This is a genomic window from Hydrogenophaga defluvii (genome assembly GCF_042665235.1).
In the GTDB taxonomy this organism is placed as follows: Bacteria; Pseudomonadota; Gammaproteobacteria; order Burkholderiales; family Burkholderiaceae_C; genus Hydrogenophaga; species Hydrogenophaga defluvii_A.
On sequence record NZ_JBHTBZ010000068.1, the window covers coordinates 108967 to 220097 of the forward strand.

Below are 111131 nucleotides of genomic sequence, written 5' to 3' on the forward strand. Positions count from 1 at the left end.
ACCGCTTACCGCGAGCTGCGCGCCGTTCACGGCACCACGCTGGACGATGCGCGCGACAAGCTGTTCTGGTTTCTGTGCGGCTGGCTGGGTGGCCCCAACCACTACATCGAGCGTTTCGGCCACCCCCGTCTGCGCATGCGCCACATGCCGTTTGCCATCGGCATCCGGGAGCGCGACCAGTGGCTGGCGTGTATGGATCAGGCGATGGGTGAAACCGGGGTGCCCGCCGATTTGCGCGAGCGGTTGAAAACCAGCTTTTTCCAAACCGCCGACTGGATGCGCAACACGCCCTGAGGTGGCAACGGCGCTCAGTCCGGTATCGCCGGCTCCACCAGTTGCGCCAACTGTGCCAGCGATTCCTGCCAGCCCAGGTAACACATTGCCACCGGGATGGCATCGGGAATGCCGGCCTGCACGATGCTCAGCTCGGTGTTGACCCTGTCGCCGGATCTCGCAACACCTTGGGTCGACATTGTGACGATCCACGCAGCCGATTTGCGTATTTGACTCTGGCATGCTAACTAGCCAAGTTCCGAATACATGTTTCACGCCTGCATGGACGTAGCGCGACTTGAAGCCCCGGTAGTTGGCGGTAGTTGGCGGGAGTTGCGAGTGTGTTGCTGGGGAACCAGAAGTTGTGGCCAGCGTTGGATTCGTTGTTGACGTTTGCAAGTGCCGTTGAGAAAAATGTCCGTTTGGATAGGAAAAAGTTGAGCCAGGTGCACAACTTGAAGTTTGCTTAGCGACTGCGCCGACACGCACCTGCACTTGATGGCGGTTTGGCAGCAGATGAGTGAATGGATGGCTCCCGGCGCTCAGTCAAACCGGATGGTGTCCCGTTGCAGCACGTTGTTGCAGTGAGGGCACATCCATTGACCTCGGAGGGATTGACCACATGGGCGGTGTATGACCGTCAACGACGAAGCACTGTGCCGTTGCCAGTGGTCGCCCCACTGGATGAGTTCGATCGTGATTGGGTAGGTGGCAATCGCCGCGCGCGTCAGGTGGTACTCCAGTCGCGAGCCTGCGTAAGAGATGCCGCGCAGCATGCCCATGGACTGCAACTCTTCCAGTCGATCAGTCAGCGAGGCGGGCCAGATGCCGGTCGCAACCGACAGGGCAGAAAACGTTTTGTGCCCTTGAAGCGCCGCTGCAACGATCATGGCGTTCCAGCGGTCACCAAACAGGCGCAACAAAGTGGGCAGGCTGCCGCGATCGTCGCTGTGTGACTTTCGATACCGCCGGCGGGCCGGCAGCAGCGCGGCTGGTGCCGTGTGTTCATCTTCTTCTGTTGCCGGCGCTGCGAAGGTGTCGAACGGCGTGACAGGAGCTTGGCAGTGCGCGCAGGCGTAGATAGGATCGATCGGTTTTCCGCATTCCAGATGGATCAATCGGATGCGTGGACGGTCATGCGATGGCGCCGACGTGTCTGTGCCGGTACCCCAGTGCTGTTCCCATTGCCACATCGCCAGAAGTACGCTCCATAGCGCTAGGCCCGTTTCCGTCAGCCGGTACTCGGGATGGGCGCTTGGCGCCACGATTTTTTCTAGCAGGCCGTCGCGACACATGCGCTCCAGGCGGTCACTCAGTACAGCGCGCGAGACACCGAGCGCATGCATGTGATCACTGAACCGACGTGCGCCACGAAAACTGGTTCGCAGGATGCGCAAGACCCAGGCGTCCCCAAGGACCTCAATCGCTCGCGATGCACCGGACACGCGCAGAGCCGGGACGAATGCTTCAGGCATGGCGTCTCACTATCACAAAAAAATAGGTCTGTATATAATAGTTTCCAGCATGGGTGCAATGGGTGATTGTGTGCAAAATTGGTCTGTGTAAAGTAGTTTGTCAAAAATTTACAGACAAGGAAGCTGCATGGCGAATGCATTGATTATCGAGGCGCTGCGTACACCACGCGGTGCGGCCAAAAGCAGTGGGGCACTGCATTCGCTCACGCCCGTAGAGCTGCTGGCTGGACACCTCCGCACGCTGCGTGAACAGGTGGCGGTGGATCCCATGTTGGTGTCCGATGCCGTCTTTGGCTGTGTCACCCAGGTCGGTGAACAAGGCGGCAACATCGGCAAAGTCGCGTCTTTGTTGGGGGGCTGGAGTCCATACACATCGGCTGTCACCATCAACCGCTACTGTGCCTCTGGCCTGAGCGCGGTGCATTGGGCCGCTCAACAGGCGATGACGATGGACACGTTGTCGATAGGCGGTGGTGTAGAGATGATGTCTCGGGTGCCCATGCAAGGGGACAACGCGCCGCACTACACGGACGCCGAATTGTCCGAGGCCGTGGGTTTCGTTCCACCGCCCTGGACGTCGGACCTGGTGGCCACTCGCCACGGATTCACTCGCGAGCAGTGTGACGACTATGCCGCCTTGTCACAGGCTCGCGCCTGTGCAGCACGCGAAGAGGTACCCATGCCTTCCATGCGACCTGTGTCCGACTCGAATGGTCGTTTGCTCCTGGCGCATGACGAGAATCCACGTGCCGGCAGCACCAAAGAAAGGCTCGCTGAGCTCAAGGCCATCTTCAGTCGAGGCGCTGAAGCACTTGACGCCTGGGGCCTCGCCAACGAGCCTGGGCTGACCCATATCGAGCATGTGCATACCGCAGGCAACGCGCCTTGTATGGCGGACGGTGCTGCCGCTGTGTTGCTGGCGTCGCCAGCGGCGGCGGAGCGTGCGGGCTTGCGCCCACGGGCGCGGTTTGTTGCCATGGCCGATGCCTGCGTGCCTCTGGCGCAAACAGGTGCGGTCGACGCGACGCAGCGCGCCTTGGCACAAGCGGGATTGACGGTGGGTGACATTGACCTCTGGGAGGTGCGTGATTCGTTTGCTGCCATCACGCTGCACTACTTGCAAGCGCTGCAAATTCCCATTGATCGGTTCAATGTCAATGGCAGCTCGATTGCGTTGGGCCATCCACTGGGGGCGACGGGCGCCATGTTGATCAGCTGTCTGCTGGACGAAATGGACCGTCGTCAACTGCGTCTGGGCGTCGTGGCCATCACCGGCGCCACCGGGGTTGCAACTGCCAGTGTCATTGAACGACTCACCCATTGAACCGTCTCCAGGAGCAGAAACATGATTGAAATTCACTCGAAATACAAACTGAGCTGCCTGCCTTCAGATAACCCGTACCTGTCGGATGGCCACCAGCCGGTTGAGGTGGAATGGACAGCGGATACCACCTCGTTGGAGGTGATTGGCGACATCCCCAAAGACCTCAACGGCGTGTACCTGCGCAACGGCCACAACCAGATCCACGCGCCCCTGGGCAAGTACCACCCCTTCGACGGCGACGGCATGATCCACGGCATGCACTTTGCCCACGGCAAGGCAACCTACCGCAACCGCTTCATCCGCACCACCGGCTTTCTGGCGGAACAGGCGGCGGGCGAATCGCTGTGGCCAGGCATCATCGAGCCGCGCCGCGCGGTGCGCCGGGGCTGGGGCTCCATCGGCGCCATGAAGGACAACGCCGGCACCGACGTGAAGGTGCACGCCGGGCGCGCAGTGGCCGCCATGAGCCAGTGCAGCGAGCCCTACCGGCTGGACCCCGTGACCCTGGACACACTGGGCCCCGACCCCAGCTGGGCGCGGGCGCTGGGCGACCGCGGCATCTGTTCCCACTTCCAGGTGGACGAACACAGCCAGGAGATGATGTTCTTCAACTTCGCCGAGCGCGCACCCTACTTCAACTACGGTGTGGTCAACGCCCGCAACGAGCTGGTGCACTACGAGCCCATCGAACTGCCCCACGCCACCTGGCCACACGACCTGGGCATGAGCCAGCACTACTGCGTGATCCATGACCTCTCCATGTTCTTTGATCAGGAAGGTCTGAAAAAAGGTCAGCACCGATTGAAGTTCCACCGCGATGTGCCTGCGCGTTTTGGTGTCATCCCGCGATTTGGCAGCAGCCGCGACGTGAAGTGGTTCGAGGGTCAGCCCTGTTACATCCTGCACCTGGCCAATACCTACGAGGTGGGCGACGAACTGGTCATGGACGGCGCCATCCAGACCAACCCCGTGCCGGACCTCAGCGGCCTGCCCAAGGACGGCTACGCGCGCATGAACGCCTTGCTGTCCATGGACCTGCAGGAAACCCGTATGCACCGCTGGCGCTTCAACCTCAAGACCGGGCAGACCACCGAGGAAGATCTGGACGACGAGGTGACCGAGTTCTCCATGATCAGCGGCCGCTACAAGGGCCGCCCCAACCGCTACGTCTACAACGCCCTGATGCAGCCAAACTGGACTCTGGTCGGCCTCAAGAAATACGACTGGCTGACCGGCAACACGCAGCGTTGGCAGGCGCCCGAAGGCTGCTTTGTCAGCGAGACCCCGTTTGCCCCGCGCGACGGATCGACCGAAGAGGACGACGGCTACCTGGTCACTTTCCTGACCAACCTCAACACCCGTAAAGGCGAGTGCGCCATTTTTGATGCCCGCGACATCACCCGGGGCCCCATCTGCCGCATCGTGCTGCCCGGCCACATCCCCATGGGCGCCCACGCGGGCTGGACGCCCGCCGCCGCACTGAAGGAGCCAACATGACCACCTCCAACAACATCCCGCTGCCCGACCATTCGGTCACCCACCCCCACGGCCGCGCCAGTGGCACCACGGTCTTTGTGCTGCACGGTGCCTTCGGGGCCAAGGAGTACTGGCGCGCCCAGATCGACTGCCTGGTGCGGCACGGCCACCGCGTGGTGGCCTGGGACGCGCCCGGTTACGGCCTCTCACCCCTGCCCGCGGACTTCGGCATCGACCGCTGCGCCCAAAGCCTGGCCGCGCTGCTGCGCCACCAGAGCGGCGAGCGCAACGTGGTCATGGGCCACAGCATGGGCGGCATGATTGCCCAGCGCGCCTGGGCCCATGCGCCCGAGCTCATCCACGGCTACGTGCTGTCGGCCACCAGTGCCGCCTTCGGGCAGGCCGACGGCGACTGGCAGCGTGAGTTTGTGCGCCAGCGGGTGGCACCTCTGGACGCTGGCCGCTCCATCCCCGACTACGCCCCCGAGATGCTGCGCAGCATGATGGCGCCGGGCGCGGGCGGGCCCGTGGTGGACCTGCTGATCGCCACCGTCAGCCTCATGCGTGAGGACACGTTCCGTGCGGCCGTAGGCGCCATCGCCGGCTACGAAGGCCGCCAACTGCTCGCCGGCATGAACGTCCCCGCACTGTGTGTGGCGGGCGAGCTCGACCGCACCGCGCCCGCCGTGGTGATGCAGAAGATGGCCGCCAAGATGCCGCAGGCCCGCTTTCTTGAACTCAAAGGCCTGGGCCACTTTGGCTGGGCAGAAGATCCCGATCGTTTCAACGCCGCTCTGCTCGACTTCCTGTCCAGCAGCGGTTTTGGTCTCCCACCCCAAGCCCCAGGAGCTGTCGCATGAACCACCATCCCCTGAACCGACGCCACCTGCTGCAAATGGCTGCTGCCGGCGGCACCGCCGCGCTGTGGCCCCAAGCCCAGGCTCAGAGCGTCTGGCCGTCCAGAGCCATCACACTGATTGCACCCAACGCGCCGGGTGGCCCGGCCGACACCCTGGCGCGGGTGGTCACCACTTCCCTGTCACAGCAGCTGGGCACCTCTGTGGTGGTCGACAACAAGCCGGGCGCGGCCGGCAAGATTGGCATCCAGGCCATGCTGCGGGCGCCGCGCGACGGCCACGTGGTGGCTGTCACCTCGGTCACCGCCATGTCGGCACTGCCGGTGTTCGACCCGCAGGTGGGCTACCGCTCACCCGAGGACTTCGAGCCCCTGGTGCTGGCGGTCCGCACGCCCGCCGTCTGGTGTGTGCACCCCAGCCTGGGCGTAAAGAACCTGGCGCAACTCGTGGCGCTGGCCAAGTCCAAGCCCGGCGTGCTCAACTACGCCAGCTTTGGCACCAACAGCTCCTCGCACCTGGCGCAGGAGGACTTCTTCCGCCGCGTCGACATCCGCCTCACCCATGTGCCCTACAAGGGCGAAAGCGAGGGCATGACCGCGCTGCTGTCCAACCAGGTCCAGGTCATGATGATCTCGGGTGCGGCCAAGCCCCATGTGGAGGCTGGCAAACTGACCGCCCTGGCCACCACCTCGGCCGACACCTGGGAGGTGTTCCCCAAGCTGGTCACGGCCAGCCGCAGCGGTGTGCTGCAACTCGCCCATTACAGCTACGAGCCCTGGCTGGGCTTCTCCGCCGCAGCGGGCACGCCCGCCGAGACCGTGACGCGGCTGCAGAATGCCCTGCGCGACGCCTTGCGCACGCCCGAGGCACAGGCCACGCTGGGCAAGCTGGGTTACCGCGTGGTGGCCGGCAGTGCGCAGGACATGCGCAACGCCATCGAGCAGGACATGACGCTGTACCGGGTGCTGCTGCGTTCGGGTCGGGTCAGCGTGTCCTGAGGAGGCAGCGATGACCGCCGTGCTCGAAGGTGTGCGCGTCCTGGACCTGACACGGGTGATTGCCGGACCCTGGTGCACCCAGATCCTGGCGGATCTGGGTGCCGACGTGATCAAGATCGAAAAACCCGATGGCGGTGACGACACCCGCCGCGTGGGCCCCTTTGTGGGCGACCCCCAGCGCGGCGACTCCGCCTTTTTTCTGGGCGCCAACCGCGGCAAACGGTCGGTCACCGTGGACATCAGCCAGCCCGAAGGCCAGGCGCTGCTGCACGAGCTGCTGGGCCAGTGCGACGTGCTGGTCGAGAACTTCAAGGTTGGCGACCTGCGCCGCTACGGCCTGGACCACGCCAGCTTGTGCCAGCGCCACCCTGGGCTGATCTACTGCAGCGTCACTGGCTTTGGCCAGGACGGGCCCTACGCCACCCGCCCCGCCTACGACTCGGTGCTCCAGGCCATGTGTGGCCTCATGAGCACCTGTGGCCACCCCGACGATGCGCCGGGCGGTGGCCCGGTGCGTGCCGGCGCGCCCATCGCCGACATCTTCAGCGGCCTTTACGCCGCCATTGCGGTGTTGGCCGCCCTGATGCACAAACGCAGCACCGGCCAGGGCCAGTTCATCGACCTGGCCATGGTCGACGCGACCACGGCCGTCATGGGCCACCTGGCCCTGGGCTACCTGATGACGGGCGAGGTGCCCCAGCGCCAGGGCAACAACAATCCCATCACCGCGCCGTCCGAGGTGTTTCGCGCCAGCGATGGCTACTTCTCCATGTCGGCCGGCAACAACGGCCAATTCGCGGCCCTGCTCGAGGTCTTGGGCTTGTCCGCCACCCTCGCGCACGACCCGCGGTTTGTCAGCAACATCGAGCGCATAAAACACCGCCAGGCGCTGCACGCGCTGCTGGAAGCGGTGACGCTGACCCGGCCGGTGGCCGAGTGGATCGAACGCCTCTCAGCGCGCACCGTGCCCTGTGCGGCGATCAACGACATGCGGCAGGTGTTCGCCGACCCGCAGGTGCGCCACCGTGACCTGCGGCTGGACGTGCCCCACGGCAGCGGCCAGACCGTGCCCACGCTGCGCAGCCCCTTGCGCATGTCGGTCACGACCATACGCCACGGCACTCCGCCGATGCTCGGTGAGCACACCGATGCCGTGTTGGGGGAGCTGCTGGGGCTGTCGGCTGAGCGCCTGCAGGCCTTGCGCGAAAGTCATGTGACAACCGCCTCTCTCGTCGCGAATGGACGCTGAGGCTGGCATGCATGCGGTGCAAGTGATCGGTCGGGTGGAGGCGGTCGATCGCAGCGTGCAGGACGGCGCCGAGCTGGTCAGTACGCTGGCCAAAGGCCTGGACGTGTTGGCTGTACTGGCCGGTGGCGAACTGCTGGGAAACCTGCAGATTGCACAGCGTGTGGGACTGAGCAAGGCCACGGCGTCCCGGTTGTGCACGACCATGGCAGCGCTGGGTTATTTGCGACTGGACGAAAGAACACGCAAATATGCGATGGGCGCGCGGCTGCTGGCCATGGGGGCGACCGTTCAGCACCGATGTGGGTTGCTGCGGTTGGCCAAGCCCCTCATGATTTCGCTCGCACGTGACACCGGCATGGTGGTCGGCATGGGCGCCCGTGAGCGTCTCGGCATGGTCTGTCTGGATGTGGCGAATGACGAAGGTGTCAGCGTCGGTACATCGAGCGTCGGATCGGTGTTGCCCATGGCTGATACGGCGATGGGGCTCGCGTATTTGGCCCACGCTGGCGTGGCCGAACGCATTTCCGTGCTGCGGCAGCTGCAGGTTGCCTACGGTCGGGACTGGAAAGCGGTGCGTGAACGCATCGAAGAAGCCATGACGCAGTACCGCCGCCAAGGCTATGTGATTCGACACCGATCGTGCGAAGCGGGCGTCACAGCTGTCGCAGCGGCGATCGAACTGCCGGGTCACCTGGGCGTGGTGGCGTTCACCTGCGCCACCGAAGCCAATAGTCCGGAAGTGACAGCGCGCCTACAGCGGGCAGGGGCTGGGCTGCTCGACATGGCAGCCGCCCTGCTACGCGGTGCTGTACCCGGACGTTGACGGGAAGGCTCAGACGCCAGGCACTGCCGGTTCAACACCCAGCCGTACGACTGGAGCGGTTCGCAAGGCCACTGTCACCGTTTTTTCCTCGGTATAGAAATGGCGCATGCCGTCGATGCCCTCGCGACCGACGCCCGATTGTTTGTAGCCGCCAAATGGAAAGCGGGTGTCCAATGTCATGTTCGTGTTGGTGAGCACCACGCCCGCTTCCAGGCGCTGTGCAGCGAGCAGCGACTGGGCCAGATCCTGCGTCCACACATAGGCCACCAGGCCAAAGTCTGATTCATTGGCAATGTGGATGGCCTCTTCAAAATCATCGAACACCTCGACGGTTGCGACTGGTCCGAAGACTTCGCGTTGGCAAATCGACAGACGGTTGTGGGGCGTCAGCAGCGCGGTCGGTGCCAGGTAGTAGCCGCGCTGAAGGTGTGCCGGACGATCGCCTCCAGTCAACAGCTGTGCGCCATCGGCCACCGCCTGCCGCACATGCTCCAGCACACGTGCGTGGTGTGCGGCGTTGGCCAATGGGCCAATGTCGGTGTGATCGTCCAGGGGATCGCCTACGCGGATGCGGCGGGCGCGTTGCACAAAGGCATCCATGAAATTTTGGGCGATGCGTCGATCCAGCAGGATGCGTGAACCCGCAAAACACTGCTGGCCGTTGTTGCTGAAAATGCCGGCCAAGGCACCGTCCAGGGCAGCGTCCAGGTTGGCACTGGCGGTCACGATGTTGGCGGATTTCCCACCGAGCTCCAGGTCGACGCGCTTGAGGCCGGGCCCAGCGGCGGTGGCGATGGCCCGTCCCGTCTCGGTGCCTCCGGTGAACGACACCACACGCACATCGGGATGGCGCACGAGTGCGTCACCCGTGGTGTGTCCGCGACCGTGTACGAGGTTGGCGACGCCCGGCGGAAGCCCGGCCTCTTGCAGCAGGTCCATGAATCGGGACACCGCCAGTGGCGTGGTTTCAGCGGTCTTGATCACACAGCAGTTGCCGAAGGCGAGTGCTGCCGCGATCTTGGTGGAGGCCAGCGCCAGCGGTGCATTCCAGGGCGAGATCAACGCGGCGACACCTGCCGGTTCCCGCACCACATAACGCAGGTAGGCACCGTCCTGGATGCCCGCCTTCTCGACGTTCTGAGACATCCAGTCTGCAAAAAACTCGAAGTTGCGCGCAACGCGTGGCATCTGGCCATCGCGCACGTACCACAGCGGCAAACCGGTGTTGAGCGACTCCAGCCAGGCCAGTTCATGCAGGTGCTGCAGGGTGAGTTCGGCAATGCGCCGAAACAGCTTTTGGCGTTGTGCCACCGGCATGTGCCGCCATTCGCCGAGCGCGTGGGCGCGGCGGGCGGCTGCCACCGCTTGTGCCACCTGCGCTGCATCGGATTCTGCGACCTCGGCAATCTGGGTCTCGGTGGCGGGATTGACCACGGGCAGCATCGTGCCGACCGGTGGCTGCCATTGGCCGTCGATGAAGCTGCCGAAATGGGTGGGAAATTCGTAGGTTGTGCTCATGCCATGTGGCTCCCGCCGTTGACGTGGATGGTCTGACCATGGAGGTAGCTGGCGGCCGGGCTGAGCAGGAACAGCAGCGGCGCGGCAATGTCATCGGGTTGACCCAACCGTTTCAGGGGGACGGTCTCCTTGAAGCGGGCCACATCCAGGCCCGTCGTTTTGTGGGGTCTGCCGGTGCCGCCTTGCAAGAAGGGCGTCTCGATGGCGCCTGGCGCCAGACCGTTCACACGCACGCTGGGGGCCCACTCGGTGGCCAGCGCGCGCACCAGGTTGATGACGCCGGCTTTGGATGTGGCGTAGGGCGCGTAGCCGCTCAGCGGAACGGCCACACCAAAGGTCGACGAGACGAGCACCACGGCCGGTCCGTGGCCCAGGGCGGCAGAAGCCTGAAGCAGCGGCGCCGCCGCACGTGCGACCAGGAACATGCCTCGCAGGTCGGTGTTGACAATGTCGTCCCATTCCTGGGTGGGCATGTCGGCCACTGCGATGCGCTCCCCGGTGTACCCAACAAGGTTGACCAGGCCGTCGATGTGACCCCAACTGAGGCCAATCTGCGCGAAGGCACGCTGCACGTCTGTCTCTTTCGACACGTCGCAGGCCAGTGTATTGACGCTTTCCAGCGGATGGGACTTGTCGATGGCGCTTTGGGTGTCCAGCGCCGTCACACGGATGCCCACCGCCTGAGCGGCACGAACGAGGGCTCGCCCGATGCCACCAAGCGCGCCCAGCACCACCAGGTGGTATCCCGGTGGCGGCACGAAAGCGGGGAACTGCGTTGGGCTCATTGGGTGGCTCCCACTTCGGTCTGGGCTTTGTCCCAGAAGGAAATGTCGGCCGCCATTTGAGCCTTCAGCGCCTGGGGTGACATGTCCAACCAGGCCTGGTTCGGTTGCGCCCTCAACGTCCGCAGTGTGTCCTCATCCTGCAGCAACTTGCGCGAGACCTCTTGCAGTCGTTTCAGCACTGTGGCCGGTGTGCGGGCTGACGCAAACACCACCACACCATCGGTCCAATCGACGTCCAGGAAGCCCAGTTCCCGCATTGTGGGCAGTTGGGGTATGAACTCGATGCGCTGTGCACTGAAAACGCCCAGTAACTTGATTTTTCCGGTCTTTTCGTTTTCGCGTGCAGCCGCCATCGACAGCACGCCCATTTGAATCTGGCCTCCCAGGAGGTCGGCTAACATGGGCGCTTCGCCGCGGTACGACACCGCGACGGCGTCACGTGCCTTCAGTTGCTTGGCAACGCGGTGTTGCCCAATGTGTGTGGTCGTCATCGGACCGTAGGTGCCATACGACAGGCGTTGCGTTTGTGCAAATTGTTCCAGTTGCTTGAGGCTGGTGATCTGACTCTCTGCCGAGGCAGCCAGTACCAGCGGAGCAAGGGTCATGGGCAACACGGGCACGAAGTCCTCCAGCGCGTTGTAGCTGGTCTTGATCGCCGGATTGCGGTTGGTGAACACCGAATAGGGGGTAATCAACAGTGTGTGGCCATCCGCCGGAGCCTTCGCCACAAACTCTGCGCCAATGGTTCCAGCCGCTCCGCCTTTGTTGTCCACCACGACGGGCGTGGAGAGCAGCTCGGCGAGTTTTCTGGCGTACACGCGACCCAGCAAATCAGCGTTGCCGCCCGCGGGGAAGTTCACGACCAACTTGATGGGACCAGCCGGGAAACGATCATTTTGTGCATGCGCCAACGGTATTGAACAAATCATGGCCCATAGGGCCGAGGCGCACACTAGAGAGCGGCGATAGAACATGGGTCATTCCTTAACGTAGTTGATGGGAAAGCGGATTCTTGCCAGGCACCCACAGTCACACGACCGTTCTGTGGGGCGCGTTTCGTTTCATGGAACGACCAGGGGAAATTCCTGTGTTGTGCCTACCGACGCACTTTTTTTCCAACAACCAGTGCGGATCAAAATCGGTCTCGGTCGCTGAGGGGCAAGTTGGCGTTTGCGCCCGACACCGCCCACCGCGGAGCGCTAGGTTTGCACCCACCCGAGTCAGTTTGTGGCTAGCTACCTGTCGCGGTTTGGCGAACAGCCCACAACAACGCGTCAGCGGCCACGGCACTGAGTGGCCCCTGCGGCGATCAAGCGTTCCCGGGACGGTGAGCAGGCCGTTGAAATTCCACGGCGTAAACACTGTTTGCCGAGCCGACTGGCGCTGATAATTTTGGGTATCGAGGTACAGCAAGGAGTGGCCGATGCGCACAGAAAACGGTCTGCACGAAGTTTTGTTCACTGTCGCCAAACTCGAAGACTTCGTGCCAGTCGATCACCCGTTGCGCGCCTCCGACTGGTGGTCAATGAAGCGCTGAGTCGCCTTATTGAATACGGCATCATGGAACTTGAATCAACCGGCATAGCGAACCGGAGCATGCTCGAAGTATTTGCGAATCCGCTCAGGATGGCGTTGCACGCTGCGCATATGGCACGCCGTGACCTTGACCAGTTGTAGCTTCGTGCGCGCCTGCGCAGCGTGCTGCGCACCCCGGTGGTGGAGACCCTGCGCAAGGCGCCAACTTGATGAACACCGAGAACCCTTCTTCCAACGCGGCAGCCGCGACCACACCGTTCGAGTGGGTGGGCGGCGAGACGCGTGTGCGTGCCCTGGTGGACCGCTTCTACGACCTCATGGACCTGGAGCCCGCTTACCGCGAGCTGCGCGCCGTGCACGGCACCACGCTGGACGATGCGCGCGACAAGCTGTTCTGGTTTCTGTGCGGCTGGCTGGGTGGCCCCAACCACTACATCGAGCGTTTCGGCCACCCCCGTCTGCGCATGCGCCACATGCCGTTTGCCATCGGCATCCGGGAGCGCGACCAGTGGCTGGCGTGTATGGATCAGGCGATGGGTGAAACCGGGGTGCCCGCCGATTTGCGCGAGCGGTTGAAAACCAGCTTTTTCCAAACCGCCGACTGGATGCGCAACACGCCCTGAGGTGGCAGCGGCGCTCAGTCCGGTATCGCCGGTTCCACCAGTTGCGCCAACTGCGCCAGCGATTCCTGCCAGCCGAGGTAACACATCGCCACCGGGATGGCATCGGGAATGCCGGCCTGCACGATGCTCAGCTCGGTGCCACACAACACCGGCCTCAGCGTGACCGTCACCTCCAATGTGCCCGGCAGGTGGGGGTCGTCAAAACGGTCGGTGTAGCGCAGCTTCTCGTTTGGCACCAATTCCAGGTACTCACCGCCAAACGAATGCCCGTGGCCGGTGCTGAAGTTGCGAAACGACATGCGGTGTGTGCCGCCCACCCGCGCGTCCAGTTGGTGCACCTGGCAGGTGAAGCCGAAGGGCGGCAGCCACTTGGCCACGGCATCAGCTTCCAGGACGGCGCGGTACACGCGCTCGGGTGGGGCGCGCAAAACACGGTGCAGTTGAACGGTGCCAGTGGCCATGGTGAACGCCTTGGGTTGTGAAGATATGTCTCTACGACGGATCAGGGCCGGTGGAATCGACAGGGGTCGGCGCCGCCTGGCTGAATCGGTGCCACACGTTGTGTGCCGCCCACAGCGGCAACACCAGCACCAGCAACCATCCCAGCCCCAAGACCACTGCCTCCAGCCAGCCCGGCAAGAGGCCCGCGTGGGGGCCTGCGACCACGAGCACCAGCGCCCCGCAAGCCATCGCCACGAACACGAGCGTTGCCAGGTAGGCGACCAACGTCAGCGCCCAACGCGCCGCCGTGCCCTTCAGACCCTTGGCGGGGCGAACGCGCATGGTCTCAAGCAAGGAACAGCGGCATGCTCCCCGGCGGCGGCAGGCCCAGCGCCGGGGACACCCTTGCGCGCAGGTCGAACAGCGAACCAGGCATGGCAGGACTCCGTTGAGGGGGTGATGTTCACCATGGTACGCCCGCGCCTTCCGCGCTCAAAGTCACCTGCGCGGCCATGCCTCCAGCGGTGGCGATGGGCTTATGCAAAGGGGGCCACCGTTGGAGCAACCTGCCTCTTTGCCGTCTCGCACGACAGGCTCGGGCAATGGGTGGGCCTCAGCGAAGGTACGGAACGACACGACGATGGGCGGCGGCATGGTGACTCGATCACACGCGGGGCCGCCCTGGCCTCAACAACACCACCAACGCTCCCGCCCCGCCATCCAACGGCCGCGCCTGCACAAAGGCCATCACCTCGTTTTTCTGTATCAGCCAGCTGTGCACCCGGCCTTTGAGCACGGGCATGCGGCCGGGCGACCCCAGGCCTTTGCCGTGCACCACGCGCACGCAGCGCAGGCCGGCTTTGTGGGCTTCGCGGATGAACTGGCCCAGGGCTTCGCGGGCGTCTTCGCGGCGCAGGCCGTGCAGGTCGATCTGGCGTTGGATGCTCCAGGTGCCGGCGCGCAGGCGGCGCACCACGTCCACACCCATGCCAGGGCGACGAAAGCTGAGGTGGTCGTCGGTGTGCAGCAGGGTTTCGGCGTCGAACTCGTCGGACAGGGCCTCCTGCATCACGGCCTGCTCGTCGCGCTCGCGCTGCAGAGGCAAGGGCAGGGCGGGTTGGGGGCGCAGGTGTTTGTGGCCGCTGCTGCGCAGGGGTTTGACCGGGCCCACCGCGTTGGCAAACAGGTTTTTGCCCGCCAGGCGCTCGCGCTCGGCCGCCAGCCGGGCGGCTTCCTGCGCGGCCCGGGCCTGGCGCTGTGCCTGCAGCTGTTTTTGCAGTTGTTTGAGTTCGGACAGCCCGTGCACTTTCATGCCGGGTATTGTCGGCGCGCCGGGTGGGGCGCGTCAGACCAGGCCCATTTCGGCCATGGACCGCCAACCGCTGGTGCACACCACCATGTGGTCGAGCACACGCACATCCACCAGGGCAAGGGCGCTTTTGAGGTGTTGTGTGAGCATTTCGTCGGCCTTGGACGGTTCTGCCACGCCGCTGGGGTGGTTGTGGGCCAGCACCACGGCGGCAGCGTGGTGGTGCAGGGCGCGCAACACCACCTCGCGCGGGTACACGCTGGTCTGGCTCAAAGTGCCCCGGAACATTTCTTCGAGCACGATGAGGCGGTGCTGGCTGTCCAGGAACAGCACCGCAAACACCTCGTGTGGCTTGGCGCCCAGTTGCAATTGCAGGTAGTGGCCCACGGCTTGGGGCGAATCGAACACCGGCTGCTGGCGCAGTTGCTCGCTCAAGGCGCGGCGCGCGAGTTCAAGAACGGCCACCAGTTCGGCGCGTTTGGCCGGGCCCAGGCCTTTGATGCTTTTGAGCGCGTCGGCCGGGGTGTGCAGCAGGCCGGCCACGCCGCCGAAGCGGTCCACCAGTTCTTGCGCCAGCAGCAGCACGTTTTTGCCGGGCAGGCCGGTGCGCAGCAGCAGGGCCAGCAGCTCGGCGTCGCTCAAGGCGCCGGGGCCGCGCGCCAGCAGTTTTTCGCGCGGGCGTGCCTCGTGTGGCAGCGCGTGCAGCGTGGCTTGGCCTGGTGTCATGGACCTCTCCCTCCCGTTTTTTACAATACGAGTTTATTCAGCGGCCGCCGGCCGCGGCCGCGTTCATCGCCCCCACCATGCCCCAAGTCGATTCCGCCTCGTTTCTCACCCTCCACTATCGGCTGTCGGGGCCGGACGGGCGTGCCTTCATCACCACCTTTGACGGCCCGCCGGCCACGCTGAGCCTGGGCATGGGCGAGCTGTCGCCGGCCATCGAACAGCGCCTGCTGGGCCTGGAAGAAGGCACCCACACCACCTTCGAGTTGCCCGCTGGCGAGGCCTTTGGCGAGCGCCAGCCCGAGATGGTGCAGTGGGTGGCGCGCAAGCTGCTGAACGAGCTGGGCGACCCGCTGGAGCAGTACGCCGTGGGCGACGTGGTGCAGTTCCCCACGCCCAATGGCCTGGGCCAGTACGCCGGCACGGCGGTGGAGGTGCGCGAAGATGGCGCGGTGCGTTTCGACTTCAACCACCCGCTGGCCGGCCAGCCGGTGTCGTTTGAAGTGCAATTGATCGGGGTGCTGTGATGGAGATCACCCTCGCCGAGCCACGCGGTTTTTGCGCCGGTGTGGACCGCGCCATTGAAATCGTGGAGCGCGCGCTGGAAAAGTTTGGCGCGCCCATCTACGTGCGCCACGAGATCGTGCACAACACCCACGTGGTCAACGACCTCAAGGCCCGTGGCGCCATCTTCATTGAAGAGCTGAGCGACGTGCCACCCGGCGCCACGCTGATCTTCAGCGCCCACGGTGTGAGCAAAGCGGTGCAGAACGAAGCCGCCGCGCGCGGCTTCCAGGTGTTTGACGCCACCTGCCCGCTGGTGACCAAGGTGCACGTGGAGGTGGCCAAGCTCGCCAAAGAGGGCTATGAGTTCATCATGGTCGGCCACAAGGGCCACCCCGAGGTGGAGGGCACCATGGGGCAGCTCGACCAAGGCATTCATCTGGTGGAAGACGTGGCCGACGTGGCCCGCGTGGCGCCGCGTCAGACCCAGAAGCTGGCCGTGGTGACGCAGACCACACTGAGCGTGGACGATGCCGCCGAGATCACCGCCGCCGTGCGCGCGCGTTTCCCGCAGGTGCGCGAGCCCAAGCAGCAGGACATCTGCTACGCCACCCAGAACCGGCAGGACGCGGTGAAGCTGCTCAGCGCCCAGGTGGACACCGTGGTGGTGGTGGGCAGCCCCACCAGCAGCAACACCAACCGCCTGCGCGAACTGGCCGACCGCCTGGGCGTGCCCGCCTACATGGTGGAAGACGCCACGGAACTCAAGTCTGAGTGGTTTGTGGGCACCACCCGCGTGGGCCTGACCGCTGGCGCCTCCGCACCCGAGAGCCTGGTGCAAGGCGTGGTGACGCGCCTCAAGCAGCTGGGGGCGGTGTCGGTCCGCACCCTGGCCGGCGCCGAAGAAACCATGAAATTCCCCTTGCCCAAAGGCCTGAAATAGCCCACCCCCGAAGCGGCTGACGCCGCCACCCCCTCAAGGGGGCGACACCAGCCGTCCAGCAAAGCCGGGCCGGCGGTGTCCCCCGATGGAACCCAGCCGCTTGCCTACAATTTCGCCATGCTAGACATCACCCTGCTTCGCAAAGACCTCGACCAGGTGGTCGCCCGCCTGCTGACCCGCAAGAACCCCCAGGCCTTTCTGGACGTGGAGGCCTTCCGTGCCCTGGAGGGCGAGCGCAAGACGCTGCAGACCCGCACCGAAGAGCTGCAGAGCCAGCGCAACAGCCTCTCCAAGCAGATTGGCCAGCTCAAGGCCAAGGGCGAAAGTGTGGACGGTGTGATGGCGCAGGTGGCGTCCATCAAGGACGAGCTGGAACGTTCGGCCGCGCGTCTGGAGGTCATCCAGGCCGAGCTGCACACCCTGTTGCTGGCCGTGCCCAACCTGCCCCACGAGAGCGTGCCGGTGGGCAGCGACGAAAGTGGCAACGTGGAACTGCGCCGCTGGGGCACACCACGCACCTTTGACTTCCCTGTCAAAGACCACGTGGACCTGGGCGAGCGCCTGGGCCTGGACTTCGAAACCGGCACCAAGCTGGCCGGCTCGCGCTTCACCTTCATGCGCGGCCCCATCGCCCGCCTGCACCGCGCCCTGGCCGCCTTCATGCTCGACATCCAGACCCGCGAACACGGTTACACGGAGTGCTACACGCCCTACGTGGTCAATGCCGACACCTTGCGCGGCACCGGCCAGCTGCCCAAGTTCGAGGGCGACCTGTTTGCCGTCAAAAAGGGGGGGCAAGACGGCGAACCCGTGCCCGACACCCAGGCGCTCTACCTCATTCCCACCTCGGAAGTGACGCTGACCAACGTGGTGCGCGACGAGATCGTGGCCGAAGCCGACCTGCCCATCAAGCTCACCGCGCACACGCCGTGTTTCCGCTCCGAGGCCGGCAGCGCCGGGCGAGACACGCGCGGCATGATCCGCCAGCACCAGTTCGACAAGGTCGAGATGGTGCAGATCGTGCATCCTGAAAAGAGCTACGAAGCGCTGGAAGAAATGACCGGCCACGCCGAGGCCGTGCTGCAGCGCCTGGGCCTGCCCTACCGCGTGTTGGCCCTGTGCACCGGCGACATGGGGTTTGGCGCCACCCGCACGCACGACTTGGAGGTGTGGGTGCCGGCACAGAACGCCTACCGCGAGATCAGCTCGGTGAGCAACTGCGAAGCCTTCCAGGCGCGCCGCCTGCAAGCCCGCTTCAAGAACGCACAAGGCAAGAACGAGTTGGTGCACACCTTGAACGGCTCCGGCCTGGCCGTGGGCCGCACCTTGGTGGCGGTGTTGGAGAACTACCAACGCGCCGATGGCCGCATCGACGTGCCAGCGGCACTGCAGCCCTACTTGGATGGCGTGGACGTCCTTTGAGCACCCTTTAAAATCCCGGGTTTTCCCCAAGGAGCATTTTTGTATGGCATCGCAAGAAGTCGAAGTTGAACAACGTGTGGTCGCCGTGGTGGTGATCGCCGCCATCCTGCTGGCCGTGGGCCTGGCGCTGGGTTTTGGCATCCACAAGTCGCGCCCCAAGGCCGCACCCGCACCCGCCGCTGTCGCCGCAGCGCCCTCTGCCGATGCCTCCGCCGATGCCGCCCGTGTGGTGGTTGAAGGGGGTGTGGTCAAGTTCTTCTTCGCCACCGGCAAGGCCGATCTGGCGGTGGACCTGTCGGCCGACGTGCAAGCTGCCCTGAACGACGCCGCTGCCGCCGCCAAGGCCGGCAAGAAGCTGGTGGTCTCGGGCTTTCACGACAGCACCGGCGACGCCGCTGTGAACGCCGAGCTGGCCAAGCAGCGCGCCCTGACCGTGCAGGCCGTGCTGGTCAACCTGGGTGCGGATGCCGCAGCGATTGAACTGAAGAAGCCCGAAGAAATGTTGGGCGGCACCGACAACGCTCAGGCCCGCCGCGTTGAGGTGGTGGTGCAGTAAGCCAAGCGCCTCTTTTTCACGTTCAAAAGCCCGGCTCGCCGGGCTTTTGTTTTGGGGACTGCTGGCCTTCGGTGGGGCACAGCGGTACCATTCGCCTCTTAATATAAGGGAATAAGCATGAATAGCATCCTGGCGTTTGGTGAACAGGTGGATGGCTACCCGGTGCGTGTGGTCAACGAAAGGGCGGTGCGCGCCGCCGCCGGGCTGCTGTTTTTTCCGGCCGTGTTGTCCTTCATGCACTCGTTCCTGCTGGGCAACTTCCAGTACACGCGGCTGTTCATCATCGTCTTCCTGATCGACATGGCGTCGCGCCAGTTGAACCCGCGCTGGGCGCCCAGCATGATCGTGGGCGGCTGGATCGTGCGCCACCAGGCGCCCGAGTGGGTGGGCGCGCCACAGAAGCGTTTTGCCTGGGGCCTGGGCCTGCTGCTGGGGCTGGCCATGCTCTACCTGATGGTGTTCAACCGCTACATGGGTCCGCTCAACATGCTGATCTGTGGCAGTTGCCTGCTGCTGATGTTTTTTGAAACCGCCTTTGGCATCTGCCTGGGTTGCAAGCTCTACAACCTGTTTCACCACGAGCAGGCGCAGTTGTGCCCCGGCGGCGTGTGTGAGGTGCCGGCGCAGCGGGTGCCTGGCCTGCGGCCGGCACAGCTCGCCAGCCTGGCGGCGTTTGTGGTGGTCACCGTGCTGGCAGCGCGCTGGGTGCAGGCCACTGGGCCGCTGGCCGGTTTTGACGACATGGCCACGGTCGAAGAGATGGGCCTGTCGGCCACCTCAGGCAAGCCCGGCGCAGCCGATGAGGGGCGCTGCAAGGTGCCGGATTTCGCCAAGGCCATTGGCCACGAGGACTTGTGGAAGAAGCACAACGGCTGCAGCTGAGTCCCACGAAGCAGGCCTGACGGTTCACTCCATTTCCATTTCCAGATAGGTGCGGTTGACCAACTGCGGCAGCCACACGTCCACATGCTGCAGGTGCTTGAAGGGCGCCGCATCAAAGGTTTTCACGGCCGTGGCCAGGTCGGTGCCAGCCTCCACCGCCCGGCCCGCGTGGGCGCGCAAGGCCTTGAGCAAAGCCCCGGTGTCTGCGTGGGCCTGCGCCAGTGTGGTCACGCGGCCGTGCCCGGGCACCACCACGCTGGGCTGCAAGGTCTCCAGCGCCTCAAAGCTTTTGACCCAGGTGCGGGTTTTGCTCACCGGGTGCAGGCCCAGGATGCGGTCCACATACACCACGTCGCCGGTGAACACCACACCGCTCTGGGGCAGCCAGACCAGCACGTCGCCCGGCGTGTGACCGCCGCCCCGGTGCAACACCTGCACCGTGACCCCACCGAGCGTGAGCGTGGTGTCAGGCTCGCGCAGCCAGCGGGTGGGCAACACCACCTCGGTGCCCGCCATCTTGTCTTTGAGCACCGGCGCGTTGGCCTGCAATTGCTCGGGGCCACGCGCCTTCATGTCGGCCTCGGCGCTGGCGTGGGCTATCAGCTCGGCGCCCTGGGCCTTGAAGAAGCCATTGCCCAGCCATCGGTGGTCTTGCCCGCCGGTGTTGATGACCCATTTGATGGGGAGAGGCGTCACTTGTTTCACCGCCTCGGCGATCTGCCTGGCGCCCTGAAAACTGGCACCACTGTCGATCAGCAGCGCGCCGCCCGGCGTGACCACCAGGCCGAAGTTGGCGTTGAGCGCCTCGTTTTCGTGGGTGCGGCCTTCGGTGTCGCCCACGTAGGCGTACACATGGGGAGCCACGGGCAGAAATCGGATCTCCAGTGCCCAGCCCGACCCAGGCAGGCAGGCGGCCAGGCCCACGGCGCACAACAGCCGCTGGCGGGCGGCCAGGGCGTGTTGCCAGAATCGCTTGAAAAACATGTCTTGTCTCCTGTCGGTCGGCGCGCATCGCCTTACCCGGGGGAGTAAGTATGGAATGGGTTTGCCATCTTGACGCACAATGCCCGTCGAGAAGTGTTAAAAATCATGTTCCACCCCTCGCACCACTCCGAATCTCGACTGTTGCGCGTGTGGCTGCTGGTGTTGCTGGCAGGCCTCATTCTGGTGTTGTGGCTGCCAGCGCCGGATGCTGCGCGTGGCCTGGCCGGCTACGTGCCCCTGCACACCACGCTGGAGGTGTTGGCCATGGCGGTGGCGGCCATGGTGTTTGGCACCTCCTGGGCCACGCAGCGCTACCGCGTCGATGGCCGCGCGGTCGTGTTGGGGGTGGCGTTTCTGGGCGTGGGCTTGCTCGATCTGGCGCACACCCTGTCCTACGAGGGCATGCCCGATTTCGTCACGCCCAGCGGTTCGGAAAAGGCCATCAACTTCTGGCTGGCGGCGCGGGCCCTGGCGGCGGCCAGCATGTTGCTCGTCGCCTTCTGGCCCCGGCCTTGGGGGCGGTGGCTGGATCGCCTCTCGCGCCACGCGGCCCTGGCGGGGGTGCTGGCGCTGGTGCTGCTGGTGCACTGGCTGGTGTTGTTTCATCCCCAGCTCTTGCCGCGCACCTTTGTGCCAGGCTCGGGCCTCACGCCTTTCAAGCTGGCTTTCGAGTACGGGCTGATCGCTGCCTATGGGCTGGCGGGCCTGGGCTACCTGCACCATCTTCGCCAGGCGCGGGCGTTTGGTGCGGCCCCCTTGGCGGCGGCGGCCTTCACCATGGCCATGAGCGAGTTTTTTTTCACGCGCTATGCCAACGTCACCGACATCTACAACCTGCTGGGCCACGTGTACAAGGTGTTGGCCTACGGCTTTTTGTACCGGGCCTTGTTTGTCGAATCGGTGCAAAGCCCGTTCCAGGCACTGCAGGCAGCGCAGGCCCGCCAGCAGGCCACGTTGGACACCTTGCCCGATCTGCTGTTCGAGATCGACGACAACGGCGTGTACCAATCGGTGCACGCCACCGAAACCGACAAGCTGGCCGCACCCGTCGTTGAGCTGGTGGGCCGCAACATCCGTGAGGTGCTTCCCCCCGATGCGGTGGCGCAATGCCACGCCGCCATGGCCGAGGCACGGCGCGACGGCGTGTCACGTGGCAAACGCCTGCAGCTGGTGGTGCCCGACGGTGTGCGCCATTTCGAGCTGTCGGTGGCGCGGGCGTCGGATGGGGTTGGCGGCGGGGGCGCTCATTTTCTGGTCCTGTCGCGCGACGTGACGCAGGCGGTGCGGCAAGAGCAGCAATTGCGGTTCGAGGCCGAGCTCAATGCCGCACTGCTCGACCTGGAAACCTACACCGAAGGCGATGACGAAAGCGATGTGCTGCGCCGTGGTGCCCGGCAAGCCAAACGCCTCACCGGCAGCGGCCTGGCGTTCGTCTACCTGGTGCATGAAAACCAGCAGGACACCGAACTGGCGGCGTGGGTTCGCCGCAGCGGTCCCAACGGTCCGCAGCTGAGCCTGGGCGAGCCTGAGCCGCCGCCGCCACTGGTGCTCGACCGCAGTGCAGGCTGGCTGGGCGCGCTGCACCTGCGCGAACCCGTGGTCGGGCCAGGCCAACCCAAGGGGTCCCATCCCGCCCAGACAGGCGATGGGACGCCGCGTGGGGTGGGCTTTGCCAGCGTGCCGGTGGTCGATGGCGGTCTGGTGCGCCTGCTGCTGGTGGTCAGCGACGGCCCTGCGGCGTACGACGCGTCTGCCGTGCAGGCCTTGCGCATGCTGGCGGCCACGCTGTGGAACCTGGTCAAGCGGCGGCGGCAGGACGCGGTCATCCACCAGCTGTCGGAGGCGCTGGACCAGAGCCCCTACCCGGTGGTCATCACCGACGCCGATGTGTGCATCCAGTACGCCAACCGCGCCTTCGGCGAGGTCAGCGGCTACGCGCCCGCCGAGGTGCTGGGCCACAACCCGCGCCTGCTGCAGTCTGGCCAGACACCCAGCAGCACCTATGCCGACATGTGGCGCCACCTGAGCCAGGATCAGCCCTGGCAAGGCGAGTTCATCAACCAGCGCAAGGATGGCCAGGTGTACGTGGAGCGGGCCGTGGTCTATCCCATCCGCGACGGCGCGGGCCGGCTCTCGCACTACGTGGCCCACAAGGAAGACGTGACCTTGCGCAAATCGGCCGAAGAGCGGCTGCGACAACTCTCCGAGTTCGACGCCTTGACCGGCTTGCTGAACAAGAAGGCCTTTGACGAACGGCTGAGGCAGGCGGTGGCACAGGCCGACCAGCACCAAGGGCAGGTCGCGCTGTTGTGGTTCGATCTGGACAACTTCAAGTCCGTCAACGACTCGTTGGGACACAGCGCGGGCGACGAGTTGTTGCTCGCCTACTCCCAGCGCCTGCGCGCCTTGTTTGGCCCGCCCTTTGCACTTGGGCGTTACTCGGGCGACACCTTTGTGGCCATCGTGCCCGACACCGAACAGTCGGCGGTGGCCTTGCTGGCGCAGGAGGCGCTGAGCCGGCTGCAAAGCCCGGTGACCACCCAGGGCAGCGCGTTGGCCCTGAGTGCGTCCGCCGGCATCGCGATGTACCCGGGCGACGCGCCCGGCGCCAGCCTGCTGGCTGCGGCGGCCGAAACCGCCATGTACCGCGTCAAGGAAGAGGGGCGCAACGGTTTCCGCTTTTTTGCGCCCGACATGCAGGCCCACACCCAGCGCTCGCTGGCTTTGGCGGCCGAACTGCGCCAGGCGGCGTCGCGGGGCGAACTGCACCTGGTGTTTCAGCCGCAGTGCGCCTTGGGCAGCCGACACATGGTGGGCGCCGAGGCCCTGTTGCGCTGGCAGCACCCCACTTGGGGCGCCGTGTCACCCGGCGAATTCATTCCGCTGGCCGAGCAGACCGGCGTCATCGTGGACATTGGACTGTGGGTGGTGGAGCAGGTGGTGCTCAAGCTGCGCGACTGGCTCGACGCCGGCCTGCCCGTGGGCTGTGTGGCCATCAACGTGTCGGCCATCCAGTTTGCGCAGCCTGACCTGGTCGAGCGCCTGCTGGGCGTGTTGCAGCAGCATGGTGTGAGCACCGACCACGTGGAGATCGAGCTGACCGAGGCCGTGGCCCTGCGCGATCCGGCCGGTGCGGGCATCAAGATTCAGCACCTCAAGGACGCGGGCTTCCGTGTTTCCATCGACGACTTCGGCACTGGGTACTCATCCATGAGCTACCTCAAGCGCTACGCGCTGGACAAACTCAAGATCGACCAGTCCTTCATCCGCGATCTGGCCCACGACGCGGGTGACCAGGCCATCGTCACCGCCATCGTCAAGATGGCGCACAGCCTGGGCCTGAGCACCATCGCCGAAGGGGTGGAAACCGCCGAGCAGCAGGCCTTTCTGGAGGCTGTCGGGTGCGACGAAATCCAGGGTTACTTGTACAGCCGCCCCATCGAGGCAACGGCTTTTGAGGCCTTTGTGCGCGCGCAGGCCTGACCGCAGCCAGGCCCAACGCCTCATTCTTCGAGCAAGCTGCGCAACATCCACGCGGTTTTTTCGTGCACGTCGATGCGCTGCGTCAGCACATCGGCGGTGGGCTGGTCGTTGGCGGCATCCACCACCGGGAACAGCTTGCGCGCGGTGCGGGCGGTGGCCTCCTGGGCGGCCACGAGATGGCGCACCATGTCATTGGCCTTGGGCACGCCCTCCACCTCCTTGATGCTGGCCAGACGCACAAACTCCTTGTAGGTGCCGGGCGCCGGGAAACCCAGCGCACGGATGCGCTCGGCAATGATGTCCAGCGCGTTCCACTGCTCGGTGTATTGGCCCATGAACATGGTGTGCAGGCTGTTGAACTGCGGACCGGTCACGTTCCAGTGGAAGTTGTGTGTCATCAGGTACAGCGTGTAGCTGTCGGCCAGCAGCGCAGACAAACCGTGGGCGATTTTTTTGCGGTCGGTGTCGCTGATGCCGATGTCGATGGCGGGTGCGGAAGGGGCTTTTTTGGCCATGTGACGCTCCTTGTGGTGGGGGTGAAAAATGCGATCGAACGATCATGCCACCGCCCGGCCTTCGCCTGCTTCCTCCACCGTCTGGCCGTCGCGGATGTGGTAGATGCGCTTGAAGGTGGGGATGATTTTTTCGTCGTGCGTGACCACGATGATGGCGGTGTGGGCCTGCTGCGCCATCTGGTTGAGGATGCGCACCACGGCCAGGGCACGTTCGCTGTCCAGCGGCGCGGTGGGCTCATCGGCCAGGATGACGGGCGGCCGGTTGGCCAGGGCGCGTGCGATGGACACCCGTTGCTGTTCGCCGCCCGAGAGCTGCCCCGGCTGCGCGTGGGCACGGTGCGCCACGTCCAGCGCCTGCAGCAGATCCAACGCACGCGCGCGGGCCTGTGCATTGGGTTGGCCCGAGAGCATGGGCAACAGGGCCACGTTGTCGGTCACGTCCAGAAACGGAATCAGGTACGGCGCCTGGAACACAAAGCCTATCTGGTCCCGGCGCAGGGCGCGCAGGTCGGGCACGGTCCAGGCGCCGTCGTAGATCACGCGCCCGCCCAGCGTCATGCGCCCACCGGTGGGCTCGATGATGGCGCCCAGGCATTTGAGCAGCGTGCTTTTGCCCGAGCCAGAGGGGCCCACCAGGCCCACCACCTCGCCGGGGCGCACGTGCATGTTGACGTCCTTGAGCGCGGTGACGGCGGTGTCGCCGCTGCCATAGACCTTGCGCAGGCCTTCGATGAGGATGCCCCCTGCCTGTGTTGGGGTGCTCATCCGATGGCCTCGCCGGGATCGACCTTGAGCGCGATGCGAATGGCCAGGGTGCTGGCCAGCACACAAATGCCCAGCGTGACCAGCAGGCCGGTGATGGCGTCTTGTGTGAGCAGCAGCACAAATTTGGGAAAGGCCGGAGCCCACAGCGTGGCCGCGAGCTTACCCACAACAAAGCCGATCAGTCCCAGACCCAGTGCCTGCTGCAGGATCATGCCGGCGATGGTGCGGTCGCGCGTGCCGATGAGCTTGAGCACCGCGATCTCGCGCAGCTTGCCCATGGTCATGGTGTAGATGATGAAGGCCACGATGGCGGCACTGACCACCGCTAGGATGGCCAGGAACATGCCGATTTGTTTGGCCGAGTTGGCGATCAACTTGGCCACCAGGATGTCGTGCATTTGTTCGCGTGTGAACACCGACACATGTTTCCAGCGCCGCAGGCCGGCGGCCACCTCGTCGTGGCTGAAACCGGGGGCAACCTGCACGAGCACCGCGTTGACGCTGTGGCTGCTGGTCTGCAGGTTCTTCACCGCGTCCAGCAGGCCGGGCTGGCCGGGGCGGTTGAAGGTCGGGTTGGCCTCCAGGCGGCGGCGGTCGGCGATGATGGCGTCGTTGTCCTTTAAAAACTGCGCCTCTTGCGCATCCTTGAGCGGCACAAACACCATGGGGTCGCCGCCCGATGAGACGGCGCGCCGCGTCAGCCCCACCACGGTGAAATCGTGCCGGCGAATGCGCACCCGTTCGCCCACGGCAAAGCCGGTTTTGATGTCGGCCACCGCCTCATAGTGGCTGCGGTCGATGTGGCGCCCCGCCACCAGGTGGGTGGGGCCACCGGGGCCGGTGGCGTCAATGCCCACCACCATGGCGCGCACGTCGCGCTGGCCCTGGCGCACCTGCATGGTGAAGTAGGTGATGTTGGCGGCAGCGGCCACGCCGGGCAAACCGCGCACGGCGTGCACCACGTCGTCGCGCAGGCTGGACGATTCGGCGTAGGGGCCTTGGGTGGCCTGCTGCACCACCCACAGGTCGGCACCGCTGTTGGCCAGCAAGGCCTCGGCGTCGTCCACCATGCCCCGGTACACGCCCGCCATGGTCAGCGTCACGCCGATCAACAGGCCCAGGCCCATGCCGGTCAGCACAAAACGTTTCCAGCTGTGCTGGAGGTCGCGGCCAGCCAGGCTGATCATGGTGCGGATTCGCTGGTGATGAGGCTGCCCACGGTGCGGATGCGCACATCGGGGGCCAGCGCGCGCTGGCTGTGTACCACCACCGAATCGCCTGTTGCCAATGGCAACGCGGTGTCTGCTGCTTGCAGCAGCACCTGGCCATCGGCCCCGCGCGCCAGCACGCGCACTGGCACAAATTGGGCCTGCCCACCGTGCAGGCGCCACACGCCACGGTGGCCTTGCCAGCTCTGCACACTCGCGCTGGGCACACGCAGACCCACAGGTGTGGCCGGCAGCAAGAACGTGACCTCGGCCATCTCGCCGATGGAGGCGCCGGCCGGCACGGCGTCAAAGGCCACCTGAATGAGGCGCTCTTCGGTCACGCTGTCGGCCAGCCATTCGAGACGGGCCACCCGCCCCGCGTGAGGCTGTTGGGGTTGCGAGCGCAACACCACTTCGGCGGGTGTGCCCACGTTCAGGCCGGCCGACTGGCCCTGGTCGATGCGCACACGCAGCCACAGCGAAGCCGGATCGATCAGCTTGAACACCGACTGGCCGGCCACCACGGTGGCGCCAGCCTCGCCCTCGCGTGCCACCACCACCGCATCGGCCGGGGCGCGCAGGCGCAGGCGCTCGCGTTGTGCTTGCAGGGCTGCGCGTTCGGCCTTCAGGCGCTGCGCGTCCTGCTGGCTGGCCTGCACGTTGGCGTCGGCCGAGGCCAGCGCGGCCTGCGCCGAACGCAGCTCCTGCTCGCGGCCCTCCAGCGCGCCGGTGCTGATGAACTGTTGCCGCGCCAGGTCGAGGTTGCGCTGGTGGTTGGCGCGCGCCAGCGCCAGCCGAGCGGTGGCATCGAGGGCCTGCGCCGCCGCCGCCTGCTGCTGGCTGGCGGCACGGGCCACGCTGGCGTCGAGCGCGCGCAAGCGTTCGTCAAAGTCCACCTGGTCCATTTCGGCCAGCACCTGGCCGGCTTGTACCCGGTCCCCCACGTCCACCGCCAGGCTGCGCAGGCGCGCGGTGGCGGTGGGCCCGATGGACCAGCTGCGCTGTGCCTCCACCGTGCCTATGCCCAAACGCTGCGGCGACACACTGCCCTCGTCCACCTTCCCCACCGTCACCTGAACGGGTGCCAGCGGCCCGGTGTGGGTGGCCACCCACCACGCAGCGCCCAGCAACAGCGCCGCCGCCAGGGCAGGCAGCAAGCGTTTTTTCCACGGAAAGGGTTTCATGGTTCGGACCAAGGGCGGGGCGGGAGGCCAGTATCGGTGGTGCACCGCCGTGAGCCGTTGACACGCGTCAATCTGTGGTGCCGAGTCGCATGCAATGCTGAAGATTGGGGCCAGAAAAATCAAAAATTCACGAACGAGTGCGTGAGGTCGAGCTGAAATCGAGCCTCACTCAGCGCTGAACTTTTCCAACTTCTTCTCGTTGAGTTTTGAATGTGCGAATAAACGCAAGATCTGTGCTCTCAACGCTGCGCACTGGCGACGAGGGCCGCGCACACCAGCAGCACCGGTCCGAGCCAGAGGCCAGCAGCGAGTTGTCCGGTGGCATCCGCGACCCACCCAGCAGCCAATGGCCCCAGTGCCTGGCCCAGTGAAAAAGTGGCCGTCAAGGCGCCAAGCGCACCCGGCAGTTGGCGCTCGGGCAACAAGCGCTGAGCGACGAGGCTCACCGCTGCGGGGCCCGCCATGAAACTGGCGCCAAAGACCACCGCCGAGAGTGCAAGTGCTGGCCAAGCCGATGACAGCAGCACGGGCACTGTGCCCACAGCGACACAGGCACAGACCAGCGCAAAACCCTGACCGTTGCGCAGCCGGGCCAGACCTTGGCCCCAAACGGATGTGGCCACGAGCGAGGCCAGGCCCAGTCCACAGAAAAACAGAGACGTGGCCAGGCTGCCGTGCCCTTGCTGACGCAACAGAGCGATGACGAACGTTGTGTAGCCGACGTAACCGGCACCAAAGAGCCCATTGGCGACCAGGATGGGCCACAAGTGGCGCAGACCACTTTTGCCAGGTGCCGCCGATGACCGCACTGCAACGCCTCTGAGCGATCGCGCCGCCAGGCCAGCAACGAACGCGGCGAGCAGGGCTGCGCCGCCCAGAATCACCCAGGCACTTTGCCAGCCTGATGCACTTGCATCGAGCCAATGTGGCAGCACGCTGCCAGCCAGCACCATCCCCAGTCCGGAGCCAGCGAAATAGAGCGTCAGGGCACTCGCTGGCCGCTGTGGCATGGCCTGTGTGGCCAGGGCGGTTCCGAGGACAAAAATGATGGCAGTGCTCACGCCGCCCAGCACACGCATCCACATGAACCAGTGCCACTGATGGAGCATGCCGCCCAGCAGCAGCGCCATGGCGCTGGCGAGCATGCTCAGGCCGAAGCACCGACTGGCGCCCCAGCGGTGTGCGAGGGGGGCAGCCGCCAATGCGCCCAGCAGGTATCCCATGCCGTTGGCCGTGTTCAGCGCACCCGCTTGCGACAGGCTCCAGCCGAGGTCGATTTGCATGGCGGGCAGCAGCAGGGCGTACGCAAACCGAGAAAAGCCCAGCGCCACCATAGGTGCAAGCGCCAGTGCCAAGACCTGAGAAAGACCGCGCCAGTCCGGGTTCATGGCGGCATCGCGGCGCACCTCGAGCGTGGTGCTCATGTCCCTGATCCGAACAGCCGCAACAGGTCGACGTCCGTGGACGGGGGGTCTCGCCGCAATTTGCGTTCGGCGCTTTGCAGGTGTTCGTCCATCAATTGGCAGGCGCGTTCGGCGTCGCCAGCAGCGATGGCGTCAAGAATGGCGTCGTGTTCCTCAAAAGAACACACGCTGCGCCCGGGGGCGTCGTACAAGGCTTTCATGAGCGAAGTGCGTGCCACCAGCGCGTTCATGATTTCCTGCAACTCATCGTTGCCCAGCGCGCGGGCGGCGGCCAGGTGGTATTCACCCGACAGGCGCAGCCAGCGCGAACGGTCGCCCTGGTGGTAGGCCTGGGCCTCGTCCTGTACCAGGCGGCGCAGGCCGGCGATGTCGCCGGGTTTGGCGCAGGCGCACAGGCGGCGCATCAGGCTGCCTTCGATCAGGCGACGCACCTCGAACACTTCGTGCATCTCGGTTTGGCTGGGCTGGGCCACCGAGGCGCCCCGGTTGTGCTGCAGCTCCACCACCTTCTCGTTGGCCAGGCGCACCAGCGCCCGCCGCAACAAAGAGCGGTTGACCCCAAAGGCCTCACACAAGGGCGTTTCCACCAGGCGGGTGCCAGGGGGAAGTTTTTGTGACAAAACAGCCTCAACAATCGCGTCGCGCACCCGCATTTCGTCCGCCAGTTCCTGCGAGAGGTTGGGGTCTTCTGGCGTGGAGACGGGGGTGATGGAAGGGGGTGTCTGTTTGGGGCGTGCCATGGAAAAGCCTGTGTTTCGAGGTGAATTGTGCCATGTGGGTGTTGACCGTCACAGTGCTCGGTCTTATTATTGCGAAACTTTAAAAAATTGTCACAATAATTCGAATGATCGACACGATGATAAAACTGAGGTCGTTCGGCTTGATGGACTTTTTCTGCAGCGATTCACTTCACCCCCAAGAGGAGACACCATGAAAACCACCACCTTGTCCCGCGCCCTGCTGGCGTTGGTCGCCAGCCTGGGCGTGCCGGCCGCGATGGCCCAGGCGCCTGCGCAGCCCTTGACCTGGTCGGCCAACCTGGACGCCCTGTCCATGGACCCGCACTCGACCAACAACAGCTTCACCAACGCCTTCGTGAGCAACATCTACGAAGCGCTGGTGCGCTTCAACGACAAGCTGCAAATCGAGCCAGCGCTGGCCACCTCTTGGAAGGTGATGAGCCCCACCGTCTGGCGCTTCACCCTGCGCCAGGGTGTCAAGTTCCACAGCGGTGAGAGCTTCGACGCCGACGACGTGGTTTTCACCTGGCAGCGGGTCAACACGCCGGGCTCGTTGGTGAAGGGCAACCTCAGCGACCTCAAGGACGTGCGCAAGGTCGACGCCTTCACCGTCGACGTGGAAACCCACACGCCCATGCCCATCCTCACCAACGAGCTGGTGCAGCTGCTCGTCATGGACAAGGGCTGGTCCGAGGCCAACCGTGCCACCGAGGCCAGCGATCTGCAGAAGCAGAAGGAAAACCACGCCAACCGGAACACCAACGGCACCGGCCCCTTCCAGCTCAAGAGCCGTGATGTGGACACCCGCACCGTGCTCACCGCCTACGCCGGGTGGTGGGACAAACCCAAACACAATCTGGGCGAAGTGACCTTCATGCCCATCAAGTCGGATGCCACCCGCACCTCGGCCCTGATCAGCGGCAACATCGACGCCACGGTCAGCGTGCCGCTGCAGGACGTGCCTCGCCTGCAGTCCAGTGGCGTGGAGGTGGTGCAAGGCCCCGAACTGCGCACCATCTTCTTGGGCATGGACCATTTCCGCGACGAGTTGCTCTACAGCGATGTCAAAGGCAAGAACCCCTTCAAGGACAAGCGGGTGCGCCAGGCGGTCTACCACGCCATCGACATCGAGGCCATCAAACGCTCGGTGATGCGCAATGCCTCGTGGCCCACCGGCATGCTGCTGTCGCCACACCTCAACGGGGCACCCGCATCGCTGAACAAACGCACACTGGCCTATGACCAGGCGGCGGCAAAAAAGCTGCTGGCCGAGGCTGGCTATCCCAACGGCTTCACGGTTGGCATGCAGTGCCCCAACGACCGCTACGTCTACGACGAGGCCATTTGCCTGGGCATCTCCTCCATGTTGGCGCGGGTGGGCATCAAGACCAACCTGATGATCGAACCCACCGCGCGCTGGAGCGTACGTCTGAACACCAACGATGTGTCTTTCTTCATCGTTGGCCACGCCGGCCTGCCCATGGCCGACTCGTATGGCCTGCTCAAGGACGTGGTGCACACGCGCACCCAGCGCGAGGGTTCGCTCAACGCCGGGCGCTACAGCAACCCCAAGTTCGATGCCTACCTGCCGCAGATTGCCGCCGAGATCGACACCACCAAGCGCAACAAGCTGATCGAGGAGGCGGTGGCGCTGGAGCGTGAGGACATCTCGCATGTGCCACTGCACCAGCAGCCCATCACCTGGGCCACACGCAAGGGTGTGCAGCTTTCGCAAGGGCCGGACAACCAGATGCGCCTGTGGCTGGTGCGCGCGGCGGCCAAATGATCCGCTTCATCACCACCCGGCTGGCCAATGGCCTGCTGGTGCTGGCCACCGTCTCGCTGCTGGCCTTTGGCCTGTTCAACTTCATCGGCGACCCGGTCAACAACCTCGCCGGTGAAAACGCCACCGCCGAAGAAAAGGCGGCCCTGCGCGAAAACCTGGGCCTGGACCAGCCGCTGCCGCTGCAGTACCTGCGCTTTGTGGGGCGGGCGGTGCAGGGCGAGTTCGGTGTGTCATACCGCAACCTGGAGCCGGTGGCCGAGGTCATCGCGGCCCGGCTGCCCGCCACACTGGAGCTGGCCGGACTGGCTGCCGTGCTGGCCCTGGCCGTGGGCATTCCCATGGGCGTGTACAGCGGCATCCGGCCACGCTCGGTGGGGGCGCGCACGCTGCAGGTGGCCTCGCTGGTGGGCATCTCGGTGCCGTCCTTCGTGGTCGGCATCCTGCTCATCCTGGTGTTCTCGGTGGGCCTGGGCTGGCTGCCCGCCTTCGGGCGCGACGAGCTGGTGCGCGTGGGCGGTTGGAGCACCGGCCTGCTCAGTCGCAGCGGCTGGGCCTCGCTGCTGATGCCGGCGGTCACGCTGGCGCTGTTCCAGCTCACGCTGTTCATGCGCCTGACGCGCACCCAGATGATGGAGGTCATGCGCAGCGAGTACATCAAGTTCGCCCGCGCGCGCGGCCTGCGCGAGCGCTCCATCCACTTCAAACACGCGCTGCGCAACACGCTCATCCCCATCATCACCGTGGCGGGTCTGCAGATCGGCGCCATGATCGCTTTCTCCATCATCACCGAGACGGTGTTCCAGTGGCCCGGCCTGGGCTTGCTGATCATCCAGGCCATCACCTTCAGCGACGTGCCCGTCATCGCGGCCTACCTGTTGCTGATCGCGCTGCTTTTCGTTCTCATCAACACCGTGGTCGACCTGCTGTATTTCGCGGTCGATCCCCGCCTTCGCACCACGCGCTGAAAGGGCCACGCTCATGAACACCCTTGTGATGGGATGGCGCCGCGCGCGCGATTCCGAACTGGCCTGGCAACTGCGCCGCTCGCCCGAGGCCATGGTGGCCGCCGCGCTGCTGCTGGTCTACGCGGTGATGGCGCTGGCCGCACCCTGGATCGCCCCACAAAACCCCTTTGACCCGGCCGCGCTGGAGCTGCTGGACGCCCGCCTGCCGCCCGTGTGGCTGGAGGGCGGCCAATGGCGCTACCTGCTGGGCACCGACGGCCAGGGCCGCGACCTGGTCTCGGTCATGCTTTATGGCTTGCGCATCTCGCTGCTGGTGGGGTTGGCCTCCACCGCCGTGGCCATGGCCCTGGGCGTGGCCCTGGGCCTGCTGGCCGGCTACAGCGGCGGGCGGCTGGACGCGCTCATCATGCGCGCGGCCGACGTGCAGCTGAGCTTTCCCGCCATCCTGGTGGCGTTGCTGATCGACGGGCTCTCGCGCACCGTGCTGCCGCAGGCGCTGTACGAACAGCTCTCGCTGCCCATCGTGGTCATGGCCATTGCCCTGGCCAACTGGGTGCAGTACGCGCGCACCGTGCGTGGCCTGACCCTGGTCGAGAAGGACAAGGACCACGTCAACGCCGCGCGCCTGATCGGCATGGGCCGGGGGCTCATCCTGTGGCGCCACGTCTTGCCCAATGTGTTGAGCCCGGTGCTGGTGATCGCGACCTTGTCCATCGGCCTGGCCATCCTCACCGAGGCCACGCTGAGCTTTCTGGGCCTGGGCGTGCCGGCCAGCTCGCCCTCGCTGGGCACGCTGATCCGCATCGGCAACGAGGTGCTGTTCTCGGGCGAGTGGTGGATCACCCTCATGCCCGGACTGCTGCTGGTGGGCCTGGTGCTGGGCGTCAACCTGTTTGGCGACTGGCTGCGCGACGTGCTCAATCCGAGGTTGAAATGAAGGACACGGACATGGCTTCCTCTTCCCCTCTGTTGTCGGTGCGCCACCTGCGGGTGGAGATCCCCACCCGCCAAGGCCCCCTGGTCGCACTGGATGACGTCAGCTTCGACATCGCGCGCGGCGAGATCCTGGGCTTTGTCGGCGAATCGGGCGCCGGCAAGTCGCTCACCGGCGTGGCTGTGCTGGGCCTGCTTGATGCGCCGGCCCATGTGGCCGCCGGGCAGATCGTTTTCGACGGCCAGGCCATCGAGGCCTTGCCGCCGGCCCGCATGCGCGAATTGCGCGGCAAGCGCATCGCCGCCGTTTTCCAGGACCCGCTGCTCAGCCTCAACCCGCTGCTGACCGTGGGCGACCAGCTGGTCGAAACGCTGTGCACCCACCTGCCCATGACGGCCGCCGAGGCCCGCGAACGCGCCATCGACTGGCTGCGCCGCGTTGGCATCCCGTCGCCGGCCGAGCGGGTGGACGCTTACCCGCACCAGTTCTCGGGTGGCATGCGCCAGCGCATTGTCATCGCCCTGGCCCTGTGCGCCGAGCCCGACCTGGTGGTGGCCGACGAACCCACCACCGCGCTGGACGTGTCGGTGCAGGCCCAGGTGCTGGAGCTGCTGCGCCGCCTGTGCCAGGAGCGTGGCACGGCGGTGCTGCTGGTCACGCACGACATGGGCGTGATCTCGGAGAACGCCGACCGCGTGGCCGTGATGTACGCCGGGCGCATCGCCGAGATCGGCCGTGTGCAGGATGTGGTGGGTCGCCCGGCCCATCCTTACACCCACGGCCTGATGCGCTCCATCCCGCCGCTGGACCACACGCCCGCGCGCCTGCAGCAGATCGACGGCGCCATGCCGCGCCTGTCGGCCCGGCCCCAGGGCTGCGCCTTTCACCCGCGTTGCGAGCGCGCCACCGACACCTGCCGCCAGCAGCGGCCCGCGCTGGCCGAGCACCGGGGCGTGGCGCTGGCCTGCTGGTCTCCCATGATCGACATGCCCGCCGTGGCGGAGGCCGCCTGATGTTGACCACCTCTCTCCCCATGTTGCGCGTGTCCGACGTCACGCGCCAGTTCCAGGCCCAGGGCCGCACCGTGCGTGCCCTGGCCGGCGTGAGCCTGAGCGTGCCGCGTGGCAGCACCTTCAGCCTGGTCGGCGAATCGGGCTGCGGCAAGACCACGCTGGCGCGCATCGTGGCCGGCCTGGACCGCGCCAGCAGCGGCAGCGTGGCCTTCACGGCCGATGCCACGGCGCGCGCGCCGCGTGTGCAGATGGTGTTCCAGGACCCCTACGCCTCGCTCAACCCGCGCTGGCGCATCGGCCGCACCATCGCCGAGCCGCTGCTGTTCCAGCGCCTGCGGCCGGCCGACCAGGTGCCCGCGCGCGTGGCCGAACTGCTGCAGCGCGTGGGCCTGTCGGCGGCCGATGCCGAGAAGTACCCACACGAGTTCTCGGGCGGCCAGCGCCAGCGCATTTCCATCGCGCGCGCCCTGGCCGGCGAGCCCGATTTTTTGGTGTGCGACGAGCCCACTTCGGCGCTCGACGTGTCGGTGCAGGCACAAATCCTCAACCTGCTCAAGCGCCTGGAGGCCGAGGACGGCCTGACCAGCCTCTTCATCAGCCACAACTTGGCGGTGGTGCGCTTTGTCTCCACCACCGTGGGTGTGATGTACCTGGGCCGGCTGGTCGAGGTCGCGCCCACCGAGACGCTGTTCGACGCCCCGCGCCACCCCTACACCCAGCTGCTGCTGGCGGCCATCCCGCGTGTGGGCCAGGGCCGGCGCGAGGCCGCCGTGCCCGCCGGTGATCTGCCCAGCCCGCTGGCACCGCCACCCGGCTGTACCTTCCACCCGCGCTGCGCGCTGGCGGCCGAGGTGTGCAGGCGCGAGGTGCCCGAGCTGCGCGTGCTGCCCGACGGCGCGGCCGTGGCCTGTCACGCGGTGAACGGCGCCGCCCAACCCGTGCGCTTCATGCCCCGCGCCGCCTGATTCCTTTTTGCCTTCTGAAAGAGAACCCCGATGAACCCCACCCCCATCGACCTGCTGATAGACAACGGCACCGTCTTCACCCTTGACCCGCAGCGCCGCGTGCTGGAGAACGCCTCCGTGGCCGTTTCAGCGGGCCGCATTGTTGCGGTGGGCGACGCAACTGAACTGCGCGCGCGCTACACGCCGCGCCAAACCATCAACGCCCACCGCAAGGCGGTGCTGCCCGGCCTGATCGACAGCCATGCCCACGCCGGCCACGGCATGTTGCGCACCATGGGCACCGGCGGCGATGCCGGCGCCTGGATGAAGGCGGCTGCCCAGGTCTACACCGAGGCATCTGACGAGCACTTCTGGCATGCCGAGGCGGCGTTGGCCTCGCTCGAAAAACTCAAGGCCGGCGTCACCACCGGCGTCTCGCTGTTCGGCGGCGGCGACTCCATCATGCGCGTGGACGACCCCAAGTACGCCCGCGCCCACGGCGACGCCATCGAGCAGGCCGGCACCCGTGCCGTGCTGGCCGTGGGCCCCTCGCGCCCACCTGCACCGCGCCGCTACACCGACTGGGCCGCGCAGCCGCCACGTGACAGCGAGATCGACGCCGAGACCATGATGGCGGTGTGCGAGCAAATCGTGCGCGACAACCATGGCCGCGCCGCTGGGCGCCTGCAGATCGCCGTCAACCTGGCGGTGTTCGCGCCCATGCACGAAGCCGGCCACGAGGCCTTGCGCGCCCAGTTCGAGCGCCAGGCCGCCGACGGCGCGGCCCTGGCCCAGCGCCATGGCCTGGGCCTCACGCAGGACGGCCACCGCGCCGGCACCATCGCGCTGGCGCGCGAGCTGGGCCTGCTGGGGCCGCGTGCCTACATGTCGCACAGCATCGACCTCACCGAGGCCGACATGGACGCCGCGCGCGAGACCGGCACCAGCATCGTGCACAACCCCAGCGCCATCATGTCCATCAAGGGCCGCTGCCCCGTGCCTGAACTGATCGAACGCGGCGTCAACGTGGTGCTGGGCTCGGATGGCTCGGCGCCCGACCGCGGCTACGACATGTTCCGCCACATGTTCCAGGCCATGCACTACCACCGCCGCCACTTCCGCGACCCCGACGTGCTGCCGCACGGCAAGGTGCTGGAGATGTGCACCATCGACGCCGCCAAGGCGCTGGGCCTGGCCGACCAGATCGGCTCGCTGGAAGTGGGCAAGAAGGCCGACATCATCCTAGTCGATCTGTTCAAGCCGCACATGATGCCGCTGAACATGCCGCTGACGCGCGTGACCTGCTTCGCCAACGCGGCCGACGTGGACACCACCATCGTCGATGGCCGCGTTCTGATGCAGGCGCGACAGGTGCTGAGCGTGGACGAGACCGAGGTGCTGGAGCAGGCCCAGGTGGCCTGTGACCGCATGCTGGAGCGCAGCGGCCTGCGCCACCTGACCGACATGCCGGCGCGCACCTGGGGCGCCGCTCATTACTGAAATTCCTCGCTGACCTCCCCACCATGACACCAACTTCACTGACCCGCCGGGCCACGCTGTGCGCGGCCCTGGCCGCCACGGCGGTATTCGCCTCACCCGCACTGGCCCAGACCAGCTATCCCGGCAACCGCCCCATCACCCTGGTGGTGGGCTTCCCGGCCGGCGGCAGCGCCGACATGATCGCCCGCACCATCGCCGAGCCATTGGGCAAGCGCCTGGGTGCGCCGGTGGTGATCGAGAACATCAGCGGCGCGGGCGGCACCATCGCCGGCCAGAAGGTGGTCAACGCCGCGCCCGATGGCCACACCCTGTTCATGGCCTCGGGCAGCGAGATCGTGATCGCCGGCCTGTTCAATCCCGCCGTTCGCTACAAGGGTGAAAGTGACTTCACCGCCATCGGCGCCATCGGCGACGTGCCCCTCGTGCTGGTGGCCAGCCCGGCCAGCGGTCTCAAATCCATGCCCGACCTCTTGGCCCGCGCCCGCAAGGACGGCGGTGGATTGAGCTACGCCTCCTCAGGCGTTGGCACCGTGCTTCATGTCGCGGGCGAGATGCTCAACCAGAAGGCTGGCACGCAAATCGTCCACGTTCCCTACCGGGGCGCGGCACAGATGGCGGTAGACATCGCGGGCGGCAACCTGGAACTGGCTTTTTTCATGACGCCGACCGCCATTCCGCACATCGAATCCGGCAAGATGGTGCCACTGGGACTGACCACGGCCACGCGCTCGCGCGCGGCACCTCAGATCGCGCCGCTGGGCGACACGCCAGGCCTCAAAGGCTTTGACATCAGCTTGTGGAATGGCCTGTTCGGTCCAGCGAAGATGTCGGCGCCGGTGGTGACCAAAATCAACCAGGCACTCAACGAGGTCTTGCGCGAACCTTCTGTGTGGCAAAAGCTGCAGAAGGCCGGCGTTGAAACCCAGGGCGGCACACCTCAGGCCCTGGCGCAGCGCGTGCGCGACGAGGTGGTGCGAGTGAAGGCGGTTGCGCCGGCCTCGATGCGCTGAACCGATGATCGCAGGGGGGTGCGAGGTCCCGGTGGGGTCTGCGAGCTCGACTCAAGCGAGTCGATTCCGGCTACGTAGCTGGCAATCGCTGCCAGACGTCGCGTCAATCTGTGGTGTGTGGGGTTGTGGAACCTTTTGTTTAGCACTCGCTCTCAAGGAGTGCTAACATTTGAACTGTCCCATCAGGACATGCACAGAAAGGTGACGAAATGACCGTTTCTCACAACCCGAATTCGACCGCCGTGGCGCTGAGCAAGCCCTGGGCATCGGCCATGGTGCTGCCCCCGCTGGGCAACCTGGACGCTTACATCTCGGCCGTCAACCGCCTGCCCATGCTCACGCTGCAGGAGGAGCAGAGCTTTGCCCGCCAACTGCGCGACGAAAACAACCTGGAAGCCGCGGGCAAGCTGGTGATGTCGCACCTGCGCCTGGTGGTGTCGGTGTCGCGCCAGTACCTGGGCTACGGCCTGCCACACGGTGATTTGATCCAGGAAGGCAACGTGGGGCTGATGAAGGCCGTCAAGCGCTTCGACCCCGACCAGGGCGTGCGCCTGGTCAGCTACGCGCTGCACTGGATCAAGGCCGAAATCCACGAGTACATCCTGAAGAACTGGCGCATGGTCAAGGTGGCCACCACCAAGGCGCAGCGCAAGCTGTTCTTCAACCTGCGCTCCATGAAGCAGGGCTTCAAGACCGACGCCGCCGAGGCCGACCTGGCCACCTACCGCGAAACGCTGAACGACAGCGAAGTGGATGTGGTGGCGCGCGAACTGAACGTGAAGCGCGAAGAAGTGATGGAAATGGAGCGCCGCCTGTCGGGTGGTGACGTGGTGCTGGACCCGAGCCCGTCGGACGACGGCGAGGAGACCTACGGCCCCATCGCTTACCTGTCTGACGCCGCGCACGAGCCCACCGCCGTGTTGGAAAACCAGCACCGCGACCGCCTGGCCACCGACGGCATTGCGCACGCCATGGCGCAGCTGGACGACCGCTCGCGCCGCATCGTGGCCGAACGTTGGCTCAAGGTGAACGACGACGGCTCGGGCGGCATGACGTTGCACGAGCTGGCGGCCGAGTACGGCGTGAGCGCCGAGCGAGTGCGCCAGATCGAGGTGGCCGCCATGAAGAAGATGCGCGCTGCCCTGGCCGCCTACGCCTGAAGCGAAGCGGGGGCAGTGGGCGCGACACGTGCCAGCCAGGCGTCCATGGGTTCGGGGCGGCCGTAGAGGTAACCTTGGCGGGCCACCTCGCCGCGCTGATCGAGAAAAGCCGCCTGCTCTGGCGTTTCCACCCCTTCGGCCACCACCTGCAGGTGCAGTTGGCGGGCCACCGCCAGGATGGTGTCCACCAGGGCCGCATCCTGCGGGTTGCTGGTGGCATCCTGCACAAAACTTTTGTCGATCTTGAGCTCGCTGATGGGCAGGCGTTTGAGGTAAGCCAGCGACGAGTAGCCGGTGCCAAAGTCGTCCATCGAAAAGTGCAGCCCCAGGGCGCTGAGTTCGGTCATCTTGCGCACCGCTTCGGCGAGGTCACCCATGACCATGCCTTCGGTGACTTCCAGCACCAGCCGCGCCGGGTCGGCGCCGCTGTCGGCCAGCTGCAGGCGCACCGAATCGACAAAATCGCTGCGCTGGAAATGGCGCGGACTGATGTTGACCGACAGCCGCAGAGCCAGCCCCTGCCGGTCCAGGCGTACCAGAAGCTGACAGACCTGGGCCAGCATCCAGCGGTCCAGCGCCACCACGAGGTCGGACATTTCTGCGATCGGCACAAACACCGCTGGGGGCACCAGCCCGCGCTCGGGGTGGGCCCAGCGAACCAGGGCTTCGGCCCCCACCAACTGACCGTCGGCACGCACCTGTGACTGCAGGTGGCAGCGCAAGTCGCCCTGCGCAATCGCTTGGCGCAGCTCGCGCTCCACGCGGAAACGCTGCTCCACCGCCTCGCCCATGGCGGCCTCAAAAAAGGTGGTGCGCGCGCCGCCTTCGGCCTTGGCCTTGTGCAGCGCCGTGTCGGCCAGGCGCATCACATCTTCGGCCTGCGGGCTTTGCGGGTCCGGGCACAGGGCAATGCCCACACTCAAGTCCAGTGCAAACAACTCGCCGTCAGGCAGCACGGTTTCTTGCAGCAGGCCCCGCAACCGTTCGGCCAGGGCCAGGGCTTCGCGCCCGGCGGCTTCGCGGCTGGGGGCACCCCGACGGGGCAGCAGTGCGAAGGTGTCGCCGTCCAGCCGCGCGAGCACGTCCTCGCTGTGCAGGTGTCGGCGCAATTGTGTGGCCACGGCCTTGAGCAGACTGTCGCCCAGCGCCAGTCCGCGTGCTTCGTTGATGTGTTTGAAGCGGTCGATGTCGAGCAGCAGCACGCCGGCAAACCGTTGTGACTGCGACAGTTGTGGCAGTGTTTGCGCCAGGGTCAGCTGGAACTGCGTGCGGTTGGCCAGCCCGGTCAACGCGTCGTGCGACGCCAGTTGTTCGGCGCGTGCTTCGGCGCGGCGGATTTCGCTCAAGTTGGTGTGCACGTGCACGTAGGCGCTGACCTTGTGGTTTTTGTCCTGGATGTGGCTGATGGTCAACCACTCGGGAAACAGCTCGCCGTTTTTGCGTCGGCTCATCACCTCGCCCGACCATTCACCGCCTTCGTGCAGTGCAGCCTGCACCTGGGCCTGCCAGTTGGCAGGCGAGGGGGCCAGCAGCCGCGCGTGTGGCCTGCCTTGCACCTCGCGTTCCAGGTAGCCCGTGTTGCGGCAGAAAGCGGGGTTGACGGTCACCACCCGGTCCTGTGCATCGGTGACCACAATCGCTTCGCTGGTGGTTTCAAACACGCGCATGGCCAGGCGCTGGCGCGCAGCTGCCCGGTGTTGCACGCGCCACAGCTGAAAGGCCAGCGCGGCGATCAGCAGCCCGGCCACCCCGGTGGCCAGCAGCTCGTTGCGCCACTGCTGCAGCACATCACCCAGGGTGATGACCGGTGGCTGATCGAAAGGTGGCAGGCGCAACACCCGCGCCATGTTTTCCACCGGCAGGTAGTCGGCCGGGGTGGTGAAGCCGTGTATGCCAGCCGCGCGCACGGCCGGGTGGTCGGGTTCCAGCGCGTACAGGGCCGACGCCACGCGGCGCACCATGCGCTCATCCACATGGGGCAGGGCGAACACCGGCCATTCGGGGTACAGGCGGGTGGAGCTTTGCAAGGGGAAGCCGGTGTGGGTTTGTGGCTCGACCACGCTGATGCGCTCGGGGTCCAGCATGCCGTTGAGGGTGAGTTTTTCCAGGATGCCGGTGCGCACGAAAGCGAAATCCGCGCGGTCGTCCAACACGGCTGCGATGGCGTTTTCGTGGGAGTCCACCTCCAACACCTGCGCCAGCGCGTCGGGCACGACGATGTGGCGTTGCCGCAGCTCGAAGGCGGGGGCCCGCCAGGCCATGTGCAGCCGGCTGGCCACCGCCACCCGGCGCCCACGCACATCGGTCAGGGCGCGCCACTCGGTGCGTTCCCGCCGGCGCAGCACCACGCCACCGAACTGAGACGCTGGCGCTCCGTCTTCGGCCGTCACCAGCGTGGCCATCACGCCAGCCAGTGGCCAGCGTTGGCGCAGAAAAACGAAGTGGGTGGGCGTGGTCGTGACGAAGGCCAGCGTGCGGCTGGCGATGCCGTCCTCCAGGTCCTGCTGCGACAACACCTTGAGCTCGATGCGTTCGTGCTGCAGCTGGCTGTTGAGGTGTTCGATCAGTGGCGCATATTGGCGCTGTGTGCGACCTTCGCCGAGGTTGTCGAACACGCCCAGCACCAAGGTTTGGCCGTGTGCCGCCAGCACCCAAGGCGTCATCGCCAGCAGGGCCAACCCGAACAACAGCCTACGGCAAGTCCGCAGGCGCAGCAGCGTCTTGTTTACAGGCAAATCCGGGCGCAGGCGCACTGACATGGGCAAAAAGAGGTGACCGCGCTCCCTGGCGATGGACGGCCGCCACAGGCCAGCGGCGCCCACACTGTTGTCAGAGTCATCATCTTAGGCGGCGTGGCGGTTGTGGGCAAGCTGCTCGCCCTCCACGCGCCCGGGGCTTTGCGTCAGCCTTCGCGGCGCAGCGCGGGGAAGAGGATGATGTCGCGGATGCTCGCGCTGTCGGTCAGCAGCATCATCAGGCGGTCGATGCCGATGCCACAGCCACCGGTGGGGGGCATGCCGTATTCGAGCGCGCGCACGAAGTCGTGGTCGAAGAACATGGCCTCGTCGTCACCGGCGTCCTTGTTGGCCACCTGGGCGTGGAAGCGGGCCGCCTGGTCTTCGGCGTCGTTCAGCTCTGAGAAGCCGTTGCCGAATTCGCGACCGGTGATGTAGAGCTCGAAGCGCTCGGTCACCTCGGGGCGCTCGTCGTTGGCGCGCGCCAGCGGCGAGATTTCGGTCGGGTGCTCCATGATGAAGGTGGGCTGCCACAGCTGCTCTTCCACCTTCTCTTCGAAGTACATCACCTGCAGGCTGGCCAGGCTGCGCGCCGAGAGCTTGTCCTTTTCTTCGGTCAGGCCCAGCTTGCGCAACTCGTTGATGAGCCAGCTGCGGCTGTCCACGTGGTCGCCGGCTTCGGTGTACTTGAGGATGGCTTCGCGTATGGTCAGGCGCGCAAAGGGCTGGCTCAGGTCCACCGGCTGGCCTTGGTAGCTCAGTTGCTGGGTGCCGCAGGTGTTTTGTGCCACATCGCGGATCAGCGCCTCGGTGTAGTCCATCAGGTCGCGGTAGTTCCAGTACGCCGCGTAGAACTCCATCATGGTGAACTCGGGGTTGTGGCGCACCGAGATGCCTTCGTTGCGGAAGTTGCGGTTGATCTCGAACACGCGCTCGAAGCCGCCCACGATCAGACGCTTGAGGTACAGCTCGGGCGCGATGCGCAGGAACATCTGCTGGTCCAGCGCGTTGTGGTGGGTTTCAAACGGCTTGGCATTGGCACCGCCGGGGATGGGGTGCAGCATGGGCGTTTCCACCTCCAGAAAGCCGTGCTGGACCATGAACTCCCGCAGGTGCGTCACACCCTGGCTGCGGGCCATGAAACGCTTGCGCGCGGCCTCGTCGGTCATCAGGTCCACATAGCGCTGGCGGTACTTGATCTCCTGATCGCTCACGCCGTGGAACTTGTCCGGCATGGGGCGCAGGCTCTTGGTGAGCAGCACCACCTTGTCGGCCTGGAGGGTGAGTTCACCGGTGCGCGTCTTGAACACCGTGCCTTCGGCGGCCACGATGTCGCCCAGGTCCCAGTGCTTGAAGGCGGCATGCGCTTCTTCGCCCACGCTGTCGTTGCCCAGGTAAATCTGGATGCGGCCGTTGGACGGACCAAAAGAAGCGTCCTGCAGGGTGGCGAAGCTGGCCTTGCCCATCACGCGCTTGAGCATCATGCGGCCCGCCACGCTGGCGCGCACCTTGAGCGGTTCCAATTCTTCTTTGCTCATCGCGTCATAACGCTCGAACAGGTCTTGTGCGCGGTCGGCGGGCTTGAAATCGTTGGGGAACACCGGCTCGCCCGCAGCCTGTTTCTGCTCGCGCAGCGCCTTGAGCTTCTCGCGGCGTTCCGTGATCAGCTGGTTGTCGTCGGCAACGGCGGTGTGGGTGTGGGCAGCGGCTGGGGTGTTCATGTTGGCAATGAAAAAAAGGGTTGCGCACCGTTGTGCGCAACCCTCTATTCTAGTTTTGATGGAATGTTGGCTTATTCGCCGAGGTACGCGGCGCGCACTTTCGGGTCGTCGAGCATGTCTTTGCCAAGGCCGTTCATGGTGATTTCACCCGAGTCCATCACGTAGCCCCGGTCGGCGATCTGCAGGGCGCGGCGGGCGTTCTGCTCCACCAGCAAAATGGTCACGCCTTGGGCCGACACATCGCGCACCACTTCGAAGATTTTGTCCACCATGATGGGCGACAGGCCCATGGAGGGTTCGTCGAGCAGCAGCACCTTGGGCTGGCTCATCAGCGCGCGGCCCATGGCCAGCATCTGTTGCTCGCCGCCCGACATGGTGCCGGCCAGTTGGTCCTTGCGCTCGCGCAGACGCGGGAAGATGGTGAACATGCGCTCGATGTCGGCGGCGATGCCGGCTTTATCGGAGCGGATGTAGGCGCCCATCTGCAGGTTTTCGGTAATGGTCATGCGGGTGAACACACCACGGCCTTCGGGCACCATGACCAGGCCTTCGCGGACCAGGTCCCACGAACCTTTGCCCTTGATGCTTTTGCCCAGGTATTCGATGTCGCCGCCTTCCATGGCCAGGGTGCCGGTCACCGCCTTCATGGTGGTGGTTTTGCCGGCGCCGTTGGAGCCAATCAGGGTGACCAGCTCTTTTTCGCGAACTTCAAGGTCCACACCTTTGACCGCCTTGATGCCGCCGTAGGCGACCTTCAGGCCGCTGACTTTGAGTAGGGTTTGTGACATGTTCTTTCTCGCTCAGTGGCCGCCGGTGCCCAGATAGGCCTCGATCACCTTGGGGTTCTTCTGCACTTCGCTGGGCGTGCCGCTGGCGAGTTGCTTGCCGTAGTCGAGCACGGTCATGCGGTCGCACAGGCCCATCACCAGTTTGACGTCGTGTTCGATCAGCAGGATGGTGCGCTTGTCGTTGCGGATGCGGTCGATCAGCTCGCGCAGCATCACCTTTTCGGTGGCGTTCATGCCGGCGGCCGGTTCGTCCAGCGCAATCAGCTGGGGATCGGTCGCCAAGGCACGCGCGATTTCCAAGCGACGCTGGTCGCCATAACTGAGAGTGCGCGCTTTGTAGTCGGCGTATTTGCCAATGCCCACGTACTCCAGCAGCTCCTGGGCGCGCTCGGCAATGGCCTTTTCCTCGGCCTTGAAGCCGGGGGTGCGCAACACGGCGCCGATCAAGCCCGAGTGGGTGCGCACATGGCGGCCGACCATCACGTTTTCCAGTGCCGTCATTTCGGCGAACAGCCGGATGTTCTGGAAGGTGCGTGCGATGCCAGCCTTGGCCACTTCGTGCACGGCGGTGGGGGTGTAGGGTTTTCCGGCCAGCTCGAAGGTGCCGCTGTCGGGCGTGTAGAGGCCGGTCAGCACGTTGAAGAAGGTGGTCTTGCCGGCGCCGTTGGGGCCGATCAGGCCGTAGACCTGGCCGCGCTGGATCTCGATGCCGACGTCGCTCAGCGCCTGCAGGCCGCCGAAACGTTTGGAGACGCCGGCCACTTTCAGAATGGTTTCAGACATGTGGTGTGCCTCGGTGAATTACTTGCTCAGCGACTTGCCGTGTTCGGGCGCGGGCCACAGGCCACGCGGACGCAGCAGCATGATGACGATCATGGCCAGGGCCACCAGCAGCTGGCGCAGGATTTCGGGGGCCAGACGGCCGTCGGTCAGTGCTTGCAGCGGCGTGGCCACGTGGCGCAGCACCTCGGGCAGGCCGGCCAGCAGCAGGGCGCCCAGGATGACACCCGGGATGTGGCCAATGCCACCCAGCACCACCATGGCCACGATCATCACCGACTCCATCAGCGAGAAGGATTCGGGCGATACAAAGCCCTGGAAAGAGGCGAACAGCACACCGGACACGCCACCGAAGGAGGCGCCCATGCCGAAAGCCAGCAGCTTGAGGTTGCGGGTGTTCAGGCCCATGGCTTTGGCGGCAATCTCGTCTTCACGCACGGCCATCCATGCGCGGCCGATGCGCGAGCGCTCCAGGCGGTAGCAGATGATGACGGAGAGCACCACCAGGAACAGGAACAGGTAGTAGTACAGCGTGACAGGCTGGAAGGTGAAGTCGCCGATGGTCAGCTTCTTGCCCAGGTTGACACCGAAGATGGAGATGGAGTCGATCTGGCTCAGGCCCTTGGGGCCGTTGGTGATGTTCACCGGACGGTCCATGTTGAGCATGAAGATGCGGATGATTTCACCGAAGCCCAGGGTCACGATGGCCAGGTAGTCGCCGCGCAGTTTGAGCGTGGGTGCGCCCAGAACCACCCCGGCCACCCCGGCCACGATGGCCGCAAAAATCATCAGCACCCAGATGTTGTAGTGGATGCCGTTGGGAAAGGCCGCCTTGATGGCGGGAAAGGCGTCGGCCAGGTGGGGTGAGCCCAGCAGGCCCATGATGTAGGCGCCCACCGCGAAGAAGGCGACATAGCCCAGGTCCAGCAGGCCGGCGTAGCCGACCACGATGTTCAGGCCCAGCGCCAGCAACACGAACAGCAGGGCCATGTCAATGATGCGGACCCAGGCGTTGCCAAAGGTCTGCAAGATCAGCGGCAGCACCAGCAGGGCCACGGCTGCGATCAGGAAGGTGATCAGTTTGCCTTGTTTGGAATTCATCATGATGAGGTCTCCTTCGCGTCAGGCACGGTCGGCCACACGTTCACCCAGCAGACCCGAGGGGCGCAGGGTGAGCACGATGGCCAACACGATGAAGGCGAAGATATCGGTGTACTGGCTGCCCAGGAAGCCGCCGGTCAGCGCCCCCAGGTAACCTGCGCCCAGGGATTCGATCAGGCCCAGCGAGATGCCGCCGACCACCGCACCGGCGAGGTTGCCGATGCCACCAAACACAGCCGCCACAAAAGCCTTGAGGCCGGGCATGAAGCCCATGGAGTGCTGCACCGTGCCGTAGTTGGCTGCCCACATCACACCGGCGATGGCAGCGAGCATGGCGCCGATGATGAAGGTGGCCGAAATCACCATGTCGGGCTTGATGCCCATGAGGCCGGCCACCCGCGGGTTTTCGGCGGTGGCGCGCATGGCGCGGCCCAGGTTGGTCTTGTTGACCATGTACATCAGGCCGGCCAGCACCACGGCGGTGGTGCCCAGAATGAAGATTTGTGTGACGGAAATCACCGCGCCACCCACGTTGATGGGGTCGGTTGGCAACATGGACGGGTAGGACTTCGGATTGGGCTTCCAGATGATCATCGCCAGCGTCTGCAGCAGGATGGACATGCCCATCGCCGTGATCAGCGGTGCCAGCCGGGGCGAGTTGCGCAAGGGCCGGTAGGCCAGCTTCTCGATGGTGAAGTTGAGCAGCGCACACACGACCATGGCAATCACCAAGGCCAGCAGCAGGATCAGCCAGCCCGGCGCGCCCGGCATGGCGTCGCGCATGGTGACGATGATGGTCCAGCTGGTGAGCGCGCCCACCATCAGCACGTCACCGTGGGCAAAGTTGATCAGGCCGATGATGCCGTACACCATGGTGTAGCCCAGGGCCACCAAGGCGTACATACTGCCGAGAACCAGACCGTTGATGATCTGCTGCAGCAAGGTTTCCATTCAGGTTTCTCCGGTTTGGACAGAAAGCTGGGGTTCAAGACCCCAAGCCTGACGAGGTAGCAAAAAACCCGCCAGCCGGATTCGGAGCCTGTGGCGCCGGGACCGCTGCGGGTGAGAGTGGGCGGGATTGTAGTGATCTGTAACGGGGCGCCGTATACGGGTATGCCCGTAGAAGCTCGGGAAAACCCTTGAAATTAGGGGTGTCCGACCATCGACTGATGCAAATAGCGCTAATCATTAGTTGTTCTAATGGTTAATCTGATGTTCTTGCTTCATGGTTGCGTTGGGCCAGCTGGCGCAGCTTGTCGGCGATCTTGATTTCCAGCCCCCGCTCCACCGGTTGGTAGAAGCCGGGCGCTGCCATGCCATCGGGCAGGTAGGTTTCGCCGGCGGCAAAACCGTCGGCTTCGTCATGGGCGTAGCGGTAGCCTTTGCCGTAGTCCAGGTCTTTCATCAAGCGGGTGGGGGCGTTGCGCAGGTGCATGGGCACCGGGCGGCTGCCGTCTTTTTTGACGAAGGCGCGGGCGGCGTTGTAGGCCTTGTAAACGGCGTTCGACTTGGGCGCCACGGCCAGGTAGACCACACATTCGGCCAGGGCCAGTTCGCCCTCGGGGCTGCCCAGGCGCTCGTAGACCTCGGCGGCGTCCAGCGCCAGGCGCAGGGCGCGGGGATCGGCCAGGCCAATGTCTTCGGCCGCCATGCGCACCAGACGGCGTGCCATGTAGCGCGGGTCGGCCCCGCCGTCGAGCATGCGCACCAGCCAGTACAACGCCGCGTCGGGGTCGGAGCCACGCACGCTTTTGTGCAGGGCGCTGATGGTGTCGTAGAACTGTTCGCCGCCTTTGTCGTAGCGGCGCAGGCGTTCGCCCAGCACCTTGAGCAGCCAGGCGTCGGTGATCTCGGGCTGCTTTTGCACCCCGGCGGCCACAGCCAGCGTTTCCAGTGTGCCCAGCAGCCGGCGTGCATCGCCATCGGCATAGGCGAGCAGGCGCTGTTCGGCCTCGGGCTGCACGGGCGGCACGGCATCGATGGCGCGGGCCTTGGTCACGATCAGCCGCAGATCGTCTTCGGTGAGTGGTTGCAGCACGTAGACGGCGGCGCGCGAGAGCAGGGCGGAGTTGACTTCGAACGACGGGTTTTCGGTGGTGGCGCCGATGAAGGTGAACAGGCCACTTTCCACATGGGGCAAAAACGCGTCCTGTTGGCTCTTGTTGAATCGGTGCACCTCGTCCACAAACACGATGGTGCGGCGCTGCTCCAGGCCGTCGCGCGCCAGCAAGGCCTGGTCCACCGCCTCGCGGATGTCTTTGACGCCGCCGAGCACCGCGCTGATGGCGATGAACTGCGCGTCAAAAGCATCGGCCATGAGCCGCGCGATGGTGGTTTTGCCCACGCCGGGCGGCCCCCAGAGGATGCAGCTGTGGGGTTGGCCCGATTCGAAGGCGATGCGCAGTGGCATGCCTTCGCCCAGCAGGTGCTGCTGGCCCACCACATCGCCCAAGGTGCGGGGGCGCAGGCGTTCGGGCAGGGGCGTGTGCGGAGTGGACATGGCAAGCATTGTGGCCCAGCCACGCGGGCAAGTTTTTGCCATGCGCGGCACAATCGGTGGATGTCACCCCGCAACCGCCGCATTGTTCAAGCCGTTCTGTACGAATCTTTCGCCATCGCCCTGGTCACGCCGGCCTTGGGCTGGATGTTTGACGAGCCGGTGGGCTCGGCCCTGGGCCTGAGCGTGGCCATGTCCACCGTCGCCCTGACATGGAACTACCTGTTCAACTGGTTTTTTGAACGCTGGGAAGCGCGCCAGGTGGTGCGGGGCCGCTCGCTCGCGCGCCGGGTGGCACACGGTTTGGGTTTTGAGGGCGGACTGGCCCTGTTGCTGGTGCCGCTGGTGGCGCATTGGCTGGACATGAGCTACTGGCACGCCCTCATCACCGACCTGGGCCTCCTGCTGTTCTTCTTGGTCTACACCATGGTGTTCACCTGGGTGTTCGACCGCGTGTTTGGCCTGCCCGCGTCGGCCCAGCCGACCCCCGCCTCATGAGCCCCATCACCGTCTACCACATCCCCGTCTGCCCGTTCTGCCAGCGGCTGGAGATTTTGTTGGCCCTCAAAGGCCGTCAGGACGCCGTGCGTTTTGTGGTGGTGGACATCACCCAGCCCCGGCCCGACTGGCTGCTGGCCAAGACGCGGGGCACCACCGCGTTGCCGGTGCTGGAGACGGCCGACGGCCACATCCTCAAGGAAAGCCTGGTCATCCTGCAGTACCTTGAAGACCTGTTCCCCGAGCCGCCGGTGGCGCAACGCGATCCTTACTTGCGTGCGGTGGAAGGCATGTTGTGCCGCATGGAGGGGGATTTTGTGGCGGCCGGCTACACCTGGGTGATGAACCAGGACCCGGACAAACGCGAGGCCTTTCGTGAACACATGCTCAAGCAGTACGCCCGTCTGAACGACTTTCTGCTGCAACACGCGCCCGACGGCACCTGGCTGTTCGACGACTTTGGCTGGGCCGAGGCGGTGTACACGCCCTTTTTCATGCGTTTCTGGTTCCTGGCCTACTACGAGGGCTTCGAGCTGCCCGACGACCCGGCCTACGCGCGTGTGCGGCGCTGGCGCGATGCCTGCCTGGCGCACCCCGCCGCGCAGCAGGTCACGGAGGAAGAAATCGTCAAGGTCTACCACGACTACGCCAAGGGCGCCGGCAACGGGGGGCTGTTGCCGGGCCGCACGCGGTCCTCGTTCTGCTTCGAGCCCCACTGGCGCAGCCGCCCTTGGCCACCGCGCAACAAATACGAACACAGCGCCAGCGACGCGGAACTGGGCTTGCTGGCATGACGCAAGACCTGTGTCGCAGCGACAGTTACCAACAGGCCTGCGAGGCCCAAGTGGTGGCCGTGACCGAGGCGGGCGTGGTGCTGGACCGCACGGTGTTCTACCCCCTGGGTGGCGGCCAAGCGGGTGATGCCGGCCAACTGGTGCTGGGTGATGGCCGTGTGCTGCACATCGCCGACACCCGCAAGGCGAAGGACGCCGAAGGCCGCCCCACGGCCGACATCGTGCACGTGCCCGCAGCGGGGCAAGACGCCTTGCTGGCGGCGTTGCACGTCGGCAGTTCCGTTCGCGCGCAGCTTGACTGGCCTCGGCGTTTGCGCCTGATGCGCTTTCACACCACCACCCATTTGTTGTGCCACCTGGTGGCCCAACCGGTGGACGGTTGCTCCATCACGCCCGACTACGCGCGCTTGGACTTTCACATGACCGAGCCGCTCGATAAAGAGGTGCTGACGCAGGGCATTGCCGCGTTGGTAGCCGCTGCGCACCCGGTGGTGGTGGGCGCCATCACCGATGCCGAGTTGGACGACAACCCTGCCTTGGTCAAGAGCATGAGCGTGTCGCCTCCGCGTGGCAGTGGCACGGTGCGCACCATCCGCATCGGCGCGGCGGAGCTGATCGACCTGCAGCCCTGTGGCGGCACCCATGTGGCCAACACCGTCGAGATTGGTGCGGTGGTGGTGACCAAAATCGAGAAAAAAAGCGCCCAGACGCGGCGCGTGGTGTTGGGTTTCGCATGACCCGGCTGGCCTGGTTTTGCCTGGCTCTGTGGGCACCTGTTGCGCTGGCGCAGGCTGCTCCGCCCCAGCCCGACATCCACCTGATCTGGATGGGCGGCGACGACTGCCCGCCCTGCAAGGCCTGGCGCACCACCGAGCTGCCGCAATTGCTGGCGGCGCCGGAGTTCAAAGGTGTGCGCTTCAGCTACGTCACCAAACCGATACGCGCATCGGTGCCACCTGCCGCGCAGTTGCCGCCCGAAGTCAAACCGCTGAAAGATGCGCTGGACCGCGCCAGCAGTGGGCGCAGCGGCTCGCCGCAGGCGGCGCTGGTGGTCAATGGGCACATCTACGACTACTACGTCAGCGCCCGCCCGGCCGAGACGGTGCTGGAAATGATCGGCGCCGTGCGTGGCGAGTGGCGCTACCCGCTGCCGCGTTGTTTGCAGATGGCGGCCAAAGGCCGCGTGTGTGTGGAGCCTGCGCCCTGACGGGGCTCACTGCCTGAGCACGTCCACGCCCGCCGGTGGCGTGAAGCGGAAACGTTCTGCGGGCAAGCGGGTACTCACATCGAGGGCGCCAAACCGCAGCACCGAACGTTGCCCAAAGCTGTCCAGCATTTCCAGGGCCGCGAGTTGCCCTTGCTTGAAGCCCAGGTGCACCGACTGCAGTTGTGCATCGCGGTTGCGCGGCGTGGCCAGCACCCATTCCATCCCATCGCGTTCAGGCGCGTTGCCAAGGGTGAACACGGCCGACAAGGCCTTGAGGTCGGCGGCCGAGGCGATGATGGCAGCCGGCGTGTTGCCCAGCACCTCGCTTTGTTTGCGGGCCGCCACCTGGTTGAGGTCGATGTCGTGTAACCACAGCGTCTGGCCGTCGGCCACGATGAGTTGCTCAAAGGGCTTGGTGTATTGAAAGCGGAAGCGGTCCGGTCGGGAAAATTCGAACGTGCCGCTGGAGGTTTTGCTGCGCGCCACCGTCTCGCCCTGGCGCAGAGGAGAGGTAACGGTCTGGGTGAAGGTGGTGCTGCCACTCTGGGTGCTGCGCAAGAACTGCTCCAGCGCCTGCAGGCCGTCGGCCTGGGCCGCGCCACACCACAATGCGAGGCCCAGCGAGAGGGATTTCAAGAACAACTGAATAGACGAAGGCATGCGGTTCTGAGCACCTGGCGGCACCACGGGTTCCCTGGCGTTGCCGCCTGTTTCAATCATCGTTGCCACCACGGGCCGCCACGAGGATGTCGCGCTGGCCGCTGCTGGTGAGCGAGCTCACCAGGCCGGCCTTTTCCATGTCTTCGAGCAGTCGGGCCGAACGGTTGTAGCCGATCTTGAGCTTGCGCTGCACGTAGGAAATGCTGGCCTTGCGGTCTTGCAACACCACGGCCACGGCCTGGTCGTACATGGGGTCTTTTTCGCCGCCGCTGTCACCACCGCCGCCGCCTTCGCCAAACAGGTCGCCACCGTCACCGTCGGCGCTGCCGCCATCCAGCAGGCCTTCGATGTAGTTGGGCTCGCCGCCCTGCTCCTTGAGGTAGGCCACCACGCGGTGCACCTCGTCGTCGCTCACAAAGGCGCCGTGCACCCGCACCGGGAAGCCCGTGCCCGAGGGCATGTAGAGCATGTCGCCCATGCCCAGCAAGGCTTCGGCGCCCATCTGGTCGAGGATGGTGCGGCTGTCGATTTTGCTGCTCACCTGGAAGGACAAGCGGGTGGGGATGTTGGCCTTGATCAGGCCGGTGATCACGTCCACGCTGGGGCGCTGGGTGGCCAGGATGAGGTGGATGCCGGCCGCGCGCGCCTTTTGTGCCAGGCGGGCGATCAGCTCCTCGATCTTCTTGCCCACCACCATCATCAGGTCGGCCAGTTCGTCGATGACGACCACGATGTAAGGCAGGCGCTCCAGCGGTTCGGGCTGCTCGGGCGTGAGGCTGAAGGGGTTGCCGATGTGTTCGCCACGCGCCGTGGCCTCGTCGATCTTGGTGTTGAAACCCGCCAGGTTGCGCACGCCCATCTTGCTCATGAGCTTGTAGCGTTTCTCCATCTCGGCCACACACCAGTTCAGGCCGTGGGCGGCCTGTTTCATGTCGGTCACCACGGGGGCCAGCAGGTGCGGAATGCCTTCGTAGACGCTCATCTCCAGCATCTTGGGGTCGATCAGCAGCAGGCGCACGTCCTTGGCATCGGCCTTGTAGAGCAGGCTCAAAATCATGGCGTTGATACCCACCGACTTGCCCGAGCCGGTGGTACCGGCCACCAGGCAGTGCGGCATCTTGGCCAGATCGGCCACCACCGGCTGGCCGCCGATGTCCTTGCCCAGGCCCATGGTCAGCAGGCTTTTGGCCTCGTGGTAGACCTGCGAGCCCAAAATTTCGCTGAGCTTGATCATCTGGCGCTTGGCGTTGGGCAGTTCCAGCGCCATCAGGTTTTTGCCCGGGATGGTCTCGATCACGCGGATGGACACCAGCGAGAGCGAACGCGCCAGATCGCGCGCGAGGTTGACGATTTGTGAGCCCTTGACGCCGGTGGCCGGCTCGATTTCGTAGCGGGTGATCACCGGGCCGGGCGCGGCGGCCACCACGCGCACTTCGACGCCAAAGTCCTTGAGCTTTTTCTCGATCAGGCGGCTGGTCATCTCCAGCGTTTCGGGCGACACCGTGTTCTGCTGGCCCGGGGCCGCGTCCAGCAGATCGACCTGGGGCAGCTTGCTGTCGGGCATTTCGGTGAACAGGGGCTTCTGCCGCTCCTTGATCACACGCTCGCTTTTGGGCACATCGACCAGCATGGGCTCAATGATCTTGACCGGCGGCGCATGGTGTTCCTTGATCTCGACGCGGGCTTCCTCCACCACCTCCTCGCGCGCTTTGGCCGCCTGTTCGCCGATGCGCAGGTCTTCCGTGGCCTCGCGTTTTTCGCGCCGGGTCTCAAACCACCGGTCCAGCCGTTCACCCAGGCGTTCGGCCCAATGCCCCCACGAGAACCGGAAGACCCAGCCCGACGCGAGCACGATCAGGGCCAGCGCCAGCAGCGTGCTGCCGGTGAAACCCAGCCAGCGCGTGGCCAGCGGGCCCAGGCTGGCGCCCAGCACCCCCCCGGCGTGGCCAGGCAGGTGGGGCTCCATGCGGTAGAGGCGGCCCCATTCCAACAACGTGCTGGCGGCCAACAACACCAGCAGCGCCAGCCAGAAGGCGGCCCGCTGCGCAGGCGGTCGTTGCCACCAGGCCATGCTGTCCGATGCTGGGGCCACTGTTTCGTCGCGCGCCACGCGCAACCAGCGGGCCAAGCCGGCCAGCCAGGCCCGCACCGCAGCGGCCACACACCACCAGACCGAGAAGCCCAACAGGTAGTAGCTCCCGTCCGACAGCAGGGCGCCGACGCGGCCCCCCCAGTTGTGCACCTCGGCCCGTGTCCCGGTGGTGGACCAGGCGGGATCGGCCAGCGAGTGGCTGAGCAGCGCGATCAGCCAGAACAACAAGGCGGCCGCACCCAGCACCAGGGCAATTTCCTGTGCAAACCGCGCCACGCCCGAGGTGGGCGGGTTCTGCCGATCAACATTGAGGGTGTTCAAGGAATAGGTCATAGGCTCCCGCAGTCAGCCAGCAAGCTTACCGCAGTCGGTGTGGGGGAATGGGTTTCCGTACAGTCCGGCCGTCCGGTGCGGTTCTTACAATCCAGGGTCAACGCCCACTGCACATTTTTCACCATGAAACACGCCAAAGTCCTCATCCTCGGCTCCGGTCCCGCCGGTTACACCGCCGCCGTCTACGCCGCACGCGCCAACCTCAACCCGGTTCTGATCACCGGCTTGGCACAAGGCGGCCAGCTCATGACGACGACCGAAGTGGACAACTGGCCGGCCGACGTGATGGGTGTGCAAGGCCCCGAGCTGATGCAGCGGTTTCAGGAGCATGCCGAGCGTTTCAAGACCGAAATCGTGTTCGATCACATCAACGCGGTGGATTTTTCCAAGCGACCTTTTACCCTCAAGGGCGACAGCGACACCTACACCTGTGACTCGCTCATCATCGCCACCGGCGCTTCGGCCAAGTACCTGGGTCTGCCCTCCGAAGAGGCCTTCATGGGCAAAGGCGTGAGCGGTTGCGCCACCTGCGATGGGTTTTTCTACCGCGACCAGGTGTGCTGCGTGGTGGGTGGCGGCAACACCGCCGTGGAAGAGGCGCTGTACCTGTCCAACATCGCCAGCAAGGTCTATCTGGTGCACCGCCGCGACAAGTTCAAGGCCGAGCCCATCCTGGTGGACAAACTGATGGAAAAGGTGGCGGCCGGCAAGATTGAACTGAAAACCTTCAAGACGCTGGACGAGGTGCTGGGCGATCACACCGGTGTGACCGGCATCCGCGTCAAAAGCACCGTGGACGGCACCACCGAGGACATCGCACTGCAGGGCTGTTTCATCGCCATCGGCCACGCGCCCAACACCGACATCTTCCAGGGCCAGCTGACCATGGACAACGGCTACATCGTCACCCAGAGTGGTCTCAAGGGTTTTGCCACCATGACCAGTGTGCCCGGCGTGTTTGCCGCCGGCGACGTGCAGGACCACGTCTACCGCCAGGCCATTACCAGCGCCGGTACCGGCTGTATGGCCGCGTTGGACGCCCAGCGTTTCCTGGAACAGAACGAAGCCTGAGCTTCGGGCTATAATTGCGGGCTTTGCTGAGTGGCGCGCCTGGGAAGGTGCGCCTCACATTTCAGCAAATTGGGTTACCGCCACCCTTTTCTTGGCGAGGTGAAGCTTGATCGCCAGTTGGCCCTGTTCAGAGGGCCGGCCCGCTGCGACGAGCTGTTTGATTGATCGGAGTGTCCTTCATGGCACGCGTCTGCGAAGTGACGGGCAAGAAGCCCATGGTCGGGAACAACGTTTCCCACGCCAACAACAAAACCAAGCGCCGGTTCCTGCCGAACCTGCAATACCGCCGTTTCTGGGTCGAGAGCGAGAACCGCTGGGTTCGCCTGCGCGTCTCGGGTGCTGCCCTGCGCCTGATCGACAAAAACGGTATCGACGCTGTGCTGGCCGACATGCGCGCCAACGGCCAAGCTTAAGGAGCACACACCATGGCAACCAAAGGCGCACGCGAGAAGATCAAGCTGGAATCCACCGCTGGAACCGGCCACTTCTACACCACCTCCAAAAACAAGAAGACCACGCCGGACAAGATGCTGATCAAGAAATTTGATCCGGTCGCCCGCAAGCACGTGGACTACAAGGAAATCAAGCTCAAATAATTGAGCCTAACGCCCAACAAAAAACCCGCTGTTTTCACAGCGGGTTTTTTGTTGTCCGTTTGCGCCGCCCCCTGGGGCACGGCGCAGACGAAGGCCATCAGGCGTGGGCAGAGCGAAGTTTCACCGAAAAGTCGCGCAGGGCGGCGATGCCGCTGTCTTCTGCGCGTTTGCACCAGGCTTGCAGGTCCAGGGCCAGTTGGTCGCGGGAGGCGTTGGTACTGGACCACAGGGCGCGCAGCTCTTCGCGCATGGTGTGCATCTTGGCCAGCACGGGCGATGCGGCGATGGTCTGTTGCACCTTGGGCTTCACGTCGGCCGGCACCTTGTCGTCGTCGCGGTGCAGCCAGCGGCGGGCCGCATCGAGTGCCGAGGAGTCGAAACGCTTGGCGCGCAGTGTTTCCAGTTCGTGGCCAGCAGCGGCGCGCATCTCACGGGCGTAGCGGGCCATCACTTCGTAACGGTTGGCGATGATGGCTTCCAGCGTCTTGGCATCGGCCACGGGTTTGACTTCTCCCAACACCAGTTGCGGCGCGATCTTCTTGACCTTGGCCAGGCCCATGTACTGCAGGATGCTGATGTACAGCCAGCCGATGTCGAATTCAAAGGGCTTGACCGACAGCTTGGCCGAGGTGGGGTAGGTGTGGTGGTTGTTGTGCAACTCTTCGCCACCGATGATGATGCCCCAGGGCGAGATGTTGGTGCTGGCGTCCACCGCTTCAAAATTGCGGTAACCCCACCAGTGGCCAATGCCGTTGACGATGCCGGCAGCGGTGATGGGAATCCACGCCATCTGCAAGGCCCAGACCGCCAAGCCGCCGGCACCAAACAAGGTCACGTCAATGATCAGCATCAGGCTGACGCCCAGCGCCGAATGGCGCGTGTACACATTGCGCTCCATCCAGTCGTCTGGCGTGCCATGGCCGTAACGTGCCATGGTTTCGGCATTTTTCGATTCGGCGCGGTACAGCTCGGCGCCCTTCCAGAACACGGTCTTGATGCCAAACACGTGAGGGCTGTGCGGATCGCCTTCGCGTTCGCACTTGGCGTGGTGTTTGCGGTGGATGGCGGCCCACTCCTTGGTCACCTGGCCTGTGGTCATCCAGAGCCAGAAGCGGAAGAAGTGCGAAGCGATGGGATGCAGCTCCATCGAGCGGTGCGCCTGGTGGCGGTGCAGGTAAATGGTGACGCTGGCGATGGTGATGTGGGTCAGCACCAGGGCGATCAGCACCATCTGCCACCACGTGGCGCCAGTCAGGCCGTTGGACAAGAAATTCAGCACCATGTCCAGGCCGGTATCGAAAACGGTCATCGTGTTCCTTTGAGAACGGGGGTCAGGGGGCCCGGTTCGCAGAATCCGGACAGCCCCCGATTTTAGGTTGTGCAGCGCTTTTCACCAAGTGCTGCGCTGCAGCATGGTGCGATTGCCCCAATGTCTGTCAGAAATGCGTCCATATTGACGCCAATCAAGGCCGATCAGGCCTTTTTCTCCCACACAGCGGCAAAAAAGCCGTCGCTGCCGTGCCGGTGGGGCCACAGGCGGAGTTGGCCGTTGTGGCACAGTTTGTCGGCGTCCGTCACCTGGGCGCGGGCCAGGCATTCGGCCGCGTCCACCGGCATGAATTCGGGGTGGGCCTGCCCGAACCCCGCAGCCACGGCCTCGTTTTCGTCGGGCAACAGGCTGCAGGTGGCGTACACCAGCCGGCCGCCGGGTTTGAGCAGGCGCGCTGCGCTGGCCAGGATGGCGCTTTGCAACAGCACCAGTTCGGCCACCGTGGCGGGGGTTTGGCGCCACTTCAGGTCGGGGTGGCGGCGCAGCGTGCCCAGGCCGGAGCAGGGCGCGTCCACCAGCACGCGGTCGATTTTGCCGGCCAGGCGTTTGATGCGCTCGTCGCGCTCGTGGGCAATGGCCACTGGGTGCACGTTGCTCAGGCCGCTGCGCGCCAGGCGGGGTTTGATGGCGTCGAGCCGGTGGGCCGAGGTGTCAAAGGCGTAGAGGCGGCCGCTGTTGCGCATGGCCGCGCCGATGGCCAGGGTTTTGCCGCCCGCGCCGGCACAGAAGTCCACCACCATTTCGCCGCGCTTGGGCTCCAGCAGCAGGGTCAGCAGTTGCGAGCCTTCGTCCTGCACCTCCACATCGCCCTGGGTGAACAGCGGCAGTTTGGCCAGCGAGGGTTTGCCCTCCACCCGGATACCGAGCGGCGAGTGGGGTGTGGCCTGGGCTTTGATGCCCGCTTTCGCCAGTGCTTCCAGCACCGACGGGCGTTTGGCTTTGAGGGCATTTACCCGCAAATCGAGAGGCGCCACCTCGTTCAGGCTGCGCACCAGGGCATCAAATTCGCCGCCCAGTTGCGCTTGCAGCGCTGTGGCCAGCCATTCCGGCAGGTTGTGGCGGTGCGGCGCCATCAGGTCGGCGTCTTTCACCGCCAAGCAGTGGTCCAGCCAGGTTTTCTCCTGCTCGGTGAGGGCGCTTTTCAGAAAGTCGCGGTCGCCAGGGAAGCCCAGGATGGCCAGGCGCCGCCACTTGGAGCCACTGCCCGAGCGGGCGAGCCATTCGAGCCGCAAGCGCTCGCGCAACACAGCGAACACCGTGTCGGACAGGGTGGCGCGCTCGCGCGGGCCGAGGGACTTGTTCTCCCGGAAATGACGGGCCACCACCGCGTCGGCGGGGTGGTCGAACTTGAAGATTTTTTCGATCAGGCTGGCGCTCTCGTCCAGCAAAGCTTTTGGGTGCATGGGCGCTATTGTCCCATTGGAGGACAGGCATCGGACTTTATTTGACCCGGGTAAAAAATAAAACCCGGGTATAATTTTGGCATGACCCTGCCTGAGCACCCATCCGACCCACCCACCTGTACCGCCTTCCTGGGGGATAGACGCGTGGCCGCCGGCACCTATGCCGAAGTGACCCGCCTGCTCGATGCCATGCCGGCATCGAACGAAGGGCTGCTGGTGTTTGACGACAGCACCGGCGCCGTGTTGGACCGGCCTTTGCCCGTGGTGTCCGACCCCGCACCGACCGTGGGCCGGCCCCGCCTGGGCGTGGTGGCGCGCGAGGTCACCTTGTTGCCCCGGCACTGGGAGTGGCTGGCGCAGCAGCAGGGTGGGGCATCGGCGGCCTTGCGGCGGCTGGTGGACGAGGCGCGGCGCCAACATGCCGACGCGGACGCGCAGCGTCTGGCGCGCGAGCGGGCCTACCGTTGTATGAGCGCGCTGGCCGCAGATCTGCCGGGTTTTGAGGAAGCCTCGCGGGCGCTGTTCGCAGGTGATGCGAGCGCGTTTGAACAATACACCGCTCACTGGCCGCAGGACGTGCGGCAACACATTGGCCGCCTTGCCAGTGGCGGATTCGACGCCGCTCAGCCCGCCACTTGATTCTTTTTCACTCAGTTGTATGACGACCACTGTTCCTGCCGTACCACCGCCCCTGTGGCGCACCTACCTGATGCTGCTGGTGCCCATGATTCTGGCCAACATCCTGCAGGGCCTCTCCGGCACGCTCAACGGCATTTTTATAGGTCAGATGCTGGGCACCCACGCGCTGGCCTCGGTGGCTGGCATGTTCCCCATCGTTTTCTTTTTTGTTTCGCTGATCATTGGCCTGGGGGCCGGTGCCTCGGTGCTGGTGGGGCAGGCGTGGGGTGCGCGCGAGCCGGCCAAGGTGCGGGCCATCGCGGGCTCTGCGCTCACGCTGGGGGCACTGGTGGGCGTGACGGCGGCGGTGTTGGGCGCCTTGTTTGCCCGCCCGGCCATGGAGGCCCTGGGCACGCCGGCGGACGTGCTGGAAGATGCCCTGGCCTATGCCCGCGTGATGATGCTGAGCATGCCGGTGCTGCTGGTGTTCATCTTGTCCACCCAACTGCTGCGCGGGGTGAGCGACACCGTCTCGCCCCTGCTGGCGCTGTTGTTGTCCACCGTGCTGGGCCTGATCCTCACGCCGGCACTCATCCAGGGCTGGCTGGGGCTGCCGCGCCTGGGCACGGTGAGCGCGGCGGTGGCCAGTTTCCTGTCCACGCTGGCGGCCTTGGGTTTCCTGGCCGTGCGGCTGCGCCGCATCGGGCATGTGATGGCACCCAACCGCAAGTTGTTGGCCGCCCTCCGGTTTGACCGCGTCATCTTGGGCAAGGTGTTGCGCATCGGCCTGCCCACCGGGGTGCAGATGGTGGTGATTTCGCTGTCGGAGTTGGTCATCCTCTCGCTGGTGAACCAGCACGGATCGCAGGCCACGGCGGCCTATGGCGCGGTGACGCAGGTGGTCAATTACGTGCAGTTCCCGGCGCTTTCTATCGCCATCACCGCGTCGATCCTGGCCTCACAGGCCATTGGTGCGGGTGCGACCGAGCGGCTGGGGCTCATTCTGCGAACCGGCCTGTGGCTGAACACCGCGCTCACCGGCAGCTTTGTGCTGCTGGGCTATGCGCTGTCGCACGCGCTGCTGGGCCTGTTCCTCACCCAGCACGAGGTGCTCGCACAGGCCGAACACCTGCTGCACATCATGCTCTGGAGCCTGCTGGTGTTCGGTTTTCAGGCGGTGGTGGGCGCCATCATGCGCGCCAGTGGTGTGGTGCTGGTGCCCACGCTGATCAGCATCGCCTGCATTTTGGTGGTGCAGGTGGGCGTGGCCTGGGGCCTCAACGCCCGCCTGGGCCTGGAAGGCATCTGGATCGCGTTTCCGGTGGCTTACCTGGCCATGCTGGCGCTGCAGACGGCGTACTTCCGGGGCGTCTGGCGCCACCGCAAGATCCACCGCCTCATCTGAAGCCCCGCCGGCATCCGATAATCGCAAGCTCGCCGCAGCACGCGGCGCCGCACAAGCACAGCCATGGACAGCAGCAGAATTCCCAGCGAAACCCGGCGCCGCCGCACCTTCGCCATCATTTCCCACCCCGACGCCGGCAAGACCACGCTCACCGAGAAGCTGCTGCTGTTCTCGGGCGCGATCAACATCGCGGGCTCGGTCAAGGCGCGCAAGGCTGCGCGCCATGCCACGTCCGACTGGATGGAGATTGAAAAGCAGCGTGGCATTTCGGTGGCTTCGTCGGTGATGCAGATGGAGTACCGCGACTGCGTCATCAACCTGCTGGACACCCCGGGCCACCAAGACTTCTCGGAAGACACCTACCGCGTGCTCACCGCCGTGGATGCCGCGCTCATGGTCATCGACGCCGGCAACGGCGTGGAACCCCAGACGCGGCGCCTGCTGCAGGTTTGCCGCGCGCGCAACACGCCCATCCTCACCTTTGTGAACAAGATGGACCGCGAGGTGCAGCAGCCGCTGGACCTGATGGATGAGATTGAGCGCGAGCTGGGCATGACCGTCGTGCCCTTCACCTGGCCAGTCGGCATGGGCAAGACCTTCCGTGGCGTCTACGACCGCCGCACCGATCAGATGCGCGTGTTTGCCGCCGGTGAGGACAAACGTGGTGGCGACGAGGAAGTGCTGGCCGGTCTGGACAACCCCGAAAGCGTCAAGCGTTTTGGCAGCGAATTCGAGCAGGCCCGCGACGAGCTGGAGCTGGTGGCCGGCGCCTCGCCCGCTTTTGAAGAGGCCGAATTCCTGGCCGGCAAACAAACGCCCATGCTGTTCGGCTCGGCCGTCAACAACTTTGGCGTCCGCGAGGTGCTGGACGCCCTCGTCGATCTGGCGCCGCCCCCGTCCGAGCGCCCCGCCATCCAGCGGGTGGTGCACCCGGACGAGCCCAAGTTCAGTGGCGTGGTGTTCAAGATCCAGGCCAACATGGACCCGGCGCACCGCGACCGCATCGCCTTCGTGCGCGTGGCCTCCGGCCACTTCGAGCGTGGCATGCGCCTGAAGGTGGTGCGCAGCGGCAAGGAGCTGCGGCCCAACACCGTGGTGTCCTTCTTGTCACAGCGCCGCGAGCTGCTCGACGAGGCCTTTGCCGGCGACATCATCGGTATTCCCAACCACGGGGTGCTGCAACTGGGCGACACGCTGACCGAAGGCGAAGCGCTGCAGTTCACGGGCTTGCCGTTCTTCGCGCCCGAAATCATCCGCAGCGTGGAAGTGGCCGACCCGTTGCGCACCAAACAGCTCAAGGCCGGCCTCACCCAGTTGGGTGAGGAAGGCGCCATCCAGGTGTTCCGCCCGGTGGCGGGTTCGGTGTTGCTGCTCGGCGCCGTGGGTCAACTGCAGTTTGAGGTGGTGGCGCACCGGCTGGAGCACGAGTACGGCGTCAAGGCCCGCATCATGGGCAGCCCCTACCAGGTGGCGCGCTGGGTGACCTGTGCGCCCGAGGACGGCGGCGAGGTGGAGCTGAAACGTTTCATCGACGCCAACAGCCACCGCGTGGCCCTGGACGCGGTGGATGCCCCCACGCTGCTGGTGGACCACGCGGCCACCCTGCGCGCGGTGGAGGCCAACTGGCCCAAGATCAAGTTCCACGCCATGCGCGAGCACGCCGGCTTGGTGTTCCACAAAGGCGTCTGAGGTTTCGCATGAGACCCGAGGATCTGGAGCGCCTGTTCAGCGTCCAGATGCCCTATGGCAAGTACAAGGGGCGGGCCATCGCCGATTTGCCGGGCAACTACCTCAACTGGTTTGCGCGCGAAGGTTTTCCGCCCGGCGACATCGGCCGCTTGCTGGCGCTGATGCACGAGATCGACCACAACGGGCTGGGTGATCTCCTGTTGCCGCTGCGCCAGCGGCACAGCCGTTGAAGCGTCAGCCTGCTATCAACCGCTCCACAGCGCGTGGGTAGATCAGGTGCTCCTGGGTGAGCACGCGAGCGGCCAGCGTCGCGGCCGTGTCGTTTGGCAGCACCGGCACCACCGCTTGGTCCAAATACTCGCCGTGGTCCAGCTCCGAGGTCACCCGGTGCACGGTGCAGCCGGCGAAGCGGCAGCCCGCATCGATGGCGCGCTGGTGCGTGTTCAGCCCGGTGAAGGCGGGCAGCAGGCTGGGGTGGATGTTGATCAGCCGGTCCGCGTAGTGCGCCACAAAACCCGGCGTGAGGATGCGCATGAAGCCCGACAGCACCACCAGTGATGGCTGGTGGCGGTCGATATCGGCGGCCAGAGCGGTGTCGAATGCTTCCCTGGTGTCAAACGCTTTGTGGTCGACCACGACGGTGGCAATGCCATGTTCTTTGGCAAACCCCAAACCAGCCGCATCGGCCTTGTTGCTGATGACGGCGGCCACCTGCGCGTGGTGGCGCCGCGCCCATTGGCCCCGCTCGGCGGCGCGCACAATGGCGGCCATGTTCGAGCCCGTGCCCGAGATCAGAATGACGATGTTTTTGGCTTGAACCGACATAGAACCGAGGAGTGTAATGACCCCATCCACCGCCATCTCCACCGCCATCCGCCCCTTGTCGCCCGTGGAGGCACGCGTGTTGTCCACTCTGATGGAAAAAGCGCGCACCGTGCCCGACACCTACCCCATGACACTGAACGCCTTGCTCAGCGGCTGCAACCAGAAAACCAGCCGCGAGCCCGTGATGAACCTGGCGGAATCGGAGGTGGTGGCCGCGCTGGAAGAGCTACGCGAACTCGGCCTGGTCACCGAAACCAGTGGCGGGCGCGCCGCCCGTTTTGGCCACCAATTCCAGAAAGCCTACGGCGTGCCCGAACAAAGTGCGGTCCTGCTGGGCTTGCTCATGTTGCGCGGGCCCCAGACGGCGGGCGAGTTGCGCTTGAACGCCGAGCGCTGGTACCGCTTTGCCGACATCTCGTCGGTGGAGGGTTTTCTGGATGAACTTCAGGAGCGCTCTACCGAGAAGGGTGGCGCGCTGGTGCTCAAGCTGCCCCGTGCACCGGGCGCGCGCGAGCAACGCTGGGCGCACCTGCTGTGTGGTCCGGTGGACGTGGACGCGCTCGGGGCACCTGCACCCAGTGCGGGTGGCGCGGCCACACACGACCGCATCGCGGCGCTGGAGGCCGAGGTGGCGGCGCTGCGGGCCACACTGGAGCGCGTGTGCAGCGAGCTGGGCTTGTCGCCCTCTGGACAATAAAAACGAACGACCGTGCTAATAATGGCGCATTGCCTGCCAGGCTGGCCGGCAAGTTTCACCGGAGACACCCATGGATTTGGCATTCACCCCTGAAGAGCAGGCTTTCCGCGAGGAAATCCGCGCCTGGGTCAAAAACAACCTGCCCGCCGACATTGCGCACAAGGTGCACAACGCGCTGCGATTGAGCCGCGACGACATGCAGCGATGGGCCAAGATTTTGGGCAAAAAAGGCTGGCTGGGTTACGGCTGGCCCAAGCAATTTGGTGGCCCGGGCTGGAACGCGGTGCAAAAACACCTGTTCGAAGAAGAGTGCGCCCTGGCTGGCGCGCCGCGCATCGTGCCCTTCGGGCCTGTGATGGTGGCGCCTGTGATCATGGCCTTTGGCAATAAAGAACAACAAGAGCGTTTCCTGCCCGGCATCGCCAGCGGCGAGGTGTGGTGGAGCCAGGGTTACAGCGAGCCGGGTTCGGGTTCCGACCTGGCGTCCGTCAAATGCCGCGCCGAGCGCCAGGGCAACACCTACCTGGTCAACGGCCAAAAAACCTGGACCACCCTGGGCCAGTACGGCGAATGGATCTTCTGCCTGGTGCGCACCAGCCTTGAGGGCAAGCCACAAACCGGCATCAGCTTCCTGCTGATCGACATGAAATCGCCCGGTGTCACGGTGCGCCCCATCAAGCTGCTGGACGGCGAGTGTGAGGTGAACGAGGTCTTCTTCGACAACGTGGTCGTGCCGGCCGAAAACCTGATTGGCGAAGAGAACAAGGGCTGGACCTACGCCAAACACCTGCTGAGCCACGAGCGCACCAACATCGCCGACGTCAACCGCGCCAAACGCGAGCTGGAGCGCTTGAAGCGCATCGCGAAGACCGAGGGTGTGTGGGACGACACGCGTTTCCGCGACGAGATCGCCAAGCTCGAAGTGGACGTGGTGGCGCTCGAAATGCTGGTGTTGCGCGTGCTCTCGGCTGAGAAGTCGGGCAAAAACTCGCTGGACATCGCGGGCCTGCTCAAAATCAAGGGCAGCGAAATCCAGCAGCGCTACAGCGAACTCATGATGCTGGCCGCCGGCCCCTACAGCCTGCCCTTCATCGAGGAAGCCATGGAAGCCGGCTGGCAGGGCGACTTCCCTGGTGGCAGCTGGGCCAACGCGCCGCTGGCGTCCACCTACTTCAACATGCGCAAGACCACCATCTACGGTGGTTCGAACGAAGTGCAACGCAACATCGTTGCTCAAACCGTTTTGGGCTGATCAGGAGACACCACATGGATTTCGATTTTTCCGACGATCAGCAACAACTGCGCGACGCCGTCGCCAAGTGGGTGGAAAAAGGCTACGGCTTCGAACGCCGCCGGGCCATCACCGCTGCCGGCGGCTTCTCGCGCGAGGCCTACAACGAGCTGGCCGAGCTGGGCCTGGCCGGGCTCTACGTGTCCGAAGACGACGGCGGCTTGAACATGGGCCCGGTGGAAGCCATGGTGGTCATGGAGCAACTGGGCCGGGGCATGGTGCTGGAGCCTTTGGCGCAAACGCTGGTGTGCAGCGGTGTCATCAGTGCCTATGGCAATGCCGATGTGAAAGCCGCTTGGTTGCCCGGCATCGCCAGCGGTGAAAAACTGGTCGTGCTGGCCCACCAGGAGCGCCGGGCCCGTTACCGCAGCGATGTCTGCGACACCGTCGCCAAGGTCGCTGGCGCTGGCTGGACGCTCAGTGGCACCAAAAACGTGGTGCCCGCTGGTGATCAGGCCGACGCCTTTGTGGTGCCGGCCATGGCGAACGGCCAACTGTCACTGTTTGTGGTGGAGCGCGCTGCGGCGGGTGTGGCCACGCGTGGCTACCTCACGCAGGATGGTGGCCGCGCCGCCGATGTGACGCTGGCCAACAGCCCGGCCACGCTCATCACCACCGACGGCCAGACCGCCTTGGAGCACAGCATCGACATCGGCATCGCCGCCTTGTGCGCTGAAGCCGTGGGCGTGATGGACCAGACCCTCGCCATCACCGTCGACTACATGAACACGCGCAAGCAGTTCGGTGTGGCCATTGCCACCTTCCAGGCCCTGCGCCACCGCGTGGCCGACATGAAGATGCAGCTCGAACTGGCCCGCTCCATGAGCTACTACGCCAGCCTCAAGCTCAACGCCCCGGCCGACGAGCGCCGCCGCGCCATGGCGCGCGCCAAGTACCAGTTGGGCACCAGCATGCGTTTTGTGGGGCAGCAGGCGGTGCAGCTGCACGGCGGCATCGGCGTGACCGACGAGTACATCGTCAGCCACTGCTTCAAGAAGTTGACCCAGCTCGAAATCACCTGGGGCGACACGCTGCACCAGCTGGGTGAGGTGTCGGCTCGGATGCAGGACACGGCGGGGGTGTTTGCCTGACCACAGGCGACGCCACCAACAACAAGGGGCGCCATGGCGCCCCTTGTGTTTTTCGGCAATCGCTCAGAGCGAAGCAAACACCTCTTTGGCCGCCGCCACCGTCTCGGCCACATCCGCCTCGGTGTGGGCCGCGCTGACGAAGCCGGCTTCGTACAGCGCGGGCGCGAAGTAGACGCCGCGGTTCAGCATGCCATGGAAGAAGCGGTTGAAGCGCGGGCCGTCGGTTTTCATCACGGCGGCGTAGTTCTGCGGCAGGTGGTCGAGCAGGAAGAAGCCGAACATGCCGCCCTGGCTGTCGCCACGGAAGGGCACGCCGGCCTCGTTGGCGGCGGCAGCAAGGCCGGCCACCAGCGACTGGGTGCGGGCCGACAGGGCTTCGAAGAAGCCGGGCTTGCGGATTTCCCTGAGGGTGGCCAGGCCACAGGCGGTGGCGACCGGGTTGCCGCTCAGGGTGCCGGCCTGGTAGACGCCGCCCAGCGGTGCCAGGTGTTCCATCACCGCGCGCTTGGCGCCGAAGGCGGCCAGTGGCATGCCTCCGCCGATCACCTTGCCCATCACGGTCATGTCGGGCTCGAAGCCAGGAATTAACTGCGCGTAGACGCTTTGCGCGCTGCCGAGCGCGACGCGGAAGCCGGTCATCACTTCGTCAAACGCCAGCAGGGCGCCGTGTTGGGTGCACAGCTCGCGGCAGCGCTTCATGAAAGGCACGCTGGCGCGCACAAAGTTCATGTTGCCGGCGATGGGTTCGATCATCAGGCAGGCGATGTCGGCACCGTGTTGGGCGAAGGCGGCTTCCAGCTGCTCGACGTTGTTGTATTCGAGCACCAAGGTGTGCTGCACCACCTCGGGCGGCACACCGGCGCTGGTGGGGTTGCCGAAGGTGGCCAGGCCCGAACCGGCCTTGACCAGCAGGGCATCGGCGTGGCCGTGGTAGCAGCCTTCGAACTTGATGATGGTCTTGCGGCCGGTGGCGCCGCGCGCCAGGCGGATGGTGCTCATGCCGGCTTCGGTACCGGAGCTGACCAGCCGCACCATGTCGATGCTGGGCACCAGTTCGAGGATGGCCTCGGCCAGCTCCACCTCGCGTTCGGTTGGGGCGCCAAAGCTGAAGCCATCCAGTGCGGCTTTCTGCACCGCTTCGAGCACGGCGGGGTGGCCGTGGCCCAGGATCATGGGGCCCCAGGAGCCGATGTAGTCGATGTGTTTTTTGCCGTTGGCGTCCCAAAAATAGGCGCCTTGCGCACGTTGCACGAAGCGCGGCGTGCCACCCACGGCGCGGAAGGCGCGCACGGGCGAGTTGACGCCACCGGGGATGACTTTCTGGGCGCGTTCGAAAAGCTGTTGGTTGTGGTCCATGGTGGGGGAGGGTGGTTCAGTGTTTGGTGTCGCCAACCGGAAAATCGTCGGTGGCTGCGCCGCCGTCTTCGGCGTCTTCCTCGCTCTCGTCGCCGTCGTGCGCCCAGAAGAGGCGGTCGGGCATGGCGTGGCCCATGCCGGGCTGGAAGCCCGCGTCCAGGCATTGGTCGAGGTAGGTCAGGGCCTCGCCACAGGCGGTCTGCAGGTCGGCACCCACGGCAATCAGGGCGGCAAGCGCAGCCGACAAGGTGTCGCCCGCGCCGGTGAAGGTGGCCTCGAAGCGTTCGTAGCGTGCGGTGGCCAACACCGTTTCGGGTGTGGCCAGGTGGCTTTCCAGGTACTGGTCGGCGGCGTTGATGCCGGTCACCAGGGTGTACGGCACCCCGTGTTCGGCCGCGGCGCGCGCCACATCGCGTGGGCCGGGGGCTTTGTCGTCGGCCCAGTCGGGCAGCAGCCAGCGGCACAGGGTGCTGTGGTTGCCCACCAGCACGGTGGTCTGGGGCAGCAGCAGCTCGGCGAAGGCGTCGAGGTAGTTCTCCATGTCCACCTCGTTCCACCAGGCCAGGCTGGGCATGTAGGCCACCAGCGGCAGGTCGGGGTAGTCGGAGGCGATTTCGGCGATGGCGCTGAGGTTTTCGGGCGAACCCACGAAGCCGACCTTGATCGCCTGCACGGCCATGTCTTCCAGTGCGCAGCGGGCCTGGTCGTCCACCGCCTCCTCATCGAAGGCGATGTGGCCGTGGATGTCGCTGCTGTCGCGCACATAAGCGCCGGTGACCACCGGCAACACATGGGCCGAGGCGCTGGACATGGCGGCCACGTCGGCGCCCAGGCCACCGGCACCGCTGGGGTCGTTGGCGTTGAAGGCCATCACACAGGGCAGCGAGACGGACTCGCCCGAACTGGACGTGGCGTTGGTATCAAGGGGGGAGGGCATTCGGAAGACGCTGGGCGTGGTGAGTGGGACGGTCTGGCGATGCCGGCCGTGCCCACGGGCGCTGCCTGGGGGCTGGCTACAATGAAACCATTCTAAGACAATGATTTTTCCTGCATCATGACCGAACCCCAGACTTGGATGTGCCTGATTTGTGGCTGGATTTACGACGAGGCCGCAGGCGCGCCCGACCATGGCATCGCTGCCGGCACCAAGTGGGCCGACGTGCCCATGAACTGGACCTGCCCGGAATGCGGCGCCCGCAAGGAAGATTTCGAGATGGTGGCGATCTGATGCCCACCCCCGCGCCCGACGCCGTCTGAGCGAATTCAAGACCGGAAGCAGTTGTTCATGACCGACATCACTTCTTCTGGACTCAAGGTGCTGGTGGTCGATGACAGCCAGACCATCCGGCGCAGCGCGGAGATGTTTCTCAAGCAGGGCGGCCACCGTGTGGTGCTGGCCGAGGACGGCTTCGATGCCTTGTCCAAGATCAACGACTTCCAGCCCGACCTTGTTTTCTGCGACATCCTGATGCCGCGCCTGGACGGCTACCAGACCTGCGCCATCATCAAACGCAACGGGCGGTTTGCACGCATTCCCGTGGTCATGTTGTCCTCGCGCGATGGCGTGTTCGACAAGGCGCGTGGGCGCATGGTGGGGGCCGAAGAGCACCTCACCAAACCCTTTACCCGAGACCAGTTGCTGCAGGCAGTGGCCGCACACGCGGCCTTGGCCACACAAGAGACAGGAGCCCATTGATGGCGGTCCATGACATCCTGGTGGTGGACGATTCCCGAACCGAGCTGATGTACCTGCGCGACCTGTTGGCGCGCCACGGTTTTTCCGTGCGCACCGCCGAGAGCGCCGACGAGGCCTACCGCCAGATGGGCGAGGCTTTGCCCGATCTGATCCTGCTGGACGTGGTCATGCCCGGGCAGAACGGTTTCCAGCTGACCCGCCACCTGAGCCGCCACCCGCAGTACGGCAAGGTGCCCGTGTTCCTGTGCACCAGCAAGAGCCAGGAGACCGACCGCGTCTGGGGCCTGCGCCAGGGCGCGCGCGACTACATCACCAAACCGGTCAACGCCGATCTGCTGCTGGCCAAGATCGCCGCGGTCGATCAATCGGGGGCCAGCCTCTGATGCTGTGACAGCGCACCCATGACGACCCAGGAGACACCCCCAACCCCACCCGCCGGCCGCACCGCCGCCCACTGGCTGGGTGTGGCCTGTGGTGGCCACCGTTTCTTGGTGCCGTTGGCGCAGTCGGGTGAAATTGCCGGGCCCTCCGCCGTGCAGCCGTTGCCCCATGCCAAGGCCTGGGTGCGGGGCGTCACCACCCTGCGTGGCGAGCTGTACACCGTGGTCGATCTTCTGGCGTGGCTGGGTTGGCCGGCGCTGGCGGACGACACACCCGGCCAGGCCCGTTTTGTGAGTGGCAGCGGTCTGCTGGGTATCAACGTGTTGTGGCCGGTGGATCAGCTGCTGGGCTTGCGCAGCGCCGACAGCTTTCGCCCCGCGCCCGAGCCCGTGCCCTCGCCCGTTGTGCGCCAGGTGCTGGCCGACGCGCAGGACAACGTCTGGTACGACCTGGACCTGCTGGCCTTGTGCGAGCGGGCCGATTTTCTTGACATCCACCAGCGCCCGGCCAGCACCGGGAGCCCCTGAGCACCATGGCGTTGATGAGCACATTGCGAGGCCTCTTCGGCCGCCGGGACCCGCTGGACGACGTTCCGCTGAACGCGCCCAGCGCGTCGGAAATCATGGACCCCGCGTCGGGTCTGAGCTCGTCCACCTTCGGCTCCGATTCCATCCTCTCGGTGCCCGCTCACGGCGCGCAGGGCGCAGGCCCGGCCACCCGCCCGGCGGCGCTGGAGCAGGCAATGGACGACCGCGTGGCCCTGCCTTTGTTGGGCAGCCGCAGCGCTGACAGCCACCAACGCTTGCTGGTGGGCGGCTTGACCACCCTGCTCGTGTTGACCGGCGTGTTGGTGGCCTACCAGTGGTACCGCAACACATCGGCGGCGCCTGGGCCGGCCGCGCCAGCCCAGGCCGCTTTGCTGGGGGCGCAGCAAGTGGTGCGGCTGAGCACAGCGGCGGTGTCGGGTGAGCGGGCGGCTTTTGATGCCTTGAAACAAGCCGATCAGGGCTTGCGGCGCGACCTGCAGATGCTGGCCGAGGTGGACAGCAGCCTGGCCGCATCCGCCCAAGCCCTGGAGGGCACGGTGGGTGTGGTGCTGGCTCAGCAAAACGCCTTGTTGCGTCTGCCCGATCAACTGGCCCAGGTGCGCCAGCTCAGCGCGGCGCAGGTGGACGTGGCAGATGGCCTGCTGGCCCAGCTGCTCCAGAACGGCGCGTCCACCAACGACGTGGCTGCCGCTGCCCAGCTCGCCCGCCTGCTGCACCGCGTGCGGCTGGCGGCGGTCACCTTTGCCACACCCGCTGGGGCTTCTGCGCCTGCGCTGGTGGCCTTGGGGCAAGACGTGAACGACATGCTGGAGCGCATCGAGGTGCTCGCTGCCAGCGCGCGCCGCAGTCCGCCGCGCGACCTGCGCCAGCGCGACTTGCTGGAGCAGTTGCAGCGCAACCACCCGGCGTTGCTGAACGCCACCAACGCCTTGCTGACGACCTTGCAGGACGTGGGACCACCGCGTGAGGCGCAGCGCCAGTTGCAGCGCGACGTTGAGCCCCTGTTGCAGCGCCTGCAGGGGTTGTCCGGGCGCGGCGCCGACAGCGACACAGGTGCGGGTGTGGCCTTGTTTGCGGCGGCGGCCACGGCGGTGCTGGCCTTGTTGTGCATCTGGGGCCTGGTGCAACTGCAGTTGCGCACCAGCCAGCGCCGCCAGGGCGCGGCTGAAAAGCTGCAAAGCCTGGCCACCGCGCAGGAGCGCGATGCACGGCGCATCAACGACGCCACCCAGGCCGCCATCCTGCGCTTGATGAACGAGCTGCAGGACGTGGCCGACGGCGACCTGACCAAACAGGCCACGGTGAGCGAAGACATCACCGGCGCCATCGCCGACTCCATCAACTACACGGTGGAGGAGCTGCGCAACCTGGTGGGCCAGGTGCAGACCAGTGCCGAGCGTGTGGCCCAGACCACCGCCACGGTGGAGAACACCTCCATCGAACTGCTGGCCACCTCCACCGAGCAGTTGCGCGAGATCCGTGAAACCGGCCAGTCGGTGCTGGATATGGCGCAGCGCATCCAGCAGGTGTCGGTGCAGGCACAAACCTCGTCCGACGTGGCGCGCCAATCGGCCCAGGCGGCTGAGTCGGGCCTGCAGGCAGTGCAGGCCAGCATGGGCGGCATGAACCACATCCGCGACCAGATCCAGGACACCGCCAAACGCATCAAGCGCCTGGGCGAGTCGTCGCAGGAAATTGGCGAGATCACCGAGCTGATCTCCAGCATCACCGAACAGACCAATGTGTTGGCCCTGAACGCCGCCATCCAGGCCGCTTCCGCCGGCGAGGCCGGCCGGGGCTTCTCGGTGGTGGCGGAAGAGGTGCAGCGCCTGGCCGAACGCTCGGCCAACGCCACCCGCCAGATCGCCGACCTGGTGAAAGCCATCCAGACCGATACGCAAGACGCCGTGTTGGCCATGGAGTCGTCCACCCAAGGGGTGGTCGAGGGTGCGCGTCTGTCGGACAACGCCGGCGCGGCCCTGGCCGAGATCGACCGCTACTCGCGCCAGGTGGCCGAGCTGGTGGGCCAGATCGCGCTCTCCACCTCTCGCGAGGCCGAGCTGGCCAGCGGCACGGCCGAGAACATTCAGCACATCTTTGCCGTGACCGAGCAGACCGGCGAGGGCACCAAGTCCACCGTGCAGCAGGTGCGTGAGCTCACCCGGATTGCAGATGAATTGCGCCAGTCGGTGTCGCGCTTCCGGATTGCCTGATGGACAGCCCCCACGCTCCACCGCTGCGCGGGTCGTTGCCCCCCGAGGGGGCTGATCCGTCTTGGGGCGGCCCGGCGACGGATCGTTCGGAGGCGGACGACCTCAGCCCTCTGGCCTGGGTGCACGAAGAGGTGTTGCGCAGCCTGACCGATGCGGTCGCGGCGCTGCAGCGCTTTGCGCAAGCCCACCAACTGGCGCGCCAGACCGATTTGTCCAGCGTGGACGACGCCGACCTGCGCATGGCCCGCCAGCAATTGCACCAGGCCGTGGGCGCGCTGGAGATGGTGGGCATGGTCGCCGCCGCCCAGGTGCTGCGCGCGCTGGAGGCTGCGGTGCAGCGCTTTGTGCAAAAGCCCGATGCCTGTGACGACGCGGCGCTGGTGACGCTGGCGCGTGTGAGCGCCGCCCTGAGCGACTACCTGCAGCGGCGCGTGCGTCAGCGTCAGGTGTCCGACCTGCACCTGTTCCCGGCCTACCGCGACGCGCAAACCCTGGCCGGCGCCGACCGCATCCACCCGGCCGACCTGTGGGCTTTCGAGCACCATGGTGTGTTGCTGGCCGGCAGCCTGCCACCCGATGGGGCGGCCCCTGCCTACGGCGCCACCTTGCGCGCCCAGCTGGACCGCCATATCCTGCCCGTGGTCAAGTCGCTCGACACCACGGCCGCAGGCGCATTGGCTGGCTTGTGCAACGCGCTCTCTGCCGCCGTGCCCCCAGGGCAGAGCGATGTGCCCGACACCGTGGCCACGTTCTGGCGCGTCGCGGCCGGCTATTTTGACGCCGTGGCCCAGAGCGGCTTGCCGCCCGACGTTCACACCAAACGCGCGGCCTCGCGCGTGTTGCTCCAATACGCCGCGTTGGCTCAGGGCCGTTGTGACCTCTCCGACCAGCTGGTGCACGACCTGTTGTTTTTGTGCGCCCAGGCCCAGCCGACCGACCCCGCGCAAGCCCCACATTGGCAGGCTGTGCGGTCTGCCTTTGGCCTGACCGACCACACGCCGGTGGACGTGGAGCAAGCCCGCCTGGGGCAACTCGATCCCGAGCTGCTGGCCGAAGCGCAAGCGGTGCTCAAACGCTGCAGCGAGCGCTGGGCCCAGGCCAGCGACGACGGGCCCTTGGCCGCGACCGCCTGGGCCGACCTGCCCGAGGCCATGCGGGCCTTGAACCACAGCGTCAGCCGCGTGTGCCCACCTGCCGCGCCCTTGGCGCAGGCCTTTGCCGACGCCATGGACCACCTCGGCGGGCAAGCCGACCGGCTGGGCCCGCAACTGGCGCTTGAGGTCGCCACCGGTCTGCTGTTTCTCGATGCGACGTTGCAGGACTTCGACCCGCTGGACGACCGCCTGGGCGAGCGTGCCGCCCAGCTGGCGCGGCGCGTGACGGCGGCGGCCATGGGCGAGGCCTTGCCCGACCTCGCGCCCTGGATGGAGCAGCTCTACCGCCAATGGAGCGAGCGCCAGACCCTGGGCAGCGTCGTGGAGGAGGTGCGCCGCACCCTGACCGAGGCGGAAGCCCAGCTCGACCGTCTGGCGCGCGACCCCACTCAACGCCAAGGTCTCGATGCCTTGCCCGTGCGTTTCGCGCAAATGCAGGGCGTGTTGTCGGTGCTGGGCCTGCAGGATGCCGCGCGCACCGCGCAGGCCATGGAGGCCACCGCCAGTGACCTGCTGGCCGGGCGTGCCGATCTGGGTTCGCCCGCTTGGCGCAGCCTGGTGCACAACCTGGGCGCCTTGGGTTTTTTGGTTGACGTGCTGGGCTTGCACGCGGCATCGGCCCAGCGGGGCTTTCGTTTTGATGCCGAGGCGGGCGAACTGCGCCCGCTGGTGGCAGTGGGTGGCCGTGCGTCGGCGGCGGTGGCCGAAACCGCCCCGGTTGTGGTTGAGCCATTGGCGGTTGCATCAGCAGAGGCGGCGCCGGACGACGAAGAGGCCGAGCTGCTGGCCATCTTCATCGACGAAGCGCGCGAGGTGCTGGCCAGTGGCCAGCAGTCGGTGCTGACGTTGGCGCGCGAAAGCACGCAGCTGGGGGCCATGACCACCTTGCGCCGTGCCTTCCACACGCTCAAGGGCAGTGCCCGCATGGTGGGCTTGTCCGACTTTGGCGAGGCCGCCTGGGCCATGGAGCAGGTGCTCAACGCCCGTTTGGCTGAGCAGGCGCCAGCCGATGCGCCCCTGCTGGACCTGGCCCGCGAGGCGCTGGCCGCCATGGCCGAGTGGGTCGATGCCCTGGCGCAGGGCGAGGCCACGGCTTGGACCGTCGAGGCCTTTCAGCGCAGCGGCCAGGCCCTGCGCGATCAAGGGGTGTACCTGCCCCTGGCTGCGGCCGCACCTGCGCCCGAGCCCGGTCTGGTGCCGGTGCCCGAGCCAGTGCCCGAACCCGAACCCGAACCCGAACCCGAACCGGCTTTCGAAGCCTTCGACGAGCAGGTCAAGGTCATCGGCCCGCTGCGCATCGGCCTCAACCTGTTCAATGTGTACCTCAACGAGGCCGATGAATGGTCGCGTTGCCTGTGCAACGCGTTGGCCGAATGGGCCTTGGGGCCAGAGCGTTTGCCGCCCGACACCACCGTCGCCTGGGCCCACTCTTTGGCGGGCAGCTCCTTCACCGTCGGCTTTGAGCGGCTGGGTGAAGCCGCGCGCACGTTGGAGCACGCCATCGAACGCCTGCGGCAGGTGCCTGTCCCAGCGGGCCGGCGCCTGAGCGACGAAGCGCGCCAGTTGCCCGTGGCGGTGGCCGAGTCCCTGCGCCACCTGCTGCACCAGTTTGCGGCCGGTTTCCTCAAAGAGCCCGACGGCCCCACGCTGGAGCGCCTGAGCCGTTGGCCCGAAACCGGCGACTGGGTGGCCTTGCTGGTGCCTCAGCCCGCGCCTGCGCCCGCCCCGGTGTTATCACCTGAGCCCGCACCGACGGACAGCCCCTCGGCCGACATCCCTGACGCCGACCTCTTTCACGTGTTCGAAGAAGAGGCGGCCGACCTGCTGCCGCGCTTGGGCGGCGCCCTGCGCCAGTGGGTGGCCCGGCCCGACAACAGCAGCGCACGCGCCGAGGTCTTGCGCAACCTGCACACCCTCAAGGGCAGCGCGCGGCTGGCCGGGGCCATGGGCCTGGGCGACATGGCGCACCAGATGGAAAGCGCTGCCGAAGCGGTGGTGCCCGGCGCTGGCGAGGCCGATGCCTTGCGCGATTTGCAGGCGCGTTTTGATGCCTTGAGCCTGCGGCTGGACAGCTTGCGCACCGGGGCTCCCGAAGCCGATGCGAGTGCTCCTGACGCGCCGGAACCCACCACCGAGCCGGTGCCGCTCACATCGCCGGAGGCACCGGTGCCCGAGGCGGAGCCGGCCAATGCCCATGGTGTGCTGGCGCCGCGTGTGCCCACGCCGCGCGTGAGCAGTGCCGCCGCCAGCACGGTGCGCGTGCGCCCCGATCTGCTCGACCGGCTCATGAACCAGGTGGGCGACGTGATGCTCACCCGCTCGCGCATGGAAGACGAGTTGCACACGCTGCGCGCCTCGCTGCAAGACCTCACCGGCAACCTGGCCCGCTTGCGCCAGCAACTGCGCGATCTGGAGCTGCAGACCGAGTCGCAACTGCAGTCGCGCCAGGCCCACCAGTTGCAGGCCGGCCGCGCGGTCGATGCGTCTTTCGACCCGTTGGAGTTTGACCGCTACACCCGCGTGCAGGAGCTGACCCGCATCATGGCCGAGTCGGTCAACGACGTGGCCACGGTGCAGCGCAACCTGCAACGTGCGGTGGACGTGACCGAAGATGGCCTGGTGGCCCAGGGCCGCCAGAGCCGCGAGCTGCAACGCGATCTGTTGCGCACCCGCATGGTGGACTTCGACACCGTGGCCGAACGCCTGCATCGCGTGGTGCGCCAGGCCGCGCAGGAAAGCGGCAAACAGGCGCGGCTGGTGGTGAGCGGCGCACAGATTGAAATGGACCGCAGCGTGCTCGATCGCATGGTGCCGGCCTTCGAACACCTGCTGCGCAACGCCGTGGTGCACGGCATTGAAACGCCGGCACAGCGTGTGGCTGCCGGCAAGCCCGCAGAGGGGCAGATCGATGTCGCCCTGAGCCAGGAAGGCAACGACGTGGCGCTGGTGTTCTGCGACGACGGTGCCGGCCTGGATTTGCAACGGGTGCGCGACAAGGCCGTGGCCTTGGGCCGCCTACCCGAAGGTGCGCCGATGGACAACGCCATGTTGACCCAGTTGGTGTTTGAGGCGGGGCTGAGCACCGTGGCCGAAGTGTCGGAGCTGGCCGGGCGGGGCATTGGCCTGGACGTGGTGCGCAACGAGGTCTTGTCGCTGGGCGGCCGCATCGAGGTGGCCACCGAGGCCGGGCGCGGCGCGCGCTTCACCCTCGTGTTGCCGCTGACCACCGCCGTCACCCAGGTGTTGCTCTTGCGCGCGGGCGATTTCACCTTTGGTGTGCCCGCTGCCTTGGTGGAGCAGGTGCATCGCGTGGATGCCGCCATCGTGCGCGCATCGGGTCCGGTGGGTGAGCTCGCGCCACAAGGCACCGCCTTGCCGTTGTACTGGGCCGGTGCCTTGCTGGAGCAGTCGGTGGGCAGCCGCGAGTCGGGCAAGCTCGCGCCGGTGTTGCAGCTGCGCAGCGCCACCCAGCGTGTGCTGTTGCACGTGGACGAGGTGCTGGGCAACCAGGAGGTGGTGGTCAAACACCTGGGGCCTCAGCTGTCGCGTCTTCCCGGCGTGGCCGGCATGACGGTGTTGGCCTCAGGCGCGGTGGCGCTGATTTACAACCCCGTGGCGCTGGCCGCCGTCTACGGCGCCAGCACGCAGGCGTGGCTGCGCCAGGCCGGCGAACGCGCGGCCCGCCAGCCGGCGCCCACGACACCCCTGGTGCTGGTGGTGGACGATTCCATCACCGTGCGCCGCGTCACCCAGCGCCTGCTGCAGCGCGAGGGTTACCGCGTGGCGCTGGCCATCGATGGCGCACAGGCACTGGAACGATTGCGCGAAGAACTTCCGGTGGTGGTGCTCAGCGACATTGAAATGCCCGGCATGGACGGCTTTGAACTGGTGCAGCAGATGCGCGCAGATCCCGAGCTCAAGCGCCTGCCGGTGATCATGATCACCTCGCGCATCGCCGACAAACACCGCGAGCATGCTCGACAGCTGGGGGTGGACCACTACCTGGGCAAGCCGTACGCCGAGGACACCTTGTTGGCCCTGGTGGCTGGGTATTCGCGCCTGGGTGTGCCGCACTGAAATGGCAGCAGCAATCGTCTGCGGCACCGACCCTGGCACCTCATACCCCAGCGCTCACTGCCTTTCAAGGTGTGGAAGCCCTGTTGGTCGCCAGCGACCAGGCCCTGTACAAGGCCAAACACCAGGGGCGTAACTGGGTGGTGCTCGCTTGAAGTTGCGCCTTCAGCCCGCTGTGGGTGTGGCCAGGGGCGGCTCGCGGTAGATCAACACCTTGAGGGCACGCTCGGGGTCGGTGTCGGCGAACGCCGCCGGGTTGGGCAGGCGTTGTTCGAAGGTCAGCCCGGGCGCGTGGTCACGCACCAGACCATGCAAAAAATCGCTGCCCAGTTCGGGCGCGTTCAAACACAACATGGCGCGGCCGTCGGGGGCCAGCAGATCGGGCAGGCGACGCAGCAGGCGAGCGTAGTCCTTGGTCGCCACGAAGCTGCCCTTCTGGTAGCTGGGCGGGTCTACCACCACGATGTCGTAGGGGCCGCCGCGCGTGAGCTTGCCCCAGCTTTTGAAGATGTCATGGGGCAGAAAACGGGCACGGCCGGTCAGGCCGTTGAGCGCGTGGTTCTGTTGCCCGGTGGCCAGCGCGCCCGAGGCCATGTCCACATTGAGCACGCTGCGCGCGCCGCCTTGCAGCGCCGCCACCGAAAACGCGCAGGTGTAGGCGAACAGGTTGAGCACTTTGGCGCCCTGCGCATGCCCGCGCAGCCAGCGCCGGCCCTCGGCCATGTCCAGAAAGAGCCCGTGGTTCTGGCCGCGCAGCAGGTGCACCCGGTAGCGCACGCCGGCTTCGCTCACCTCATGCGGTTCGGGCACGGCGCCACACAGCAGCCGGGTTTCGCTGTGGTTGGGCTGGCGCAACTGCAGCACCAGATTCAGCGGCTCGCCCGGCGCAATGGCCTGCCAGCGCGCGGCCAGTGCCGCCTGCAGCGTCGCAAGGGTTGGCTCGTCGGTGTCGCCAAAACAGGTGAGCAGCCAGACTGGCGGGTAGGCGTCCAGTGTCCAGCGTTCGCAGCCGGGATGTTGGCCGCCCCGGCCGTGGAACACGCGCTGGGCATCGGTGGGGCGCGTCAACTGCGCCATGGTGTCGAGCAGGGCTTGCATCAGCGTGTGGGCAGGGGAGGCAGTCCGTGGCGGCGGCGCGCCTGTTCGCAGGCGGCACTGCCTTCTTCAAACTCGCGACAGGGGTTGGGCCGCCACTCGTAGATGCCGCAACCCACCTTTTCGCCGATACGGCCCGAGAGCGCCGCGCAGCGCGGGCGAGCGTGGTCGGTGCCACGCATGCGCCGCAGGCTGTCGGTCACGGGCACACACAGGCCGGTCGGCACGTTGCCGCCTTCTTCTTCGGATTCGTACACCGAAAAATCGACGCGGAAGCTGGCGCAGCAGGCGCCGCAGGATTGGCAGGTGTTCAAGGCAAGGTTGGTGTGAAAAGAAAGGGTGGGCGTCTCATAGCTGCGGATGGTGACACACGGCTTCGATGTTGTTGCCATCTGGATCGATGACAAAAGCGCCGTAGTAGTCGGGGTGGTAGTGTGCGCGCAGGCCGGGAGGGCCGTTGTCTCGGCCGCCTGCGATCAGCGCGGCGCGGTGAAAAGCATCCACCGCCTCACGGGTCGAAGCCGTCCAGCAGAGGTGGCAACCGGTGCTGACCGGATGGCCTTGGTGTGGAGAAGGTCCGTCCACGAACCAGGTGTCCGTTTTGGTTTGCCCCGTCAGTGGATCGTCGTATCCCAGACCCAGCACGTTGCCTCCGTGGTGGCCTTCGTACGTCACCCGGTAGCCGAGTGGTGCGAGGGTGGCTGTGTAAAAAGCCTTGGTGCGTGCGATGTCGGCAACGCGGAATGTCATGTGGTCGATCATGGTGTCTCCCTGGTTGTTGGCGTGAGCTTCCAAGATATTACGGTGCTGTTTCAGCCAAGCTTTTGATGCGACCCAGCAGCCTGCGGCGGATCAGACCACTCACTGGGCGAATCAAATACCAGTAGGGTGCAAATCGGCGTCGACTGGTTTCGTCTGGGCACAACACCCGCGTTCGGGTCAGCAGCAAACAAGCCCCCTCTGCTGGCTCCAGCCGGACATCCAGAACGAGTTTGGGAACGGTCTGAAGCTGCGAGAAGGCGTCCGCATCTGCGAACTTCACGAGCCCGTAGTCCATGCGCCAGAACTGGCCTGCCAGCCCAAAGACGACTTCCCGCCCTGGCGTGTGACCCAAGCGGGTGAAGCTGTCGTAACCAAATGGTCGGACAGGCAGTTGTTGCCCACCCCAACCCAGTTGCTGGAGCCATCGGCCCGGCAGTTCCCGCAGCGCGATGGCGGACTCGATCACCGGGTCTGGGGCTCTGAGCGCTGGCTCGATGGCGTCAAAAAGCCTGTGTGCTTCGACTCCCTTGACCCACACCCCATGCTGCTCCTGGAACTGCCACTGGGGCAGGTGCCGGTCGATCAGTTGCATGGACGCATTCCAGCCAAACCGTTGCTCGAGGGGCTCACGAAGGCATCTCGTGAACGTAGACGATGGCACCCTGGTGGGTCGCCACCTGATCGTACAAGCGGCGAGCGGTGACGTTGTGGTCGAAGGTTGTCCAGTAGACCCGGGAGCAGCCCTTGGCACGTGCCTCGTCATAGACCCGCTGGATCAAGTGACGGCCAACACCTTGACCGCGAACCGCCTCAGACGTGAACAGATCTTGGAGGTAGCACACGTCATTGAGCCTGCTGGTGCTGGGGTGGTAGACGATGTGTACCAGGCCAACCAGTTGTTGACCCAGGACGGCTACGAAGGCCTTGACCGGATCGGACTCGACAAAAAAACGGTGCCAGGTTTGTTCCGTGATGACCTCGTCTAGTGCAGTCGCGCCTTGCCGACCGTAGAACGCGTTGTAGCCATCCCAAAGTGTTTGCCATTGGTCGCGGTCGTCTGGCTCTATGGGGCGAACGCGCAGCGCGGCTGTGCTCAAGCCAGCCGCCCCAGCAGCAGGTACTCCATCAACGCTTTCTGCGCGTGCATGCGGTTCTCGGCCTCGTCCCAGACCACGCTTTGTGGGCCGTCGATGACTTCGGCTGCCACCTCTTCGCCCCGATGAGCGGGCAGGCAATGCATGAAGAGGGCGTCGGGCTGGGCCACGGCCATCATGGCCTCGTCCACGCACCACTGCGCAAACGCCGCACGGCGCACTTCGTTCTCCGCTTCAAAGCCCATGCTGGTCCAGACGTCGGTGGTCACCAGGTCGGCGCCACGGCAGGCCTCGCGCGGGTCGGCGAAGACTTTGTAGCAGGCTGGGTTGCTGATGCCGGCCAGCGCGGCGTTGACCTCGTAGCCGCTGGGCGTGCTCACATGCACGGTGAAGCCCAGCAGCTCGGCCGCCTGCAGCCAGGTGTTGGCCATGTTGTTGCCGTCGCCCACCCAGGCCACCACCTTGCCCTTGATCGCGTCCAGGGGGTTGCCGCTGGTGGCGGGCCGGTGTTCGACCAGGGTGAACAGGTCGGCAAGGATCTGGCAGGGGTGGAACTCGTTGGTCAGGCCGTTGATGACCGGCACGCGCGAATGGGCCGCGAAGCGCTCGATCTTGGTCTGCTCGAAGGTGCGGATCATCACGATGTCGACCATGCGGCTGATGACCTTGGCACTGTCCTCAATCGGCTCGGCGCGGCCCAGCTGGCTGTCGCCGGTGGTCAGGTGGACCACGCTGCCACCGAGCTGGTACATGCCGGCCTCGAAACTGACGCGGGTGCGCGTGCTGGCCTTCTCGAAAATCATGGCCAGGGTGCGGTCGGGGTCGGCGAAGGGGTGGTGCTTCTCGAAGGCCTTGAACTTGGCCTTGATGAAGGCCGCGCGCTGCAGCAGGTAGGCGTACTCGTCGGCCGTGAAGTCCTTGAACTGCAGGTAGTGCTTGATGGGGGTGGCGGTCATGCTTGCGCCTCGCTCAGGAACTGTTTGATCTGCGGCACCAGGATGGCCACGATTTCGTCGGCCTCGGCAGCGCTCAGGATGAGCGGCGGCACCAGGCGGATCACGCTGTCGGCGGTGACCGAGAGCAGCAGGCCGGCGTCGGCGCAGCGCTGCAGCAACACGCCGCAGGGGCGGTCGAGTTCGATGCCCAGCATCAGGCCCTGGCCGCGCACTTCTTTCACGCCCTTGACGTTCATGAGCTGCGTCACCAGCGCGGTCTGCAGGTGGGTACCCACCTTGGCCGCATGGGCCAGCAGGCCGTCTTCTTCCATGATGCGCAGGGTTTCGATGCCGGCGCGCATGGCCAGCGGGTTGCCGCCGAAGGTGGTGCCGTGGTTGCCGGGCTGGAAGATGTTGGCGGCTTTTGCGCTGGTCACCACCGCGCCCACGGGCACGCCCGAGCCCAGGCCCTTGGCCAGGGGCATCACGTCGGGCTGGATGCCGGCCCACTGGTGGGCAAACCATTTGCCGGTGCGGCCAATCCCACACTGCACCTCGTCGATCATCAGCAGCCAGTCGCGGTCATCGCACAACACGCGCAGCTCGCGCATGAAGTCCACCGTCATGGGGTGGATGCCACCTTCACCCTGGATGGCCTCGAAAAACACCGCAGTGATGTTCTTGTTGCCTTCCGTGGCCTTGCGCAGCGCTTCGATGTTGTTGCGAGGCACGCGGACGAAACCTTCCACCAGCGGGCCGAAGCCGGCGTGGATTTTGGGGTTGGCGGTGGCGCTCAGCGTGGCAATGCTGCGGCCGTGGAAGGCGCCTTCGAACACCACCACCTCGGGGCGGGTGATGCCCTTGTCGTGGCCAAACTTGCGCGCCAGCTTGAGCGCGGCCTCGTTGGCTTCCAGGCCAGTCGAGCAGAAGAACACGTTGGCCATGCCCGTCAGCGCCACCAGCTTGGCCGCCAGCAACTCCTGGCCGGGCACGTGGTAGTAGTTGCTGCAGTGGATCATCTGACCGACCTGCTCTTGCAGCGCCTTCACCAGCTTGGGATGGGCGTGGCCCAGGGTGTTGACGGCGATGCCGCCCAGGCCGTCCAGGTAGGCTTTGCCATTCACGTCCCAGACTCGGCAGCCCTTGCCATGCGACATCGCGATCGGGAGTCGACCGTAGGTGTTCATGACGTGGGGCGAGGCGGCTTCGATGTGAGCGGTCATCCGAAAATCTCCGTGGTGGCGTGGCCTGAAAAAACAGTCGGCCCAACGTGGGTGGGCCGTTGAAAGCCGATTTTAGGCCCAGAGTTTGCTTGTGTTCTGTGACGATTCGGCATGGCTGTGATGCCTTCAGTGAGGGCCGCCCAGCCGACAGTTGCCATCCTCAAGTCTTATATAAGATAGAATACTTGCTGCACCGCAACACCCGGCGATCCCGGTACGCTTGCACCTTCTCCATTTTTCTCCAGGGCCGTCACCCATGGTCGCTCCTTCCGCCAAAGAAGTCTTCATTCAGGGGGTCACCCTCAGTGGCAAGACCTTTCGGCCCAGTGACTGGGCCGAGCGGCTGGCGGGTGTCATGAGTTCCTTCCGCCCCGGCGGTGCCCACCCCGGCAGCCACCTCAGCTACTCGCCCTGGTGCATTCCCACCACGTTGGGCGGCGTGAAGTGTGTGGTGGTCCACCGCGATCTGCGCGACGCCGAACCCATGGCCTGGGACTTCTGCATGAACTTCGCGCGCGACAACGAGTTGCAGGTGGTCGAGGCTTGCCTGATGCCGGACGAGCGGCCCCGCTGACCGACCCTTTTTGCATCGGCAGGCAACAAAAAACCGCCCGAAGGCGGTTTTTGCTTTTTCTTTGCTGGCAGCGCACCCGATTCAAACGGCGGGCGGGTTCATCAGAGCCCGGCCCGGGCGGTTGACCTGAGGCAGGTCAGGCGGCTGCGGTGGCCAGGGTCTTGACCTTGGCCGACAGACGGCTCTTGTCGCGAGCGGCCTTGTTCTTGTGGAAGATGCCCTTGTCGGCCACGATGTCCACGACTTGCTGCATCTTGGCAAACAGTTCGGTGGCCTTGGTTTTGTCGCCAGCCAGAACAGCCTTTTCGACGTTCTTGACAGCGGTGCGGTATTTGGAGCGCAGCGAGGTGTTCGCGGCGTTCAGTTTGACGTCCTGGCGGGCGCGTTTGCGGCCAGAGGCCAGGCGGGGGTTTTTCTTTTTGGGTTTGGCGGTTGCCATATGAGTGTCCTTAAGGGTTTGTGGATGTTGCCAGCAAAGCCCTACATTATAGCCTTGGGCCAGAAAACGGCCAAACAACGAGAGGGAGCATCACATGAAGTGGGAAAACAACCGCCAGTCCGACCAGGTCGAAGACCGCCGCAACAACCCCGGTGGCGGTGTGCCCGGCGGGCGGCGCCTGGGCGGCCGGGGCGTGGGCCTGGGCACCGTTGTGATCGCGCTGGTGGCCGGCTGGGCGCTCGGCATCAACCCCCTGACTGTGTTGAGTGTGCTCAGCGGTGGCGACTTGGCGCCTTCCGCCCAGGTGGAAAGCGCCCCCGCTGGCCCTGCCAGCGCGCCCTCGGACGAGATGGGCCGCTTTGTCGCTTCGGTGCTGGGCGGCACCGAGGACGTGTGGGGCCAGATCTTTCAGGCCGGTGGGGCGCAATACGCCAAACCTCGGCTTGTGCTGTTCCGTGGCAGCACACCCACGGCATGTGGCACCGGTCAGGCAGCCATGGGGCCGTTTTACTGCCCAGGTGACCAAAAGGTCTACATCGACCTGAGCTTTTACGACACCTTGAAGCGCCAGTTGGGGGCGCCTGGCGATTTTGCCCAGGCCTATGTGATCGCCCACGAAGTGGGCCACCACGTGCAGAACCTCATGGGCATCACCGGCAAGATGGACCAGATGCGCGGGCGCGTGAGCGAGCGCGAATACAACCAGATGAGCGTGCGGGTGGAATTGCAGGCCGACTGTTTTGCCGGCATCTGGGCCCACCACAACCAGAAGAGCGGCGCCATTCTGGAGCCTGGCGATGTGGAAGAGGCGCTCAACGCGGCCGCTGCCATCGGCGACGACGCATTGCAGCGCAAGTCGCAAGGGCAGGTGGTGCCCGACAGCTTCACCCACGGCACCAGCGAACAACGCCAGCGCTGGTTTCACACCGGCCTCAAGACCGGCAACGTGCAGGCCTGCGACACCTTTGCCAGCCGCACGCTGTGACGCGGGCTTTGCGGCATTTCGGCCTTCTGAAGGCAAAGTGAGACAATACGGGCCGAAATGACACAATCTTTTTCCGAACTGTCTCTCGCGCCCACACTGGCGCGCGCCGTGGCCGAAATGGGCTACGAGAACATGACGCCCATCCAGGCGCAGGCCATTCCTGTGGTGCTGCAGGGGCATGACGTGATGGGCGCTGCCCAGACCGGCACCGGCAAAACCGCCGCTTTCTCGCTGCCGCTGCTGCAGCGCCTGCTCAAGCACGAGAACGCCTCCACCTCGCCCGCGCGCCACCCGGTGCGCGCCCTGGTGCTGCTGCCCACGCGCGAGCTGGCTGACCAGGTGGCCGAGCAGATCAAGCTCTACGCCAAGTACACCCAGATGCGCAGCACCGTGGTGTTTGGTGGCATGGACATGAAGCCGCAGACGCTGGAACTGAAAAAAGGTGTTGAGATCCTGGTGGCCACACCGGGCCGCCTGCTGGACCACATCGAGGCCAAAAACTGCGTGCTCAACCAGGTCGAATACGTGGTGCTCGACGAGGCCGATCGCATGCTGGACATCGGCTTTCTGCCCGATCTGCAGCGTATCCTGAGCTACCTGCCCAAACAGCGCACCACGCTCTTGTTCAGTGCCACCTTCTCGCCTGAGATCAAGCGCCTGGCCAGCAGCTACCTGCAAGACCCGGTGACCATTGAGGTGGCGCGCTCCAACGCCACCGCGTCCACGGTGGAGCAATGTTTCTACCGCGTGGAAGACGAAGACAAGCGCCGCGTGATGCAGCAAATCCTGCGCGAGCGGGGCGTCAAGCAGGCCTTTGTTTTCGTCAACAGCAAACTTGGTTGTGCGCGCCTGGCGCGTTCGTTGGAGCGCGACGGCCTCAACACCACCGCCCTGCACGGCGACAAGAGCCAGGACGAACGCCTGAAGGCGCTTGATGCCTTCAAAACTGGCGCGGTGGACCTGCTGGTGTGCACCGACGTGGCCGCGCGTGGCCTGGACATCAAGGACGTGCCGGCGGTGTTCAACTTCGACATCCCGTTCAACGCCGAGGACTACGTGCACCGCATCGGCCGCACGGGCCGCGCGGGCGCATCGGGTCTGGCGGTGTCCTTCGTCACGGGCCGCGACGCGCGCAACCTGGGTGACATTGAAAAGCTGATCGGCAAAAAGGCCGAGTTCGTGCCGGTGGAGCCTGAACCCGAGCGCCGCCCCGGTGGCCGCTACAACGACGGCCAGCGGGTGTGGCAGCAGCCACAGCGCGACGAGGGTTCGGCGCGCCCGATGGCCCGTGCGCCGCGCGCACCGCGCCCGGCCAGCGACCCCTTCTTCGACAAACCCTACGAGCCCACCGCAGCGCCCGAAGCCAAACCCTCATGGGAGGTGGCCGACAAACCCGCTGCGCGCAGCGTCTCGCCCAACATCAAGCCCAAGAAAAAAGTGGCCGCCCTGTTCAAGGCGACCGAACGGACGCCCGAGACCGAATCCTGAATGAGCCCGCCTTCGGGTCGTGTCATGTGGTGATCAGGCCCGGCTTCTGGGTTTGCTCGCATCGCACCTGCAGCACCTCCACCTGGCCTGGTGTGTCCAGCAGGCGCGCCGCGCTCAGGCACCCGCCCCACACACAGCCGGTGTCCAGCGCCAGCACATCGGGGCGCTGCAACAGCCCCAGAGTGGACCAGTGCCCAAACGCCACCGGTGTGCCGGCGCTGCGGCGCCCCGGCACGTCAAACCACGGCCAAAACCCTGGTGGGGCGGCGTCGGCGCTGTCCTTGGTGTCGAAATCCATCACCCCGTCGGTGCTGCAAAAACGCAGCCGCGTGAGCGCGTTCACCACCACCCGCAGGCGTTCGGCGCCCTGCAGGCCGTCGTGCCAGTGGTTGGGTTGGTTGCCGTACATCTGGTGCAAAAAATCCGCCCAGTGTGGGCCGGCCAGCACCGCTTGCACCTCGCCCGCCAGGGCCAGCGTCTGCGCCGCCGTCCACTGGGGCAACACCCCCGCATGCACCATCAGCCAGCCGTGGGCTTCCGAGGCCAGCGGTTGTGTGCGCAGCCAGTCGATGAGCTGGCTGCGGTCGGGCGCGCTCAGCACCGCCTGCAAGGTGTCGCTTTTGTGGGGCTTGCGAACCCCCTGGGTCAGGGCCAGCAAATGCAGGTCGTGGTTGCCGAGCACACATCTTGCTGAACCGTCGAGCGCGATCACGCGCCGCAACACCGCCAGCGACTGCGGGCCGCGGTTGACCAGATCGCCCAGCAGGTACAGCGTGTCGCGGCTGGGCGAAAAATCGATGTGGGCCAGCAGCCGCCCCAGGGCGTCGTCGCAGCCTTGCACATCCCCAATCATGTAAAGTGCCATGCACAAATTATGGACATCCTGCTGATCGTTTTCCTGACCGTGCTCAACGGCGCCTTCGCCATGTCGGAATTGGCGCTGGCCTCCAGCCGCAAGGCGCGTCTGCTGGCCATGGCCGAAAGTGGCGACAAAGGCGCGCAGACGGCGCTCAAGTTGCTCGAAAACCCGACCCAGTTCCTGTCCTCGGTGCAGGTGGGCATCACCTCCATCGGCATGCTCAACGGCATCGTGGGCGAAGCCGCCTTCAGCGGTGGCCTGGCGACCAGCCTGTCGGGCTTGGGCATGCCCGAGGCGGCAGCCGAGGTCACGGCCACCACGGTGGTGGTGGTGGTCATCACCTTCATCACCATCGTTTTTGGCGAGCTGGTTCCTAAGCGCATCGGGCAGCTCTATCCCGAAACGGTGTCGCGTTGGGTATCGCGTCCGATGGCGTGGGTGGCGCGCATTGCGCGGCCGTTTGTGAGCCTGTTGTCGGCCACCACCTCGGGTGTGCTGGCGCTGCTGCGTGTGAATGTGAACGCACAGCAGACCGTGACCGAAGACGAAATCAACGCCAGCCTGGAGGAGGGGGTGGGCGCGGGCATCATCGAGGCGCACGAGCACCAGATGGTGCGCAACGTGTTTCTTTTGGACGACCGGCAGTTGGGCTCCATCATGATCCCGCGTGCCGACATCGAATGGCTGGACGCCAGCGAAAGCCTGGACGCGGCGGTGCGCCGCGCCTGGGCCACCGGCCACTCCTGGTACCCGGTGTGCCGGGGCGGGCTGGACGACGTGGTGGGCGTCATCCACCTGCCGCGTTTGCTGGCGCTGCTGGAGCAGGGCGTGACCGAGACCTTGCAAGCCCTGGCGGAGCCGGCGGTGTTTGTGCCTGAGACCCTCAGCGGCATGGAGCTGTTGGAGCAGTTCCGCGCCCGTGCCACACGCATGGTGTTTGTGGTGGACGAGTACGGCGTTGTTCAAGGCCTGCTCACACCGCTGGACATGTTGGAAGCCATCACCGGCGAGCTGTCGCCACAGACGCCGGTGGACGCCTGGGCGACCGAACAAAGCGATGGCTCGTGGCTGCTGGACGGTGCCATGCCGGTGCCCGAGCTGCGCGCTCGGCTGGACATCAAGGACGAACTGCCCGACGAGGACAAGGGCCGCTACAACACCGTGGCCGGCCTGATGCAGACGGTGGCCGGCGAGCTGTTGGCCGTGGGCGAAGCGGTGGAATGTGTGGGCTGGCGCTTCGAGGTGCTGGCTCTGGACGGGCGGCGCATCGACAAGGTGCGCATCACACCCGCGCCCGATGAAGGCAGTGGCTCAGCCGCCGGGCCGGCCTCTACCCACTGACCACTCACTGTCCGCTGAGGTACTCGGCCACGGCGGCCATTTCCAGCTCGGTCATTTTTTCGGCCACTGCATGCATGACCGCGTTGTCGTTGGTGCGCTCGCGTTTGTTGAACTGTTTGAGCTGGGTGTGCAGGTAGCCCGAAAACTGGTGGGCCAGCCGGGGCAGGTGGGCTGCGCCTTCGCCCTTGGCGCCGTGGCAGGCCACACAGGCCGGCACGCCACTGAACTTGTTGCCGTTGGCGTAGATGTACTCGCCCATCTTGGCCAGGCCCGGGTCTTTGGGGGCCTCCTTGGGCGGTGTGAACTTGGCGTAGTAGTGGCCGAGCGCCAGCATCTCCTCGGGCGTGAGCTTGGCCACCATGTCGGCCATGGCCGTGCTTTTGCGCTGGCCCGACTTGAAGGCCGCCAACTGCTTGGCCACGTACTCGGCGTGTTGGCCGGCGAGGCGCGGGAAAATTTCGCTGGTCGATTCGCCCTGGGCACCGTGGCACAGGAAACACGAGCCGCCCGCGATCTTCTTGGCGCGGGCCTCGTCCACCTGGGCCCAGGCACCGCCGCTGGCCTGCCAGGCGGCCACTGCGGCGATGGCGATCAGGTACTTCTTCATTGCATAACCTCAAACTGATATTTGCTGGAAAAAAACGCCCCGGTTCCCCGGGGCGTTGGCCTTACGCCAGCGTGTCGGCCCAGATGTTGCGCGCCCAGGCCAGGGCGTAACGGCCTTCGAGTTCGCTGGCAGCTGATGAGACGCCGCCCGAACCCGGCACGGTGAGCATGGTTTTTTTCTCGGCGTCGTAGCGGTGCACGCTGGCCACATGCACCACGTCTTCGTCAGTGACAAAGCTGTAGCAGGTGTTGGCGTAGATGGGCAGCTGCGGCGGGGCCTTGCCCGCCAGCAGCGACACCACGGCGGCCGCACAGGTTTTGCCGTGCTGGTTGGCCATGTGGCCCGACTTGGGCATGCCCGGTGCGATCTGGATCGAATCGCCCAGCACATGCACGTTTTTGGCCGCTTTGGATTCGAAGGTCAGGAAATCGACTTCGCACCAGCGTTTGTTGGCGGTGGCCAGCCCGGTCTTGACGGCGATGTCACCCGCCCGCATGTCGGGGATGACGTTGGCCACGCCGGCCTTGAAGTCCTCGTTGAACTCGAACTTCAGCGTGTTGGTGGCGGCGTCCACGTCGGTCACCTTGTGTTTGGGCCGGTACTCGATCATGCCCTTGTAGTGCTCGTCCCAGGCCTTCATGAACAGGCCCTTCTTCGACTGGATGTCGTCGTTGGCGTCGAAGATGACGACCTTGCTCTTGGGCTTGGCCTTCTTGAAGTAGTTGGCCACCATGCAGGCGCGCTCATAGGGGCCGGGCGGGCAGCGGTAGGGAGCCAGCGGGATGGACATGGCGTACACACCGCCATCGGGCAGGGCTTCGAGCTGCTTGCGCAAGGCCACGGTTTGTGCGCCCGCTTTCCAGGCGTGCAGCACTTTGTCTTTGGCGGCCTGGCTGGCCATGCCGGGCAGGCTGTCCCACATGAAGTCGACGCCGGGCGAGACGATCACGCGGTCGTAGGGCAGTTCGCCGCCACTGGCGAGTTTGACCACACGTTTCTCGACATCGATGCTGGCCACCATGTCGCGCACCAGCTTCACGCCATGGCGCTTGGCCAGGTTGTCGTAGGGGGTGGTGACGTCGGCAATGGTCTTGCTGCCATTGATGACCAGGTTGGAAATGGGACAGGACACAAAGGCGGCGTTGGGCTCGACCAGGGTCACTTTGACCGTGTTGTCGGAGAACAGGCGCAGGTATTTGGCGGCGGTGGCGCCGGCGTAGCCACCCCCAATCACCACCACCTTGGGGCCGCTGCCACCCGCGGTGGCGCAACCACCCAACACACCCAGGCCCGCGGCGGCTGAACCCACCCCCAGCGTTTGAACAAAATGACGGCGTTGCAACATGGTGGGCTCCTTATTTTTTCTGAGCGGCAAAGTAGGCCGAAATCTGGGCCAGCTGCTCGTCGCTGTAGCCTTTGGAAATCTGGTGCATCAGCGTGGCGGGCTTGCGGCCGCTCTTGAAGTCCATCAGCTTCTGAACCATCTCGTCTTTGTCCTTGCCGGCCAGCGACTCCATGCCGGGCTGGGCGCGGCCGTCGGTGCCGTGGCAGTTGGCGCAGGCGGCGGCCCACACACGGACTTGGTTGACCTGGGCCTGCGCGGGCAGGGCAATGGCGCTGGCAGCAGCCAGCACAAGGGGAAGGGACCAAAAGCGCATCAGCGTCTCCTCGGGGTGGGGCAACCCGAAGGGTTGCTCAAAAGAATGGGGCGCACTGCTTGAATATAAGCAATGACTATTTTGTGTGCCCCCGTGCAATTGTGAAACAGGGGACAAACCCTGTGGCGGGTTGTCAGCTTAGCGCAATCCTGCGGTGCCAAGGGTCGCGGGGTTGCGTGTCCAGGACGCCGCGCCGTCCCTCAGCTGCGCGCGCTCACTTCCAGGCGCATCTGCGTGCAGAACGACTCGCCAGGCGCCAGCACCCGCAGGCCCAGCCGCTCGCTGCTGTGCCCTTGCGCGTGCAAGCTCCAGGCGTTGTTCACGTGGCTCACCGGCTCCACGGCCACGAAGTCCCGCGTCGGGTGGGTGTAGACGACCAGGTGCCTGAGCGGCGCACTGATGCGCACATCCAGCGCTTCGTCGCGCAAGTGGGCCACGCCCGCCCAGCCATCGAAGCAGTGGTCCACGTCCAGCGTGGCGCAATCGGTGTCCAGGCCTGGGCTGGGGCGGTGGCCGGTGGGCAGCTTGTCACTGCCCATGTCCCAGCGGCCACTGGCCTCGAACCGCAGGTGGCTGTGAGGCCGCTTGACGAAATAGGGGTGCCACCCCAGCCCCACCGGTGCGGGCACGGAAGACTGGTTGGTGATGGACAGCGTGAGTTCCAAGGCACCGTCCAGCAGTTGCAGGGTCTGGGAAGCGTCGTAGGCAAACGGCCAATGCGGTTCGGCCCGGTGCTCATGGGCCAACAGCAGAAAGCGGTCGCTTTGCTCCAGCACCGCCCACGGGCGCATCCAGCCCACCCCGTGGATGGCATGGGCTTCGGTGAGCGCGTGGGTCACGAGCGGGTGGCCTGTGCCCTGCCACAGCAGCGTTGCCTGGCCGATGCGGTTGGAGAACGGCACCAACGGAAAGCTGCCGCATTCACGCACCGAGTGCAGTGTGTCGCCGGGGGTGGAACGCAGCACCGGCAGTCCATCGCACCACAGGCCGGCAATGCAGCCGCCCAGGTCGGGGCGCACGTCGCAGTGCAGCCCACCCTGCCTCAGGGTCACAGTGGCCATGGCGGAATCAGTTCAGCAACGCCTGGGCGAATTCGCGGGCATTGAAGGTTTCGAGGTCTTCGAGTTTTTCGCCCACGCCGATGAAATAGACCGGCACCGGCTTTTCCATCGCAATCGCGGCCAGCACGCCGCCTTTGGCGGTGCCGTCGAGCTTGGTGACCACCAGGCCCGTGAGCTGCAGGGCGTCGTCAAAGGCGCGCACCTGGTTGAGCGCGTTCTGGCCGGTGTTGCCATCGATCACCAGCAGCACTTCGTGGGGCGCTGTGGCGTCGGCCTTCTGCACCACGCGGCGGATTTTTTTCAACTCTTCCATCAGGTGCAGCTGCGTGGGCAGGCGCCCGGCGGTGTCGACCAGCACCACGTCCTTGCCGCGCGCGCGGCCCGCGCTGACGGCGTCAAAGGCCACGGCGGCGGGGTCGCCGCCCTCCTGGCTGACGATGTCCACCAGATTGCGGTCGGCCCACACGCCCAGCTGTTCGCGCGCGGCGGCGCGGAAGGTGTCTGCCGCAGCCAATAGCACCGAGGCGCCCTCGGTGGCCAGGTGTTTGGTGAGCTTGCCGATGGAGGTGGTTTTGCCCGCGCCGTTGACGCCCGCCACCATGATGACCGTGGGGGTGTGTTCGCCAATCACCAGCGGTTTTTCCAGTGGGCGCAGCAGGTCGGCCAGGGCTTCGGCCAACAGGCCTTTCACGGCGCTGGGCTCGGTGGCTTTGGCCTCTTTCACGCGTCGCTTGAGGTCGTCCAGCAGGAATTGCGTGGCCTTCACACCGGTGTCGGCCATCAGCAGCGCGTCTTCCAGTTCTTCGTACAGCGCGTCGTCGATGCGGGTGCCAGTGAACACCGTGGCGATGCTGGAGCCGGTTTTGCGCAGGCCGGCCTTGAGGCGGTCCAGCCAGCCTGCACGGGCCTCAGCAGGCGGGGCAGCCGGCACGGGTGTTGGTGCAGGTACGGGCGCTTGGACAGGAGCCGGCGCATGCACAGTTGTAGGTGCAGGTGCAGGTGCAGGTGCAGGTGCAGGTTCCGGCGTCACGGCCGGCGCCGGTGCGGGCTCCAAGGTGCGGGCCGGTTCAGCCAAAGGCGCCGGAGCTGGTACCGCAGGCTTGTCCGCGAACGGGTTGCGCAACCACGACAGGCTGCCGGCGGGCGCGGGCGCGGGCGCGATCGGGGCGACCGGCTCTGACACCACAGGCGTCGCTGGTTGGGTCTCGGGGCTGCCAGCCACGGGGGGTGGCGGGGCTTTTTTCTTGAAAAAACTGAACATTGGCGCGTTTATAGAATCGCTTGCATTCTATGAAACCCACATTCATCCGTTGGGCCGCGTTGCTGCTGGCCGCCTTGCTGTCCTCCGCTTCGTGGGCACAGACCGAGCGTTTCACCCTGGCCAATGGCCTCGCGGTGATCGTTCAACCCGACCGCCGTGCCCCCACCGCCGTGCACATGCTGTGGGTGCGTGTGGGTTCGATGGACGAGGTGGACGGTGCATCGGGCGTGGCGCATGTGCTGGAGCACATGATGTTCAAAGGCACGCCCACGGTGGGGCCAGGCGAGTATTCACGCCGCGTGGCCGCGCTGGGGGGCACCCACAACGCCTTCACCAGCCGCGACGCCACGGTCTACCACCAGCAGGTGCCTTCCGATCAGGTGCTGGCGGTGATGGCCCTGGAGGCCGATCGTTTTGCCAACAACCAGTGGAGCGACGACGAGTTCCGGCGCGAGATCGAGGTCATCAAGGAGGAGCGGCGCCAGAGGGTGGAGGAGTCGCCCCGGGCGCGCTTTTTCGAGGCCTACACCGCCCAGGTGTTTCTGGCCAGCCCCTACCGGCGGCCCGTCATTGGCTGGATGAGCGACATCGAGTCCCTCACGCCCGACGACGCGCGCGCTTTCCACCGCCAGTGGTATGTGCCCGCCAACGCTGCCGTGGTGGTGGCCGGCGACGTGGACCCTCAGCAGGTGCGCCTCTGGGCCGAACAGACCTACGGTCGCATCCCGGCCAAGGCTGTGCCCGAGCGCAAACCGCGTGTGGAGCCGACCCAGCAAGGCCCCCGCCGATTGGAGTACCGTGCCCGTGCCGAGCAATCGGTGATCACCTTGGGCTGGAAAGTACCCAAGTTGCGCGACCCCGCCGCCACCGACGCTGAGACGCAGGACGCGTTGGCCCTGACCCTGCTGGCCAGTGTGCTCGACGGCTACAACGGGGCCCGCCTGGGCCGCGCCCTGGTGCAGGGGGAAGGCGGTCAGCGCCTAGCAGACAGCGTGGACGCGGGTTATGGCTTGTTGGGTCGGGGCCCTCAGCTGTTTTCGCTCACAGGGGTGCCAGCGCCTGGTGTGGGCGTGGACCAACTGGCCGATGCGCTGCGAACACAGGTGCGGCGTGTGGCCGAACAGGGTGTGACCGAGGCCGAACTCCAACGCGTCAAAACCCAGTGGCGAGCGAGCGAGGTCTACAAGCTCGACTCGGTGGTCAACCAGGCGCGCGAACTCGGCAGCTATTGGCTCAATGGGTGGGGCTTGGATGCCGGCGAACGCCTGTTGCAACGCCTGATGGCCGTGACGCCTGCGCAGGTGCAGTCGGTCGCGCAGCGCCTGTTTGACGAACGGCAGCTCAGCGTGGGCGTGCTGGTGCCGGAGGCCAAGCCATGAAACAAGTCACTCAGATGTTGGGCGCCGTCGCGCTGGCCCTGGCGGCCCATGGCGCCCAGGCCGCCTTGCCCATCGCGCAGTGGAACCACAGCAGCGGCGCCCGCGTGTACCTGGTCAGCAGCCCGGCCATTCCCATGCTGGACGTGTCGGTGGACGTGGACGCCGGCAGCCGACGCGACCCCGCCACCCAGGCTGGGCTGGCACGCGCCACGGCCAGCATGTTGGACAAAGGCGTGCAAGCCGCAGCAGGGCAGCCCGCGCTGGACGAAAACGCCCTGGCCGAGGCCTGGCTGGACATCGGCGCCCAGTTTGGTGCCAACGCCAGCAGCGACCGCATGTCTTTTTCGCTGCGTACCCTGACCGACCCGGCCTTGCTGGAACGGGCGGTGGCGCTGGCCGCGCGCCAGATGGCCCAGCCGGCCTTTCCTGCCGAGGTGTGGGCGCGCGAACGCGAGCGCAGCCTGGCCGCCTTGCGCGAAGCCGAAACCCGCCCCGGTACCCACGCGGGTCGCGCTTACGCCGCTGCGGTGTACCAGGGGCACCCCTACGGCGCCCAAACCACGGCCCAAACGCTACAAGCCATCGGTGTGAACGACATGGCCGGCTTCTACCGCCAGCATGTGATGGCCTGTGGTGCACGCATCAGCATGGTCGGGGCGATCGACCGTGCCACGGCCGACCGCATTGCCGATCGCCTGTTGGCCGCCATCGCCCCCAACGGTTGCCGCAGCCTCGCCCCCGTGCCTGAGGTGGCGCCGTTGGCGGCAGCCAAGGACGAGCGCATCCCCTTTGCCGCCGCGCAGGCGCAGGTGCTGTTGGGCCAGCCCGGCGTGAAGCGCGACGACCCGGACTTCCTGACCTTGCTGGTGGGCAACCACATCCTTGGTGCGGGGGGCTTCACTTCGCGCCTCATGGACGAGGTGCGCGAAAAGCGTGGACTGACCTACGGCGTCTACAGCAGCTTTTCGCCGGGGCGCCACGCCGGCCCCTTCACCGTGAGCCTGACCACCCGGCCCGACCAGGCCGAGGCGGCGCTGGCCTTGTCGCGCGAGGTGGTGACCCGTTTTGTGGCCGAAGGGCCCACTGAGGCCGAGCTGCAGGCCGCCAAGGACGCGCTCATCAAAGGGTTTGCCCTGCGTTTGGACAGCAACCGCAAGCTGCTGGACAACGTGGCCAACATCGCCTGGAACGATTTGCCGCAGGACTACCTGGACACCTGGACCACCAAAGTGGCGGCGGTTTCGGTGGACGACATCCGCCGCGCTTTCCAGCGCGTGCTGGCGCCACAGCGCATGGTCAGCGTGATCGTGGGGGGCAAGGCGCCATGAACATGCGCAGCAAAAGCAGCGGTGGGGCGCGGCCGGCGGCTGGCGCGCCGGGCGTGGTGCGGATCATTGGCGGCGAATGGAAGCGCAGCAAACTACAGGTGGCCGCTTTGCCCGGCCTGCGGCCCACACCCGATCGCGTGCGCGAGACCCTGTTCAACTGGTTGGGTCAAGATTTGACCGGCTTGCGCTGCCTGGATGCCTTTGCCGGCAGCGGCGCGCTGGGTTTCGAGGCGGCGTCGCGCGGCGCCACCGAGGTGCTGTTGATCGAGCAGGCGCCCGCCCTGGTGGCCAGCTTGCGCGACAACGCCACCCGCTTGCACGCCAACCAAATCACGGTCCAACGCGGCGACGCCCTCAGCCTCATGCGCCAGCGCACGGGTCAGGCCTGGGACGTGGTGTTTCTGGACCCGCCGTTTGGCGAGGGCCAGAACGACAACTTGTTTCGCGAGGCCCTGAAGGTCGCGCGCCAGCTGGTGGACGCCGAGGGCCGGCTATACCTCGAAGCGCCACGTGCCTGGACGGACACCGAACTCACCGAACTGGGCTGGCAGGTGTTGCGCCAGGGTCGCGCCGGGCAGGTGGCCTTTCACCTGCTGGGGCCGAAGGTGGCGCAGGCTGCTGCCGGCATGGCCAGCGGCGGATAATCGGCGCATGAGTACGTCCGTTTCCGCCCGCCGCATCGCCGTCTACAGCGGTACCTTTGACCCCCTCACCCTGGGCCACGAAGACGTGGTGCGCCGTGCCGCCGGCCTGTTCGACGAACTGGTGCTGGCCGTGGCCGTGGCCCACCACAAAAAAACCTTGTTCAGCCTGGATGAGCGCATCGCCATGGCAAGTGCCGCGTTGGCTGGCCTGCGCAATGTGCGCGTGGCGCCTTTTGACGGGCTCATCATGGACTTCTGCCGTGAACAAGGTGCCTGTGCCGTGTTGCGCGGCGTGCGCAACGTGACCGACTTCGACTACGAAGCCCAGATGGCGGCCATGAACCGCAAACTGCTGCCGACCGTGGAAACCGTGTTTCTGCTGCCGCAGGCCGAATTGCAGTGCATCTCCAGCACCCTGGTACGCGAAATCTCCAAGCTGGGAGGCGACGTGGCCGCCATGGTCAGCGCGCCCGTGGCCGCCGAGCTGCAACGGGTGCATGGCCCCGCGCGGGTGCAATGCTGACCGGAGGCACACCATGGCACTGATGATCACCGACGAGTGCATCAACTGCGACGTCTGCGAACCTGAATGCCCGAACGAGGCCATTTACCTCGGGCCCGAGATCTACGAAATCGACCCGGCCAAATGCACCGAGTGTGTGGGCCATTTCGACGAGCCGCAGTGTGTGCAGGTGTGCCCTGTGGCCTGCATCCCGGTCAACCCACAGCACGTGGAAAGCCAGGAGACGCTGTGGCAGAAATTCCAGCGTCTGCAGAAAGCCGGTCAGCCCTTGTCGGCGGCGGGTGATGGTTCCACGCCGGCCGCCTGAGCGGGTGGCGCCTGGCGAGGCGGTTTGGGCCGGGGCGGTTTGCTGGTGTGGATGCGTGCCGTGGCCTCGTTCATGCGCCCGGCCAGCAGGTCGGGCAGGGCGAGCAGGCAGCGGGTCAATGAGGCTTCAATGGCGTCGCGCTGGTCGGGTGCGGGTTTCTTGAGCACCCAGTTGGCCACTTCGCTTTTGTCGCACGGGTGGCCGATACCGATGCGCAGGCGCCAGTAGTCGGCGCTGCCCAACTGCGCATGGATGTCGCGCAAGCCGTTGTGTCCCGCGTGGCCGCCGCCCTTCTTGAGCTTGCATTCGCCGGGCGCCAGGTCCAGTTCGTCGTGCACCACCAGCACCTCGTCGGGCGCGATCTTGAAAAAGCGCGCCAGTGCCGCCACCGCCTGGCCAGAGCGGTTCATGTAGGTCATGGGCTCCAGCAGCCACACCGGCTGGCCCGCCACGTTGGCACGCGCTACGTTGCCGAAGTAGCCCTTCTCGGCCACCAGGTGCACCTTGAGTTCGCGTGCCACTGCATCCACCCACCAGAAGCCGGCGTTGTGGCGCGTCTGTTCGTATTCGGGGCCGGGGTTGCCCAGGCCAACGATGAGTCTGATCATGGGGTTGAATTATCGATGACGGAAAAGAACCCCCACGCTCCCCACTGCGTGTGGTTCGCTGCCCCCCGAGGGGGCGTGGCCTGGCTTGGGGCGGCCCGGCGCGGCGGCCCAACAAAAAAGGCCCGCACAGGGCGGGCCTTGATTGACCAAGAGAAGAATCACTTCTTCTTCTTGCCCTTCTTGTCGTCGGCGGCTGCGGCCACGGGAGCGGCCACCACTTCTTCCACCGGGGCCACCAGGGTGGCAATGGTGACGGCCTTGCGACCGTGGGTGACGATCTTGACACCAGCGGGCAGCTGGATGTCGGTGGCGTGGATGCTGGCGCCAGCGGTGGCGTTGCTCAGGTCCACCGTGATGTGCTCAGGCAGCTGGACGGCCAGGCACTCGATTTCGATTTCGGTGACCACGTGGTTGACCACACACTTGTCGGTCTTGACGGCCGGCGAGTTTTCAGCGCCCACGAAGTGCAGGGGCACCTTCTTGTGCAGGCGGGTCTTTTCGTCCACGCGCTGGAAGTCGATGTGCAGCACTTGCTGCTTGAAGGGGTGGTACTGAACGTCGCGCAGCAGCACTTTTTCAACCTTGCCGCCCAGTTCCATGTCGAGGATGGAGGCGTGGAAGGCTTCCTTCTTCAGGGCGTGCCACAGCGCGTTGTGATCGACTTCGATCGTCACGGGTGCGGTGCTGCCACCAAAAACGATACCGGGCGCGCGGCCGGTGTTGCGCAGACGGCGGCTCGCACCCGTACCCTGCTTGTTGCGCTCAAAAGCGACGAATTGCATAACGTTCTCCAGATGAGGGGTTCCGCGACCAGAACGCCTCTGTTTCAAAATGCGCCCCACACGGAGCGCCGGCTTTTTGTTGCGATCAAGACCTCAGAAGAGGTTCTCCTGATCGGCAAACAAACTCATGACCGACTCGCCGGAAGCGATGCGCTGGATGGTTTCTGCCATCAACGGCGCCACCGAGAGTTGGCGGATCTTGGCGCAGGCCTGTGCGGCCTGGCTCAGGGGAATGGTGTTGGTCACCACCACTTCGTCCAGGGCGTTGCCCTTGGCGATGCGGTCGATGGCCGGGCCCGAGAAGATGGGGTGGGTGCAGTAGGCGTACACGCTCTTGGCGCCGCGCTCCTTGAGCACCTCGGCCGCTTTCACGAGCGTGCCAGCGGTGTCGATCATGTCGTCCATGATCACGCAGTTGCGGCCGTCGATGTCACCGATCACGTGCATCACTTCCGACACGTTGGCTTTGGGGCGGCGCTTGTCGATGATGGCCATGTCGCAACCCAGTTGCTTGGCCAGGGCACGTGCGCGGACCACGCCGCCCACATCGGGCGACACCACCAGCAGGTCGGGGTAGGCTTTCTGGCGCAGGTCACCCAGCAGCACGGGCGAGGCGTAGATGTTGTCGACCGGGATGTCGAAAAACCCCTGGATCTGGTCGGCGTGCAGGTCCATGGTCAACACGCGGTCCACGCCCACGGCTTGCAGCATGTTGGCCACCACTTTGGCCGAGATGGGCACGCGGCTCGAACGCGGGCGGCGGTCCTGGCGGGCGTAACCGAAGTAGGGGATGACGGCCGAGATCTTGGCGGCAGAAGCGCGCTTCAGGGCATCGACCATGATGATGAGTTCCATCAGGTTCTCATTGGTCGGTGCGCAGGTGCTTTGCACAATGAACACGTCGCGGGCACGCACGTTCTGCGTGATTTCCACGGTCACCTCGCCGTCCGAGAAGCGGCCGACATTGGCCGAACCCAGGGTGGTGTTGAGGTGCTGCGCGATGTCAGCGGCCAGCACCGGGTTGGCGTTGCCGGTGAAGATCATGAAATCTGGCGGTTGCGGCTGCATGGCGGGCCCCAATGTTGCAACGGTGTTGTGCAACGGTGTTGTGCAACGTTGAAAACAGAACAAGCGACCATCACAAAAGTTTTGGTCGCTTGTCTCGGTGCTGGTGGTCGCTGGACCACCAGGCTTGCTATCAGGTTTGGCAGGGGAGGAAGGACTCGAACCCTCGCATGCCGGAATCAAAATCCGGTGCCTTAACCAACTTGGCGACTCCCCTACGCAGGTTGCTTGTCATAACGACAAACCACCGAAACTGTCGCTGTGCAACGCATTGTCTTGCGAGGCGGGCGTGATTCTAACCTTCACACCAGGCGCGCAATGGATGCTCTGCCCAATTGCTGCAAATTTTTACTTGCCAGCCCGGTGGCGCATCGGACAAGTCCGTGCTTTCCACCCAGGGCGCAAACACCGCGCTGCCCGATCCGGTCATGCGTGCCTGGAGACCCTTGCGGGACAACCAGGCGATGCAGTCCGAAATTTCGGGGCACACGGCTTGCGCCACGGCTTGCAAGTCATTTGCCCCGTAGTTCCAGATTCGATCTGGATTTTGTTGAGCATCTGCAGCAAAGCCTGAGAGTATAGCAGGCTTTGTGTCTCTTTTCAAAACGGATGAACCAAAGATCGCGGCCGTGGATGCCCCGGTGGGGGGCTTGACCACCACAAAACGCCCGGGCGGCAGCGCCACCGGGGTCAGTTGCTCGCCAATGCCCTCCACCCACGCGTTGCGTCCGCCAACAAAAAAGGGCACGTCGGCGCCCAGGGTCAAACCGATGTGGGCGAGTTGCGGGCGAGACAGGCGCAGGTCCCACAGGCGGTTGAGGGCCAGCAGCGTGCTGGCCGCATCGCTGGAGCCGCTCCCCATGCCAGCCTCGGAAGGCAGGCGTTTTTCCAGCGTGATGTCGGCGCCCAGCGTGCAGCCCGTGGCCGTCTGCAGGGCCTGGGCCGCGCGGACGACCAGGTCGTGTTCGGGCAATGTCGCGCCAGGCAGGGCGTCAATGCGGTGGATGGCACCGTCCGCGCGCAGCTTGAAATGCAGTGTGTCGCACCAGTCGATCAGCATGAAGACCGATTGCAGCAGGTGGTAGCCGTCGGGCCGGCGGCCCACGATGTGCAGAAAGACGTTGAGCTTGGCGGGTGCGGGAACGTTGCGCAGTTCGGTGGGCGTTTCGATGACCGCTGTGTTCATGGCTGCAGGCGGATGCGCAGTTCCGCACGGGGCAAGGGTGTCAGGCGTTGTGCCAGGATGCGGCCATCGCTGTGGCCGCTCAGATCGGCCGACCAGCCGGGCACCTCGCTGGCCAGACCACGCAACCACTGGAAGAGCGCGGGCAAAGGCAGGGCCGCGCCCGTGAGTTGTTCGGTCAGCTCGTCCATGTGGGCGTAGGCGAGTGTGCGCTCGCCTTGTTGCAGCGTGGCCCCGGCGGGCGACCAGCGTGCCACCGCCACGGTCTGGCCCAGCGGCGAGAGCAGTGCCAGCTCGCCTTCGCGCGCATCACCGCGCAACTCGAAGGCGGCACTCATTGACTGCGGGGGCTCTGCCGCCACGCTCAGTGCCAGGCGGCCACTCCAGAAATGGTTTTGTGGCGCCGACGGTGGGGGCGTGGCACAGCCGATCACCCCGACCAGCAGCGCCGTGATCAGACCCCAGCGACAGGCCCGTCCAAAACGGCTCACGGTTGGGCCTGCAAACGCCGCAGGGTGTCGGTGAGTGTTTCGTTCTCGTTGTTGAGAAGCAGGCCTTCGCGCCACACCTGCAGCGCCCGCTCGCGTTGGCCTGCCACCCACAACACTTCGCCGAGGTGGGCCGCAATTTCGGCATCGGGCCGCTGGGCAAAGGCGCCCTGGAGGATGCGCAATGCCGCGTCGATGTTGCCCATGCGGAACTCCACCCAGCCCAGGCTGTCCTGGATGTAGGCGTCGTCGGGCGCGCGTGCCAGCGCCTGTTCGATCAGCGCCTTGGCTTCAGGCAGGCGCAACTTGCGTTCGGCCAGCGAATAGCCCAGCGCGTTGTAGGCGTGGTGGTAGTCGGGCAGGCGCGACATCAGGCCACGCAGCAGCCGCTCCATGTCGTCAAAACGGCCCGCCTTTTCGGCCACCATGGCCTGTTCGTAGACCAGATCGGGGTCGTCGGGGTTCATCGCCACCGCCTTGGCGTACAGCACATAGGCCAGGTCAAACCGCTTGTGGTCGCGCAGCAACTGGGCTTCGGCCAGCAGCTTGGTGCGCGCGTCGGCGGGCAGGCGTTCGGGCGCCTTCTGCAGCAACTCGCGCGCGGCGTCGAGCTGGCCTTGGCGCGCCAGCATCGAGGCGCGGCGCATCTGCACCGCAAACACCTCCTGGGGGTTGTCGATGCGGTCCAGCCAGGCGGTGGCGGCCGCAAAGTCGCGCCGTTTTTCGGCCAGCTGCGCCAGCAACAGAAAGGCCTGCACACGCCCGCGTGCAGCGGCGTCGCCGCCCCCTTCGGTGGTTTGCAGGTAGCGTTCCAGCGCGGTGCTGGCCAAGGCGTCGCGGTTGTCGCGCGCATGCAGCGTGCCCAGCAGCAACCAGGTGTCTGGCGGCGCGTCGCTGGTCTCGCTCAGCGTGTTCAACACCTTCAGCGCGTCGGCAGAGCGCTGGCTTTCCAGCAGCACGCGACCGTAGGACAGCTCCACCAGCCGGTCGCCATCGCGGCTGGCGCCCAGGTAGCGTTTGACCAGGGCTTCGGCGCCTTCGCGCTGTGAGGTCTCCTCCATCAGATCCAGGGCCAGGGCGGCGGCAGCGCGGGAACGCACCGAAGCCGCTTGTGCGCGGCGCGCGGCCTCCAGCGCGTCGGCCAGGCGGCCAGCGGCCAGCTCCATGCGTCCCACCGCCACCCAGGCGGCCGACGCATGGGGTCCGTTGGCCAACTCGTCGCGCAGGGCTTCGCGCACCGCCAGCGCGGCCGCCGGTTTGTCGTTCACACGCTGGAGGGTGGGGGGGATGGACAGGATCACCTCATCGCGTGTGTCGGGCTTGCCTTGGGCCACCAGCTGGCGCAAGACCGGCGCCGTGTCGGCCACGCGGTTCAAGGCCAGCAGGATTTGCAGCTTGTAGCGCAAGGCCTCGCTGCTGTCCTTGTTGGCGTCGGCCCAGGCGTTGGCTGCGCTCAAGGCTGCGTCGCCGGACCGGGCCTGCAGCGCGATCTCCACCGCGCGGCGGAACAGTTGGGGGTTGAGCGTGCGCCGCGCCGCGTCCAGCACCAGCGAGTAACCAGCGCCAGGGTCGCCGCCGCGCACCTGCAGTTCGCCCAACAGCAGTTGGTAGAAAAGCTCGCCGTCCATGTTGGAGGACGCCGGAACCGGCGCGACGGTGGCTTGTGCCCAGGCCTGGGGCGCAAGCGCGAAGGCGCCCATGGCCAAACCCAGACAGCAGGCCAGTTTGGAGGGAAACAGGGCAGCGGCTTTCATCGGGTCATGATAATGGAAGGGTCATGACCCCCTGCCCGCCCATGGGCTTGTCGCCTCTTGCTTTACCCGGCGCTCACACACCATGCCCGAACTCCCCGAAGTCGAAGTCACGCGCCAGAGTTTCGCCGCCGCCATCGCGGGTGCGCGCATCCAGGGCTTGCACCTGGGCTTGCCCTTGCGCTGGCCTTTGGGTGTGGATGCCACCGTGCTGCACGATCAGACCGTTCTGGGTGTGCGTCGCCGTGGCAAATACCTGCTGATGGATCTCAGCGATGGGCTGTTGTTGTGGCACCTGGGCATGTCTGGCAGCCTGCGCTTTGACGTTGGTTTGCCACCTCCGGGCAAACACGACCATGCCAACCTGGTGACCGACCGTGGCACGCTGCGGTTGCACGACCCGCGTCGATTTGGTGCCGTGGTGTTTGCTCGCGACGAGGCCGATCCCGTGGCCACCAAGCTGCTCGGTGGGCTGGGTGTGGAGCCGCTTGAGCCTGGTTTTGCGCCGGAGCCATTTCACGCCGCGCTCAAAAAGCGCCGCGCGCCCATCAAACAGGTGCTGCTCGCGGGCGACGTGGTGGTGGGGGTGGGCAACATCTACGCCTCCGAGGCCTTGTTTGCCGCCCGCATACGGCCCACCAAACGAGCCCACCTGTTGACCGGCCCGCAGGCCACGCGCCTGCACACCGCTGTGCGCGAGGTGTTGTCGCGTGCCTTGGCGCTGGGGGGCAGCACGCTCAAGGACTTCAAGAACGCCCACGGTGAAAGTGGCTACTTCCAGCTCGATGCCATGGTGTACGACCGCGCGGGCCTGCCCTGCCGCGTGTGTGGCACACCCATCAAGACGCTGCGTCAGGGGCAGCGTTCCACCTTCTTCTGCCCACAGTGTCAGAAAGCCTGAGCGCCGCCAAGGGGGGCGGTGCTATATTGGCCCGATCCTCGATTCGCCCGCCCGACACGCCATGGACTTCAACCAGGAATTCGACCAGCATGGAGCCTGGCGCCGCCAGTTTGCCCAGCGCCTGAAGCAACTGAGCGAATGGCTGACTGAGCACGAGTTGATGGACGCCGGCGTGTTGGCGCGGCTCGACCAGTTGCAGTCACAGGTCAAGGCAGACAAGGTCATGGTGGCCTTTGTGGCCGAGTTCTCGCGCGGCAAGTCCGAACTCATCAACGCGGTGTTTTTTGCCGGTTACGGGCGGCGCATCATGCCGGCCAGCGCCGGGCGCACCACCATGTGCCCAACCGAGCTGGGCTATGACGCCGATGTCGCGCCCTGCCTGCGGCTCCTCCCCATCGAGACGCGGCTGCAGCCGCAGTCGCTTTTGGAATGGCGCAGCGCCCCGCAGGAGTGGGAGCGGATCGATCTCGACGTGAACGACCCCGCCCAACTGGCCCAGGCCATTGAAAAGGTGGCCGAGGTGGTGCGGGTGGACCAGGCGCGGGCGCGTGCCCTGGGTTTCTGGCACGACGAAACCCCCGAGGACAACCCCTTGCCGGGGCACGATGGTCTGATCGAGGTGCCGCGCTGGCGCCACGCTCTCATCAACATGGCGCATCCCTTGCTCAAGCAAGGGCTGGTCATTCTGGACACCCCCGGCCTCAACGCCATCGGCGCCGAGCCCGAGCTGACCGTGAGCCTGTTGCCCCAGGCCCATGCGGTGGTTTTCATCCTGGCCGCCGACGCGGGCGTGAGCAAATCCGACCTCACCATCTGGCGCGAGCACCTGGCACCGGCGGCCGAACGCATCGATTCGCGCCTGGTGGTACTCAACAAGATCGACACGCTCTGGGACGACCTCAGCACGCCCGAGTACATCGCCGCACAAATCCAACGCCAGCGCGAGAGCTCGGCGCGGGTCTTGGGCTTGAGCGAAGACCAGGTGATCGCCGTGTCGGCCCAGAAGGGCTTGCTGGCCAAGGTGCAGCAAGACCCCGAACGCCTGGCCGCCAGTCGCCTGCCCGAGCTGGAGCAGGCACTGGGCGAGGGCTTGCTGGGCCGGCGCAAACGCATTTTGCAAGGCGTGGTGTCCGACGGTATTCAGGAGTTGCAACGGGAAACCGGGCGCATGCTGCATGCCCAGGAACGCGAGCTGGTCGAACAACTGCAGGAACTCGAAGGCCTGCGCGGCAAGAACGCCACCGTGATCCGGCAGATGCGCTTGCGCATCGAACAGGAGCAGGCCGAGTTCGACAGCAGCGGTGCACGCATTCAGGCGGTGCGTTCGGTGCACCTCAAACTGTTGCGCGAGCTGTTTGGCCTGCTCAGCACCACCACCCTCAAGACCGAAGTGGCCCAGCTGGCCGAGGCGCTGAAGAAACCGGGCATCAAGTTCGGCGTAAAAAAAACCTATGGCGAGAGTTTCGACCGCTTGCGCGACGTGTTGCAGCGCTCGCAGAAAATGGGCGAAGACATCCAGACCATGCTGGTCAACAGCTTCAAGAGCCTGAACGTGGAGTTCGGCTTTTCGCTGCAACCGCCAGCCGCACCCGATCTCAAGCGCTACCGCGACGATCTGGCGCTGATCGAGCGCAACCATGTGCAGTACCTGGGCCTGACCAATGCCCTCAAGCTGGCCCAGCCCGAATTTGCCGAGCGGCTGGCGCGGGCGCTGATGTCACGCCTCAAAGCGGTGTTCGATGCCGCGCTGGTCGAGGTCGAGGCCTGGAACAAGTCGGCCGCCGCCCAACTGGATGGGCAACTGCGCGAACGCCGTCGCAACTTCACCCGCCGCATCGAAGCGGTCACCCGCATCCAGACCGCCGCCAGTGGGCTGGATGACCGAATCGGCGAACTGACGCAGACGTCGGCTGCATTGAGCGCCACCCAGGCACGCCTGGCCGAGCTGTGTGCGCAGCTCTTGGACGACACCGTGCCCGAGGCAGCACCCGGCACCGAGGTCGAAGCGCCCGAGCAACCGGCCTGATGCGCCCGCACGTTCCGGCTTCTGCCACCGCGCAGGGGCTGCCCCCTGCCTTGTTTGCCCGCCTGGTGGCCTGGCAGCGCACCCACGGCCGCAGCCACCTGCCCTGGCAGCACACACGCGACCCCTACCGCGTGTGGCTCTCCGAGATCATGTTGCAGCAGACGCAGGTGGTCACGGTGCTGGGCTACTACGAGCGTTTTCTGGCGCGCTGCCCCACCGTGTCCGACTTGGCGGCCGCGCCAGCGGACGAGGTGATGGCTTTGTGGAGCGGCCTCGGCTACTACAGCCGCGCGCGCAACCTGCACGCCTGCGCGCAACAGGTGGTGGCGCGTTTTGGTGGCGTGTTTCCCCGCACTTCGGCCGAGCTGCAAACCTTGCCCGGCATCGGTCCGTCCACCGCGGCGGCCATCGCCGCCTTCTGTTTTGGTGAACGCATTTCCATCATGGACGGCAACGTCAAACGGGTGTTGTCGCGCGCCCTGGGATTTGATGGCGACCTGGCGCAGGCCGCCAACGAGCGTGCCCTGTCGGCCCTGGCCCAGGCCCTGGTGCCAGCCGACGCCAGCCACGACGACATGATTGCCTACACCCAGGGCCTGATGGACCTGGGCGCCAGCCTGTGCGCGCGCAGCCAGCCGCAATGTCTGTTGTGCCCGCTCTCAGCCGACTGCCGCGCGCTGGCGGGTGGTACGCCTGACGCCTACCCGGTGAAAACACGCAAGCTGGTGCGCCGGCACGAGAGCTGGTGGCTGCTGGCCTTGCGGCGCAGCGACGGCGCCGTGTGGCTGGAGCGGCGTCCGCCCCGTGGCATTTGGGCGGGCTTGTACTGCACACCGGTGTTTGGCGATGAGGCCGGTCTACTGGCCGCACTGTCCGGCTGGGGCCTGGACGCGGCTGCGGTGCACTGGCAGGCCGCCCGCAAACACAGTCTCACCCACCGCGAATTGCGGTTGCTGCCCGCCATGCTGGACGTGATGTCGCCCCTGGATTGGGGTGTTGCTGAAGGCCGCTGGGCCACAGCCGCCGAATGGGCCGATCTGGGCATTCCAGCGCCGGTTCGAACCTGGCTGACCGAGGGCTGATCAGTCCAGCTCGCGGTGCCGCAGGCGCACCGCCCAGTGCGGCGCGAACTCGGCGGCCAGCGTCTCGACCATGTAGACCGAGCGGTGCTGCCCGCCGGTGCAACCCACGGCCACGGTGACGTAGCTGCGGTGGTCGTGCTGCATGGCTGGCAACCAGCGTTGCAGAAAACCTGAAATGTGTTCGCGCATGGCCAGCACCTCGGTTTGTTCGCGCAAAAAGTCGGCCACCGGGGCGTCGCGCCCGGTGAGCGGGCGCAGTTCGGGCTCGTAGTGCGGGTTGGGCAACATGCGCACGTCGAACACAAAGTCGGCGTCCATGGGGATACCCCGCTTGAACGCAAAGGACTCGAACACCAGCGTGAGTTGCGACGGCCGCACGTCGATCAATGCCTTGATCTGGCTGCGCAGCGCGGCCGACTTGAGCAGGCTGGTGTCCAGCACCAGGGCGCGGTCACGCAGGTCGGCCAGCAGGTCGCGTTCGAGCTCGATGGCGTCCATCAGGGCGCGTTGCTGGTCGGCCGCGTCGGCCAGCGACAGCGGGTGCATGCGCCGGGTTTCTGAAAAACGGCGCAACAGCGTGTCGGTGGTGGCGTCCAGGAAGACCGTGGTGAGCTGTACACCACTCTGGCGCAAGTTGTGCAGGCGCTTGGGCAGGCCGGGCAAAGAGGACGCACTGCGCACGTCCATGGCCACGGCCACGCGTTCGGCCTGGAAGCCGTTTTCCAGTGCCACAAAGGCTTCCAGCAGTTCCGGCGGCAGGTTGTCCACGCAGTAAAAGCCAGCGTCTTCCAGCGCGTGCAAAGCCACCGATTTGCCCGAGCCGGACATGCCGGTGATGAGCACCAGTTGCATGGTCTTGTTGGTGGGGTGGGTGTCAGACACTGGCAGCGGCCTCCAGCATTTCGCGTGCGTGCGCCAGGGAGGTGCCCGAGCTGGCGTTGCCGCCCAGCATGCGTGCCAATTCCTGCACACGCTCGGTGGTGTCCAGCGCCTGCACCTGGCTCACAGCGCCCTGGCCACCGCTGCGTTTGGCCACCAGCAGGTGCTGATCGGCGCAAGCGGCCACCTGGGGCAGGTGGGTCACGGCCAGCACCTGGCGGTCGCGGCCCAGGCGCTGCATGAGTTGGCCCACGGTTTGCGCCACGGCACCGCCCACGCCCGAATCCACTTCGTCGAAGATCAGCGTGGGCGCTTCGCCCAGCTCGCTGGTGGTGACGGAAATGGCCAGCGCGATGCGCGAGAGTTCCCCACCCGAGGCCACCTTGCCCACCGGGCGCGGCGTGCTGCCGGCGTGGCCTGCCACCAGAAATTCCACTTGCTCCAGCCCATGGGCCTGCGGCTCTTCAAGTGGCAGCAGGCGCACCTCAAAACGGCCACCCTGCATGCCCAGGCCTTGCATGGCCGAGGTGATGGCTTCGGACAAGCGGGCCGCACCTTGCTGGCGCAGCTTGGACAGGCGCTTGGCCTCTTTCATGAAAGCCGCTTCGCGCGCCGTGGCTTCTTTCTGCAAACCGTCCAGGTCGCTGGCGCGGTCGATGTCGGCCAGCTGGGCTTTCCAGTCGGCCAGTCGTTGGGGCAGTTCCTCCGGTGTGCAGCGGTAGCGCCGCGACAGCGACAGCCAGCTGGTCAGGCGTTCGTCCAGGGCCTGCAAGGCTGCGGGGTCGATCTCGGTGTGGCGGCTGTAGTGCTGCAGGCTGTGCACGCTGTCCTGCAGCTGGGCCTGGGCGTCTTCCAGGGCCTTGAGCACGTCTGCGAAGCGGGGTTCGATGCCCACGTGTGGTTCGAGCAGTGCACTGGCGCGGGCGATGAGCGACAAGGCGCTGCTGTCCTCGTCGTCCAGTGCGGCCAGGGCGCCCTGGGCGGCGCCGATCAGGTCTTGTGCGTGGGCCAACCGGCCGTGTTGTGTGTTGAGATCCTCCCACTCGTCCGCGCCTGGTGCGAGTTTGGCCACTTCACCGATCTGCCAGCTCAGGCGCTCGCTTTCTTGCTGGCGTGTGGCCAGTTGGCTGCGTGCGGTTTCAAGCGCCTTGAGGGCGCCGCGCCAGTCGGCCCACAACCCAGGCAGGGCGTGGGTGGCGATGCCGGCGTACGCGTCGAGCAGTTGGCGCACGGCGTCGGGCCGGGTCAGGCTTTGCCAGGCGTGTTGCCCGTGGATGTCCACCAGGCTGTCGGCCAGGGCCTTGAGCTGCCCGGCGGTGGCCGCGCCACCGTTGATCCACGCCTTGCTGCGGCCCTGGGTGTCCACCGTGCGGCGCAGCAGCAGGCTGTCTTCGGCGTCAAAACCGTTGTCGGCCAGCCAGGTGGCGATGGGTGGGGTGATGTCGAACTCGGCCGACACCTCGCAGCGCGCCGCGCCTTCGCGCACCACGCCGCTGTCGGCGCGGGTGCCCAGCACCAGTTGCAGGGCATCGATGAGGATGGACTTGCCGGCGCCCGTCTCCCCCGTCAACACGGTGAAGCCGGCGCGCAAATCCAGTTCCAGGCGCTGGACGATCACAAAATCCGACAAAACAATGCGCAACAAGGCCATGTTCAGGCCACTCCTTCGTTCCAGTGCAGCTTCTTGCGAAGCGTGTCGAAATAGCTCCAGCCCGTGGGGTGCAACAGCCGCAGCTGGTGGGGCGAGCGTTTGACGATGATGCGGTCGCCGTGCGTCAACTCGGTGAAGGTCTGCATGTCGAAGTTGGCGCTGGCGTCTTTGCCGGCCACCAGCTCGACGCTGATTTCGCCGTCGGACGGCAACACGATGGGGCGGTTGGACAGCGTGTGGGGCGCGATGGGCGCCATCACCCAGCCCGCAATGGCGGGGTGCAGCATGGGGCCGCCGGCCGACAGCGCGTAAGCGGTGGACCCGGTGGGCGAGGCGATGATCAGGCCGTCGGCACGCTGGTTGGCCACAAAACGCCCATCCACCGCCACACGCAACTCGATCATGCTGGCGGCCGGGCCACGGTTGACGACCACGTCGTTGAGTGCGGTGGCCTTGAACACGCAGCGTTCGTCGCGCCACACGCTGGCTTCAATCAGTGCGCGCCGGTCTTCATCAAAGGTGCCGCGCAGCATGGGGCGCAGCTTGTCGGCGTATTCGCCATAGGGCACGTCGGTGATGAAGCCCAGCCGGCCCTGGTTGATGCCCACCAGCGGCGTGCCGAAGCGGGCCAATTGGCGCGCAATGCCCAGCATGGTGCCATCGCCACCCACCACCAGCGCCAGGTCGCAACGGGCGCCAATTTCTTCCACGCCCAGCGCGCCGTATTGCATGAGACCGGTGTTGTGGGCGGTGTCGCGCTCCATGGCCACATCGCAACCCTCGTCGTGCAGGAAGTGGGCAATGCCATCGAGCGCGTCGCGCGAACCCAGGGCCTGGTATTTGCCCACAATGGCCACGTGCTTGAAGCGCAACGGGGCGGCTGGGGCGCTGGTTGCGGGGTGTGGCGGCGTGTGCGGGATCATGCGCAAATTACAACACAGGCTCTTAGAATGATTCCATGCTAGATGACCGTTCCAAGTTGTTGCTCAAGGCGCTGGTCGAGCGCTATATCGCCGATGGGCAACCGGTGGGTTCGCGCACGTTGGCCAAGGCCACCGGGCTGGAACTGTCACCGGCCACCATACGCAACGTGATGAGCGATCTGGAGGAACTGGGCCTGATCGCCAGCCCCCACACGTCGGCGGGGCGCATCCCCACCGCGCGCGGCTACCGGCT

Annotated in this window: 107 protein-coding genes, 1 tRNA gene and 3 pseudogenes (1 of these 111 running past the window's edge); 56 read left to right on the top strand and 55 right to left on the bottom strand. The window is 65.8% G+C overall.

From position 1 onward, the window contains the following. Nucleotides 1–294, top strand: a 294-nt coding sequence (locus tag ACFQU0_RS18900; protein WP_382203314.1) for a group II truncated hemoglobin, incomplete at its 5' end; no start/stop codon positions are given. 14 nt (nt 295–308) lie between these two features. Here ACFQU0_RS18900 and ACFQU0_RS18905 read toward each other — a convergent pair. Beyond that, a pseudogene (locus tag ACFQU0_RS18905) lies at nt 309–431 on the bottom strand (polyketide cyclase); the annotation flags it as partial. 384 nt (nt 432–815) lie between these two features. Further along, on the bottom strand, nt 816–1748 hold the full coding sequence (locus tag ACFQU0_RS18910; protein WP_382203316.1) for a winged helix-turn-helix transcriptional regulator: 933 nt from the start codon (nt 1746–1748) through the stop codon (nt 816–818). 127 nt (nt 1749–1875) lie between these two features. Between ACFQU0_RS18910 and ACFQU0_RS18915 the strand changes: the two genes are divergently transcribed. The 6 genes from ACFQU0_RS18915 to ACFQU0_RS18940 are packed head-to-tail and all read left to right on the top strand — an operon-like array spanning nt 1876 to nt 8475. Then, nucleotides 1876–3072, top strand: a complete 1197-nt coding sequence (locus ACFQU0_RS18915; protein ID WP_382203318.1) for an acetyl-CoA C-acyltransferase — start codon at nt 1876–1878, stop codon at nt 3070–3072. Between the two features lie 21 nt (nt 3073–3093). Then, entirely contained in the window at nt 3094–4569 is a 1476-nt protein-coding gene (locus tag ACFQU0_RS18920; protein ID WP_382203320.1) for a carotenoid oxygenase family protein, read from the top strand. Then, entirely contained in the window at nt 4566–5408 is an 843-nt protein-coding gene (locus tag ACFQU0_RS18925) for an alpha/beta fold hydrolase (protein WP_382203322.1), read from the top strand. Before ACFQU0_RS18920 ends, ACFQU0_RS18925 begins: the two co-directional genes overlap by 4 nt. Then, complete coding sequence (locus tag ACFQU0_RS18930) at nt 5405–6403, top strand: Bug family tripartite tricarboxylate transporter substrate binding protein (RefSeq protein ID WP_382203324.1); 999 nt, start codon at nt 5405–5407, stop codon at nt 6401–6403. Before ACFQU0_RS18925 ends, ACFQU0_RS18930 begins: the two co-directional genes overlap by 4 nt. A 10-nt stretch (nt 6404–6413) precedes the next feature. Beyond that, on the top strand, nt 6414–7652 hold the full coding sequence (locus ACFQU0_RS18935; RefSeq protein ID WP_382203327.1) for a CaiB/BaiF CoA transferase family protein: 1239 nt from the start codon (nt 6414–6416) through the stop codon (nt 7650–7652). Between the two features lie 7 nt (nt 7653–7659). Next, entirely contained in the window at nt 7660–8475 is an 816-nt protein-coding gene (locus ACFQU0_RS18940; protein WP_382203329.1) for an IclR family transcriptional regulator, read from the top strand. A 9-nt stretch (nt 8476–8484) separates the two neighbouring features. Here the strand turns inward: ACFQU0_RS18940 and ACFQU0_RS18945 are convergent, their stop codons facing one another. From ACFQU0_RS18945 to ACFQU0_RS18955, 3 genes are read right to left on the bottom strand one after another with little or no spacing between them, the layout of a single operon-like run. Beyond that, nucleotides 8485–9993: an aldehyde dehydrogenase family protein gene (locus tag ACFQU0_RS18945; protein WP_382203331.1), complete on the bottom strand. Its 1509-nt coding sequence runs from the start codon at nt 9991–9993 to the stop codon at nt 8485–8487. Next, nucleotides 9990–10778 (bottom strand): SDR family NAD(P)-dependent oxidoreductase, encoded by a 789-nt coding sequence (locus ACFQU0_RS18950; RefSeq protein ID WP_382203333.1) that lies wholly within the window; start codon nt 10776–10778, stop codon nt 9990–9992. Before ACFQU0_RS18950 ends, ACFQU0_RS18945 begins: the two co-directional genes overlap by 4 nt. Further along, nucleotides 10775–11752, bottom strand: a complete 978-nt coding sequence (locus tag ACFQU0_RS18955; RefSeq protein WP_382203335.1) for a Bug family tripartite tricarboxylate transporter substrate binding protein — start codon at nt 11750–11752, stop codon at nt 10775–10777. Before ACFQU0_RS18955 ends, ACFQU0_RS18950 begins: the two co-directional genes overlap by 4 nt. 449 nt (nt 11753–12201) lie before the next feature. Between ACFQU0_RS18955 and ACFQU0_RS18960 the strand changes: the two are divergent. Further along, nucleotides 12202–12323: pseudogene (locus ACFQU0_RS18960) on the top strand (IS5/IS1182 family transposase); the annotation flags it as partial. Nucleotides 12324–12350: 27 nt separating this feature from the next. Here ACFQU0_RS18960 and ACFQU0_RS18965 read toward each other — a convergent pair. After that, a pseudogene (locus ACFQU0_RS18965) lies at nt 12351–12473 on the bottom strand (IS630 family transposase); the annotation flags it as partial. 50 nt (nt 12474–12523) lie between these two features. Between ACFQU0_RS18965 and ACFQU0_RS18970 the strand changes: the two are divergent. Beyond that, nucleotides 12524–12937: a group II truncated hemoglobin gene (locus ACFQU0_RS18970; protein ID WP_382203337.1), complete on the top strand. Its 414-nt coding sequence runs from the start codon at nt 12524–12526 to the stop codon at nt 12935–12937. A 14-nt stretch (nt 12938–12951) separates the two neighbouring features. On the opposite strand, the gene ACFQU0_RS18975 is transcribed toward ACFQU0_RS18970, so the two are convergent. The 4 genes from ACFQU0_RS18975 to radC all read right to left on the bottom strand — a co-directional run bounded on the left by ACFQU0_RS18975 (nt 12952) and on the right by radC (nt 15413). Next, entirely contained in the window at nt 12952–13398 is a 447-nt protein-coding gene (locus ACFQU0_RS18975) for an SRPBCC family protein (protein WP_382203339.1), read from the bottom strand. 31 nt (nt 13399–13429) lie between these two features. Further along, complete coding sequence (locus tag ACFQU0_RS18980; RefSeq protein ID WP_382203341.1) at nt 13430–13720, bottom strand: hypothetical protein; 291 nt, start codon at nt 13718–13720, stop codon at nt 13430–13432. A 322-nt stretch (nt 13721–14042) separates the two neighbouring features. After that, nucleotides 14043–14690: a Smr/MutS family protein gene (locus tag ACFQU0_RS18985; RefSeq protein WP_382203343.1), complete on the bottom strand. Its 648-nt coding sequence runs from the start codon at nt 14688–14690 to the stop codon at nt 14043–14045. Between the two features lie 33 nt (nt 14691–14723). Continuing rightward, nucleotides 14724–15413, bottom strand: coding sequence for a RadC family protein (gene radC / locus ACFQU0_RS18990; protein ID WP_382203345.1), 690 nt, complete (start codon nt 15411–15413; stop codon nt 14724–14726). Between the two features lie 77 nt (nt 15414–15490). On the opposite strand from radC, the gene ACFQU0_RS18995 reads away from it, so the two are divergent. The 5 genes from ACFQU0_RS18995 to ACFQU0_RS19015 all read left to right on the top strand — a co-directional run bounded on the left by ACFQU0_RS18995 (nt 15491) and on the right by ACFQU0_RS19015 (nt 19717). Further along, nucleotides 15491–15937, top strand: a complete 447-nt coding sequence (locus ACFQU0_RS18995; RefSeq protein ID WP_382203347.1) for an FKBP-type peptidyl-prolyl cis-trans isomerase — start codon at nt 15491–15493, stop codon at nt 15935–15937. After that, nucleotides 15937–16857: a 4-hydroxy-3-methylbut-2-enyl diphosphate reductase gene (ispH, locus tag ACFQU0_RS19000; RefSeq protein WP_382203349.1), complete on the top strand. Its 921-nt coding sequence runs from the start codon at nt 15937–15939 to the stop codon at nt 16855–16857. The genes ACFQU0_RS18995 and ispH overlap by 1 nt, the downstream gene beginning before the upstream one ends. A gap of 117 nt (nt 16858–16974) precedes the next feature. Further along, nucleotides 16975–18279 carry a serine--tRNA ligase gene (serS, locus tag ACFQU0_RS19005; RefSeq protein ID WP_382203351.1) on the top strand — a complete coding sequence of 435 codons (1305 nt, stop codon included), beginning with the start codon at nt 16975–16977 and terminating at the stop codon, nt 18277–18279. Nucleotides 18280–18322: 43 nt separating this feature from the next. Beyond that, entirely contained in the window at nt 18323–18835 is a 513-nt protein-coding gene (locus ACFQU0_RS19010) for an OmpA family protein (RefSeq protein WP_382203353.1), read from the top strand. Between the two features lie 117 nt (nt 18836–18952). After that, nucleotides 18953–19717 carry a DUF4395 domain-containing protein gene (locus tag ACFQU0_RS19015; protein ID WP_382203355.1) on the top strand — a complete coding sequence of 255 codons (765 nt, stop codon included), beginning with the start codon at nt 18953–18955 and terminating at the stop codon, nt 19715–19717. 24 nt (nt 19718–19741) lie between these two features. Here the strand turns inward: ACFQU0_RS19015 and ACFQU0_RS19020 are convergent, their stop codons facing one another. Further along, the gene (locus tag ACFQU0_RS19020) at nt 19742–20701 is read right to left on the bottom strand and encodes an MBL fold metallo-hydrolase (protein ID WP_382203357.1); all 960 of its coding nucleotides are present in this window, start codon (nt 20699–20701) and stop codon (nt 19742–19744) included. 105 nt (nt 20702–20806) lie between these two features. Between ACFQU0_RS19020 and ACFQU0_RS19025 the strand changes: the two genes are divergently transcribed. Further along, the gene (locus tag ACFQU0_RS19025) at nt 20807–24184 is read left to right on the top strand and encodes a bifunctional diguanylate cyclase/phosphodiesterase (RefSeq protein ID WP_382203359.1); all 3378 of its coding nucleotides are present in this window, start codon (nt 20807–20809) and stop codon (nt 24182–24184) included. A 20-nt stretch (nt 24185–24204) separates the two neighbouring features. Here the strand turns inward: ACFQU0_RS19025 and ACFQU0_RS19030 are convergent, their stop codons facing one another. The 6 genes from ACFQU0_RS19030 to ACFQU0_RS19055 all read right to left on the bottom strand — a co-directional run bounded on the left by ACFQU0_RS19030 (nt 24205) and on the right by ACFQU0_RS19055 (nt 30020). After that, complete coding sequence (locus ACFQU0_RS19030; protein ID WP_382203361.1) at nt 24205–24699, bottom strand: Dps family protein; 495 nt, start codon at nt 24697–24699, stop codon at nt 24205–24207. Nucleotides 24700–24741: 42 nt separating this feature from the next. After that, the gene (locus tag ACFQU0_RS19035; RefSeq protein WP_382203363.1) at nt 24742–25464 is read right to left on the bottom strand and encodes an ABC transporter ATP-binding protein; all 723 of its coding nucleotides are present in this window, start codon (nt 25462–25464) and stop codon (nt 24742–24744) included. Next, nucleotides 25461–26651: an ABC transporter permease gene (locus ACFQU0_RS19040; protein ID WP_382203365.1), complete on the bottom strand. Its 1191-nt coding sequence runs from the start codon at nt 26649–26651 to the stop codon at nt 25461–25463. Before ACFQU0_RS19040 ends, ACFQU0_RS19035 begins: the two co-directional genes overlap by 4 nt. Further along, nucleotides 26648–27856, bottom strand: a complete 1209-nt coding sequence (locus ACFQU0_RS19045) for an efflux RND transporter periplasmic adaptor subunit (protein WP_382203367.1) — start codon at nt 27854–27856, stop codon at nt 26648–26650. The genes ACFQU0_RS19040 and ACFQU0_RS19045 overlap by 4 nt, the downstream gene beginning before the upstream one ends. A 239-nt stretch (nt 27857–28095) precedes the next feature. Then, complete coding sequence (locus ACFQU0_RS19050; RefSeq protein WP_382203369.1) at nt 28096–29280, bottom strand: YbfB/YjiJ family MFS transporter; 1185 nt, start codon at nt 29278–29280, stop codon at nt 28096–28098. After that, nucleotides 29277–30020, bottom strand: coding sequence for a GntR family transcriptional regulator (locus ACFQU0_RS19055; protein ID WP_382203371.1), 744 nt, complete (start codon nt 30018–30020; stop codon nt 29277–29279). Before ACFQU0_RS19055 ends, ACFQU0_RS19050 begins: the two co-directional genes overlap by 4 nt. A gap of 190 nt (nt 30021–30210) precedes the next feature. Here ACFQU0_RS19055 and ACFQU0_RS19060 point away from each other — a divergent pair, with 190 nt between their 5' ends. The 8 genes from ACFQU0_RS19060 (at nt 30211) to rpoH (ending at nt 39332) form a co-directional block, all read left to right on the top strand. Beyond that, a complete protein-coding gene (locus ACFQU0_RS19060) occupies nt 30211–31806 on the top strand; it encodes an ABC transporter substrate-binding protein (RefSeq protein ID WP_382203373.1) in 1596 nt (531 codons plus the stop codon). Continuing rightward, nucleotides 31803–32771 carry an ABC transporter permease gene (locus ACFQU0_RS19065; RefSeq protein ID WP_382203375.1) on the top strand — a complete coding sequence of 323 codons (969 nt, stop codon included), beginning with the start codon at nt 31803–31805 and terminating at the stop codon, nt 32769–32771. Before ACFQU0_RS19060 ends, ACFQU0_RS19065 begins: the two co-directional genes overlap by 4 nt. Before the next feature lie 13 nt (nt 32772–32784). Then, nucleotides 32785–33708, top strand: coding sequence for an ABC transporter permease (locus ACFQU0_RS19070; RefSeq protein ID WP_382203377.1), 924 nt, complete (start codon nt 32785–32787; stop codon nt 33706–33708). An 11-nt stretch (nt 33709–33719) separates the two neighbouring features. Next, entirely contained in the window at nt 33720–34718 is a 999-nt protein-coding gene (locus tag ACFQU0_RS19075; protein WP_382203379.1) for an ABC transporter ATP-binding protein, read from the top strand. Then, nucleotides 34718–35683 (top strand): ABC transporter ATP-binding protein, encoded by a 966-nt coding sequence (locus ACFQU0_RS19080; protein WP_382203381.1) that lies wholly within the window; start codon nt 34718–34720, stop codon nt 35681–35683. The genes ACFQU0_RS19075 and ACFQU0_RS19080 overlap by 1 nt, the downstream gene beginning before the upstream one ends. A gap of 30 nt (nt 35684–35713) precedes the next feature. Continuing rightward, nucleotides 35714–37162 (top strand): amidohydrolase family protein, encoded by a 1449-nt coding sequence (locus ACFQU0_RS19085; RefSeq protein ID WP_382203383.1) that lies wholly within the window; start codon nt 35714–35716, stop codon nt 37160–37162. A gap of 23 nt (nt 37163–37185) precedes the next feature. After that, the gene (locus ACFQU0_RS19090) at nt 37186–38172 is read left to right on the top strand and encodes a Bug family tripartite tricarboxylate transporter substrate binding protein (RefSeq protein ID WP_382203386.1); all 987 of its coding nucleotides are present in this window, start codon (nt 37186–37188) and stop codon (nt 38170–38172) included. A gap of 209 nt (nt 38173–38381) precedes the next feature. After that, the gene (gene rpoH, locus ACFQU0_RS19095; RefSeq protein ID WP_382203388.1) at nt 38382–39332 is read left to right on the top strand and encodes an RNA polymerase sigma factor RpoH; all 951 of its coding nucleotides are present in this window, start codon (nt 38382–38384) and stop codon (nt 39330–39332) included. On the opposite strand, the gene ACFQU0_RS19100 is transcribed toward rpoH, so the two are convergent. The 7 genes from ACFQU0_RS19100 to ACFQU0_RS19130 all read right to left on the bottom strand — a co-directional run bounded on the left by ACFQU0_RS19100 (nt 39323) and on the right by ACFQU0_RS19130 (nt 48957). After that, nucleotides 39323–41995, bottom strand: coding sequence for an EAL domain-containing protein (locus ACFQU0_RS19100; RefSeq protein WP_382203390.1), 2673 nt, complete (start codon nt 41993–41995; stop codon nt 39323–39325). The two genes, rpoH and ACFQU0_RS19100, sit on opposite strands and share 10 nt — an antisense overlap. Nucleotides 41996–42234: 239 nt before the next feature. Then, on the bottom strand, nt 42235–43788 hold the full coding sequence (lysS, locus tag ACFQU0_RS19105; protein WP_382203392.1) for a lysine--tRNA ligase: 1554 nt from the start codon (nt 43786–43788) through the stop codon (nt 42235–42237). Between the two features lie 71 nt (nt 43789–43859). Then, on the bottom strand, nt 43860–44576 hold the full coding sequence (locus tag ACFQU0_RS19110) for an ABC transporter ATP-binding protein (RefSeq protein ID WP_382203394.1): 717 nt from the start codon (nt 44574–44576) through the stop codon (nt 43860–43862). A 12-nt stretch (nt 44577–44588) separates the two neighbouring features. Continuing rightward, nucleotides 44589–45359: an ABC transporter ATP-binding protein gene (locus ACFQU0_RS19115; RefSeq protein WP_382203396.1), complete on the bottom strand. Its 771-nt coding sequence runs from the start codon at nt 45357–45359 to the stop codon at nt 44589–44591. A gap of 18 nt (nt 45360–45377) precedes the next feature. After that, nucleotides 45378–46460, bottom strand: a complete 1083-nt coding sequence (locus ACFQU0_RS19120; protein WP_382203398.1) for a branched-chain amino acid ABC transporter permease — start codon at nt 46458–46460, stop codon at nt 45378–45380. An 18-nt stretch (nt 46461–46478) separates the two neighbouring features. Further along, entirely contained in the window at nt 46479–47408 is a 930-nt protein-coding gene (locus ACFQU0_RS19125) for a branched-chain amino acid ABC transporter permease (protein ID WP_382203400.1), read from the bottom strand. A gap of 253 nt (nt 47409–47661) precedes the next feature. Then, the gene (locus ACFQU0_RS19130; RefSeq protein ID WP_382203402.1) at nt 47662–48957 is read right to left on the bottom strand and encodes a replication-associated recombination protein A; all 1296 of its coding nucleotides are present in this window, start codon (nt 48955–48957) and stop codon (nt 47662–47664) included. Nucleotides 48958–49017: 60 nt separating this feature from the next. Here ACFQU0_RS19130 and ACFQU0_RS19135 point away from each other — a divergent pair, with 60 nt between their 5' ends. From ACFQU0_RS19135 to ACFQU0_RS19150, 4 genes are read left to right on the top strand one after another with little or no spacing between them, the layout of a single operon-like run. Then, a complete protein-coding gene (locus tag ACFQU0_RS19135) occupies nt 49018–49452 on the top strand; it encodes a PACE efflux transporter (RefSeq protein WP_382203404.1) in 435 nt (144 codons plus the stop codon). Then, entirely contained in the window at nt 49449–50246 is a 798-nt protein-coding gene (locus ACFQU0_RS19140) for a glutathione S-transferase family protein (protein ID WP_382203406.1), read from the top strand. Before ACFQU0_RS19135 ends, ACFQU0_RS19140 begins: the two co-directional genes overlap by 4 nt. After that, the gene (locus ACFQU0_RS19145) at nt 50243–50983 is read left to right on the top strand and encodes an alanyl-tRNA editing protein (RefSeq protein WP_382203408.1); all 741 of its coding nucleotides are present in this window, start codon (nt 50243–50245) and stop codon (nt 50981–50983) included. The genes ACFQU0_RS19140 and ACFQU0_RS19145 overlap by 4 nt, the downstream gene beginning before the upstream one ends. Next, nucleotides 50980–51453, top strand: a complete 474-nt coding sequence (locus ACFQU0_RS19150; RefSeq protein ID WP_382203410.1) for a hypothetical protein — start codon at nt 50980–50982, stop codon at nt 51451–51453. The genes ACFQU0_RS19145 and ACFQU0_RS19150 overlap by 4 nt, the downstream gene beginning before the upstream one ends. Before the next feature lie 6 nt (nt 51454–51459). Here ACFQU0_RS19150 and lolA read toward each other — a convergent pair whose 3' ends face one another. Next, a complete protein-coding gene (gene lolA, locus ACFQU0_RS19155; protein WP_382203559.1) occupies nt 51460–52113 on the bottom strand; it encodes an outer membrane lipoprotein periplasmic chaperone LolA in 654 nt (217 codons plus the stop codon). Between the two features lie 52 nt (nt 52114–52165). Next, entirely contained in the window at nt 52166–54538 is a 2373-nt protein-coding gene (locus ACFQU0_RS19160; RefSeq protein WP_382203412.1) for a DNA translocase FtsK, read from the bottom strand. 123 nt (nt 54539–54661) lie between these two features. Here ACFQU0_RS19160 and trxB point away from each other — a divergent pair, with 123 nt between their 5' ends. The 3 genes from trxB to rpmG all read left to right on the top strand — a co-directional run bounded on the left by trxB (nt 54662) and on the right by rpmG (nt 56205). Continuing rightward, a complete protein-coding gene (gene trxB, locus ACFQU0_RS19165; RefSeq protein ID WP_382203414.1) occupies nt 54662–55609 on the top strand; it encodes a thioredoxin-disulfide reductase in 948 nt (315 codons plus the stop codon). 179 nt (nt 55610–55788) lie between these two features. Then, complete coding sequence (gene rpmB / locus ACFQU0_RS19170) at nt 55789–56022, top strand: 50S ribosomal protein L28 (RefSeq protein WP_342128501.1); 234 nt, start codon at nt 55789–55791, stop codon at nt 56020–56022. A gap of 12 nt (nt 56023–56034) precedes the next feature. Next, nucleotides 56035–56205, top strand: coding sequence for a 50S ribosomal protein L33 (gene rpmG / locus ACFQU0_RS19175; RefSeq protein WP_374406294.1), 171 nt, complete (start codon nt 56035–56037; stop codon nt 56203–56205). A 97-nt stretch (nt 56206–56302) separates the two neighbouring features. Here rpmG and ACFQU0_RS19180 read toward each other — a convergent pair whose 3' ends face one another. Both ACFQU0_RS19180 and ACFQU0_RS19185 read right to left on the bottom strand, forming a co-directional pair. After that, the gene (locus ACFQU0_RS19180; RefSeq protein WP_382203417.1) at nt 56303–57514 is read right to left on the bottom strand and encodes a DesA family fatty acid desaturase; all 1212 of its coding nucleotides are present in this window, start codon (nt 57512–57514) and stop codon (nt 56303–56305) included. Between the two features lie 164 nt (nt 57515–57678). Further along, the gene (locus tag ACFQU0_RS19185; protein ID WP_382203419.1) at nt 57679–58938 is read right to left on the bottom strand and encodes an RsmB/NOP family class I SAM-dependent RNA methyltransferase; all 1260 of its coding nucleotides are present in this window, start codon (nt 58936–58938) and stop codon (nt 57679–57681) included. A gap of 81 nt (nt 58939–59019) precedes the next feature. Between ACFQU0_RS19185 and ACFQU0_RS19190 the strand changes: the two genes are divergently transcribed. From ACFQU0_RS19190 to ACFQU0_RS19205, 4 genes are all read left to right on the top strand, one after another. Continuing rightward, complete coding sequence (locus tag ACFQU0_RS19190; protein ID WP_382203421.1) at nt 59020–59577, top strand: DUF2239 family protein; 558 nt, start codon at nt 59020–59022, stop codon at nt 59575–59577. Between the two features lie 19 nt (nt 59578–59596). After that, complete coding sequence (locus ACFQU0_RS19195; protein ID WP_382203423.1) at nt 59597–60961, top strand: MATE family efflux transporter; 1365 nt, start codon at nt 59597–59599, stop codon at nt 60959–60961. Between the two features lie 63 nt (nt 60962–61024). Further along, the gene (locus ACFQU0_RS19200) at nt 61025–62650 is read left to right on the top strand and encodes a peptide chain release factor 3 (protein ID WP_382203425.1); all 1626 of its coding nucleotides are present in this window, start codon (nt 61025–61027) and stop codon (nt 62648–62650) included. A gap of 8 nt (nt 62651–62658) precedes the next feature. After that, the gene (locus ACFQU0_RS19205) at nt 62659–62880 is read left to right on the top strand and encodes a DUF3820 family protein (RefSeq protein WP_382203427.1); all 222 of its coding nucleotides are present in this window, start codon (nt 62659–62661) and stop codon (nt 62878–62880) included. Nucleotides 62881–62884: 4 nt separating this feature from the next. Here the strand turns inward: ACFQU0_RS19205 and purN are convergent, their stop codons facing one another. Next, on the bottom strand, nt 62885–63475 hold the full coding sequence (gene purN, locus ACFQU0_RS19210; RefSeq protein ID WP_382203429.1) for a phosphoribosylglycinamide formyltransferase: 591 nt from the start codon (nt 63473–63475) through the stop codon (nt 62885–62887). A 16-nt stretch (nt 63476–63491) separates the two neighbouring features. On the opposite strand from purN, the gene ACFQU0_RS19215 reads away from it, so the two are divergent. The 3 genes from ACFQU0_RS19215 to ACFQU0_RS19225 all read left to right on the top strand — a co-directional run bounded on the left by ACFQU0_RS19215 (nt 63492) and on the right by ACFQU0_RS19225 (nt 66554). Further along, on the top strand, nt 63492–64172 hold the full coding sequence (locus ACFQU0_RS19215; RefSeq protein ID WP_382203431.1) for a YceH family protein: 681 nt from the start codon (nt 63492–63494) through the stop codon (nt 64170–64172). A gap of 70 nt (nt 64173–64242) precedes the next feature. Continuing rightward, nucleotides 64243–65424 (top strand): acyl-CoA dehydrogenase family protein, encoded by a 1182-nt coding sequence (locus ACFQU0_RS19220; protein ID WP_382203433.1) that lies wholly within the window; start codon nt 64243–64245, stop codon nt 65422–65424. 14 nt (nt 65425–65438) lie between these two features. Then, nucleotides 65439–66554 carry an acyl-CoA dehydrogenase family protein gene (locus ACFQU0_RS19225; protein WP_382203435.1) on the top strand — a complete coding sequence of 372 codons (1116 nt, stop codon included), beginning with the start codon at nt 65439–65441 and terminating at the stop codon, nt 66552–66554. Between the two features lie 63 nt (nt 66555–66617). On the opposite strand, the gene hemL is transcribed toward ACFQU0_RS19225, so the two are convergent. Both hemL and thiD read right to left on the bottom strand, forming a co-directional pair. Then, nucleotides 66618–67910: a glutamate-1-semialdehyde 2,1-aminomutase gene (hemL, locus tag ACFQU0_RS19230; protein ID WP_382203437.1), complete on the bottom strand. Its 1293-nt coding sequence runs from the start codon at nt 67908–67910 to the stop codon at nt 66618–66620. Between the two features lie 16 nt (nt 67911–67926). Continuing rightward, entirely contained in the window at nt 67927–68847 is a 921-nt protein-coding gene (gene thiD, locus ACFQU0_RS19235) for a bifunctional hydroxymethylpyrimidine kinase/phosphomethylpyrimidine kinase (RefSeq protein WP_382203439.1), read from the bottom strand. A gap of 117 nt (nt 68848–68964) precedes the next feature. On the opposite strand from thiD, the gene ACFQU0_RS19240 reads away from it, so the two are divergent. The 6 genes from ACFQU0_RS19240 to ACFQU0_RS19265 are packed head-to-tail and all read left to right on the top strand — an operon-like array spanning nt 68965 to nt 77979. Beyond that, complete coding sequence (locus ACFQU0_RS19240) at nt 68965–69138, top strand: rubredoxin (protein ID WP_382203441.1); 174 nt, start codon at nt 68965–68967, stop codon at nt 69136–69138. A 57-nt stretch (nt 69139–69195) separates the two neighbouring features. Beyond that, nucleotides 69196–69606, top strand: a complete 411-nt coding sequence (locus tag ACFQU0_RS19245; RefSeq protein ID WP_382203443.1) for a response regulator — start codon at nt 69196–69198, stop codon at nt 69604–69606. Beyond that, entirely contained in the window at nt 69606–69989 is a 384-nt protein-coding gene (locus tag ACFQU0_RS19250) for a response regulator (RefSeq protein WP_382203445.1), read from the top strand. Before ACFQU0_RS19245 ends, ACFQU0_RS19250 begins: the two co-directional genes overlap by 1 nt. Nucleotides 69990–70007: 18 nt before the next feature. Next, nucleotides 70008–70514: a chemotaxis protein CheW gene (locus ACFQU0_RS19255; protein WP_382203447.1), complete on the top strand. Its 507-nt coding sequence runs from the start codon at nt 70008–70010 to the stop codon at nt 70512–70514. Between the two features lie 14 nt (nt 70515–70528). Next, nucleotides 70529–72748, top strand: a complete 2220-nt coding sequence (locus tag ACFQU0_RS19260) for a methyl-accepting chemotaxis protein (RefSeq protein ID WP_417452236.1) — start codon at nt 70529–70531, stop codon at nt 72746–72748. Beyond that, nucleotides 72748–77979, top strand: coding sequence for a hybrid sensor histidine kinase/response regulator (locus ACFQU0_RS19265; RefSeq protein WP_382203451.1), 5232 nt, complete (start codon nt 72748–72750; stop codon nt 77977–77979). Before ACFQU0_RS19260 ends, ACFQU0_RS19265 begins: the two co-directional genes overlap by 1 nt. 162 nt (nt 77980–78141) lie before the next feature. On the opposite strand, the gene ACFQU0_RS19270 is transcribed toward ACFQU0_RS19265, so the two are convergent. Genes ACFQU0_RS19270 through ACFQU0_RS19300 form a run of 7 tightly spaced genes read right to left on the bottom strand, consistent with a single transcriptional unit; the run spans nt 78142 to nt 83085 of the window. Further along, entirely contained in the window at nt 78142–79074 is a 933-nt protein-coding gene (locus ACFQU0_RS19270; RefSeq protein WP_382203453.1) for a class I SAM-dependent methyltransferase, read from the bottom strand. Then, the gene (locus ACFQU0_RS19275) at nt 79074–79385 is read right to left on the bottom strand and encodes a YkgJ family cysteine cluster protein (RefSeq protein WP_382203455.1); all 312 of its coding nucleotides are present in this window, start codon (nt 79383–79385) and stop codon (nt 79074–79076) included. Before ACFQU0_RS19275 ends, ACFQU0_RS19270 begins: the two co-directional genes overlap by 1 nt. Nucleotides 79386–79419: 34 nt before the next feature. Beyond that, a complete protein-coding gene (locus ACFQU0_RS19280; protein WP_382203457.1) occupies nt 79420–79833 on the bottom strand; it encodes a VOC family protein in 414 nt (137 codons plus the stop codon). A gap of 37 nt (nt 79834–79870) precedes the next feature. Further along, nucleotides 79871–80425 carry a hypothetical protein gene (locus ACFQU0_RS19285; protein ID WP_382203459.1) on the bottom strand — a complete coding sequence of 185 codons (555 nt, stop codon included), beginning with the start codon at nt 80423–80425 and terminating at the stop codon, nt 79871–79873. 34 nt (nt 80426–80459) lie between these two features. Continuing rightward, the gene (locus tag ACFQU0_RS19290; protein ID WP_382203460.1) at nt 80460–80930 is read right to left on the bottom strand and encodes a GNAT family N-acetyltransferase; all 471 of its coding nucleotides are present in this window, start codon (nt 80928–80930) and stop codon (nt 80460–80462) included. After that, nucleotides 80927–81883: an ornithine carbamoyltransferase gene (argF, locus tag ACFQU0_RS19295; RefSeq protein ID WP_382203462.1), complete on the bottom strand. Its 957-nt coding sequence runs from the start codon at nt 81881–81883 to the stop codon at nt 80927–80929. The genes ACFQU0_RS19290 and argF overlap by 4 nt, the downstream gene beginning before the upstream one ends. Continuing rightward, a complete protein-coding gene (locus tag ACFQU0_RS19300) occupies nt 81880–83085 on the bottom strand; it encodes an aspartate aminotransferase family protein (RefSeq protein WP_382203464.1) in 1206 nt (401 codons plus the stop codon). Before ACFQU0_RS19300 ends, argF begins: the two co-directional genes overlap by 4 nt. Before the next feature lie 256 nt (nt 83086–83341). Between ACFQU0_RS19300 and ACFQU0_RS19305 the strand changes: the two genes are divergently transcribed. Further along, a complete protein-coding gene (locus ACFQU0_RS19305; RefSeq protein WP_382203466.1) occupies nt 83342–83659 on the top strand; it encodes a DUF3579 domain-containing protein in 318 nt (105 codons plus the stop codon). A gap of 136 nt (nt 83660–83795) precedes the next feature. Here the strand turns inward: ACFQU0_RS19305 and rpsT are convergent, their stop codons facing one another. After that, nucleotides 83796–84098, bottom strand: a complete 303-nt coding sequence (rpsT, locus tag ACFQU0_RS19310; RefSeq protein WP_382203468.1) for a 30S ribosomal protein S20 — start codon at nt 84096–84098, stop codon at nt 83796–83798. Nucleotides 84099–84192: 94 nt separating this feature from the next. Here rpsT and ypfJ point away from each other — a divergent pair, with 94 nt between their 5' ends. Both ypfJ and ACFQU0_RS19320 read left to right on the top strand, forming a co-directional pair. Next, the gene (gene ypfJ / locus ACFQU0_RS19315) at nt 84193–85083 is read left to right on the top strand and encodes a KPN_02809 family neutral zinc metallopeptidase (protein ID WP_382203470.1); all 891 of its coding nucleotides are present in this window, start codon (nt 84193–84195) and stop codon (nt 85081–85083) included. A gap of 57 nt (nt 85084–85140) precedes the next feature. Continuing rightward, nucleotides 85141–86571, top strand: a complete 1431-nt coding sequence (locus tag ACFQU0_RS19320) for a DEAD/DEAH box helicase (protein WP_382203472.1) — start codon at nt 85141–85143, stop codon at nt 86569–86571. 22 nt (nt 86572–86593) lie between these two features. Here ACFQU0_RS19320 and ACFQU0_RS19325 read toward each other — a convergent pair whose 3' ends face one another. Then, nucleotides 86594–87436: a symmetrical bis(5'-nucleosyl)-tetraphosphatase gene (locus ACFQU0_RS19325; RefSeq protein ID WP_382203474.1), complete on the bottom strand. Its 843-nt coding sequence runs from the start codon at nt 87434–87436 to the stop codon at nt 86594–86596. A 9-nt stretch (nt 87437–87445) separates the two neighbouring features. On the opposite strand from ACFQU0_RS19325, the gene ACFQU0_RS19330 reads away from it, so the two are divergent. Continuing rightward, nucleotides 87446–88771, top strand: a complete 1326-nt coding sequence (locus ACFQU0_RS19330; protein ID WP_382203476.1) for a hemolysin family protein — start codon at nt 87446–87448, stop codon at nt 88769–88771. A 4-nt stretch (nt 88772–88775) separates the two neighbouring features. Here the strand turns inward: ACFQU0_RS19330 and ACFQU0_RS19335 are convergent, their stop codons facing one another. The 5 genes from ACFQU0_RS19335 to ftsY all read right to left on the bottom strand — a co-directional run bounded on the left by ACFQU0_RS19335 (nt 88776) and on the right by ftsY (nt 93358). Continuing rightward, nucleotides 88776–89378 (bottom strand): c-type cytochrome, encoded by a 603-nt coding sequence (locus ACFQU0_RS19335; protein ID WP_382203478.1) that lies wholly within the window; start codon nt 89376–89378, stop codon nt 88776–88778. Between the two features lie 61 nt (nt 89379–89439). Next, a complete protein-coding gene (locus tag ACFQU0_RS19340) occupies nt 89440–90720 on the bottom strand; it encodes an FCSD flavin-binding domain-containing protein (RefSeq protein WP_382203561.1) in 1281 nt (426 codons plus the stop codon). A gap of 13 nt (nt 90721–90733) precedes the next feature. Next, nucleotides 90734–91036: a c-type cytochrome gene (locus ACFQU0_RS19345; protein WP_382203480.1), complete on the bottom strand. Its 303-nt coding sequence runs from the start codon at nt 91034–91036 to the stop codon at nt 90734–90736. A 200-nt stretch (nt 91037–91236) separates the two neighbouring features. Continuing rightward, nucleotides 91237–92097, bottom strand: a complete 861-nt coding sequence (locus tag ACFQU0_RS19350; RefSeq protein WP_382203482.1) for an aldose 1-epimerase — start codon at nt 92095–92097, stop codon at nt 91237–91239. A 7-nt stretch (nt 92098–92104) separates the two neighbouring features. Further along, the gene (gene ftsY, locus ACFQU0_RS19355) at nt 92105–93358 is read right to left on the bottom strand and encodes a signal recognition particle-docking protein FtsY (protein ID WP_382203484.1); all 1254 of its coding nucleotides are present in this window, start codon (nt 93356–93358) and stop codon (nt 92105–92107) included. A gap of 29 nt (nt 93359–93387) precedes the next feature. On the opposite strand from ftsY, the gene ACFQU0_RS19360 reads away from it, so the two are divergent. From ACFQU0_RS19360 to ACFQU0_RS19380, 5 genes are read left to right on the top strand one after another with little or no spacing between them, the layout of a single operon-like run. Beyond that, nucleotides 93388–94737 (top strand): M16 family metallopeptidase, encoded by a 1350-nt coding sequence (locus ACFQU0_RS19360; protein ID WP_382203486.1) that lies wholly within the window; start codon nt 93388–93390, stop codon nt 94735–94737. Then, a complete protein-coding gene (locus ACFQU0_RS19365; RefSeq protein WP_382203488.1) occupies nt 94734–96065 on the top strand; it encodes a M16 family metallopeptidase in 1332 nt (443 codons plus the stop codon). The genes ACFQU0_RS19360 and ACFQU0_RS19365 overlap by 4 nt, the downstream gene beginning before the upstream one ends. Nucleotides 96066–96067: 2 nt before the next feature. Beyond that, nucleotides 96068–96709: a 16S rRNA (guanine(966)-N(2))-methyltransferase RsmD gene (rsmD, locus tag ACFQU0_RS19370; protein WP_382203490.1), complete on the top strand. Its 642-nt coding sequence runs from the start codon at nt 96068–96070 to the stop codon at nt 96707–96709. 7 nt (nt 96710–96716) lie between these two features. Continuing rightward, nucleotides 96717–97232, top strand: coding sequence for a pantetheine-phosphate adenylyltransferase (gene coaD, locus ACFQU0_RS19375; protein ID WP_382203492.1), 516 nt, complete (start codon nt 96717–96719; stop codon nt 97230–97232). Nucleotides 97233–97245: 13 nt separating this feature from the next. After that, nucleotides 97246–97539 carry a YfhL family 4Fe-4S dicluster ferredoxin gene (locus ACFQU0_RS19380; protein ID WP_382203494.1) on the top strand — a complete coding sequence of 98 codons (294 nt, stop codon included), beginning with the start codon at nt 97246–97248 and terminating at the stop codon, nt 97537–97539. Here the strand turns inward: ACFQU0_RS19380 and pth are convergent. The 7 genes from pth to ACFQU0_RS19415 all read right to left on the bottom strand — a co-directional run bounded on the left by pth (nt 97494) and on the right by ACFQU0_RS19415 (nt 103419). Beyond that, a complete protein-coding gene (pth, locus tag ACFQU0_RS19385) occupies nt 97494–98147 on the bottom strand; it encodes an aminoacyl-tRNA hydrolase (RefSeq protein WP_382203496.1) in 654 nt (217 codons plus the stop codon). The genes ACFQU0_RS19380 and pth overlap by 46 nt on opposite strands. A gap of 158 nt (nt 98148–98305) precedes the next feature. Further along, nucleotides 98306–98929 (bottom strand): 50S ribosomal protein L25/general stress protein Ctc, encoded by a 624-nt coding sequence (locus ACFQU0_RS19390; protein ID WP_382203498.1) that lies wholly within the window; start codon nt 98927–98929, stop codon nt 98306–98308. Nucleotides 98930–99022: 93 nt separating this feature from the next. Further along, nucleotides 99023–99997, bottom strand: a complete 975-nt coding sequence (locus ACFQU0_RS19395; protein WP_382203500.1) for a ribose-phosphate pyrophosphokinase — start codon at nt 99995–99997, stop codon at nt 99023–99025. Between the two features lie 137 nt (nt 99998–100134). Beyond that, nucleotides 100135–100211, bottom strand: a tRNA-Gln gene (locus ACFQU0_RS19400). Between the two features lie 78 nt (nt 100212–100289). Continuing rightward, nucleotides 100290–101180 carry a 4-(cytidine 5'-diphospho)-2-C-methyl-D-erythritol kinase gene (ispE, locus tag ACFQU0_RS19405; RefSeq protein WP_382203502.1) on the bottom strand — a complete coding sequence of 297 codons (891 nt, stop codon included), beginning with the start codon at nt 101178–101180 and terminating at the stop codon, nt 100290–100292. Beyond that, the gene (locus ACFQU0_RS19410; RefSeq protein WP_382203504.1) at nt 101177–101668 is read right to left on the bottom strand and encodes a lipoprotein insertase outer membrane protein LolB; all 492 of its coding nucleotides are present in this window, start codon (nt 101666–101668) and stop codon (nt 101177–101179) included. Before ACFQU0_RS19410 ends, ispE begins: the two co-directional genes overlap by 4 nt. After that, on the bottom strand, nt 101665–103419 hold the full coding sequence (locus ACFQU0_RS19415; protein WP_382203506.1) for a tetratricopeptide repeat protein: 1755 nt from the start codon (nt 103417–103419) through the stop codon (nt 101665–101667). The genes ACFQU0_RS19410 and ACFQU0_RS19415 overlap by 4 nt, the downstream gene beginning before the upstream one ends. Before the next feature lie 82 nt (nt 103420–103501). Between ACFQU0_RS19415 and mutM the strand changes: the two genes are divergently transcribed. The 3 genes from mutM to mutY all read left to right on the top strand — a co-directional run bounded on the left by mutM (nt 103502) and on the right by mutY (nt 107425). Then, nucleotides 103502–104317: a bifunctional DNA-formamidopyrimidine glycosylase/DNA-(apurinic or apyrimidinic site) lyase gene (mutM, locus tag ACFQU0_RS19420; protein WP_382203508.1), complete on the top strand. Its 816-nt coding sequence runs from the start codon at nt 103502–103504 to the stop codon at nt 104315–104317. Between the two features lie 61 nt (nt 104318–104378). Further along, nucleotides 104379–106343, top strand: coding sequence for a dynamin family protein (locus ACFQU0_RS19425; RefSeq protein WP_382203510.1), 1965 nt, complete (start codon nt 104379–104381; stop codon nt 106341–106343). After that, nucleotides 106343–107425, top strand: a complete 1083-nt coding sequence (gene mutY / locus ACFQU0_RS19430; protein WP_382203512.1) for an A/G-specific adenine glycosylase — start codon at nt 106343–106345, stop codon at nt 107423–107425. The genes ACFQU0_RS19425 and mutY overlap by 1 nt, the downstream gene beginning before the upstream one ends. On the opposite strand, the gene rapZ is transcribed toward mutY, so the two are convergent. Genes rapZ through ACFQU0_RS19445 form a run of 3 tightly spaced genes read right to left on the bottom strand, consistent with a single transcriptional unit; the run spans nt 107426 to nt 110878 of the window. Then, nucleotides 107426–108277 (bottom strand): RNase adapter RapZ, encoded by an 852-nt coding sequence (gene rapZ, locus ACFQU0_RS19435; RefSeq protein ID WP_382203563.1) that lies wholly within the window; start codon nt 108275–108277, stop codon nt 107426–107428. Nucleotides 108278–108299: 22 nt separating this feature from the next. Then, nucleotides 108300–109955, bottom strand: coding sequence for a DNA repair protein RecN (gene recN / locus ACFQU0_RS19440; protein ID WP_382203514.1), 1656 nt, complete (start codon nt 109953–109955; stop codon nt 108300–108302). A 2-nt stretch (nt 109956–109957) separates the two neighbouring features. Beyond that, entirely contained in the window at nt 109958–110878 is a 921-nt protein-coding gene (locus ACFQU0_RS19445) for an NAD kinase (RefSeq protein WP_382203516.1), read from the bottom strand. 35 nt (nt 110879–110913) lie between these two features. Here ACFQU0_RS19445 and hrcA point away from each other — a divergent pair, with 35 nt between their 5' ends. After that, nucleotides 110914–111131, top strand: partial view of a heat-inducible transcriptional repressor HrcA gene (gene hrcA, locus ACFQU0_RS19450; RefSeq protein WP_382203518.1) — the start only. Its footprint extends 802 nt past the window's final position; 218 of the gene's 1020 nt are visible here — the first part of the coding sequence; it begins with the start codon at nt 110914–110916; its stop codon lies beyond the right edge, outside the window.

Coding starts and splice junctions, on each gene's coding strand:
- ACFQU0_RS18910 (WP_382203316.1), bottom strand. CDS start 1,748: ATGCCTGAAGCATTCGTCCCGGCTCTGCGCGTGTCCGGTGCATCGCGA.
- ACFQU0_RS18915 (WP_382203318.1), top strand. CDS start 1,876: ATGGCGAATGCATTGATTATCGAGGCGCTGCGTACACCACGCGGTGCG.
- ACFQU0_RS18920 (WP_382203320.1), top strand. CDS start 3,094: ATGATTGAAATTCACTCGAAATACAAACTGAGCTGCCTGCCTTCAGAT.
- ACFQU0_RS18925 (WP_382203322.1), top strand. CDS start 4,566: ATGACCACCTCCAACAACATCCCGCTGCCCGACCATTCGGTCACCCAC.
- ACFQU0_RS18930 (WP_382203324.1), top strand. CDS start 5,405: ATGAACCACCATCCCCTGAACCGACGCCACCTGCTGCAAATGGCTGCT.
- ACFQU0_RS18935 (WP_382203327.1), top strand. CDS start 6,414: ATGACCGCCGTGCTCGAAGGTGTGCGCGTCCTGGACCTGACACGGGTG.
- ACFQU0_RS18940 (WP_382203329.1), top strand. CDS start 7,660: ATGCATGCGGTGCAAGTGATCGGTCGGGTGGAGGCGGTCGATCGCAGC.
- ACFQU0_RS18945 (WP_382203331.1), bottom strand. CDS start 9,993: ATGAGCACAACCTACGAATTTCCCACCCATTTCGGCAGCTTCATCGAC.
- ACFQU0_RS18950 (WP_382203333.1), bottom strand. CDS start 10,778: ATGAGCCCAACGCAGTTCCCCGCTTTCGTGCCGCCACCGGGATACCAC.
- ACFQU0_RS18955 (WP_382203335.1), bottom strand. CDS start 11,752: ATGTTCTATCGCCGCTCTCTAGTGTGCGCCTCGGCCCTATGGGCCATG.
- ACFQU0_RS18970 (WP_382203337.1), top strand. CDS start 12,524: ATGAACACCGAGAACCCTTCTTCCAACGCGGCAGCCGCGACCACACCG.
- ACFQU0_RS18975 (WP_382203339.1), bottom strand. CDS start 13,398: ATGGCCACTGGCACCGTTCAACTGCACCGTGTTTTGCGCGCCCCACCC.
- ACFQU0_RS18980 (WP_382203341.1), bottom strand. CDS start 13,720: ATGCGCGTTCGCCCCGCCAAGGGTCTGAAGGGCACGGCGGCGCGTTGG.
- ACFQU0_RS18985 (WP_382203343.1), bottom strand. CDS start 14,690: ATGAAAGTGCACGGGCTGTCCGAACTCAAACAACTGCAAAAACAGCTG.
- radC (WP_382203345.1), bottom strand. CDS start 15,413: ATGACACCAGGCCAAGCCACGCTGCACGCGCTGCCACACGAGGCACGC.
- ACFQU0_RS18995 (WP_382203347.1), top strand. CDS start 15,491: ATGCCCCAAGTCGATTCCGCCTCGTTTCTCACCCTCCACTATCGGCTG.
- ispH (WP_382203349.1), top strand. CDS start 15,937: ATGGAGATCACCCTCGCCGAGCCACGCGGTTTTTGCGCCGGTGTGGAC.
- serS (WP_382203351.1), top strand. CDS start 16,975: ATGCTAGACATCACCCTGCTTCGCAAAGACCTCGACCAGGTGGTCGCC.
- ACFQU0_RS19010 (WP_382203353.1), top strand. CDS start 18,323: ATGGCATCGCAAGAAGTCGAAGTTGAACAACGTGTGGTCGCCGTGGTG.
- ACFQU0_RS19015 (WP_382203355.1), top strand. CDS start 18,953: ATGAATAGCATCCTGGCGTTTGGTGAACAGGTGGATGGCTACCCGGTG.
- ACFQU0_RS19020 (WP_382203357.1), bottom strand. CDS start 20,701: ATGTTTTTCAAGCGATTCTGGCAACACGCCCTGGCCGCCCGCCAGCGG.
- ACFQU0_RS19025 (WP_382203359.1), top strand. CDS start 20,807: ATGTTCCACCCCTCGCACCACTCCGAATCTCGACTGTTGCGCGTGTGG.
- ACFQU0_RS19030 (WP_382203361.1), bottom strand. CDS start 24,699: ATGGCCAAAAAAGCCCCTTCCGCACCCGCCATCGACATCGGCATCAGC.
- ACFQU0_RS19035 (WP_382203363.1), bottom strand. CDS start 25,464: ATGAGCACCCCAACACAGGCAGGGGGCATCCTCATCGAAGGCCTGCGC.
- ACFQU0_RS19040 (WP_382203365.1), bottom strand. CDS start 26,651: ATGATCAGCCTGGCTGGCCGCGACCTCCAGCACAGCTGGAAACGTTTT.
- ACFQU0_RS19045 (WP_382203367.1), bottom strand. CDS start 27,856: ATGAAACCCTTTCCGTGGAAAAAACGCTTGCTGCCTGCCCTGGCGGCG.
- ACFQU0_RS19050 (WP_382203369.1), bottom strand. CDS start 29,280: ATGAGCACCACGCTCGAGGTGCGCCGCGATGCCGCCATGAACCCGGAC.
- ACFQU0_RS19055 (WP_382203371.1), bottom strand. CDS start 30,020: ATGGCACGCCCCAAACAGACACCCCCTTCCATCACCCCCGTCTCCACG.
- ACFQU0_RS19060 (WP_382203373.1), top strand. CDS start 30,211: ATGAAAACCACCACCTTGTCCCGCGCCCTGCTGGCGTTGGTCGCCAGC.
- ACFQU0_RS19065 (WP_382203375.1), top strand. CDS start 31,803: ATGATCCGCTTCATCACCACCCGGCTGGCCAATGGCCTGCTGGTGCTG.
- ACFQU0_RS19070 (WP_382203377.1), top strand. CDS start 32,785: ATGAACACCCTTGTGATGGGATGGCGCCGCGCGCGCGATTCCGAACTG.
- ACFQU0_RS19075 (WP_382203379.1), top strand. CDS start 33,720: ATGGCTTCCTCTTCCCCTCTGTTGTCGGTGCGCCACCTGCGGGTGGAG.
- ACFQU0_RS19080 (WP_382203381.1), top strand. CDS start 34,718: ATGTTGACCACCTCTCTCCCCATGTTGCGCGTGTCCGACGTCACGCGC.
- ACFQU0_RS19085 (WP_382203383.1), top strand. CDS start 35,714: ATGAACCCCACCCCCATCGACCTGCTGATAGACAACGGCACCGTCTTC.
- ACFQU0_RS19090 (WP_382203386.1), top strand. CDS start 37,186: ATGACACCAACTTCACTGACCCGCCGGGCCACGCTGTGCGCGGCCCTG.
- rpoH (WP_382203388.1), top strand. CDS start 38,382: ATGACCGTTTCTCACAACCCGAATTCGACCGCCGTGGCGCTGAGCAAG.
- ACFQU0_RS19100 (WP_382203390.1), bottom strand. CDS start 41,995: ATGACGCCTTGGGTGCTGGCGGCACACGGCCAAACCTTGGTGCTGGGC.
- lysS (WP_382203392.1), bottom strand. CDS start 43,788: ATGAACACCCCAGCCGCTGCCCACACCCACACCGCCGTTGCCGACGAC.
- ACFQU0_RS19110 (WP_382203394.1), bottom strand. CDS start 44,576: ATGTCACAAACCCTACTCAAAGTCAGCGGCCTGAAGGTCGCCTACGGC.
- ACFQU0_RS19115 (WP_382203396.1), bottom strand. CDS start 45,359: ATGTCTGAAACCATTCTGAAAGTGGCCGGCGTCTCCAAACGTTTCGGC.
- ACFQU0_RS19120 (WP_382203398.1), bottom strand. CDS start 46,460: ATGATGAATTCCAAACAAGGCAAACTGATCACCTTCCTGATCGCAGCC.
- ACFQU0_RS19125 (WP_382203400.1), bottom strand. CDS start 47,408: ATGGAAACCTTGCTGCAGCAGATCATCAACGGTCTGGTTCTCGGCAGT.
- ACFQU0_RS19130 (WP_382203402.1), bottom strand. CDS start 48,957: ATGTCCACTCCGCACACGCCCCTGCCCGAACGCCTGCGCCCCCGCACC.
- ACFQU0_RS19135 (WP_382203404.1), top strand. CDS start 49,018: ATGTCACCCCGCAACCGCCGCATTGTTCAAGCCGTTCTGTACGAATCT.
- ACFQU0_RS19140 (WP_382203406.1), top strand. CDS start 49,449: ATGAGCCCCATCACCGTCTACCACATCCCCGTCTGCCCGTTCTGCCAG.
- ACFQU0_RS19145 (WP_382203408.1), top strand. CDS start 50,243: ATGACGCAAGACCTGTGTCGCAGCGACAGTTACCAACAGGCCTGCGAG.
- ACFQU0_RS19150 (WP_382203410.1), top strand. CDS start 50,980: ATGACCCGGCTGGCCTGGTTTTGCCTGGCTCTGTGGGCACCTGTTGCG.
- lolA (WP_382203559.1), bottom strand. CDS start 52,113: ATGCCTTCGTCTATTCAGTTGTTCTTGAAATCCCTCTCGCTGGGCCTC.
- ACFQU0_RS19160 (WP_382203412.1), bottom strand. CDS start 54,538: ATGACCTATTCCTTGAACACCCTCAATGTTGATCGGCAGAACCCGCCC.
- trxB (WP_382203414.1), top strand. CDS start 54,662: ATGAAACACGCCAAAGTCCTCATCCTCGGCTCCGGTCCCGCCGGTTAC.
- rpmB (WP_342128501.1), top strand. CDS start 55,789: ATGGCACGCGTCTGCGAAGTGACGGGCAAGAAGCCCATGGTCGGGAAC.
- rpmG (WP_374406294.1), top strand. CDS start 56,035: ATGGCAACCAAAGGCGCACGCGAGAAGATCAAGCTGGAATCCACCGCT.
- ACFQU0_RS19180 (WP_382203417.1), bottom strand. CDS start 57,514: ATGACCGTTTTCGATACCGGCCTGGACATGGTGCTGAATTTCTTGTCC.
- ACFQU0_RS19185 (WP_382203419.1), bottom strand. CDS start 58,938: ATGCACCCAAAAGCTTTGCTGGACGAGAGCGCCAGCCTGATCGAAAAA.
- ACFQU0_RS19190 (WP_382203421.1), top strand. CDS start 59,020: ATGACCCTGCCTGAGCACCCATCCGACCCACCCACCTGTACCGCCTTC.
- ACFQU0_RS19195 (WP_382203423.1), top strand. CDS start 59,597: ATGACGACCACTGTTCCTGCCGTACCACCGCCCCTGTGGCGCACCTAC.
- ACFQU0_RS19200 (WP_382203425.1), top strand. CDS start 61,025: ATGGACAGCAGCAGAATTCCCAGCGAAACCCGGCGCCGCCGCACCTTC.
- ACFQU0_RS19205 (WP_382203427.1), top strand. CDS start 62,659: ATGAGACCCGAGGATCTGGAGCGCCTGTTCAGCGTCCAGATGCCCTAT.
- purN (WP_382203429.1), bottom strand. CDS start 63,475: ATGTCGGTTCAAGCCAAAAACATCGTCATTCTGATCTCGGGCACGGGC.
- ACFQU0_RS19215 (WP_382203431.1), top strand. CDS start 63,492: ATGACCCCATCCACCGCCATCTCCACCGCCATCCGCCCCTTGTCGCCC.
- ACFQU0_RS19220 (WP_382203433.1), top strand. CDS start 64,243: ATGGATTTGGCATTCACCCCTGAAGAGCAGGCTTTCCGCGAGGAAATC.
- ACFQU0_RS19225 (WP_382203435.1), top strand. CDS start 65,439: ATGGATTTCGATTTTTCCGACGATCAGCAACAACTGCGCGACGCCGTC.
- hemL (WP_382203437.1), bottom strand. CDS start 67,910: ATGGACCACAACCAACAGCTTTTCGAACGCGCCCAGAAAGTCATCCCC.
- thiD (WP_382203439.1), bottom strand. CDS start 68,847: ATGCCCTCCCCCCTTGATACCAACGCCACGTCCAGTTCGGGCGAGTCC.
- ACFQU0_RS19240 (WP_382203441.1), top strand. CDS start 68,965: ATGACCGAACCCCAGACTTGGATGTGCCTGATTTGTGGCTGGATTTAC.
- ACFQU0_RS19245 (WP_382203443.1), top strand. CDS start 69,196: ATGACCGACATCACTTCTTCTGGACTCAAGGTGCTGGTGGTCGATGAC.
- ACFQU0_RS19250 (WP_382203445.1), top strand. CDS start 69,606: ATGGCGGTCCATGACATCCTGGTGGTGGACGATTCCCGAACCGAGCTG.
- ACFQU0_RS19255 (WP_382203447.1), top strand. CDS start 70,008: ATGACGACCCAGGAGACACCCCCAACCCCACCCGCCGGCCGCACCGCC.
- ACFQU0_RS19260 (WP_417452236.1), top strand. CDS start 70,529: ATGAGCACATTGCGAGGCCTCTTCGGCCGCCGGGACCCGCTGGACGAC.
- ACFQU0_RS19265 (WP_382203451.1), top strand. CDS start 72,748: ATGGACAGCCCCCACGCTCCACCGCTGCGCGGGTCGTTGCCCCCCGAG.
- ACFQU0_RS19270 (WP_382203453.1), bottom strand. CDS start 79,074: ATGCAAGCCCTGCTCGACACCATGGCGCAGTTGACGCGCCCCACCGAT.
- ACFQU0_RS19280 (WP_382203457.1), bottom strand. CDS start 79,833: ATGATCGACCACATGACATTCCGCGTTGCCGACATCGCACGCACCAAG.
- ACFQU0_RS19285 (WP_382203459.1), bottom strand. CDS start 80,425: ATGCAACTGATCGACCGGCACCTGCCCCAGTGGCAGTTCCAGGAGCAG.
- argF (WP_382203462.1), bottom strand. CDS start 81,883: ATGACCGCCACCCCCATCAAGCACTACCTGCAGTTCAAGGACTTCACG.
- ACFQU0_RS19300 (WP_382203464.1), bottom strand. CDS start 83,085: ATGACCGCTCACATCGAAGCCGCCTCGCCCCACGTCATGAACACCTAC.
- ACFQU0_RS19305 (WP_382203466.1), top strand. CDS start 83,342: ATGGTCGCTCCTTCCGCCAAAGAAGTCTTCATTCAGGGGGTCACCCTC.
- rpsT (WP_382203468.1), bottom strand. CDS start 84,098: ATGGCAACCGCCAAACCCAAAAAGAAAAACCCCCGCCTGGCCTCTGGC.
- ypfJ (WP_382203470.1), top strand. CDS start 84,193: ATGAAGTGGGAAAACAACCGCCAGTCCGACCAGGTCGAAGACCGCCGC.
- ACFQU0_RS19320 (WP_382203472.1), top strand. CDS start 85,141: ATGACACAATCTTTTTCCGAACTGTCTCTCGCGCCCACACTGGCGCGC.
- ACFQU0_RS19325 (WP_382203474.1), bottom strand. CDS start 87,436: ATGGCACTTTACATGATTGGGGATGTGCAAGGCTGCGACGACGCCCTG.
- ACFQU0_RS19330 (WP_382203476.1), top strand. CDS start 87,446: ATGGACATCCTGCTGATCGTTTTCCTGACCGTGCTCAACGGCGCCTTC.
- ACFQU0_RS19335 (WP_382203478.1), bottom strand. CDS start 89,378: ATGAAGAAGTACCTGATCGCCATCGCCGCAGTGGCCGCCTGGCAGGCC.
- ACFQU0_RS19345 (WP_382203480.1), bottom strand. CDS start 91,036: ATGCGCTTTTGGTCCCTTCCCCTTGTGCTGGCTGCTGCCAGCGCCATT.
- ACFQU0_RS19350 (WP_382203482.1), bottom strand. CDS start 92,097: ATGGCCACTGTGACCCTGAGGCAGGGTGGGCTGCACTGCGACGTGCGC.
- ftsY (WP_382203484.1), bottom strand. CDS start 93,358: ATGTTCAGTTTTTTCAAGAAAAAAGCCCCGCCACCCCCCGTGGCTGGC.
- ACFQU0_RS19360 (WP_382203486.1), top strand. CDS start 93,388: ATGAAACCCACATTCATCCGTTGGGCCGCGTTGCTGCTGGCCGCCTTG.
- ACFQU0_RS19365 (WP_382203488.1), top strand. CDS start 94,734: ATGAAACAAGTCACTCAGATGTTGGGCGCCGTCGCGCTGGCCCTGGCG.
- rsmD (WP_382203490.1), top strand. CDS start 96,068: ATGCGCAGCAAAAGCAGCGGTGGGGCGCGGCCGGCGGCTGGCGCGCCG.
- coaD (WP_382203492.1), top strand. CDS start 96,717: ATGAGTACGTCCGTTTCCGCCCGCCGCATCGCCGTCTACAGCGGTACC.
- ACFQU0_RS19380 (WP_382203494.1), top strand. CDS start 97,246: ATGGCACTGATGATCACCGACGAGTGCATCAACTGCGACGTCTGCGAA.
- pth (WP_382203496.1), bottom strand. CDS start 98,147: ATGATCAGACTCATCGTTGGCCTGGGCAACCCCGGCCCCGAATACGAA.
- ACFQU0_RS19390 (WP_382203498.1), bottom strand. CDS start 98,929: ATGCAATTCGTCGCTTTTGAGCGCAACAAGCAGGGTACGGGTGCGAGC.
- ACFQU0_RS19395 (WP_382203500.1), bottom strand. CDS start 99,997: ATGCAGCCGCAACCGCCAGATTTCATGATCTTCACCGGCAACGCCAAC.
- ispE (WP_382203502.1), bottom strand. CDS start 101,180: ATGAACACAGCGGTCATCGAAACGCCCACCGAACTGCGCAACGTTCCC.
- ACFQU0_RS19415 (WP_382203506.1), bottom strand. CDS start 103,419: ATGAAAGCCGCTGCCCTGTTTCCCTCCAAACTGGCCTGCTGTCTGGGT.
- mutM (WP_382203508.1), top strand. CDS start 103,502: ATGCCCGAACTCCCCGAAGTCGAAGTCACGCGCCAGAGTTTCGCCGCC.
- ACFQU0_RS19425 (WP_382203510.1), top strand. CDS start 104,379: ATGGACTTCAACCAGGAATTCGACCAGCATGGAGCCTGGCGCCGCCAG.
- mutY (WP_382203512.1), top strand. CDS start 106,343: ATGCGCCCGCACGTTCCGGCTTCTGCCACCGCGCAGGGGCTGCCCCCT.
- rapZ (WP_382203563.1), bottom strand. CDS start 108,277: ATGCAACTGGTGCTCATCACCGGCATGTCCGGCTCGGGCAAATCGGTG.
- recN (WP_382203514.1), bottom strand. CDS start 109,955: ATGGCCTTGTTGCGCATTGTTTTGTCGGATTTTGTGATCGTCCAGCGC.
- ACFQU0_RS19445 (WP_382203516.1), bottom strand. CDS start 110,878: ATGATCCCGCACACGCCGCCACACCCCGCAACCAGCGCCCCAGCCGCC.